Here is a 115343-nt window from a genome sequence, read left to right on the forward strand (position 1 = left end):
AATCTTCAAGACGCTGCTTGTCATTGAAATTGTGGGTGCAGCCATCTACTTCGCCTATTTCATGATCGGCTCAAACGATTTCTACTATTCGATCATGCACGGGATTTTCCTGTCAGTATCGGCTACCACCAACGGCGGCATGGATCTGTTTGGCAACTCACTGCTCGACTTTGAAGAGGCCTACATATTGCAGATACCAGTTATGATCCAAATTATGCTTGGTGCCATTGGTTACCCGGTACTGATTGAAGTGCAACATTTCCTAAGCAAACAGAAACGACATCGAAAATTTCGCTTTTCTTTGTTCGCCAAACTGACGACATTGACATATGCACTCCTTTTCTTCATCGGCGCATTTTTCATTTTTGTCATGGAGTCACGAAACTACTTTTTAAGTGATTCCTGGTTCAAGACAATGATGAATAGCTTGTTTGCCTCAGCAACGACAAGGAGTGGGGGGCTGACTACCGTGGACCCAAGCCAGTTTAGTGATGCGACACAACTTTTAATGAGTGCATCCATGTTTATTGGCGCATCGCCGAGTTCTGCTGGTGGTGGGATTAGAACGACGACATTTGCGCTCTTGATTCTCTTCCTTATCGCATTTAGCCGCGGTCGCACGGATATTCGGATATTCGGCCGCGAAATCGCGAAAGAGGATCTGCATCGTGCATTCGCCGTCATCACTTTGGCCGCACTCCTCGTATTCTCCGGTATCATTTCGGTGGTACTTTTTGAGGACAGCCGATTTGACCTCATCGATGTCATTTTCGAGATAACAAGTGCATTCGGAACATGCGGTATGTCGACAGGCATCACAGACAACCTATCGTCTCCGAGTAAGGTCGTCGTCATGATCTTCATGTTCATCGGACGGATTGGTTTCATTTCATTCCTGTTCTCGATGGCTGGGCGTCAAAAAGAACTGCCTTACCATTATCCAAAAGAACGCATCCTGATCGGCTAAACTTCATTTTAAACTATGAAAGGAGCCAAGACTATGCAAGAGTTCTTCAGCGTTAGCCTTATCTTGACCCAGCATATCAACCGGAGACTAGGGAGGCAGTCAGGTGTCACGCTCTCCAAAGTCTCCAGGTATAAACGAGAGATTGCCTTAGAAGAGAACCATCACATCCTGCTGTGCGATCTCGGTGGGACGCTTGGTATTGATAAAACATATATCGCACCGCGTAATCCATCAATTACGGGCATGAACTATATGGACTATCACTTTGGTATCTTCAACCACCAGGATATGTCGAATATTTCGCATCTCAGACGAACGATGAGCTTCTCGAAGTTCCCTTGGATGAACTGCAACATCACCCACCCGATGACTAAAGAGCCTTTCTTTGGCGAACCGTACGAGATCTACAATATCAACGGCATGAAACTTGCTATCCTCGGCGGGTACGGCGGCACGTTCCGGCCTGAAGCTGATCGTGAGCATCCGACGGTCCATGTCTCATCACTCGCAAGCTCCGTCAAACGTTGGCTACGGTATATATACGATAGCGAGGATCCGGATTACGTCATCGTCTGCATCTCGGATGCTGATGATGATATCGGTGCCATCGTAAAAGACATGGAGGGTGTCGGTCTGCTCATTACGGGCAGCTGTGAGGAAGATGCGCCGGACGAGAATACGTATGAGCATTTCTCTGTCGAAGGTTCACATAACATACCAAGGTATCATCATCATCATAGTGGAAAAGTCATGCATGTCGAACTGAATTTTAAGACGAGAACATCCACTTTTGAATTTCTGAGTCATTCCGTTGCGCGCGTCGACCGTGAAATTGCTCAGCTCGGCGAGGATCAACGTATGCTCGATCTTGTGCATTACTATGTATAATTTGAAGCAGCGGTAAATTTACCGCTGCTTTTTTGTTTATATATCGACTCGTGGCTCAAATCGAGTCAGGCATCAAAAAACCACCCACAAATTTGTGGGTGGTTTCATCCCTATTTTAGCTGTCTAAGCAGAGTGACAGATCGGCTGATCTCCACTGAGAATGAGAGTGGTTTAGCCTTCGACGATTGTATACCGTTTATGGTTGACCACTGTTTTTTCAAACATCTCATGTTCATCGAAATTATCGTTGATTGTGATGTCGACGATGACCGAGTTTTCGTTCACCTTCTCGACTTTGCCTTTCATGCCGTCAAATTCCACGATATTTCCGACTTTCGCAGCTTCTATTTCTACTTCCTCCATGCGTCATACCTCCACATCAATGATGTAAGACATTATACTACTTTTAAATTTTTTTTCAATCCATACCAAGTATGATTCACCAAAATAAAAGTAACCGCTTACACTTTTTGTCGTGAATCCAGCCTGTTACCAGTGAACCGGGGGGTGAGAAGCATGAGATTAAGCTTCGACCCGCTGCCGATCCATTTTGAAGTTACGCGATTTCGGCTGTTCGCTTCGGGCGAGAACCTTGCGTGTCTTCTTCAGTTTCTTCTTATGTTTTTTAGCCTGTTTGTCAAGATCAAAAGGATGATACATATCGTTTGCAATCATGTAGTCCGTAATGCGTGCATGCTGATTTAAAGCCTGTGTCATCTGACGCTTTAACATGTCCCGTATCTCCGGGTTGACTGTTTCCGTCAGCGCGACAGCATAGGCACGCACGGTCGCTTTGGACGAGACAAGCATTTCTGTCGCAATCAGTTCGTCAGTGTTCAAACTGGAATCCTTTAAAATATCATCGAGTGCCACTGTTTTTCCTCCTATGGTAGAAATGCTTGGATTTCTTCTATCGCTTTTTCAGAGTTCTGACGTTCCCGGCGGAGCAGTTTCTTTAATTCCGGATCTTCCACAACTGCCTCCATCATATGTGACTTCAGTAAGTTCGAACGCCTTTGTGTGGTGACTTCATGAAGCTCAAGTGTTTCATGGATGCCAAACTTTGTGCCATTTTTCTCTTTTCCCGTCATGCACTGCCTCCCCAATTTCATATACGCAACTAGAATACCATGACTTTTTGTTTCAAGCACCCTAGAAGCAAATAATCGTAAAATTCAGATCGTCTCAGCATTCATCAAATAGACAATAAAGTTTTTCACGCGCCGATTTCCGCCAGTTCTTAACACTCGATACGCTGTATCCTGACTGCTCGGCAATCTCGCGGACACTGTATCCTCTGAGTGTATATGACAACCACATGAGTTCATATGTCTCTAGTTGATGCTGGGTTGTTTCAAGGGCAAGCATCTCAAGGGGATCGGCACGTCCACCGACACACTCATGCAAGTGGTCGTCGACAGTGACGCTGACCGCATTGGTATATTTTGATACTTTGCGAATCTCATCGATCAGCCGCTGATAGATGCGCGTATAGACAAACTGGGATTCCGTTGCTCCCTTTGCTGCGATATCGTCATAGGTGGATAGGGCACTGAATATCGCCAGTCGACCCACTTGCATATAGTCATCCTTATCAAACTGGATATTCAATTTGTTCATAATGCTGTAGACCATTGGTTCATAACTTACAATTTTTTCATCCATGCAGTTGTCCTGTGACGTATCGATACATCGCTTATTTCCGGATAACTGTATCTTAGAACAAGCTAATCCGAGCAGCGAACGTACTAATAGATAGAGCACTTACTTAAATAAGAGTTAAGTTAACATTTTATTTAATATTGTTAATATTATGTTATATAAATGGGAGTTAGGGTATAATTAACGTTGCAAATACACTAAGGGGTGAATTATGCTTACATCAACATTGCTTAATCCAAGAGTATGCTACATAGAACCACTTGAGCATCCGGAGTTTCTCAGTCAGGCAGTTTATCATGGCCAGACACCTGTACCATCTAAAAATCCAAGTGAAGGCCTAATTGATGAGCTGCTCATCTACTGTCATGCGACCAATTTGCGGGCGAAACGGATGCATCTGAAAACCGCACATGGCATTCACCGTATGGGACCGATTGTCATTGATGAACGTATCCAGTTCGTACTTTTCCCGATAACCGTCAGTCGTACGCGCAATCCGTTTTGGATCAACTTGCATCATTTCCTGCAATTTCAGTCCACTGCCTGCGGGATGACTACCATCCACTTCAATCATGGTATGATGAAGCAGGTGAATGTCGATTACCGCATGTGTGAGAAGCAGTATGAAAAAGCGCTTAAAGTACTGGATCGATCGACAAAAATCAAGGAACAGAGTACGCTCTATATCACGCAGCGGCCACATATTACAGAATTTTGAGCCGAAAGTGACGAATTATTTTACTTTTCCGTATATTTTTCTTTAAACTCTGTAAAAAATTGGGCATAATGAAGGCATGGATGGAGGGGGAGTATGAAGATTCTGGTAGCGGGTGGTATATATATTGATCAGGCATCAGATGGATCACCATTCATTGGCGGTCACATCGTGGCAAAGTACATCGGCAAATACTCTCACCACAACGTCCATCTACATACCAATTTCAGTACTGAATCATCACAAAGCACGAAAGCGCTTAAAAAGTCATTACGAGACGCGGGGGTTGATCCAGCGTTTGCCGGTCGTGTTTCTGCATCTTACGGCACGATAGAGGGGGACCAAGTAACGTCTGGCAGTAATGTATTTGAAACAGTAAGCCATGAGCGGCTCAGAAAAATGACGGATATCGATCTGCTTGTACTGACAACTGACATCTCACAGCGTGATTTCAGGATGCTGCTGAATTACGCTTACCGTCAGTCCATTCCAGTGCTCATCTTTACATGCGGTGAGTATAACTCTTATGATACAGCGCGCGTGGCGCCCTATATTCTAACTGATTCCGGTGTACCCGAATATCATCTACATAGTAACGAACTCAAACAGACGCTGGAGTCACATGGCATCACGGAATCAACTCCTGTTGTGCGTACGCGTCAGGAATTGGTTATGGCACCGTCTAGTGCTGCACTGCGCATTATTGGACAGCTCATCGGCATCAGTGCAGTTCTCGGGCTCGTTGTATTCGGTATCCTTTATGCACTCGGTCTGACAGGGAACCGTGGCATTTACGATACTGATATCGATCCCAATCTAGCAGTGGATCACGAATCGTGTGCCACCATTATGGAGTGTCGCACACTTGGGGACGACTATTTAGAAACGCTTAACACTTATATTGATATCCAGGATGCGCCACATTTGTTTGTTGAGAACCGTACACGCACGCAATACATCACCTACACTGTAGACGACTTCGTCCTTGTAGATGCCAAGGAACATGCGCCACTGCCCATCGGCTCTGTGGATGAATACGAAGCCATCTGGGATAGGATCGTTGCTTTTTTTCCGCATGAATATATCGATACTATCAATCAGTACGAGTTGTTTTCCGATGGTGAGGGCAACACGCTCGCTTTTGTGGATATCAAAGAAGCGGGCGTCACTTTCGCTATGGATATTCGTGACAACCGAGACCGACCGAGCGAATACCGTACACTAATCCATGAATTCGCCCATATCTACTCTCTACCAATAGAAGATTTCAGTCACGACGGCACAGAACTTTCGTATTTAAAAGAAGATACACTCATGGCCGCATTCATCGACCGGTTCTGGAGCCAGTACGGTGAAGACTGGATCGAGAATAAGTTTAAGTCGCAACCGGAACGCCAGGCATTCTACAACAACAATGTCACTGATTTTCATGAACCCTACCAAGCGACTAACCCGAAAGAGGATTTTGCCATTACGTTTGTTGAGTTCGTTACGAGTAGAATGCCAGAATCCAGCAGTCAACTGAAGGATGTCAAGGTGAGATCTTTCTACGAAGATCCAGAACTCGTCAAATTGAGAGTCGACATATTATCCAACATCGTAGAGTATGAGAAAGCGAGGACCATAGATGAAGCTCAAAGTAAAAGTTAAAGATAGCACACTGAAAATTGAGACCATCCACATCGATGCAGAGCAGACAGTACTTCAGCTCATCAATCATCTTGTTGAAAGTGCACTGGCTCCTAGAGACATGACACAAGATTTGACTGTGAAGGGGTATGAAGTTACGGCACATAATAACCTCAGACTATCGACACTGTTCGAGGATACCGATAAAGCGTACATGAGCAATATACATATCAGCATCACACTAACTTTAAAGGACAATACTTCAACACTTGCGAATCAGACGTTACTTGATTATTCAAAAGTCGTTCAAGCAACTGAAAAATACGATGCGGCGTTGAAGTCACTCGCTGTAGTACCTGGCACCGTCTTTTTTGTCCAGCAGGATCAGGAGCAGTATTTGATGCGTCGTGAAAAGACAGGTATCGAAATTTTCCACTTCCGCACCCAGTATCAGGAAGCTTTCGAGGAGGGCGCGCGCAATCCAATAGTATACATAGAATTGAAAACACGAGAGGCGCTGAGTGCCGACGAGCTCAAATGGGTGCGGACAATCATGTTCCCATCACGCAATGCTTGCAATCCATTGATTCACTTAAGCCATCCCCCCATTTCACAAAACCATATCGACCGTATCGCATTGCTGATCCATCGTCTGGTAGTCATCATGGGCAAGTTCGAGGTGTCCGGTGAATACCTTGAAAGTAGTGATATGCACGTACCGACATATGTACAACTTGGTGACCAATGTTCCATCGGCTACATTGAACGAACCCAGCTCGAGGCAATCCGTTGATACAAGATAGACAAAAATTTACCCAAAACTATATTGTGCACAATGTATTTTTGTGTATAATGTTAAAGTAGGATGCATTCCAAATATGATATGTACTAGAGTAGATTGATTTATCAATCTGGTTTCATCCGGACACTATAAAGAGAACTTTATGGACAGGGGAATAGTATGTAGTATTGTTCCATAGCAGGCTGTCTAGAAAAGCAGGTCGAAAACTATGGGTAAACTAAACACACGTAACCTATGCAGATACGTCTATCTGCTGAATGCCAAAGTGGATCATCTGGCAGAGTTCAATACTAGCCAGGGCGTACTAACCCGGGAACAGCTGTATATCATTGAAATGGTTGCTGAGGAGCCGGGACTGACTCAAAAAGTATTGATCAATCGATTGAAGCGGGAGCAGACCTCCATGTCACGTGCTGTACAGAAGCTCGTCGACCAAAATTACCTGATTAAGCGACAGAATCGGGATGATTTAAGGGCGTCCTACCTCGAAGTGACTGAGTTGGGTATGGAAGCCTTGAATGAACTCGAAGAGCCGATATGTGAAATGACAGACGGTCTCCTGGAAGATTTGGATTACGAAGAAAAGAAATCACTGACAGACATCTTGAAGAAGATACATCTATGAAAAAATCCCGGCGGAAATGATCATTTCCACCGGGATTTTTGTTATTTATCTTTAACCAGTTTTTTTACGGTCTTTGCTTTCTTCTTGTCGTGCTTGAGCTGATCTTTAACGTTATGGGCATAGTACATGCCGTTTTCCATCATGTAATCGGCAATCCGTGCGTGCTGATTGCTTGCTTGTGTCAGTTGGCGTTTTAGTACGTTGCGTACTTCCGGGGTCGCTGCCTCAGTCAACGCCACTGCGTATGTGCGAACCGCAGCCTTGGCAGTGACGAGCATCTCAGTTGCGATCAGTTCGTCCTTATTGTCTCCCGCTTTTTGAAGTTTCTCTTCGAGTCCCATCCTGTCATCTCCTCCCTATTCATAGCGCTATGGCAACAAGTCTTGTATCTCTTTGATCACTTTTTTAGAAAGCTTCTTTTCCTTGCGTATAATATCCCGAAGTTTGCTGTCTTCGGCAAGTGACTCCATCAAATCCGACTTCAGCAGTGAAGTTTGTTTGACCGTCATAATTTCATGCAACTCGATAGTCTCATGAACCGCGAGTTCTGGTTTTTCTATTGTTTCAGATTTCTTTTTGCTATCTTTTTTAGCCATGTTGCTCCTCCTTTTATTTACTTAAGCAGGGGTAACTATCTAATAAGGGATTACCCCAAGCAGTTGAATGTAAACACCATGTATTGATTGCTTTCTAAGTTATTATAATTTTTAGTATTGACGTTGACGCCACGTCATCGTTCATTGTATAGATGGGAGGGAAATCATGCTATATACAGTGAAGCATCTTGCCGATTTGGCAGGAGTAAGTCCACGCACGCTCAGGTACTACGATAAGATTGGTCTACTTGTCTCAAGTCGGTCTATTAATGGTTATAGAATTTATGACCAAGCGGCAATTGATCGTCTTCAGCTGATTCTCTTCTATCGTTCACTCGGCATACCACTTTCAGAAATAGGAAGAATCATCGATGACCCGGGGTTCAATGTACTCGAAGCGCTCGAAGCGCACCATCAAACGCTTATAGAGGAACAGAGCCGACTTGCTGAGAGAATCAGGAATGTGGAAAAAACAATTCAGTCGAAAAAGGGAGAGGTAAGTATGAGTAATGAAGAGAAATTTGAGGGTTTCAAAAGAGCTGCACTAGAGAAAAATGAGAGCGAATATGGACAGGAACTACGTAACAAGTACGGAGAAAAAGTGATTAAGCAATCCAATAAAAAATGGATGAGCATGACACAACAGGATAAAGGAGAAATGAAGGCATTAGAACAGGAACTAATAGAAGTGCTAAAGGCCGGCACAACAAGTCATTCACCTGCCGATGACCTTTATCGTCGGGCAGCTAAGCTGCACAAGGCGTGGTTGATGTATTCATGGACAGAGTATTCTGAGGTTGCCCATAAAGGACTTGCTGAAATGTATCTCCAAGATCCACGTTTCAACAAATACTATGAAGATATCGCGCCTGGAGCAGCATCATTCCTGCGTGATGCAATCGTTGAGCATATGTAATAAAGGGAGGTCTGCCTTAGAGCAGACCTCCCTTTATTCAAAGATATCCCCGGTCATATCTATAAGGAGTCCGTGTTGTGAGACTGTCATCAAATCACGATAAATGTGGTTTAATGGATGATCCTTCATAACGACATCCATACCAAGGTGGCGGAATAGGCTCTGGACACCGTGGACTCCATGATGTGCGACATACTTACTGGTTTTAGCGATGTCGTCTGATTGAATCAGCTGACCGTTCTGGTGCTCAGTCCAGGACGTCTCCACTGCCTCGTAAAAATCCTTCCTTGCATCCAAAAAAGCAGTTTCATATTCGTCCAGTAACTGCATTGCATATATAAACCGTTTGGGTGATTTCTCTATCCAGGTGGCTTTTTGTTTTTCCAAGTGCGCACGTGCAGCATCAAAGAAGTGTCGTGTAATACCAATGGCTGTAGCGGCAATGTTAGCCGTAGCAAAAGGTTCGAATGGATAATGATAGACCGCATTATCGTAATGGAAGTGAGGTGCAGCTACATCGAAGCGATAATTTGCTTTGACGTGTGCCGCTTTCACATGGATGGTGTGGCTGCCTGTAGCGCGAAGACCGAAGGCATTCCAATCACGTTCGATTTGGACCTGGTCTGGTGTCAAAGCGAATGCACGTACTAGTCCATTGTCCGTGTCACCGGATTCAATTCTACAAGTAACCGTAAATAGGCTAGCGTGGTCTGCGCCACTCGCGTAAGGCCAAGTGCCATCGATGAGGTAACCGTCGGGTGTCTTTTTTGCAACCCCAAGCGGTCGGTCACTGCCAGCAATATAGAAATCCCGAACATTAAAAAGTGTTTCGACTACGTGGGGATTCATAACGGTCGCAAAAAATCCTGCCCCGGAACCGATCTGAACCAACCATCCGAAGCTGCCGTCAATATAGGCAGTGTCTTCAAAACACTTTATAGCTTCTGGGAAAGCTGTCATTCTACCACCGATTGTATCCGGTACGAACAGTTTAAACAGTTGTTGGTCGTAGATGAGTTCAAGCACTTCGGGATGGAGCATGCCACTTTCCTCCATTTCAACGGCGTGCCTACGGATCGTTTCAGTCATCGATTGCTCAACCATCTCGATTACCTACTTTCAACATCTGATAGATTTCATGCTTTAACTGATTGAACGTCGCATCCAGTGTGATGTCGTGGTGGCGCGGGCGTGCAAATGGTACTTCAATCTCTTTTAGAACACAAGCAGGCTTATCGGACAGGATAAGTATGCGGTCTGACATGTAGAGTGCTTCTTCTATACTATGGGTGATAAATAGCACAGAACGTCGGTCCATCTCCCAGATCTTAAGCAGCCAGTCTTGCATGTCGAGGCGTGTCAGTTCATCCAATGCGCCAAAAGGTTCGTCAAGTAGCATGAGCGCTTGGGGACTGAGCAGGGAGCGAATGAAGGCAACGCGCTGGCGCATACCACCCGACAGGACATCGGGGTAGGAAGACTCATATCCACTGAGTCCTGCACGCTCGAGCCATTCTCTAGCTGCTGTCTTATCGACCTTGCCAGTGATTTCTTGTACTAGTACTACATTGTCCAGAATCGTCCGCCAGGGTAAGAGTGAATCTTGTTGAGGTAGGTAGCTGATGTGTCCCCGCTTTCCATTGACTGATTGCCCTTCGATGGAGATGGATCCTCCATCGGGTTCGAACAATCCCCCAATCAAGTTGAAAATGGTGCTCTTACCACTGCCAGACGGACCAAGCAGTGTCACGAACTCACCTTCGGCAACGTTTAAAGATAAATCATTGAGTACATGGACAGGATTCTGTCCACTGAATGTATGAGTAAGTCTCTGGATTTCCAATTTATTTGCCATCTTTACGTGCCTCCTTCTGATTCGTACTCCATGGCACAAGCCATTTCTCAAGCAACAGAATGAAGCCGAATAATATGAGACTGATTGCCATAATGACGAATATGGCGACAAATACTTGATCCGTACGGAAGGCCGAGGATGCCAGCGTCATGAAGACCCCAAGTCCTTGTTGCGCACCGAGCCACTCTGCAATAACAGCACCCATCACACTGTAGGTCGCTGAAATTTTCAACCCTGAAAAGAGATAGGGGAGGGCACTCGGCCACTCGAGCTTAAAGAATATCTGCCAGCGCGACGCACCAATCATCTGCATATAATTTTTCAATGTCGGACTGGTCTGCCTGAAACCATCAATCAGTGATACCGCGACGGGGAAAAAGCAGACGAGGGTAATGATCAGAATTTTAGGCAGGGCACCGAATCCGAACCATAATACGAGCAGTGGTGCCAACGCAATGATTGGGATGTTCTGTGAGAGCACCATGAGCGGGTAGATACTCTGCCTTGCCCGTGGCATGAGATGAAGCAGCACCGCAAGCAGAATGCCGACAGAAACACCGATGGCAAAACCACCGAGCGCAATTTGTATCGTCGATAAGGTGTGGCCGACCACTCTCGGATAAATAGCGATGGCTTCTTGGATTATTTGGACGGGACCTGGTAACATCCACGCCGGAATATCGAAGATGCTAACACATAACTGCCAGATGATGAGTATTAAAAGTATTGCCATAACGGGTGGACCAAATCGCCACGGTGCGTATCGTCGCATCTACTATGCCTCCAATCTACTCGTGGCCAGGCAGAAATTCATTCGTGAACGCTGCTTCGACATCGAGTTCTGACTCAATCAATTCGTTTTCAAACATCCAGTCACTATAGTTCTGCCAGACCTCTGGTTCTTGATGTCCCCAGTAGGGTGCATCACTTTGATAGACATCAGCAAGCCATTCTTGACTTGCTCTGACAAGATCCGGATCTAGATCGGGTTCAGCTTCAATCAAATGCTCAGCAGCGGCCTCCGGTGATTCAATCGCAAATTGATAGCCTTCTGCAGTCGCTTCAGTGAACGCCTCTACAATTTCGGGATCACTCTCAATCAGACCCTCGTTCGTGATGAGCACTGGCGTATAGAAGTTGAGCGCTTCTGAGTATTCGGTGAAGTCGATCGTATTGAGTGGGAAGTCGCGCAGTTCTGCTTCGACACCGGTCCATCCGTAGTAGATCCAAGTAAAATCGACATCACGCTGTACCGCCGTGAAGAAGTCGGTATCTCCGATGTTTAGGTTATTCACTTCACCAATGTCAGCACCGTCTGCCTGCATGATGGAAGCAATCGTTGCCTCCTCGATTGGTGAACCATAGCCTCCGTATGTCTGACCTTCAAGATCGGCCGGTGTCTCAAGATCTTTTTCTTCGGGTGATGCGAGTACAGAAGTGTTATCCTGAATAATCGCAGCAAGTGAAACAATATCTACCCCTTGCAGGCGGGCCTGGGTGACGTTTTCTTGGGCACTGATGCCAAAGTCTCCATTACCAGTCGCCACTGTCTGTTCTGCACCGGCTTCACCAGGTAGAACGATGTTAACATCAAGTCCATGTGCTTCATAGAATCCTTCTGCCTGAGCAGCATAGATGCCTGTGTGGTTTGTATTCGGTGTCCAATCGAGGACGAAGGTAATTTCTCGGAGTGCTTCGGTATCAGATGCATCATCACCCGCATCACTGCCGCACGCCGATAGAAAAATAGCGAGCATTACAGGAAATAGAACTTTTTTCATATTGAAGCTCCTCTCAAATTAGCGATGCCCAATATCCAGAAATGTAAATCCGGACAAAAAAGACACCTTCCGTATCTGGAGGCGTCAAGAACAGTCAAGAATGTATACGTATACCGTAGATTCTCTACACATTCCCTACGCTGGTATTATCCAGATCAGGTCCAAGGGTCAGGTCTTGCCTTCTCAGCCTGTTCTAGGCTCCCCTATGCATCAAGTATTAAATTGATAGCTCTATTATACCACGATGCAATCTCGCATCCAACAGAGGCAATAATAAAAAGCAGTCTTACAAGGCACTAGGCTATGTAAGACTGCTTTTAAATTATCAGTTTGCGAGAGTTCTTTCCATATAGACATGTGGAATACCAGCATCTTCGAATTCGTCAGAAGACACGGTATAGCCAAGCTTCTTATAGAAATCAATGGCATGTACTTGTGCGCCGAGTTTAGCGCGTGTATATCCGTTTTCTGCCGCATGATTGTGGACGAATGCCATCAGTTCCACACCAAGCCTCCTACCACGGGCCTCAGGTAGTACTGCCATGCGTTCTATTTTGATTAATCCGTCGGCTGCCGGACGATATCTGACCGTCCCGATAGGCTCTTCATCGATCAGCAGTATGTGGGTAGATGCATCTTCATGTTCATCAACTTCCCGGTCCATCGGTACATTCTGCTCCTCGACGAAGACGCGCTTACGGATGGCAAGACACTGATTGTACAGGACATTGTTATCTGCGACTTTAATTTCCATTTAAACGCCTCCCTACATTGCATTTTTGCGTCTGATGGCAGTGAACTGCCAGAATATCTTCAGCTGCTCTAAATTCCAGTGGGCCAAGCCGAGTGACAAAGCAGGCTGTGTGCTGAACTTAATGCCGTTTGCTTCAGCTGCTGCCAGTGCCAGGTACTGGATGTGTGGTTTTAGCTCTTTGAAAGGTGCAGACAACCGTTCATTCTCCCGAATCCAGTCCATTGGCGAGACGAGTTCGAAAATATTGATGTGTCGGTAGATGTCTGGCATGGCGATGATATAGCACGCTGCATCGACCTCCGGGTTCTTCTGCGATTCAGCGAAGTATCCTCTGATGGAGAGAAACATCTCTTTGTGCTCATGACTCTGGTAGTAGTACGTGTTCTCTATAGCTCCCTGACCACTGTTTTTGATCTGGTCTTCTAGATAATCGAACATTTCATTTATGTTTGTTTCCTTGTCGTAGGTTTTTCTCATAACGATCAGCTCCTAGACTTCATTACGTGCTCTATTGCTTTCGGCACCGTTATACTCCTCTGTACTTTCTTCGTAATACTCTTGAGTATTGTCTTCATAGTTGAACTGTTCGACACTTTCCTCTTGGATACCGTCTACACCATTACCATTCTCAGGTGGCCAATAGTTATCCTCTTCGGTAGTTGGACCTTCTTGTGGTATGCCCATACCTGGCTCCTCTGTAGAAGATTCGGATTGTGGTTCTTCATCCGTCGGTTCTTCAGAGGTTCTATCCATACCTTCTTCACCTTCGATACTTTCTTCAGGATCATCTTCCGGGATATCGAACCCATCTCCGAGCCGGCTTTGGAAGCCATCTCTCATGAAGTAAGGTTCCCAATCGGGTCTAAATTCATCCAAGTAGTAGTCATCCACAAACTGGTAGGGAACGATGTAGTCGGATAGGCGGATGTTCATTAGGTCGTAAGGTTCCGGTGGATCGAGTTCAAGTATTTCCCTGAGCGTTTTAGAAATCAGGTATAGATGTTCCTCGTTGGCCCAGTAGAAATATGCACCGTTACGCTCGAACCAGAAATCATCACCGCGCAGCTGTGTTGTATCGAATTCTATACTATTGAAAGAGTAGTAGGCGGCAAGACTGCGGATTTCCTTACTCGACATATTATGTTTGGTGTTATCAGCAACTACCTCAATCAGGTCATCCAGCTTTGTCAGTGCACCAGTACTCTTCGCTTTGCCAAGTATTTTCTGAACCAGCTCGAGTTGACGTTGTCCACGACCAAGATCGGTGTCGATGCGGCGGCTTCTGACTACCGCTAGGGCTTCCTCGCCATCGAGTTCCTGGAGTCCTTCTTCGAGAACAATCTTTTCACCGCGGTCAGTCTGATTCGGTTCTTCCATATCGAATGGTACATCGAATTCCACGCCTCCGAGGGCATCGACCACGTCAACAACAGCGGACATATTAACACGGACATAATAGTCGACAGGAACATTAAGCAATGATTCAACAGCTCTCATTGAACCTTCAGGCCCATTTTCACGGTGCGCATGCGTAATCTTGTCGTAGTAGTTATTTTCTGGGAAGTAAGTTAACGTATCTCTCGGTATGCTGACCATCTTCACTTCATCTTGTGTTTTATCGAAAGTAGCCAGAATCATTGTATCTGTTCTAAAGTCTTCAGAAGTTAGATTATCCTGCTCTTTACGCGTTTCACTTTCATCGATACCCAATATAAGTACTGTAAAACTGTCTAGGGAGGGATCGATGTCGTCAAGTCTCAGTTCCGAACGGTCGCGGTCAGTTGCTTCGAAAGAATCGCTGACTCCCTGTTCGAATGAGGTGAAAAGGTTATAGATATAAACGCCGACAACTACAAGTGCAATAAGTAAAAAACCTAATACTCCATAAAAAATCTTTCTTTTCATAACTTTTTAGACCCACTTTTGTAAATTTATATGTAATGACTCGTCATTATGATTGTAATTATAATACGAGAATAAACAAATGAAAATAGGTGTCCGGTTTGACTGGCATCTAATTTCATACAAAATAAGGCCCATTCAGCCAGACGGCTTAGTCTTGGACGAATGGGCGGCATGAGATAAACATAATGTAAAATCAACAAGTCAAGTGCCGATGCTCATCATGTAATGTGTTTGAGGATCAGCCGGTACTACAGGCTCCAGTAGAAGTAGCCTTTAGATTTTAACAACTGTCGGTCCATGACTCCTTTAATATCTACCAAAACTTTTTTGTCGTTTTTATACATGGCATCAAGTTTATCGAAGTCTGACATGGCGTTATACACGGTATGTGGAACAGCGAACACGACGCAATCAAGATCATTAAGGTCCTCTTGACTACTCAACCGGATATCGAACTCTTCAAGTACAGTTTTCTCATCGGCAATTGGATCGTGTACAAGCACCTCCACGCCGTAATCTTCGAGTTCACGGATGATATCAATGATTTTGGTATTGCGCACGTCCCCTACATTCTCTTTGAATGTCAGACCGAGAATCGCAATCTTTGAACCATCGATGACTTGTTTTGCTTTAATCATCTGCTTGATGACATTGCTTGCGATGTATTTCCCCATGTCATCATTGATTTTTCTGCCAGATAGAATAATCTGAGAGTGGTATCCAAGCTGCTCCGCTTTATAAGTGAAGTAGTACGGATCCACACCAATACAATGGCCACCGACTAAGCCTGGGGTAAAATTAAGGAAGTTCCACTTTGTACCAGCAGCTTCGAGCACAGCTTTAGTATTGATATCCATTTTGTTGAAAACCATGGACAGCTCGTTCATAAAAGCGATGTTGATATCTCTTTGGGAGTTCTCGATAACTTTCGCAGCTTCGGCCACCTTGATGGACTCAGCTTCGTGCACTCCAGCCTCAATTATGGCACTGTAGACGCTCGAAATCTCTTTTAAAGCAGCTTCATCCGATCCGGAAACAACCTTGACGATGCGAGTCAAAGTGTTCTCTTTATCGCCGGGATTGATCCGTTCTGGAGAATAGCCTACTTTAAAATCTTCGTTGTACTTCAGTCCAGATTCTTTTTCGAGAATTGGAATGCAGATATCTTCTGTCGTACCTGGATAGACAGTGGACTCGTAGACTACGATGGATCCTTTAGTTAGGTTTCTACCCACCGTTTCGCTTGCTTTAATAAGGGGTGTGAGATTCGGTGTTTTGTCTTCGTTGATCGGAGTTGGGACTGCGACAACGTGGAATTTGCAGTGTTTCAGTTCTGTTTCTTCGTTGGTGAACGTCATCGACGTCTGCTTTAATGCATCGTTTCCGACTTCGTCTGTTACATCAACGCCAGAAATATATTGATCTAACTTACTTTTGTTTACATCGAAGCCAACGACATCGAATTTCTTGGCAAACTCGACAGCAACAGGAAGCCCAACATATCCGAGGCCGACTACGGCGATTTTTTCTTCTTTACTTTGCAGTTTTTCAAACAAATCCATAATGTCTAGTATCTTCCTTTACGTACGTATTTGTGCGTGCAATATGTATGTACAATCATATAATCTTACAAAGGTTCATTATACAACTTCCGTGTGTATATTGCACTTTTTACTCGTTAGAATATGAAAAGTAATGCCAGTATGCTAGAATTACTAGATGAAACTTAACGGGTAGGACATTTTGAGATACAAGCGTCCTTAACATATTTAAGCTACCTTTTCAGTGTGTTTTGAACATCTCTCATTTACACTACTTTTGAGCATAGCAAATGTATCAGTAACCTTAGTACGATACATAAAAATAACTACTGGATCGGGTTATATAAAAATAGGGGAGCGGTTGAAAGAATGGAAATTTCAGTAATCGGTACAGGGTATGTCGGTCTTGTTACAGGAGTTTGTCTGGCAGACCTTGGCCACCAGGTAATGTGCATTGACATCGATAAAGAAAAGATTGGTACACTCAAGCAAGGTATCAGCCCTATCTATGAAGAAGGATTATCAGATTTACTTAAGAAAAATATTTCAAACAAAAATTTAAGTTTTACATCAGATTATAAAGAGGGATTACGTGGCAAAGAAGTTATTTATATAGCTGTCGGTACACCCCAAGCAATGGATGGATCAGCAGATCTGACCTATGTGGAAAAAGTATGCAAATCAATCGCAAGATATCTTGAAAACGATGCAATTGTTGTAACCAAAAGTACTGTGCCAGTCGGAACAAATGAATGGATCAAGCAAACAATAGAAGGTAATCTCCAAAAAGATATAGAAATTAAAATAGTATCCAACCCTGAGTTTCTTCGCCAAGGGTCAGCAGTCTATGATACATATCATGGCGACCGCATCGTGATTGGCTCAGAGGATGCAGAAGCTTTGAATATTCTTGAGAGCATTAATGCGGACTTCTCCATTCCGATCGTGAAGACAGACCTCAGAAGTGCTGAAATGATAAAATACGCCTCTAACGCATTTCTAGCAGCCAAAATTAGTTTTATAAACGAAATGGCGAATCTTTCCGAACGTATAGGCGCTAATATTGATCATGTTGCTGCCGGCATGGGCATGGATAAAAGAATTGGGAATGCATTTTTGAATGCGGGAATTGGCTACGGTGGATCTTGTTTTCCCAAAGATACTAGGGCAGTGATATCAATTGCTAAAGAGGCAGATTACGAGATGCCGATACTAGAGAATGTCGTAGATTCAAATGAACGCCAAAGAGGTATTATTGTTGACAAGATGATGTCACGTTTTGAAAGATTAAAAAATAAAAAAGTTGCTATTCTTGGTCTGGCTTTTAAACCGGAGACAGATGACATTCGCGAAGCGCCATCCATTTCAGTAACTGAAAAGCTTTTGGAAGCGGGTGCTGAGGTGTGTGCTTATGATCCAGCAGCGAGAAGAAACGCAGAGAAAGTTCTGTCCAACAAAGTGGCTTATGCGGATAGTGTCTCCGAAGCTATAACAGAAGCAGATATCGCAGTGATTCTCACAGAATGGAAAGAGATTAAAAAATTTCCAATTGAAGACTATAAAAAATATATGAAGTCACCCATAATTTTTGATGGTAGAAACTGTTTTACGCTGGAAGAAGCTAAGGATAGCGGTGCCGAATATCACTCAATTGGGCGTCCCGTAGTTCGTGATTCAGTTGTTTATAAATAGGAAATGGAAGCCGATAATATATCGGCTTTTTTTATTTATCCTTCATATTGTGTGGGCTACCAAGTACATTCAATTATGAAGTTAGATATGTTATAATTCGCGGAGTAAATAACGGTAGGGAAGGCTTGAAGTGATGCAGAAGAAAAAAGTATTGTTTTTTATATATCAGATGGGTGCAGGCGGTGCTGCAAGAACTTTTCTAAACATCCTAAACAATATCGATAGGGCGAAGTTTACTCCGATTCTAGTCACTTTGGATTATAATGGTGGTTATGAAACCTATATAAAAGACGATGTGAAAATCATAAAGCTACCAACGAAGCGATTAAGGTCTGCCATACTTCCATTGGCCAAAACAATTAGAAAAGAAAAGGTTGATATAGTCTTCAGCACGATTCCAAACTATAATGTTATAGCGATATTAGGCACAATACTATCATTCAGTCGTGCGAAAAATGTTGTTAGAGAAGCAGCCTTTCTTGGTGGATCCTTAAGAGAAAATATTAAACTTAGAGTCGTTGGCAAATTATATAAGCATGCTGATAGAGTAGTTGCGCTTTCTAAAGGTGTGCAAGATAACATTATCAATCGCTATAAAGTTAACCCGAAAAAAATAAGTGTTATCTATAACCCGGTAGATGTAGACGGTATACAACGTCTGGCAAGACAAGACGATATTCGAGCTGAGGATAAAGAAATTTTAAAACGAGCTAGTAAAATAGTAGTCACGGCCGGCCGACTTGTTGCAGACAAGGACCATCGAACATTGATCAATGCTTTTTCTAAAGTTCAAAGTCGAATCAATGACGCTCACCTTGTCATATTGGGTGAAGGCATACTAGAAGAAGAATTAAAGCAATTGGTGCGAAAATTAGAGCTTGAAGAGTATGTGCACTTTTTTGGGTTCCAGAAAAATCCTTATGCTTATTTCCAGGCGGCCGATCTCTTCGTATTATCTTCTGTCAGGGAGGGATTCGGACATGTTTTGGCTGAGGCGCTTTCTACGGGAACTCCAATTGTTTCAACAGATGCAAGACCTGGTGCTTCAGAAGTATTGGACTACGGTGTATACGGTGAAATGTGTCCACGTTCTGATTCGGTGAAACTGGCAGATAAAATTTGTTCCATGTTATTATTAAGTGATGAGGAGCAGAGAGATATAGTTGAAAAAGGGATTGAGCGAGCGAACCATTTTCATGTCGATAAGATAGTCAGACAATATGAAAATATGTTTTTGCACATATTAGAAGAGAAACATTCGTGAGGAGAAAAATATATGAAAACCGATAAAAGAGTGGTGCATATGACGACAGTCCATCACCCTTACGATCCAAGGATTTATCATAAGCAATGTAAATCATTACAAAATGCAGGATTTGATGTCACATTGGTTGCGAGACGAGATCCAAAGCAGAACGAGGAAGATAAGACAATCCCTCACATTAAGCTTAAAACTTATAAAAGTCGACTCAAGCGTATGATTTTTGGTACATATTCAGCGTACAGAAAAGCTAAAACCTTGAAAGCAGATGTCTATACAATCCATGACCCAGAGCTACTTCCTGTTGCATGGGCATTGAAAAATAAAAATAACGTAGTCATTTACGATGTGCATGAGGACTACGTGACGAGTATCCTGCAAAAAGACTACCTAAATCAGACAGCGAAGCAACTAATTGCTGTAGGATACAAAACAATGGAAAAATTCTTTACAAAACACATGGGAATATCACTTGCTGAAAAGTACTATCAAGATACTTACCCAGAGGGCGTAACGATATTGAATTATCCCACGGTGAATGAGACCTTTATTGAGCATGAGCGGATTGGTGAAGTGGAAAACAGTGTACTTTACACCGGAAATGTTTCTTACGTAAGAGGAGCACTACAGCATGGTAGACTGCCTCAAATAGACCCGACACTTACCGTACATTTTATCGGCAAGTGTCCTAGTGAGCTTGCTGAAGAAATGGGGGTTGAAGCCGGCAACCACAGAGGTCAGCTTAAAATTGAGGGAATTGACAGCTTTGTTGAAAAAGAAGATATAGAGAAGAAATACTTGGAGAGAAATTGGCTTGCCGGAATCGCACTATTCCCGCCAACCGAGCATTATATGAAAAAAGAGCTGACGAAGTTCTTCGAGTATATGAACGCAGGACTCCCAATTGTCTGCTCAAATTTTCCAGTATGGAAAGCATTTGTCGAAAAACATAAGTGTGGCATTGCGGTGGACCCTACGGATAATGAAGCAATTAAAGCTGCATTTGACTATTTAAAAGGACAACCTGAAGAGGCTCGGCGTATGGGAGAAAACGGCAAAAAAGCCGTACAAGAAGAACTTAATTGGCAAACTCAGGAGCAGAAAATGGTGCACTGGTATAGTGCGTTGATGAACGTTGAATCCTACGAGAGGAGCATTAAATAATGGCACAGAATACATCGCCTACGATATCGGTTATTACGCCAGCTTATAATGCTGAACGATTCATCGAAGATACGATACAATCTGTACTCGATCAGACATACGATTCCTGGGAGATGGTCATTGTAGATGATCGTTCACAAGATCGTACTGTTCAACTGATTAGAGAGATGCAGGAAAAAGATAATCGGATAAAATTGATTGAGCTTGAAGAAAATTCTGGTTCTGCTGTGGCAAGAAATACAGCGATTGAAAATGCACAAGGACGATACCTTGCGTTTTTGGATAGTGACGATCGCTGGATGCCCGAGAAGCTGGAACGTCAGCTCGCCTTTATGCAAGAGAAAAATATTGCCTTTTCCTACACTTCTTACATTCGTACATTGGAAGATGGCACAGAGACTGATTATATTTCGAAAACTCCAAGGAAAGTTGACTGGGATGCTTTGATGAAACGCTGCGTCATTGGGTGTTTAACTGTAATGCTCGATACGAAGAAAACGGGAAAAATTAAGATGGTGGATATCCGGACGCGGCAAGACTATGCGCTTTGGCTCAATCTAACGCGTCGCGGATTCATCGCCCATGGTTTTCCAGAAATTCTGGCCAAATACCGGGTGGTCGGCAATTCTATCTCCAACAACAAGTGGAAAGCAGCGAAACGTAATTGGTATGTCTTCAGACATATCGAATCACAGAGCTTGCCGAAAACGTTATGGTATTTCGGCCATTATGCAGTCATTGCAGTAAAAGATCTGATTAAATATAAATTAATGATAAACAAAGGTCCTGGAAGAACCAATTCCGACCGTTAGTAAACTAGGCGGTGTCTTTTTAACTATGAAAAATTATTTGCAGGAAATGCTTAACCGTAAAGACTTATTGTATTACCTAGTAAGATCTGGATTGAAAGCGGAACATCGCAACAGTTACTTAGGTTACTTATGGTGGCTACTCGATCCACTTCTTAGTGTGCTTGTCTTTTATTTCCTTGTAGTCGTCATTCTTAACCGGGGGGATACGGAAAATTATCCCCTGTTCCTTGTCATCGGATTGATTGTATGGCGGTGTATCAGCTCGACGTTGAACTCTTCATCAAAATCAATCATGCAGTATAGCTCAATTGTCAGCCAAGTGTACTTGCCGAAGTCACTGTTTCCAATTTCATTTGCGTTGACGCAACTTTTTAATTTTGCTTTTGGACTTATCGTTATAGCGGTATTCCTTGCAGCGTTCAGGGTCATGCCGGGTTGGGAACTTGTGTTTTTACCTATATTAGTCATAGTACAAACGACATTTCTATTGGCAATCGGAACAATACTGGCGTTTGTTACCGTGTTTGTACGGGACCTCGAAAATATCCTCCAGTACGTGACTCGAGTATTCTTCTACGCCTCTCCAATCATCTGGGAAGGCGGCAGACTGCCACCAGAATACAACTGGGCAGTTGCATATAACCCAGTGGCGATCATCGTCACGTCATACAGAGATATTCTTATGAATGGAAAAATGCCTGATTTGACTGGGCTTGGAATCATCTTTGTAGCATCTGTCGTCGCAATGATAGCGATGTTGTGGTATTACAGTAAAAACGAGTATAAAATAATCAAAGCGCTATAAAGTAAAAGCTAGCGTATATTTAAAAAGAGGGTTTTTGAATTGTCTAAACACGAAGATTCAAAACTGAAAAACGAAACACCACAAAAAAATTCCGTGATTAATTCCGAGGGTGTCGGTGTAACATTTTTCTCAGGCAACCATGCAGCGGACTTCAAGTCTAGAATAATGGACTTTTTTAAAAACTGGAAGTTGCCTGAAAGGCAATTGGTCCAACCCTTAAATGACATTACATTTGAAGGTAACGAAGGAGAGATTCTCGGGATTATCGGTTCCAATGGCGCAGGGAAGTCGACGCTTTCGAGAATTATCTCCGGCATTTTAAAAGAAGATTATGGTGTGATGGACGTCAAAGGTAAGGTCACTGCGTTATTCTCCTTTGGGATGGGCTTTAACGGTGAGTTGCCGGGTAAGGAAAATGTGTATCTCAACGGCATGATGCTCGGTATCGATAAAAAGGAAATCGACCGCTATATTGAGGATATTAAAGAATTTTCTGAGCTAGGGGACTTTTTCGAACAGCCGATGAAGTATTATTCAAGCGGTATGAAGTCAAGGCTCGGTTTCAGTGTGGCAGCCAATCTGCATCCTGAAATACTGATTCTCGATGAAGCGTTGAATACCGGAGACGCGAAATTTTCTAAGAAAGCTGCCGAGAAGATGCAGTCGCTTGTCAAAGAAGCCAAAATGGTTATTCTAGTGACTCATAGCTTGAGATACGCGCAAAATAACTGTAATAGAGTCATGTGGCTTGATAAAGGAAAAGTAAGAGAAATCGGCGATCCGAAAACAGTCATTGCGAATTACCGTGCCACTGTGCCTAAGCGGCCACAACGAAAACAAAAAGGCAAACTGGAACTTCAAAAGACTGAAACCGAAGTGAAGGACAACGTCGTCATTAGAGCGAAAGACGTCAGTGTGTCTTACAAGCTGACAACAGGTACTTTCTGGGCACTGAAAGATGTAAACTTTGAAGTGCGGGAAGGCGAGGTCGTGGGGATCATTGGTCACAACGGAGCTGGAAAAAGCACCTTATGTAAAGCATTGACCAAAATCCTGAGGCCGGATATCGGAGAACTGGAACTGTACGGAGAAACTTCAGCACTCCTCGGATACGGCACTGGATTCAATCAGCACTTGACCGGTGAGGATAATATTTATCTCAATGCGCTGTTGCTTGGGATACCTAAAAAACGAGTGGATGAAAAATTTGATCAGATCATCGAATTTACAGGGCTCGGGGACAAAGTGAAGAAACCTGTCAAAGATTTTTCCAGCGGTCAAAAAGCACGTCTCGGGTTCAGCATCGCAGCCAATCTTCAGCCAGACATATTTATTGTGGATGAAGCATTATCAACAGGAGACTTGGCTTTCCAGCAAAAAGCGAGTGAACGTATACAAGAGATGATGAGTCGAGCCAAAGTTGTCATTATCGTTTCTCATAGTTTGGCATTCATTGAAAAAATCTGTACACGCGCGATCTGGATGGAGCAAGGTAGAGTGATGTTTGACGGTAGCGCTGAGGAAGCGGTCTATAAATATAAAGAAGCGCAAGGATTATTGAAGCCTGCGCAAAGAAGACAGAAAGCCGCTCAGGACGTCAACCAACCAAAAATCAAAAGTAATGCCCAAGACGAAGCCCAAAGAATAAAGAGTACGTAATTGCATTATGTCGTCCAATGAATCGTTCCGGTCAGTTAAGTGGTTATATATAATATATTAAGGCGGTACAATATGCTCAAAAAAATATTATCGAAGCCCGTCGATTGGGCGGTCTATTCACTGCTCGATGAAAAGCAACGTAAGCAAATCGGTGATTTACTGTCACAGAAACAAAAAGATACTGTGGTCCGGTTATTAAATGGAAAAAAGTTTACTCAGAGACGTAAGTTGAAAGTATTGAAGCAACATTTGTATAATTTCGGTTTTACTGATAGGGCATTGTCCGACATGGATCGCTTCTTACATGAGGCTGACAATATGGAAATTAAAAGACTCATCTCCTGGGAGCTGAGTCTTTGGCATGCCAACAAAAATACGACTGAAGGCGCCAAAGTTGCTTTGGAGTACCTCCCCACTGCCACCACAGGTGAAACCAGTGTGGACCAACAGAGGCGAATTTCAATCGTCACAGCAGAATGTTTATCGAGAGTAGGCGAACTGTCTGAAGCGAAGGTTGTTTTGCAGCAACAACTGAAAAAACAAGTGCACCCAGATCTGTATTTGGCTGAAGCGAACTTGGAGAACGATATCCAAAAGCGCTTTGAATTCATCAATAAAGCATTTAGCTTATACAACCTGGCACCGATCGGCTTCTCCAAGAAGAGTGATCGTCAGACTTACGATGATCTAGCGACACTATCAAATCTTGATTCAGTCACTGACGGACCTAAAGTATCCATTATCTTACCAGCATTCAAAGCGGAAGAAGGCATCAAAATCGCTATCGATTCGATTCTAGGCCAGACGTGGCGAAATCTAGAACTGATTGTCGTGGACGATTGTAGTCCGGACGGCACGGCAGATGTTGTTAAATCATATGCCAAAAAAGACGAACGCGTAAAATTCATGTCTACGCCTACCAATAGTGGCCCATACGTTGCAAGGAATATCGGCTTGAATGCAGTAACAGGTGAATTTGTCACTATCAACGATGCGGATGACTGGTCGCATGCTAAAAAAATAGAAACACAGGTCACTCATCTGTTAGACCATCCTAAAGTGGTTGCGAACACCTCAGAACATGCAAGATTGACCGAAGATCTGACTTTTTATCGCAGAGGCACACCAGGTAAATACATATTCCCTAACATGTCCTCCATCATGTTCAGAAGAGAGCCGGTGCTTGATACACTCGGTTACTGGGATAGTGTACGATTCGCTGCAGACGGGGAATTCAAACGACGACTTATCAAAGCCTTTGGACAGAGCAGCTATACGGATCTGAAGTCCGGTCCTTTATCACTTCCGAGACAATCCGTTTCTTCACTCACCAGCAGTTCAGCATTCGGCTACGATGGATTTTTCATGGGGGTAAGGAAAGAGTACGTTGAAAGTCTCGAGTTTCACCATAAAACAAGCACGCTATACTATGAGTATCCACAAAGTGCCCGGCCTTTCCCAGTACCAGAACCGATGTGGCCTATAAGAGAAGAGAAGGTAGACGGTTCCAGGCAGTTTGACTACGTGGTTGTCGCTGATTTTAGAAGAAACAGCGACATGCTTACAAAACAAATTATGAAGCTGAAAACACAGTATACTCGCATTGGTCTCATGCAACTATATAGCTACGATTTACAAGATGGCACTGCTATTGATCCAAGTATTCGTCAGGTAATAGATGGTACACATGTCCAGATGCTTGTATATGGTGAAAAAATAAGTACGATCAAGTTGAATGTAACAGATCCTGAACTACTTATGACTTGGCAAAAGTACCGACCGACCATTTCTGCAGAAGAAGTCATTGTGACGGTCGATAAAAGAATCGAAAGCGAAGCGCTCTCTCTGATCCAGACCCATATGGTGGAGTATTTTAATGCGCAAGGAAGATGGATTACAAAAGACAGCGGTATCGAATCGTATTTAGATCGTCTCGGCATCGTGGCGGAGACAAAGGGTGTAGGTGGGTCAAGTGATGTCTAAGGACAAACTGCTGGCTGAATTGAAAAGTCTAAGCGAAACCTATAAAAAGGCAGAGAATGAAAAAGAACACACGCTATCAACACTGTCTCGTCTACAAGGGGAATTTGAGGTAGCCAGTACACGTATGCGCCGAATTAAAAGTGCACAGGCGGGCATTAAACAAGGGGTTCGTACCACAGGCGCCTATATACTTGGTAGACGCAATCGCAAAAAACTGTTCAGTCGAAGCTACCGGATGAAAGACGCTCAAAACAAACTGAAACAGTATACGTATCATCTGTATGAACTTGGATTTACGAAACATGCGCTAGAAGAACTAGAAGCATGCTACACGACATCAAAAGATTGGAACCTTAGACGAGCAGCCGCTTGGGAATTGGCCTTGTGGTATGCCAATAAGTACGACGTCGATGGTGCGCGCGAAGCGTTTAAATATCTGCCAACAGCAGTCAAAGGCGTCAAGGAAGCAGCATTCCTAAGACGATCAGCAATCATCGGTGCCGAGTGTGCAGACAGAGCAGGTCAAAAAGGTAGCGCTCTAAATCTTCTGGGCACAGTAATGGAACAGCGCCATCCTGATATATTCTTGGCTCGAGCCAACTTGGCTATAGATTTAGCAGAGCGCACGGAATGGATTAATTTAGCACTGGCACATTACAATCTTACACCGGTTGCTTTTCGGGAAGACACGTATGACAGTCTTACCAGTGAAAAAGCTTTGGAGATATCCGATGGTCCTAAAGTCACTGTTATCATGCCAGCCTATAATGCAGCTCGGGGAATCAGTACAGGCATTGAGTCCATCTTGAATCAGACGTGGGCAAATATAGAACTGATCGTCGTCGACGATCAGAGTACTGATGAGACGGTATCGATAGTGAGTCAACATGCAGCGGCTGATACGCGCATCAAATTGATGACCACTCCGAAAAACAGCGGACCGTATGTTGCTCGTAATATTGCGCTAGGAGCAGCTACAGGCATGTTCGTCACAGTCAACGATGCAGACGACTGGTCGCATCCCGAGAAGATCGAAATCCAGGTGAGGCATCTATTAAATAATGAAAAAGTGATTGCTAACACATCGGCTCACGCACGATTGACAGAATCGTTAAAGCTCCATAGAAGGGGGACACCTGGTACGTACATCTTTTCCAATATGTCATCGTTGATGTTCAGAAGACAACCTGTCTTGGATCAGATTGGTTACTGGGATCAGGTAAGGTTTGCCGGAGACAGTGAGTATAAAAGAAGGATGGAAGCAGTCTTTGGCACTGCGGCAATAGTAGATCTTGATAGTGGTCCACTTTCTTTTCCAAGACAGGCACAGGGCTCTCTTACGTCCAGTTCCGCCTATGGTTACAAAGGATTTCTGATGGGTGTGCGAAAAGAGTATGCAGAAACGTATAGAGCCTTTCATCGTCAAGTGGATATCACCGATTTGTACTATCCATTTGAACCTTCTATTCGCCCGTACCCTGTACCGGCACCGATGCGAATAAAGAAAGAACATAATAACCTTGGCTATAGAGCATTTGATATAGTCATTGTCGCTGATTTTAGGATGGCAAGTAACTTCCATAAGTCGACACTTAAAGAAATCGCTCGAAATCAGGAACGAAACCTTCGAACGGGTCTCGTTCAGATGGCACATTATGATTTCGACATATCAAAATCGATCAATGAGGATATTCGAAATATCATCGATGGAAACAGTGTAGAAATGCTGGTCTATGGTGAGTCGGTGGAGACACAAGTACTTTTAATCAAACATCCGCTCGTCTTCGAGTTTGAGCAAGTTTATACTCCTGACATAAGAGCACGTATCGTACGCGGAGTGATAGAACAACCTCCCGAGCAGTTAAGACAGTTGTCACGGTACGCTGCGAAGTATGCGGGTAAAGAAGTAATATGGCATCCGTTAAACGATTCGGTAAGAAAAACAATCAATCCTACCGGTATCCGGTTGTCTGCAGAAAATTGGATGGGTTACGAACGCAAACTGGACGATTGGATTTTATAATTGTATTTCTGAGACCAGGATAGGTAGGTGGACTATGACTAAGGCTGATCAGTCAAATGATGCATTGATAAAGGCAATGATTCAAACAGAAGCAGATATCAAGAAAGCCGAGCAGGATAAAGTATCTGCAGAGAAGCAGATTGAAAATATAAAAAAGAGCAGCACCTATAAGTTGTTCGGGGGGACGAGTAAAGTCTCTCAAAAACAGCGATATGTCGAGGAAAACGCTATACTGCGTGACGCACTGGGGAAGGCCACTGAAGAACTGAAAGAGACTAAAGAAGCGCTGAATCTTGCAAAGCTCGATGATCGTAGAATGAATAGCATAGAGCTTCGAGACGCTATTAGGGAAGTCGAGCAGGATGCTGGACTCATGTCACATATGGAGAGAGTAGTAGAGCAGAAGAAGCAGCATGATCAGAACTACAAGGAAGCTCTTATCTACATAGGCAGACTGTTCATGAACGCTCGTACCGAGTATCGGCAGAGTGTCTACTCGACCTTGCTTGAGGGATTGAAGATAGAAGATATACCTGAGTTTATGATGAGAGAAGCATTTAAAGATAAGCCACTGACTCTTAAACATGCAACATCTTTCAGAGCCAGTATGAACATGAGGATACGGAAAAGTCAGTTGGTCGGAGAACTGCCTGAGTATGCTTTGGATAACAAGCAAAAGGCATACGACTTTGTCGATCTATTGAACGTTGATAGACCATGGATCTCCGATCAGACTTACGCAGTGGATCAATTGTCATTCAAAGCTGGGACAGTAGTAAAACCTGCTGATGGTGCTGGAGGACGTGGGGTATATCTCATTTATGAACTTGACGACATCACAGATATGAAACGGTCCAGGAAACTATCAAGTATCTCTGCACTTGTTGAAAGTATGAAACTGGACGTTGAGAAAGGTTGGGTGAAAGGCGACGACTGGTCTGTGGAATCGTTGATTCTAGCGAATAACCAAGAAAAGATTCCTGCGAATGATATTAAGTTCTATTGTTTCTATGGAAAAGTAGGACTCATACTAGAAATTGAAAGATACCCTGAATTGAAGTATTGCTGGTGGACGGCTGAGGGGCAAAGAGTGTCAACTGGCAAATACGATAACGCACCATTCAAAGGCGACGGGGTGACACATCAAGAGGTAGAGAAAGCTGAAGCCATCAGCAAAAAAATTCCAGCGCCCTTCATTAGAATCGATTTTCTGCGTTCAGAGTCTGGTCTAGTGTTCGGAGAATTTACTCCAAAGCCTGGTAACTATGATGAGTTTAACGAGAGGACAGACCAACGGTTAGGCGACCTGTTTTTAGAAGCGGAAGGCAGACTTGAAAGAGACTTGATGGACAATAGTTTTGAAGCCTTCAGAAATTTCATGATATAAGGATTAGTCCAGTGTATCCCTCTTCTAAATATTTCTGGTGAATTTCTCAAAGGATGCGGGTTGTACGCAACCTATAGTAGGGACGGAAGACGTATATGTAAGCCAACCCCTATAGAAAAGTCTAACTAACAGGTTAGACTTTTTCTATGTTTAAATGGCTACAATTTGCGAGTGGCACTTCTGGTTCGTCTATCTGCTATGAGCATGCTGGGAATTTTGTATATGATATAATTTTATAAAGTCGATAGAGAAAAGTATGAACTCTCAAGTGGTTCACGGATGAAACAGGAGGAATGGTTATGAAAGAACAAGGTCGGGAGTGGCTACCCCACCTATCTGGCGACATCGTCTCAGAAGCACACGGAAATTATTTGGATGCCTATGTGGTAGCACTTGAAGGATGGCGACGCGGTTTAACACTGAAGTGGCACGTCAAAGAGTCGGAGAAGTTTGAGGAGATGCGGAGTTGGTTTGTAGATACCCCGGGTCAATTGTTCACTTTGTCTTCAGAGCATCGGACACATTATTTCTTTCGAACCCGAGGAGACAAAGTATCCAATGAGGCAGTGGATATAGGCAAGGATAAGGAGAGAACAAAGGTCTCGTTGCGATCGAAAGGGGTGGTGATCCCGGAAGGTAGGAAGTTCGGTCGGGATACTTCCGATAGCACTATTAAAAAGTATGCCGAAGATCTTCAATTTCCTTTGGTAGTAAAGCCGCTGGACGGTAGTTTCGGTAGAGGGATCGTTTCCAACATAGAAAACCATCTGGAATTGGAAGCTGCACTCGAATACGTACGGGGAAAGTTGAACTTCCGTGAAGTGATTATTGAGAGGTATATCCCTGGTAAGGAATATCGTATTTATGTGGTCGATGGCCAAGTCGTCGGTGCAATGAACCGAATACCGGCTAATATTGTCACAGACGGCATGCATACAATAAAAGCACTAATAGACAAAAAGAATGAAATAAGAGCTTCAAACCCGCGTCTAGTAAGCTGCCCGATCCTAGTTAATGAGGAAGTGGAAGCGTTTCTGGGCAAGCAGGGCCTGACACTCGATTCGATCCCTCAACCAAACAAGACAATCTTTCTGACAGACAAAACGAACATTTCCATTGGTGGCGATCCGATTGATGTATTGGACGAAATATCGACAGAAATCAAAGAATCCGCCGTTAGTGCGCTAAAAGCTGTACCACAGTTGAGCCACGGGGCAGTTGATCTCATCGTTCATGAAGACACCTTGCAACCTTATATCATTGAATTGAATCCAACTGCCAATCTAGGCGGATTGCTTTATCCAATCAAGGGGCGAGCAAGAGATATTCCTCGGGCAATTATAGATCATTATTTTCCAGAGACGATTGACGATGATCGGGAAACTTCTACTGTCTATTTCAGCTACGATGAAGCATTGATCCCATTAAAAGATAAGACAGCCTTCAGAAGCACATTAGTGCCGTTCAAGTACGAAGTACTACATGCTAGAAAACATGTTTTAACTGGAACGGTCGATGATTTTAATTTTCATCAATGGATCAAAGCTCAAGCGTTTGAGCACGATTTAATCGGTCGTATTGAGACAAAAGGAAATGGTCGTATAGAAGTCATTGTCGGGGGTAATACTGTCTATGGTCTGGACAGATTTGCAGAAAGTCTCTCGCAGCAGGAGAGCGCAGTCGATTTCGCTGTTTCTGATGAAGCGGAGTACAATGGAACGATAAAAATTGGATTCGAAATTGAAGGCGAGCAAAGAGAGTTGCAAGCACAGTACAAGGAGAATCAGGGAAAGCTTGCTGCGGCTGAAAGAGAATTGAAAAAACTGGAGAAACAATACAACAATATGCTGACTAGTCGGGCTTGGAAGTTGACTAGTCCGCTTAGAAAACTGACTGGATCTGTAAAGTTTCTGTATAGAAATGCTAAGAGATAGAAAGGGTAGATTAAGAAAAATATCTTTTGAACTCTTTATATCAATCACTCATTGATCTAAGTAAAAGGACGTCATACTGTACCCTCTTTTTTATGAGGCGAATTATTATATGAAAGGAGCGCGAATTGATGAATGAAAAACGAAACGATGTGTCGGGGTTCCCGGAAAGTGCCCATGGCGTTGCTTTGATAGCTTATACTATTTCACTTGAAGCGTGGCGAAGGGGAATTGAAGTAAAGTTTTTTAAAACATTTGTCAAAAACCAAATTAAAGCGCGGTACACTTTGTCCTATGCTGGTCGAGAACACACATTCCAGTTGTCTCTGGGAGATAAGGTGTCGAAAGAAGCGAGAAGCATTGGTAAAAGCAAAACATTAACCAGACGGTATTTAACGGATGCAAATGTATCAATGCCTGAAGGCGAAGTTTTTTCTGTTTATAACAGTGAATTTTGCGAAGCTATTGGTTACGCGAAAGCATTGGGATATCCTGTTATAATAAAACCCGCCCGAGCGAGTTTGGCAATTGGCGTTCACACGAATATCATGGATGAAGAAGCGCTAGTAAGAGCGCTCGATGAAGTACACGGCGAACTTGGGTATAATGATATCATCATAGAACGACATGTAGCTGGAGAAGATACTAGGGCTTATGTCATAGAGGATCAAGTCATCGGGGCTTTCAAAAGGGTGCCGGCTAGAGTTGAAGGGGATGGTATACAAAGCCTCGAAGCACTGATTGACAGTAAAAATATCTACCGAAAGCAGAACCCCCATCTGAGTGGCAATTTGATTGAAAAGAATGATGCATTAAAAACTAAGATTCGTGCCCAAGGCTATCATATGGATACTATTATTGAAAAAGGTAAGCGTATCACCCTGAGTGACAGTACGTTTGCTAAAGATTGCTCGGAGATTGTAGATATCACAGATGAGGTGAGTCAAGATTACAAGCGTACAGCCATCCAAGCGATCAGAAACATTCCTGGGATGCCACTAGCGGGTGTAGATATTATGATGGACCAAGAGACAGATCGCAACTATGTCCTTGAAGTGAACTGCAGGCCGAATATCGGCGGGCATCTATATCCTTCCGTTGGACGCAGCAGAGATATTCCAAGTGCCATTATCGATTACTACTTCCCAGAAAGTACAGAAGTCGATCCAGGGTACAACGTAAATTTTGTGTATGATTTTGATTCAGTGACGAGTTTTTTGAAGAGTGGTAAAGCACAGAGTGTTACTTTGCCGGCATTACCAAAGAAGAATGTAGAAAATCGTCATTTCAAAGTAACCGGCGATGTGGAAAAAGTGAAGAAATGGATTATAAAGAACGCAACTGGATATAGACTGGGCGGCAGCATAGAAGATATCGGTACTCATCAATTACAACTCATCATTGCGGGACGTAGAAGACACATTGAAGATTTCTTGGAAAAAATGATGCAAACTCAAGCAGGTGTTAATATAGAAACGACTAAAGAAAATGCTTGGGATGAGGTCATCATGTATCCATTTGATAGTTCGCACAGTGCCTTCTCAAGTGTAGCAGAGCATCTATCAGATGATGTTGAAAATCAACTAAAACAACTGCAGAAGGAAAACAAGGCATTGCATAAAGAAATCAACAAGTTAAAAGAGAGTCGATCGTGGAAGATAACCAAGCCATTGAGAGCAATAGGGTCAAGGAAGAAAAGAAAATAGCTAGATGTATAGTTGTGAAAGGAAGTTGTGTGGTATGGATTCGAAGCTAGAAGGTTGGCTCCCTCATTTAATCGATGCTATCCCAGTTGCAGCGCGCAAGAATCACACAAGCCTATATGCAATTGCGCTGGAGGGCTGGCGACGTGGGTTGGGTGTTACATTTTTTAATGACGATAGAAATAGAATCGGTTGTTCTTTAACGTATAATGGGCGCAGTTACCCTTTTATTGGATCGAGTGGTGAACTGATTACAGATGAAATCGTGGATATATGCGATGACAAAGGCAAAACCAACGAATATCTTTCAAACGCTGATGTACCGATACCACTCGGTAGAAAGTTTGACGAAAGTAACACAGTCGATGAAATTCTATCATATGCAGAGGAAATCAAATATCCTTTAGTACTAAAACCGACAGACGGTCGAGCAGGGCGTGGGGTATATGCAGGTATCAGAAATTCCGATGAATTAAATTATGCCCTGAAATCAGTCAGAGACAAACTGGGTTACAAAAATGTACTTCTCCAACAGTATGTGACTGGTGATGAAGTTCGTATTTACGTACTGGACGGTAGAGTGTTGGCTGCCTCGAATAGAAAGCCTGCCAACATATTAGGAGACGGAATATCAACCGCAAAAGTGTTAATTGAAAGAAAGAATGAATTGCGCAAAAAAGTGCCCAGTCTATATTTTAGACCGATTAAGATAGACAAGGAAGTTCATAATGCCCTGAAAGGTAAAGGATACACCCTTGAAAGTGTGCCGAGAAAAGGTGAACGTATTCTGCTTAGAAGTGTCAGCAATCTATCTAAGGGCGGTGAGTCTGTAGATATCACCAGCATGCTGACAGAAGAACAAAGGGATATTGCTGTAAGAGCAACAGAAGCAGTGCCCGGGCTAGTACAATGTGGAGTAGATATGATCATAAACGAAGAGACGGGGTCTGGAGTCGTACTCGAGTTAAATACAAGGCCCGGAATCGGCAATCACCTCTTTCCAGTAGAGGGTCAGGCTACAGATATTCCAAAAGAAATCGTAGACTTTTATATTCCGGAGACTAAAGGTATAAAAACTGATGACTCGAATGTATATTTCGAATTTAAAAATATAATTGGAGTACTTAAAGAAAAGGCAACTGCTGAAATCGACGTTTGTCCATACCCTGAAAGGCTTGTGGCACATAGACTTGTGGTCAATGGAGAAGTAAACACATTACTGTTGTATAATAAAATACAACGGCTTGCATTTGAAAACGCCATCCATGGCTATGTAAAATCGGATGTATCTGAAAATCTAATCATCGTTGTTGGCAGCACATCCAAGCAAGTCTTCGAAGATTTTTTGCATCAGGTTGAAAATATCTTTAAAGAGCATCGTTTGACACTAGCTGAAATTGAAGAATACACACGTCCAGTACTCGCCGGTTTCCGTCTATTGGATGCAGTAAATGATATGAGCTTGAAGAAACTGAGAGAAGAAGTAAAAGATACTGTGCAAAAACGGCAGTCTATCGAGAAAGAGAAGGCAAGAATTGATCGAAGAATAGATTTGATGCAAAGCAGCATGTCGTGGAAGTTATCTAGCCCAATTAGAGTGATAACAAAGACGTTTAAGAAGCGACCGAAGAAATAATTAATCGTTATAAAAGCCGGAGGTTGTAAACAATGAATGAAACAGAATTTAGATGGATGCCTCATCATGAAGGTGCTGTACCACCAGCAGGTCAAGGCAAGAGGATCAGTACTTATACGGTAGCGCTTGAAGGATGGCGCAGAGGTCTGACGTTAAAATATTATAGTCATTTTGATGAGAATAACCTTTTAAAGCTTCGTTATTCCTTAAGCGATGGCAAGAAGACACATGATTTTCAGCTATCCATGGGCGACGGTGTGACTCAAGAAGCATTTGATATTTGCGACAATAAGGAAATCACTAAACAGTACTTGAGAAATGCAGAAGTACCAGTACCCGTGCCTACAGGCAAGATGTTCGATAAAAATGCGAGCAATGAAGCTATCATGAAATTTGCTGAAACAATGGAATTTCCGGTCGTTTTCAAACCAACAGACGGCAATGCTGGAAATGGTGTTTTTGCAAATATTGAAAGTCTTCAGGAGCTCGAAGATATCATCCCTTATGTAAGAGAAGAAATGGGATTCAAGGAAGTAATCCTTGAGGATTATATTCCGGGTAGAGAATTCAGGGTAGTTGTAATCGGAGACCGGGTCCTCGGGGCCATGATACGCAGACCTGCAAGCGTCTTAGGGGACGGAGAGCATACGATCAAAGAATTGATATACCAAACGAATGAAATCCGCAAAACCAATCCACACCTCACTAGCCGGTTGATTAAAGTGGACAGAGAAATACGATCCATGCTCATGAGAAAAGGATATAAGTTGAACACCATACCTGAAGCGGGAGAACGTATATATTTGAGGGAGAAGAGTAACCTCTCTAAAGGTGGCGATGCCATCGATGTGACAGATAAACTGACAGAAAATCTAAAGCAAATTGCGAGGAATGTCGGCAAGGCGATACCAGGCCTGCAGCACTATGGTGTTGACATGATTGTAAACGAGGAGAAAGATACCGGGGTAATTTTGGAGGTCAACGCCAGACCAGGATTTGGTGGACACCTATTCCCGATGGAAGGCCAGCCTAGGGATTTTGCCAAAGAGATTATAGAGTTCTACTTCCCGGAAACAAAAGAAAAAGAGAGGTCATGGCTCTATTTCGACTTCGATAGTGCACTAGAGCCCATTAAAAACAGAACAGCAGCTTCGGTTGAACTGACGACAATTACACCTAAGAAAACGTACGGTAAAAAGCTGGTGCTATCTGGAAATGTTCAAGTACCTGGTTTTCGCGGTTGGATTAAGCAACAAGCAAAATACAGGGATTTGAATGGTTATGTAGAAAACCAGGATGACGGAACGGTTTTAATCATCGTAGCTGGAACGGATCAATTGTTGATTGAAGAATTCGTTAAAAAATGTTTCAAGGGGCCAAAAGACAAAGATGTCGAAGTTACCGCAATCGATGAACAAGAGTATAATAAGCCCGTAAAAATATTCTTCGAAATTAAAAGTCGTAAAACAGAGTTGTCCGCCTTGGAATTAGAAAGAAAAGTTGAAAAGCTTGAAGCAAGAAATGAAATGCTTGAATCGAAGAATCAGGAATTGATAGATAGATATCATAGATTCAAGTCAAGAAAGGCTTGGAAAATCACAGCACCATTACGAAAGACTTATGAACTGGTAAAAGGAAGAAAATAATTTTAGTGTAATACGTTCTGCAAGTGAAAATGACATCATTTCTCGTTGGGGGATTCTATATGGATACAAACAATATAAAATGGCTAGATCATCTGGAGGAAGCAATACCACATGAAGGGTATGGAAACAGATTAAGTATGTATCTGATTGCCCTAGAGGCTTGGCGTAGAGGTATCACTGTTAATTTTTTTACCATCGATAACCCTGAGAATAAGCTTTTGATACGTTATTCCTTAGAATTCAATGGAAGAGTGCATCGATTTGAATCTTCCATGGGAGATATGTTGTCAAAAGAAGCTTACGATGTATGCGATTATAAAGATCTAACAAAAAAATATTTATCCGATGCTGGAGTTAAAGTACCAAAAGGTGAAGTCTTCAGTACTTCAGCAAGCGAAGCGGAGATACTTGAATTTGCAAATTCCTTGTCTTTTCCAATAGTAGTAAAACCTTTGAATGAAAATGCAGGCAAAGGTGTCTTTTCAAATGTTTATTCTGAGCAAAATTTGCTAGACGTTGTGGATTACTTGAAAACAGAACTTGGTTATCGCCATATAATTATTGAGGAATTTATATCAGGCAATGAATACCGTATGTTAACTGTGGATGGCAAATTAGTGGGGGCAGTCAATAGAGTGCCGGCCAACATTGTTGGAAATGGTAAAGATAGCATCGAAACATTGATAAGAGTAAAAAATAGAAGTAAATCAAATAATCCAGCGATATCAAAAAAAAGAATACAATTGGATAAAGAAGTGCTCCACGAAATTGAACGCAAAGGATATACAAAAGATAGTGTACTAGAAAACGGGGAGCAGCTGTTTTTAAGAGCTAAATCCAACATCTCTGCTGGCGGTGACCCGGTAGATATTACAGATGATATTTCAGAAGAGATGAAAAGTATTGCTGAGGAGGCGACAAAGGCAATTCCAGGGCTAAAACTTGCTGGATTGGACTTTATCGTTGATCCTGAGACCAAAGTTTCAACAGTTATTGAGATCAATACTAAGCCCATGCTCGGACTTCATGTCTTTCCAATTAAAGGAAAAGCAAGAGACGTTGTGGCTCCTATTATCGATTTATACTTTCCAGAAACAATTAATACAGAAAAGAGCAGTCTTTTCTTCGATTTCAATGACAAAATAGCTCCTTTAGATCATTTGACCGTCAAGGAAGTGACTGTTTCACCACTTGAAAAAGCAAATGTGGGGTGCAGCAGGGAGTTTATTATTGAACAGGAAAAAAATCAGGGTAATTTGCTGAAGGAGACAAGACTGCAAGCGTTAAAGCTCGGTGTTCATGGATTTATCAAAAAAGTAGAGACTGACAGGTATAACGTGGTTGCAGCATGTGAAAATGATAAAATCATGGAAGAGTTTAAGTCTTTCTTTTATCGAGATACTGAAGAATTTGGGATCCTTGAAGTAGAGGAGCAGGAATGGCATAAACCTATTAAGGCAGGCTTCACAATTAAAAAAGAGACGATATCAGAAATAGAAGATAAGCTTAAAAAGGAAGAGAAGAAAACAAGTAGGCTAACTTCTAAGATTGGAACTCTTGAAGAAAAACTGGAGCTTGAGCAGAGCGAAACGCAAAAGAAACAACAAGAAGTTGCACATCTTAATGAGGCAATCGAATCATTGAAAAGAGAGTTGCAGGAGTTAAAAGAAGCAAACGTGGAAGTAACCTTGAAGCTAGGAGAAACAGAACGGGCTTTTGTCAGTACAAAACATACATTGACTGAGAAGCTCGAGACTTTTAAAAGAGAACATGCAAAGCTAACAAGAAATTATGAAGATGTTCTGAACAGTAAGTCGTGGAAAATTACAAAACCTCTTAGAAGGTTCAACAGATAAGTATTTGAGATAGGTATGGTGCCTTATTACAAGATGTAGAGCAACACAGTAAGCTTATTTCATTTAAATTAAAGCGCGAGATTCTACAAACCAGCTGGTTTGTAGAATCTCGCACTTTTTTTAGAGGCTAATTGCTTTGCTACATTATTTTGTAGCATGCAATACAAGCTGAAATATTGTGCTGTGTAAAGTCATTTCGAATTGTGATGTCTTTGAATTTATTATAAAAAGCGCCGATGCACAATGAGTGGTTTTCGAAATGCATAACTGACTCTTCTCTTAATTGCGTTTGTAGTTGGAATTGGACACCCTTAATGATTGCTTCACGCATCCTTTTTGCTTCTTCTTCATAACCATAGTCCTTCGCAAGCTCGTAAGCATTACTCAGGCCTTCGGTCCGACAAGCAACAGGGACTGACTTGGGTAAGGTACCTACTTGTGGTGGGTAGCCTCCAATGAATTCAATATCATTCTTTTGCTCAGACAGATATTGAGTGTCCATAATCGATTCTGCCATCATCAAAGCGTGTTTGATGTACATTTCTTTTTGACGTACTCTATATAATCCATTCAATCCATAAAGTAACCAATGATCGTGTTGTATCGTGGACGTCGTTGCATCCTTATTTTTAGTGTTAATGAGGTAGTCGGCTGCATTTTCAGCGACATCGATCCAATCTAGGTTACCATCTAGAGCATGCAACTTTGTTAAGGCAAGGATAGATTCGCCGATATAGAAATCAGAAACAAAATCGGAGATTTCACCTGTACTATACACGAGTTTATGCGCCTTGAAATCACCACTATCTATTTGCATGTCTTTGATCCATTCTGCAAGTTCCTGCATTACAGGCAAGTACTTCCTATCCCCGGTAATTTCAGTATATTTAGCCAAGGCCACGATAGCGAGTCCATTGCCCCCGAGTTTTGCAGTATCTCTCTCAACAAGTACCTTTCCTTTTTGGCCTGACCTGGCAATCTCTACTTTATCCACTAAAAAGCTGAGAGCTTTTTTGGCACGATTCATTATTTCTTCGTCCTGTGTTAATTCATACGTTTGCAGCATGGAAAAGATAGTACCTGCGTGGCGGAGAATATTGTACTTTTTCTCAGCGTAGTCTACAGCTGGAAGGTAGGTGTATATAAATTTTCCTCTGGAATTGACGACTTGTTTGAAGTAGTTATTCTTAGTGAGTTGGATAGCATATAACACTGTATCCTTATCGATCTCCCTGAATACCCGATGACCTCGAGTGAGTGGGTAGTAGTCGTTACCGTTTGAGTAAAAGGCATCGGTTGAAAACTTGAATGGAGACTTCAACTGATTATATGAGTCATCATTTAACTTTTGTTTTACAGCCGCGTTTAAATTATTTATATTTACCTTTCTATTCTCAACAATATCGTATCCTATCATTTCGGAAGGTAAGAAGGCTGTCTGCAATGTTTTCCCAAAAGTTACTCCCTCGTTGCCTTTATCAAAGAGCAGGGTATCTTTTCGATAATCGAACATTCTTCTATTTTTAAACGGTTTAACACCATTCACAATATCAAGTTTAAGATGTTTAGGTTTGAAACCGACGGGCTTTTTAGAAACATAAATATCTAGAGCCTGGTTGACAGCATCCGAAAACTTGGCTGCCTGTCCCCGCACTATGTATGCTTTGCTGTTGTCTTCTCTCACCGACAAAAACACCGTATATTGACGATTAACACGGTATTTTCTCTCGTTAAGCTCTACTTGATTAGCATCTATTCTGCTTTCATTAGCAACTGCATTGAACAAGTGTTGCATAATATCTTTCATTCTTGTTCCTCCTTTTTTGAGTCTTTCCTACAGTTTATCATGTTGAACTATAATATTCTGCTTTTAAAATATTCAGTTGACGGCTATAATCATATTAACCTATAAGTAGGTGGCTATAACTATGCTAATTGTTGAGAAACGACAAATGCTTAATGTTAATAAAGGAATTATAGCATAATTGAGATTTTGTATTTTTGATACTGAAATTAAAAGTATCAAAAATATTTGCACGAAACTGGCGGAGGACCTAGAATAGGGTTTCGCAAGTTCTTATTCAATTTGTATGATAGTATGTTGTTAATAATAAATTTCAAGGGGAATGGTAATGGATAATTTTAAAAAAGATGTTTCATATTATAAATCTCTAGGGATTGATACTGAAGCAGCTCGTTTTAAAAGATATAGAGAAGTAGGTCTGTTGGATGAAGTGGATGAGTCTTTTGTAAAAGAAGTTAAAGAGTATTGGCAAAAGCATTATCACACAAAAGTTGACCCAGTTCTGCACATTGCCTTTATGAACCTCACTGGGAAGAAAGATCCGAGAGTGGCGTTTCAAAGGATAGTTAAAAACCAATTTATACCGTTTTTCAATGATCAGAGAATGAAGGAAACTTACCGAGATAAAAATATGTATGATAAATTAATTCCTTCCGATAGAGCCGTTGAAACGGTTTTAAGAAGAGCTTATGGTTCCTATTTTGACATCAATAATTCGGCCCTATACAAAACTGATGTAATATCTAATCTATCATCATACCAGGAAGATCTCATTGTAAAACCAAGTAACACTAATAACGGCAGAGGCATCAAGAAGCTGAACTATAAAGAGAATACGTTGTTTCTAGATGACGATAAAGTTTCGGTTGAAGCACTTGAGAAAATGTACGGAGCTAACTTCGCTGTACAAAAAGTTGTCCAGCAGCATCCCGTTATGGCTGCACCACACCCAGCGTCGGTCAATACGCTTAGGATGGTTACACTAAGATGGAATAATGAAATCAAATATCTGCTGACTTTTGCGCGATTTGGTGCAAATAGCAGCGTACAAGATAACGCAGGCGCTGGTGGCGTTTGTGTTGGAGTTAATGAAAATGGAGAATTTCTGGACACAGCGATTAATGAGCATTGTGAAGTCTACACCGAACATCCGACTACAGGATTTCCGTTTAAGGATATGGGTAAGATTCCCAACTTTGAAAAGTTCAAAGAATATGTAAGAGAGTTGCATAAAGAGATTCTCCATCATGATCTCGTGTCTTGGGATATTGTTGTCGGGGCAGACGGGCTGCCTGTATTTCTTGAAGCAAACTTCAGTGGTGCGACATGGCTCTATCAACTTGCCGCCCAGCAACCATTGTTTGGTGATCTGACCGAGGAAGTGCTCGAGTATGTATATAAAGAGCGTAACGATAGAAAATCACCACGTAGGAAAACAGCAACAACCAGTAGAGTTCGAAGTTCAGTAAACAGAAAACCAAGCCCAGTTCCAAAAACAGATTATAAAAATGAGAATATGCTAGTAGGATTCATGCAACGCTTGGATAAACCGACGACTCTCGCCAAATCGGTAGCTCTAATGAGTAGCCATTATGGCATGGAAGTCATCTACTTGAGACCTTGGGACGTTGATATCGAAAAGGGTACAGTTGAAGGGAAAATGTACCAAGATGGTAAGTGGGTCACTGTAGAACGGGAATTACCGCGTTTGATAGATGCAACAGATCCATGCTTTAAGAAAGATACGAAAGAAATTATTTCTTATCTGAGAAAAAACACTGTATTACCGTACGATAGAAAAAATATCCCTAATAAACAAAGGTTGCAGGAAGAATTATCAAAAGATGAAAATTTTGCTGAATATATGATACCGACTAGAACATTGGATGACTTTGAAGCATTGCAGGACTTTATGAAAGAGTACTCTACCATTGTGATAAAGCCGCTATTTGGGGAACGTGGGAGAGGTGTCTCCATCTTAAGAAAACAAGGCGATGCTTATATACTTGGACACGGAACAGAAGAGCGAGAGTTAGATCGTGATGAACTCCTCCAATACTTTAAAGAAGTCTGGATGAGTGAGAAGCATCTGATGCAGAAATATATAAAGTCGAGAACCAAGCAGGGAGATCCATTTGATTGCAGGATCCACGTACAGAAGAATAGAAAAGGTGAGTGGGTCATCGCTAAAATGTTTATTCGAGTAGGAACCAATCAGAAGGTAATGTCCAATGTCAACCAAGGTGGAGGCATTTCCGATCCCAAACTCTTCCTCAAGGCAAACTTTGGTGAAGGCTGGGAAAATATTTATCAAAATCTCAAAAATCTCGGGGAAGAATTGCCACACAAAGTTGAAGAAATGAAAGGGACACCTACTATGGACTTCGGCTTTGATGTTGCTATTGAGGAAAGCGGAGATCTCTATTTGATTGAAGCGAATAGAGGGGGGACGACTGCGCCGCTTATAGCACAATCAGCCATGCTCAGGGTGGAGTATTATCAGCATCTAAGAGAGACGCACCCTAAGCTTAAAAATGCAAATGTTAAAAAGAAGCCGAACAAAGTGAATAGTAAGGGAAATGACCAAGGATCTTCAATGAACGAAAGAATCAATCAACTCGAAGCTGAAAATAGAAGGCTGACTAAAGAAAAAGAACAGCATAAGAAAGAGTACGAGAAAATTACAAAGAGTAACAGCTGGCGTCTGACAGTACCTGTTCGTAAAGTAAGTGCATTGATAAAATCAAAGAAAAAATAATGCCACGAACCAACACTTATCCAGGACGTTTAGTTCACATTCTCGATACTATGAGTATGGGAATTAGAACAATCATCGTAATGGGAAACTTAAAAAATAGCCATCAATAATTCTTGAAGGTAAGAAATGTTTTAAAGGGTAGGTCAATAGAGACTTACCCTTTCTTGTATAATAAATTCGTCCACAAACACTGTTAAACATTTATAGTAGAGTGGACTATATAAATCTTCGGGGTCTAAAAGTTATTGTAAAAAGTTATGATAGAACATTTATGGAAGGAAATAGGGTTTATGACTTACTCTAAAAAAATTCTTGCATCAAATAAAAATTATAAAATAACTTATTATTGTAATGAGAGTGTGAAAAGCTCAAAATGCATAGTTACATTTGGAGAAATTAGTTCTAATCTAGATGAGGAAGGCTTCGGGAGCAGTGTGATCTTAAAAGAGGGCATGGACCACATTTATGTGGCACAGAAGCGAGGGACGCAGTATCAGTTTTTAACAGCAGACAAGTTCTGTTCGATCGTTGAGCCTTCATTAGTCAATAAAGAAGTATACACTTATGGATCGAGTCTCGGAGCATACTGTGCAATTTATTACGGTGGTGCAATTGATGCCCATATATTAGCAATGAGTCCTAGAATACCTGCCCACCCTATAATCGATAAGTTAATGGACCAACGCTTCAAGAATAGAGGGTTCAAGCATGAAGAGCTGGAAAGCACGGAGAGAACTTCTGGAAGAATATGTGTGTTTTATGACCGTAACAACTATATTGACAACCATTATGTCGATTTCTTTTTAAGACCAGCCTATCCTGCTGCAGAATACCTGCACATACAAAACTCGGGTCACTACACAGCGCGCGCATTATTAGTTTCTGGGGAATTGAAACCAGTCGTATTAGATTTTTTCAATAACAAAAATATCAGCTTTACTTTAAGTAATGATAAAATCCTAGAATGGCATTTGGATACTGCTAAACGTAGGGTTAAGAGAGGTAAGCTGGCACATGCACTGGAGAACATCGAAGTATTGCTCTCCTCTGATAGTACAAACAATGAAGAGGTTCAAAGAATAGTTGCCGAATATAAGAAAAAGTTAAATGCAAAAGAGACGAGCGATCATAAAAAGGCAGATTCCAAATTATACCCTCAAATTTCAAGTAACGAATTGGCTCAACTCGACAGTGCAGTATCACTGTCTTTCGTAGGCGACCTTACAGCATCAGAACGTCAAACGTCGAACGCATATAATAAGAAGACAGGAAAATATGAATTCGATAATATGTTCTCTCACGTAAGCAAGTATATGGAGCGGTCCGATTTCTCGATGGGCATATTTGGAGGGCCTACTGCTGGTGAGACACTTGAATATAGTACAGGGGGGCGTGGCGATGAATCTTCGCCGCGTTATAACTTCCCCGATAGCTTTGCTGACGCAGTTAAACGGTCGGGGATTGACTTTGTAACTACAGCGCATAGGCATTTACTTGATGCTGGCACTAAAGGTGCAATGCGGACTTTAGATATATTGGATAAAGTGGGTTTGAAACATTCAGGAAGCTTTAGAAACGTAAAAGAAAAAGCCGAGTTACCTATATACAGTATTAAAGGACTAAAAATAGCAATCCTGACATTTACAGTGTGTAGTAACGGCTATCGTAGCAGTTTCTTTCTTAAAGAAGAAAACAAGCATTTGACGTCCATTCTAGTATCCCCTAGTAATAAGAACTTTGAAAGTGTCAAAACAGATGTAATTTCTAAGTTTGAAGAAGTGAAAAAAGAGGCGCCTGACTCTATCATCGTGCTCTCGCACATGGCGCAAACCACACCTCAAGCTTCTGATAAAATGCAACGCGCTTGGTTTGATATTTTCGTTGATGCCGGGGCAGACGTTATCTTAAATAGTAATGGGAATGCAATGCAACCGTACGAATGGAGAACGAAACCAAATGACAATTCGAATGTAATGGTATTACATTCTTCTGGGGGCTTTGTTAACTTTGACGCTGAGAAAAATGGAGAAGCCTCTGTTCTGACTCAGTTATATTTAGATCCAAATACCGGCAAGCCGTTTGCACTGGCTTGTATCCCTTTATGGCATCATGCATATATTGATGATATTTATAGCGCGATTCCTATCAATGAAATAGTGAATAGTCCAGAGCTTAGACATCGCACGACTATGTGCGAATATGAAAGGCTCAAAGATGTTCATGAAGCGGTTACGGAGACGATGCTTGGAGAAACGCTCAGTGTAGATCAGACGCAAGATAAATACTATATTTTTGCAAACAGAGCTTCGGACAATTCAAGAGGTTATGTCCGGAACCCTGTGTCTACATTGAAAGAGGTAAAGGATTTTAAAAACAAAGAGATATACCAGCTTTTGTCGAATGCCAAGAGTGTATGCTTTCTCGGTGATTCCATAACTGAAGGGACTAAAAACGGAGGATATGGATGGTTCGAACCGCTTGTAGAGTGTTTCCCTCATTTGAAAGTTGAGAGGTTTGCTAAAGGCGGGGCGAATTCCGGGTATTTTGTCAATCAGCTAGAGAATATAACCAAGATTAATACTGATTTATATATTTTAGCTATAGGTACAAATGATCTAAAACACCAAAAATCAGATGAAACAACAGCTGATAAATACGTGGATAATATCAGACAAGTAGTAGAAAGTATTCGTTTAAAAAACAAGTCGGCTAGTTTTATACTTATATCACCTTGGACGAGTAACTACAATATTTCGGCTACTGAGTTATCTAAAAAAGAGCATTCGATCTTGTTAGAAGATTTTAGCGGAAATTTAAAACGATATGCTGAAAGCGCTGGCGATGTGTTTATTGATCCGAACCGAATTCTAAATGAGAACTTCAAAACAGGTAATCCAAGAATTTGGATGAAAGATTCAACCCACCCTGATGCAAATCGAGGGATAAATCATTACAGCTCGGCTGTTATGCAAGCCTCACCACAAAGCAATGGTCGATTCGTTGTCTTAAAACATTTATTAAGTAGAAAGTAATGTAATGCAGAATCCGAAGGTCCACCAAAAAAGCAGAGCCGGCGGAAGTAAGATATCTATAAAATTACAGGATTGAGATCAGAGTATTATAGCTATGAAGGCTCAGCGAATGTTTGTACTCGCTGAGCCTTTTTCAATATTTTAAACCAAGCAGAACTATATAATAAAGTTCTAGCACTTCCTACTTATTTTGCGGATTTTCTAAATACATGAGTGTCTAAGTGGGTACTAAATAAGTTAACCACAAAGTTTTACGATCAATACTTGTAATAAGCTTAACTGACTTGTTTTGAAATAGCACATCACGGTAATGGGAGAGGTTCATTAATGGCAAAAATCGACATACATCGTTCCTACTTCACTTATGAAGCACTCTTATTCATTGCGATTTTTACACTATTGTTCATGGGAACAAATATTATCATGATGGATTATCGAGGGATACAAAACACCATCGCTTCGCAAGATCCGTTCATGATACTGATACTTGGCGCAATTCTTGCCTTTCTCTATAAAAACTCTACATTTTCTTGGACACCATTAAGAAAAATGTTTCTCATATTGTGGGGACTCTATATCACTTCTATATTTCTGAGCATGCTGATTGCAGACCACTTTGTATTCACAGAAGTATTGATCTTGCTCATGGTAACTGTCATTCTCGCTTATAAAATACCAAAGCAATTGATAATATATCTAGTGCTTGCTGCACTGCTGAGTCTACCGTTCTTACTCATCGTCGACTATACACTCAACGAATCGGGTGCGACATTGGTGATGGTAGTTACTGCTGGCTTTCTAATTGTACCGAGAACAAACAGAGCAATGATTCTGTACTTATTGCCTTCCTTTCTGTTACTCAGTCTGATTACGACCAGTCGTTCTGCGATAGGAACGTTTCTGCTGATTACTGCTTTTCAATTGGCATGGATTAATCTGTACCAGACATCAATAAAACAGAAGAAGTGGTTTTTCGGAACAGCCATTGGTGTCATAGTCATCGGTCTTGTGATTTTTGCTGGACGTATCTACCAGTTTTTCATCGGTGCCAGTCTAGAAAGAGAGGGCTACTTCTGGAATGACCTGACTTCAAAACGCTATGAGCTATGGGCAACAGTATGGAATAACAGGCAATGGTTCGGAGAAGGGCACAGCTACTTTAACTTTACTGATTTACTTCATGCGCACAATATTCTTTTTGATACGCTTGGACGTTACGGGATTATCACGCTGGTTCTCTTTGTTTTGATACTCGCACTCGTATGGCTCTTGTCCATCACAAAATATACGTTGAGTATCTTCTTGTTCATGACAGCATATCTTTTCATTGGCATGTTTGAATATAATTATCTATTTATGTTCGTATATTTCTCCCCAATCATTCTCTTCTTTGTACTAACAGCCTATATGCTGACGTTACGGGAAGGCCATTTAGATACGATAAAAACAAAGAAGGACTGAGAAATTATTCTCAGTCCTTCTTGCGTGATCTCTTTCTATTATAATTAATAACTTTTCCGATCTTGTGGACAACTGGTACATGTAGCAACATGAACTGGCCGGCTTTTACAACACGTACAATGCGACTGGGCTGTTTGATAAGCCGGTATAGCCATTCCAGCTGGAATCGAATCCAGATTGACGGCGCACGTTTGGCTGTACCTGAGAGGACATCGAAACTTCCGCCTACACCCATGAAGACACCCTTATCGAAACGATCGATATAATCTTTGATCCAGTTTTCCTGACGCATCATACCAAGAGCCACCAGAACGACGTCAGGCCTGGCCTCAACCACTGTTTTGATAAAAGCTTCATCGTTAAGATCAGCATACCCGTGCATTCTACCGGCTACCAGCAGTCCCGGATACTTTTCTTTTGCGTTCTCCACTGCCTTTTTATTGGAATTTTCCTCAGCACCTATGAAGAACACGCTATAGCCATTCTGCGCAGCATGCTCAAGCACATAATGCATGACATCAACACCACATATTCTCTCTTCGAGTGGTTTACCTAGCATTTTTGTGGCATTTATAATACCGATTCCATCTGGTAACACGTAATCAGCTGACTGGACTGTTTTCTTGAAGTCAGGATGCTGTCTTGTAGCAATGACAATCTCTGGATTAGCAGTGACAATGAAACATTTTTGCTCTGCGGCTAAACATGGATATAATGAGTCATTGAGAAATGCACTCATCGATGTATTTGTAAAATCAATATCCATTACTGTTACGCTCCTACGGTGTTTTGTCATATGAATCCCTCCTTAAGAAAATAACGGCCGAGAACCGACCGATTATCTTTTATTGACGATGGGAAGCATTGAATTCTTTCTTTTGCTCATCTTCGTTGATGTTATTACTATGGATCCAGACAGCTTCACTTTCACCCTCGATATGCCCCTTGTACCAGACATTGCTCCCAACGATAACCGTTTCAGATACATAGAAGGAGAGACCAGCGTGATTTTCGAGTGATGCATAAGCGTACTGTCTGTGTCCGCCCCATGGAGCAGTCGATGCGTATCCTCTACCCCGCAATGTAAAACGACGCTGGTCATTATCCACGTGAACATAAACGTGAGAGGATGTCTCAATTGCTTTGATCCATCCGATGACACCGTCGACACCACTTGGTTCTGTGCTCAATAGATAATAGTCCTCGAACTGATAGGTTGCTTCCCGTTTAGTATAATATACCCGGTTTTTATAACTTTGTGCATCCAGCAGTTCTTCACCGCTGTCTGGTGCCTTATATATATTAGTCGCATCCGTCTTCAGATGCACGAGACGGCTGATTGGCCGGACAGTATATCCATAAGCCGCAGTAAGGTCGTTTCCATCATCGAGAATTGTCAAGTTGCCGTACTGCTTATAATTGTATTCATTTGGGTTGCGACTCATGACACGTGTGCGATAGTCATCGCGTTCTTCTTTTGACATCGCCTGCCATTTCAAGAGAAATGATTCATAGAGGGGGAGAATGTCCCGCACTTCACCAAATGCTTTGACCCGACCAAATTCAAGCCAGAGTATCTTATCGCAAAAACTCTTCATTTGACTGATCGAGTGGCTGACGAAGATCATCGTTTTACCTTGTTCCTTGAACTCAAGCATCTTGTTCAGGCTCTTTTCAGCAAATGCTTTATCACCGACTGATAATGCTTCATCGATAATCAAAATATCTGGATCGACATTGACACTGATGGCAAAACCGAGTCTCGACTTCATACCACTCGAGTAAGACTTAACCGGTTGGTCGATGAAATGCTCAAGTTCTGAAAATGCGATGATATCGGGTTCCAGCGCTTTGATCTGGTGTTTCGAGAATCCGAGCATCAGGCACTTCAGTTCGATGTTGTCACGCCCTGTCAACTCATCATTAAGTCCGGAAGCGACCGCAATCAAAGCGGTCTGTCCATTGACTTGCACTTCACCGCCCGATTCAGGTACGATGCCCGCAATAATATTGGATAGTGTCGATTTGCCGGAGCCGTTAATGCCGATAAAGCCGATGACATCGCCTTTATCAGCTTCGAAGTCGATACCATTCAGCGCGTGGAAAGTCTGCCCGTGTCTGCGAGGACTGACCAAATCCATGATTCGTGCTTTCTGACTGTCGTAGAGCGTATACTGCTTAGATAGGTTTTTAGTAATGATTGCTTTAGTCATTTACATCCCTCTTATAGGTAGTCGATGAAATTCCGCCTGAATTTAATGTGCAGTACCGATCCAATAGTTAGGAGTACAGCGATCAAGCCCCAGAAGTATAATGTCATCTCCCAATGGGTGATGAGATACCATTCTGTTCCAAAAAACACGGAACGATATCCTTCAATCAGATAGATTAATGGATTCAACTGCATAATTCTCATCAAGGTCGGGAAATCTGAGAGTAAAGATAATGGCCATAGTACCCCGGACAGATAAAGTGCCATGCGCAGTAGTGAATTAAGCAACAGATGCACATCCCGTACAAGCGTCGACAATGTTGAGGTAATCAACGAAAACGAGAATACCAGCATGTAAGTGCCGAGTACAAAGTAGGGCAACTGAACGTAGTAGACATTCATATAATAGCCAGCAAACTGGAAAGTAACACAGGCAATCGCCAGCATCAGGATATGTGTATAGAACTTCGAGAATATGCTGATGTTCGGAATCAAGCTGAGTGGGAAATTCATCTTCGACAGCATTTTCAACCGTCTATAGATTGATTTCGATGCCTCGATGCTCCCTTGAAAGAAAAAGGTCCATACGACAAAACCGATGAACAGCCAGAAGAAAAAGGGCACTTCCATCCCGTTCATCTGAATCGGCTCCCGCTGCCTCAGTGTCGCAAACACAAACCAGTAGATCAGTATGCTGATCAATGGGGTAAGAATCTCCCATACAATACCGAGATAATTGTTCTGGTTCTTACTCTTTATATCGTACATGGACAGTCGTCTTACGAGATAGAAGTTCGACAGCTGTTCACGCAATATGATCCATATGGATTTCATCTCTTTTTCACAACCATTCATTCATCGTTGTTGAATTATACAATTTTATCTTTTAAATGACAAACAATCTCGTCACAGACACGCTTTGTCGCGTTACCGTCTTCGAAAGTGCAGAACTTCTCCCTGAAGTGCTCAGTATTGTAATTTTTATTGAAATCCGACGTTTCCGTATCTTGAATTGACTGGATCAGTGCCTCTGTCGTCTTAACAATTGGTCCAGGTGCTTCCTGCTCAAAGTCGAAGTAGAAGCCGCGCAGCTTATCTCTGTAGTTGTCGAGATCATATGTATAGAAAATCATTGGTCGCTCGAGTATCGCATAATCGAAGAAGACTGACGAGTAGTCGGTAACTAAAATATCAGACACGATATAAAGGTCTCTGATATCTTCATATTTGGAGAAGTCATATATAAAGTCTTCATAACCTGATAAATCCAAGTTTTCCGCAATCAAGTAGTGGAGTCTTAGAATAACAACGTAGTCATCAGATAATGCTTCAGCCATTTGCCTTATATCAAACTGCAGGTCGAATTTATATTTCCCTTGTTCATGATAAGCATCATCACGCCAAGTCGGTGCATAGAGAATTACTTTCTTATCATTAGGGAGATTGAGAAGCTCCCGGATGCTCCGTTTGTTTGTATCGTTATTGTTTTTGGAAAGATGATCGTTTCTCGGGTATCCAGTCTCCAGTACTTTTTTATCAAAACGAAAAGCGTGTTTGAATATGTCGGTCGAATAGGCATTTGGAGAGATGAGATAATCCCACTTCGATGCTTCTGTTGTGAAGTTCTGTTTATAGCGCACTGTATCTGTGCCAGGCATATGCACCGTATCGATATCCATGCCGAGTCGCTTTAATGGTGTACCATGCCACGTTTGCAAATACGTAGTGTTTTTAGGTTTCGGTATCCACAATGGCAGACGACTATTCGTCACCCAAAGGGTCGCCTTGTTCATGTAGATCATCCAGCTTGGAGTAAAACGCGAAACATACGGAATATCATATTCTTTGAACAGGCGCGAATGCTTACGATTTACGCTCCACATCAGTCGGTATTCAGGATAGTGGATCGACATGTATTCGTATATCGCCCGGGGGTTGTCGCTGTACTGCTTGCCGAGGAAACTCTCGAACATGATTAGACGGTAGTCCTTGTGAAACGAACCACCAAGCAGTCTGAACATAATTTTGTACAATTCTAATGTTACTATTTTAATAATCTTCATTTTCACCACACCTGTATTTATATTAACTTGAATAATTATGATATAATCTTTACATTGTCTTTACTATATCGACTATAACTTAAATAATTATATCATCAACAGCATGTATGGGGGGGCTATGCATGAAAAAAGTAATTACTTACGGCACATTTGATTTGATCCATATGGGACATATCAACATACTGCGCCGGGCAAGAGCGCTCGGGGATCATCTGACAGTCGCCGTATCGACAGACGACTTCAACACGTTGAAGCATAAGCAATCATATTATCCGTATCAGCAGAGGAAGGAAATTCTTGAAGCAATCCGCTATGTTGACGAAGTCATAGCGGAGTCCAGTTGGGACCAGAAAATTGAGGATATCAAAAAGTATGATATTGATCTTTTCGTTATGGGAGGAGACTGGGAAGGAGCATTCGACTTCTTAAAGGATTACTGTGAAGTACGCTACTTGCCAAGAACTGAAGGGATTTCAACCACTAAGACGAAAGCGGACTTGTCGCATCGACATGATTAGGGAAGTAGCGCTTAGTATCTATTTGTTACTCGTGCGCATCCTCTTCCGCATTTTGAGGATGCTCCCGGTACAGAACAAGACGGTGATGCTCTCAGCATTTGGTGACAACATCCAGCAAGTGATCAATCAAATGCCGCACCACACATCATCCAAGATCATTGTGCTGAAGGAACCACAGTGTACACGTACGTTTCAAAATGTATCTGCCGACAACGTCATCGATTTCTCACACAAACACATTTTTCACCATATAAAGGGCATCTATCACCTGGCGACGAGTAAAGTCGTTTTCGTAGATTCTTATCACGCGATTTTAGCCGCCTGCGATTTCAAAAAGCAGACGACCTGCATCCAACTATGGCACGCCAATGGTGCAGTTAAGCTGTTTGGACTTAAAGATAAGACAATTGATAACCGACAAGGATCTGCACATAGACGATTCAAAAATGTTTACCGACGATTCCACAAAGTTGTGGTCAGCTCAGATGCTATGGCAGACATCTTCAAAACAGCATTTGGTCTCTCTGATAACCATATGCTTAAAACGGGCGTACCACGCACAGACTTCTTTCATTCCAAAAGACGTCTAGAGACTGCGAAAGCTAGAGCACATGAAAATCTACCACAAATAGAAGGCAAACAGGTAATACTGTATGCGCCTACGTTCAGGGACGGCGATTTTGAGGTATGTACGCTTCCGATTGATGTTGCAGCAATGCAGGCATCTCTTGGCGACACCTGTCATTTGCTGATTCATCTACATCCTGCTGTGAACTTCCAAGGTTTTGTTAACACGGATTTCGCGACTGATGTATCGAAAGGGTACAGTATATTTGAACTGCTCAGTGTTACAGATATTCTGATTACCGACTACTCGTCGATCCCATTTGAATTCAGCACGCTGAAAAAACCGATGATTTTCTATCCATATGATTTGAAAGTGTACGAGGAGAGTAGAGGGATCTGGTTCGACTACGCAACGCTTGTTCCTGGGCCAATTGTCTATAGGACTTCTGATATCATCGATATCATTGATGAGCAGCTATTTGACATGGAAGTGGTGGAAACATTCGATAAGAAATGGAATATGTACGCTGATGGACAAGCAACGTGTCGCTTATTAGAATCGGTATATAACTAAAGCAGCGTGAAGATATTAATCTTCACGCTGCTTTACTTTATCCATTACTGAGTCGTAAATACGTTTACGATTGTTGTGGTCTTGATACGTCAGAATGCCCGAGAGATCATGCGCTTTTGGCTGAAACCCATTTTTAATATACGTTTCTATCGCATCGATCAGCGCTTCTTCGTTTTTTGCGATGTCACCGATGAAAGTTTCCGGTATCGGTCTTAGGCTACCGTGCCTGAAAAACCGCCCGGCATCAAAGTGATAGTATGCAACCGGCTTATTCATCAAGGTGAAGTCGAAACTGACACTGGAGAAGTCGGTGATCAGTAGCGCATGCTTGATCAAAAGATCTTGGACGGTCTGTTGTCCAAGTTTGATAAATCGGATATGACTCCTAAGGTCAAGATGTTCATTGTTGAAGTAACTTTGCGCCCGGTAGTGTGGATAGAAGTTGAGATATACACCATAGTCTTCTAACAGTTGGTTCAACCGTGAGTTATGGATGAGACTATGGTATCGGGCGTAATATTCGCTCTCAAGAAACGCTTCATCCGTATTGATCCAATCCCGCCACGTTGGCATCAACAAAATGTCTCTCGGCGTATTGTCATGAGGCAGCAGATCGAAGCGGGCAAGGCCCGTAACCGCAACCTCATTCTCGTGATACCCCATCGTCTCCATGACCACTTCCTGTTTTTCTGCTTCGCTGCTGACGATGAATAGATCAAAAGGCAGTTCATAATATTGACGATGGTACTCTACAGGTTTTCGTCCAAGGACACCATGCTGCAAAAATATCTTAATCGTATCTTCATAATGGAAGAACCCTTGTGCCGTTTTATATGGCATTAGATTCTCGAGATCATGTGTACCAAGCAACACACCTGCACGAAAAGCGATATCGAAGTGTGCTTTTGAACCGAAAGCTAAAACGTTTTTCTCGGTTTCAATCTTCTTATAGTCTTCTGCCGTATCCTCGATAACATAGTAGGCTTCGATATCCGTATTTTCCTTTAGCCAATTGAACATTGCGTAGCCATTGTCCTGTGCCGTGTCGTACCTTTCACCAAGTAGCCAGATGGCATAGTCTTTATGCTCAGTATCGTCAGTAATCTCAACACTCTTTGGGATCATGAAACTCTCGATTTTCAAATTGTTGAAAGGTGTCGTTGTAATCAGGTGATAGTGCACGTTCCCATCAGAATCAGTCACCTCATGCCGACCATAATGCGTATCTTTCTTATATACTGAATGCTTGAATTTAATCTTCTCTTTTCTAAGCACGGTACCGTCTGAATGGATGATTTCAACGAAGAGGTCGATGACGGTCTTCTCTTTACTTTTAATCTGGGTGAAGTCGAGAGATTTCAAATCGACACGGAAGAGCCGGTCGATCTCAACACGTACGGACTCGAGAGAATACCGATCGACGAAAGAGAGGTAAGGTGTTGCGTCAATGAATGCATCTAGCCCTTTAAGGTAGCCCTGCATCGTAAAGTCATCAATTTCAGTCACTTGTCGTCTCAATGGGCGTTCGGCTACATTAAAGCCGAGTAACCCGTCACGCCGTTGATAAAAGGATATTTTCAGCATTTCGTGCGCATATTCCGCCTGAATGGCCCCACCAAATCCAATCCGTTTAAGGTGACTGGCATTCAGCTGCAGCTGAAGCGGATGGGTACCACGCGTCTTTAGTATAAGTTTCTTTCTTGAAACAGTATCGACAAGCGCGCCCAGCGGGACATCCAATCGGATTTCCGCATCTTTTTCTGAAGTAGGAAACGGAACTGGTGTGACCACGTCTGTCGAAGTATCGACAATCAGCAGCGTTTCAGGCGACACGGGTAAATTAAATGCAAATCGCATATTTATAGATTCGCCTTCAATAGTTGTCTCAAACGCTGTCATTTCAATTTCATGTGTAACGACTTCTGCAGACAGGTAACCGCGATCGGGTATGAAAGCAATCTCATAGCGCACCGTCTCCATAGATAGGGGAGTACCGCTATAGCTTACCGGGAACAACGTATTACCTTTGAGCAAATAGAGCTTGGGATGGCCTTGGGTCAATGTGGCGAAGTCCTCAATTTTAAGCGTTTCTGGATCTTCAGAAACATTCTCTAGTATTCTTAGTTTGTTTTGATACAGCCATGCCAGATGACACTCTGTCTCCACTTTTTCTTTAAGTGTCAATTCAAGAATACAGTAAGTACCACCGAGTCGCTCGATTTTAGCTGGCTGTTCCATTTCAAATTGATACTCTGGCAATAAGTGACTGAGCACAATACTGCCTTGTGCAGAAATGTTGAAATATCTGCTGTTTGAAAAGAATGAAAGACTTTGATATTCTTCGTCCCCATTCATGCGAATAATCATACGCTTCCCATTGAATTTAAGTTCAATGGTTGCCCGTCTATCCATTTCATCGAGTATTGCGTAGGGTACTTTGATCTGAAGACGGTCTTGGTTGATAGTATAATTAAGAATGCGTCGCGTTCTTCCACTAATGAAATGTATATTCAATTTACGTTCTACTTTATAGTTGAAAAAGTTCTGCACGGTCAGATTGATATTGAAATAAGTCTCCTGAGCATCTACATCACGGAGTGTCACTTTCTTGATGAGGCGTTCCCTTACGCGACGAGGAACTCTATTTCTCAACCGAGTCGCAAGCTTTTTTCTAAATGCATTCAAAGTCCCCATCCCCCAATCGTTATAGTGTCTTATATATTCTACTGTATTCCTTACTATAAATACAAAGCCATTTAGTAAAATTTAATAAACGATTTTCAATAAGGGGGTGGAGCACAAAAAAGAAGCACCCAAGTACCAGATGCTTCACATACATACTATTTCTTTTCAAACCGTACACCGCACCGAGGCGGAATCGTATCATCCATCCACTTATCATCCAGCAGCTGGAGATAAAGGTCATAAGCAACATTGCCGTATATCTTATCTTCTCCAAAAACGTAGAAAGGCGGGAGTGGTTCGTCGCTCCATAATCCCGTATGCGCATTATCTGTGATCAGTTGCTTCAACGCTTCGAGGTCTTCGCGAAACTTTGGACTGCGTTTACCCCCACGGCGTTGATGTTCTAAATCACATGCAACAAGGAGTTGGAATGTGTCGGTAATGTATGGATAGCCATTATTATAAATATGGTTGACGATCGGATGATGCCGGTAGCGCGTGTTTGTATCTAAAAGCTCAAGCAGGCTCAAGTTCACCCGCAGTATCTGATATAGCTCAAGTACTTGCTTACTTAGCCTGCGATTGTCCAAGTATCTTGCACTTACTTCATGAGATGGGCTGACTCTGAATACTTGCATTACTCGTAAATGTAGGCGAGGACTTCGAGCGCCTGTTCCACTGTCTCCACTGTAATGTTCGCTTTGTTGGATAACTCTTTAAGCGGATGGATCAGTTCCTCTGGACGCACGATGATGAGTGGCTTGCCGAGAGTGACAGCGGCACTCGCATCCATCGCCGTATTCCACTGCTTGTACTTTTCTCCAAACAGAGCAATAACAACATCGGACTTCTGCATGAGCACTTGTGTGCGGAGATTGTTGACAGCAGAAGCGGCATCGTCTTTAAAAAAAGGTCCAGGCTGTGTGCCAAGAATGTCTTCGCCGATATTATCTGAGCGATCGTGATTCGTCTGAGGACCGACGAAAGTGAGTGGCAGATCCTTGTCTTTTGCCAGACGTTTGACATCCTCGCGCCAGTCGTCATGGATCTGTCCTGCCAAATATACTGTAAGTTCCATAGTAATCCTCCTAGATTTCATTTTACTTAATCATATCGTAAATCAATTTTGTTTAAAATGAAGAAGCCCCACTCAGTGGGGCACAGTATTTTTCATTACATTGTATTGCCTCGAGCCGGAATAGGATTTTCTTTAAGTATGCGCGCTAGGTGCATTGTATTGTAGGCGAGCATTTTAACGTGGGATTTCGTAAAATCATTATCGCGGTCTGTATCCATGTAAGATGGTCCTGGGCCGGCTTCTCCCACCCAGTACGTGTCTACATTCGGTGGGATGGTGAAACCGATGTGGGACAGTCCGTAAAGAATGCTTTGTGAGACGTGCTTTGCGCCATCTTCGTTACCAGTGGCAACAACACCGCCAACCTTGTTGTAGAAGATGGCCTGTCCTTTGTCGTTTGTCAGTGACGAACTGCCATAAAGCCGTTCAATCAGTAGCGTCGCAACGCTGCTCTTCTCGCCGAGCCATATCGGTGTACCGATGATGACAATATCCGCCGCTTTTACCTTCTCAAGAATTTGAGGGAACTCGTCTCCATCCCCCATGTCATCAGCAATGCCATATTTGATGTTGTAGTCATTCACTCGAAGGATTTCCGTCTCAACGCCTTCCTTCTCGTGAATCTCCATAACTTCTCTTGCGAGTGCTTCCGTGTTGGATTCATCTTCTCCGTACTTCAAGGTCGTATTAAGTATCAGTGATTTCAATGCCACAGATATTCCTCCATTCGATGATCATTACACACTACTATGCCCTTATTTTTTGAAACGAAAACACAAAAAGCACTGGAGATTCACTCCAGTGCAAATGTATTAGACAAGTCTCTTCTTGCTGAACTTGTTCATGACCCAGCGTGCTGTAAGTCCAAGAGCGATGAAGATGCCAATGTACCCGAATATCGGATAGAAAATATTAACCAGATCGACAAATCCCACAAAGCTCAGTGCGTAGCCGAACAATAGCCCAACAGTAAGCATGATCTTGTACTTCTTTGAATACGGTTCAGAGAAACGTGTCAGGAAAGGATACATCAGGCCGACAGCTGTATTATAAATGACTAGCAGCATAACGATGGATAGCCCAAGACTCAGTATCGGATGGATATTACTTGCAAGCACCAAGGTAGGCAGTGCAGCTTCGTTCGCAACATCCAAGTTGGCGAGAAGCCCACCGTTGATCAGGAGCATCAGTAATAGTATGATGACACCCCCGACAAGTGCGCCGCGTCTAGCGGCTTTATGTTTAGACGCTTCAGATCCCATAATAGATAGGAAGCTGAACGCTGTAGCGAGTACAAGCCCGCTATAAGTAATGGCATCCCACCACCATAGACCAGAAGGTGTTCGGTCGATATCAGTGTGTATATTGACTTCATTCAAAGGTATCGCAGGATTGAATATGTTGAATGCTGCGATAATCAATACAAATGCAACGAGAAATGGTGTAACAACACCAAGGACCGCAACAATCTTATTGAAATCAAGTAGCAATGTTGCGAATACCGCCACCATCATAATGAGTGCACCAATCCACGGGGCAACCCCAAAGCTTTCTTCGAATGCAGATCCTGCACCAGCCAGCATAATGACTGCAATGCCGTATAAGAAGAACACAAGTATATAGTCGATGCCTTTCCCAATAATGTCACCAAACATCGTATTGATTGGTTCCTCATGGGAACCTGCTTTGAGTCTGTAACCAAGTTTTGCTGCCTGGCGCCCAACAAACATAACAATCAGTGCAGAAAGCAGTATGGCAACGTAGCTCCAAGTGCCATAGTTGGTAAAGAACTGTAGCATTTCCTGCCCAGTTGAAAAACCTGCGCCTACAATAACGCCTGTGTAGGCAAATCCAATAATCATCGATTCGCGTCGATAGCTCAAAAAATCTCCTCCATTATTTTTTGTCACTCTATACTTATAGACTTCTTCGGAAAAGTTAAACAAATTTCAGTAGTATACTGAAAAGAGGGAGTAATATTTTAACAGTAGATTAAGGGAGGACAACTCGAAATGACTCAGAATAAGGTAGCGCTTTCCATAAAAACTTTATAAAAAAAGTGCAAAAAGGTTGCATGTTCTGATATAGTTAGAAAATGTAAACAAAGATATTTCGTACACATATAAATTATGGAGGCCAATATGGAAGAAACACTGAATCTCGAAGATATTCTAGAAGTAATTAAGAAGAACTTGGCAATAATTGCTGCCCTTGTGCTACTCTTCGGTGCCATCGCTGCATTTGCCACTGCATTTCTAATGACCCCACAATATGAAGCCAATACACAAATACTTGTAAGCCAATCACAGGATTCAGAAGTGGCAGTGAATAATCAAGATATACAAGCCAGCCTTCAACTTATTAATACATATAGAGATATCATCAAAAGTCCAACCGTGCTAGATGATGTAGTCGCAAACCTTAGCCTAGATGAATCTACAAACGAGCTTGCGAACCAGATAACAGTGAATAACCAAGATCAGTCACAAGTCGTAACAGTAACTGTTTCTAATGAAAATCCTGAAAGCGCGGAAACAATCGCCAACGAAGTTGCAAGAGTCTTCCAGCAAAGAGTGATGGATGTTTTGAACGTTGATAACGTCAGCATACTTGCGCCTGCAGATATTGGAGAAAATCCTTCTCCGGTGTCCCCACAACCTTTAATCAATATCGCGATTGGTATGATTCTCGGTGGTTTGCTCGGACTAGGCATTGCGTTCTTAAGAGCTTTCCTCGATAAGCGTGTAAAAACAGAGGAGGAAATTCAGAAACATCTGGATTTGCCAGTACTCGGTACTATCGCCAAATTTTAAAAGTAGAGAGGGAATATAGTTATGTTCAGAAGAGATAAGCACGCATATACATCTGGGCCAAGACAGCTCATTGTTGAAAAAGAACCGAAATCTCCTATCAGTGAACAATTTCGATCAATCAGAACGAACATTATGTACTCTAGTGTGGATAAGGAAATTAAAACAGTCCTTTTTACTTCTGCCACACCAAGTGCGGGTAAATCGACAACGGCAGCGAATATCGCTTTAACTTATGCGCAGTCGGGCAAACGAACTGTACTCGTTGATGCAGATTTGCGTCGTCCTACAATGCACTATACATTCGAACTGACAAATCAACGCGGGTTATCCACAGCGATTGTCAATGATATGCCAGTGGAAAATATTATTAGAGAAACAAGTATTGAAAATCTTGATGTGGTAACAAGTGGCCCTATTCCACCAAATCCATCAGAACTATTATCTTCAAGAAAAATGACACATTTGTTAAAAACATTTTCAATGCATTACGATATGGTTATTATTGATACGCCACCACTTCTTGCGGTGACGGATGCACAGGTGCTGAGTAGAATAGCAGACGGCACAGTACTGGTGACGGACGTCAACGGCAATAACAGAAATCGACTCCAGGAAGCTAAAACTTTGTTGGAAAAAGCTGATGCAAACATTCTAGGTGTCATAATGAACAATAAGAAGATGAACAATAAAAATGATAACTATTACTATTATTACGGAAGTGATGAATCTTGATAGATATTCATAACCATGTACTGATTGGTATTGATGATGGTCCAAAGACTGAAGAAGAGGCAGTCGCTTTATTAAAACAAGCAATTGATAATGGCATAACGGATATCATCGCAACCCCCCACCATCATAGTGGGGCTTTCTTGAATCCGAGAAGTAAGATTATAGAAAAAATGGAAGAGCTTTCAAAACTAATAGAGACCCATCAACTAGATATCAAAGTGCACCCAGGCCAGGAAATACGTATTAATGGAGATATGGTGACTGAGTTGCAGTTTGATGTCAGTATTCCACTCAACCAATCGCAGTATGTACTGGTTGAGTTTTCATTTACAGAAGTACCCAATTATGTAGAAAAGCTTTTATATGATTTGCAGATGAAAGGATATATCCCTGTGATTGCCCATCCTGAGCGATGCAAGCCAATTACTAAAAATCCTAATAGGCTCTATGAAATTATAGAGAAAGGTGCGATTGCTCAGGTTACCGCCTCATCTATTTCAGGAGCGTTAGGACAGAATTTGAAAGAAACAAGTCTAGCGATGATCGAAAATAATCTAGCTCATGTAATATCTAGCGATGCACATAGCACTAAAACAAGACCTTTCTTATTGAAAGAAGCATATGAAGTTGTTACTGAAGAACTAGGCGAAAACTTTACAGAAGTTTTACAGTTGAATGCCGGTGCTATACTTCATAATAAGGAAGTGAAAGTTAAGCCACCACAGAAGTTGCTACCACATTCTCAAATAAAAAAGCAAAAAAAGAAAAAATTTTTAGGATTATTTTAAAAAGAAAGAAGCGTGTAATTATGGGAGCGAAAGGTCGTTATATTCTTCTCCTAATCATTGATTCAATTATTGTTTCATTTTCGGTATTCATAGGTTACTACATATTGGCTCCTTTTTTCTTAGATTATACATGGCCAATATTGTTAGTTACGTCTTCAATTCTCCTTGTCAGTCACCACGTCTTTGCCTATTTATTTAATCTCTATCACAGGGCATGGGAATATGCCAGCGTTAGAGAGCTAATGGCAATTGTCCAAGCAGTAACTGCTTCAATTATTGCTACCTATATACTAAATGTTTTACTTTTTCAAACAACATTCACGCGCCTTATGATGATTACATGGATGATGCACCTAATCTTAATAGGGGGGTCTAGGCTTTCATGGCGCATAGCCAAACAAAGTATTATTGGGAAGAATAATAATAGTAAAGAAATGGTACGTACACTGATAGTGGGCGCAGGCAAAGGAGGGTCACTCTTAATAAAGCAAATGTTAGATACCCCAGTTATGGGCATGGTACCTGTAGTAGCAGTAGATGATGATCCTGCAAAGCATAGAATGGAACTTGCTGGTGGTATCAAAGTAGAAGGGTCTAGAGAAGACATTAAGCGTATTATTAAAAAGTATGAAATTAAGAAAGTAGCTATTGCCATTCCGTCTTTAAATAAAACAGAACTCAACAGAATTTATAGCTTGGCTGATTACGAAGGTGTTGATGTAATGATAATGCCTAACATAGATGATGTCATGTCTGGCAGAGTAGAAGTAAACAAATTAAAAAAAGTAGAGGTCGAAGATTTATTAGGACGTGAGCCTGTAGAACTCGACACAGAAAATATTGAAGATCAAGTCAGGGACACGACAGTGTTAGTAACTGGAGCTGGAGGCAGTATTGGTTCGGAAATTGTTAGGCAAATCACCAAGTTTCATCCCCGGCAAATTATATTACTGGGCCACGGTGAAAATAGCATATATAATATTTTAGAAGAAATGAACCTGTTGGAAAATAGTGTAGAATATATTCCGGTAATCGGAGATGTTCAGGATCGCAAAAGGTTGTTTGAAGTATTTGATAAATATAAACCAGATATAGTCTATCATGCAGCTGCTCACAAGCATGTACCTTTAATGGAAGCTAACCCTGGTGAGGCTACAAAAAACAACATAATAGGAACAAAAAATACGGCTGACGCAGCCTGTAAATATTTTGCTAAAAAGTTTGTACTAATATCTACAGACAAGGCAGTCAATCCACCGAATGTTATGGGGGCCACTAAGCGTGTAGCAGAGTTAATTATACAAGCATTAGATCAAAAATATGAATACACCACTCTGGTAGCTGTACGTTTTGGTAATGTGCTTGGTAGTCGTGGTTCTGTTATTCCAAAATTTAAAAAACAAATAGAATCAGGAGGTCCTGTAACTGTCACTGATGAAAGAATGACTAGGTACTTTATGACTATTCCTGAAGCTTCTAGACTAGTAATTCAAGCAAGCATTCTAGCTGATGGCGGAGAAGTTTTTGTTTTAGATATGGGTGAGCCGGTTAAAATAATTGATTTAGCTAGGAATATGATACGTCTGAGCGGATTTAGTGAAGACGAAATTAAAATCAAAATTAATGGTATCAGGCCGGGAGAAAAACTATACGAAGAACTTCTAAATTTAAATGAGGTTGAGTCTAAGAAAGTCTACGAAAAAATTTATGTAGAAAAAAACAAAAGAGTGATATCTTTAGAAAAGTTGGAAAATGGTATTCAAAATGAAGAGTACGAAATGCTATACAGTTTAGGGAAAGTGAAAAACTATGAATAAGAGATACTTGTATGTTCATCTAATCATTATTTTATCGCTAATTATTTGTCTGATCGTACCAAATTCTTTTTACTTACTTATAATGTTGAGTAGTATAATTTTAGTCATCGAGTTTAGACTGTTGCATAGTTTATATTATATTACTCTTTACTTAATTATTTCTGGAAGTGGAATTAAGGTTTTAGAAGACTTGGGTCTTCCTTTCCCCTTGTTGGTTCTAATCCTCTGCTTTCTCAGCATAGCATTATTCCAGAAATCAATTAAATTCAGCAAGTATGATTTAAAAGTTTTTGTTTTTTTGAATGCTACCATTATTCTCTATATATTTTTAGGTAGCGTAAATGGAAATTATTTTGATGTTATAAACCAAATATATTATTTTATTTGTGCTATATTATTTTTTTCTACTTTAGTTTCTACGACTACTAAAGAAAGTTTTAAAAATATCAAGTTTACAGTATACATAAGTATTATTTATATGTGCTTGATTGCTATTAATATATGGTTATTTCAAAATGATATTATAGTGTCGGAAGAATATTTTAAAAGAGCAATAAGTATTTTTGGCAATCCTAATATACTTGCACAGAACTTACTATTATTACTACCTATTATTATGGTAAATATAGGTAAACAAAAATTTTTACTTTTCATGTCGACTACTTTATATTTAGTGACTCTTTTTCTAACCCAATCTAGAGGAAGTATTCTAGTTTCAGCTATTTTAATTTTACTTTTTCTATTAAGGAAAAAAAATTTAAAGTTAAGATATAAATTAACACTTGTTACTTTAGCAATAGTATCTTTAAAATATTTAACTACAGATACTAACCGTATCTACTTGAATAGAATTTTACCTTCTAATATGGATGATTATTCTAACTCCAGATTAGATGCTCTATTAACAGGAATAAATAGTTTTTGGCAATCCTTCTTCGGTGTTGGAATAGGTAATACAAATATTAATGAGTTATCTTTGTCATCACACAACGCTTATATTGACTTTGTTTCTGAAACTGGAGTAATAGGTTTGTTAATACTTTTATTTTATATCAGCATTTTGTTAATAGCTTGGACTTACTCAACTAAAAAACCTCAATCTATAGCTTATTATCTTATCCCAACTTTAATGTTTGTTTCTATTTTTACCCATAATCTTATTACCAATATTTCCTTTTATTTCGTATTAGCTGTCTTGGTTTACGAGTTTAAATACCTTAAAGGCGTAAAAAATGAATAAGGCTAAACTAACCATAATTTATGTAATCGCTCTAGCAGTTGCTGCAAAAGGTTTGGGTTTATTTAGAGATATAATTATCACTAATAAAATTGGGTTTAATTATGTTACAGACGCTATTTTTATAGTTATCCCATTTATTACGTTGGTTTTTTCAGTCTTTAACACAGTTATTAGAACTTCATTCAGACCAATGTTTGCTAGCGAATTTATTGATAATCCTAAAAAAACAATGTATAACTTTAAAGTTCTTAGAAATAGCTTAGCTGGAATATTATTTGTTATTAGTATAGTCATATTTCTTTTTCCTTCCGCAGTAATATATGTGTTTGTACCGGGTGTAGATGAAGAAACTGCGAACTTAGCTACAAAAATGTTAAAGTACAGTATTTTCTCGTTAGTATTCATTGGCTTAGTCAATATATATAATGGGTTTTTACAATCAGTAAAAGTATACGGCAGTGAGCAGTACATCAGTTTGATAAATAACATTATATTTATATTAGGTTTACTGTTTCTTTATGATGCTTGGGGTATACATGCTATTGTTTTTTCTATTTTGGTAGGAGGACTAGCTCAGTACATCTATATAAAAGTTAAGTTTCAGTTTCTTACACCTTCAAAAGATAAAGTCTTAGCTTTTGATTTTAAATATTTAAGTAAATTTGCAAATGAAAACAAATTAATAGTCTATGGTGGCATTCTTAGTCAATTAACAGTAATGGTAGATAAGTTTATAGCTTCTTTCTTGAAAGAGGGTTCTATAACTGCTCTCCATTATGCATCTATACTAAATAATTTACCCATTACTATGGTTTTAATGATAATAACTAATATTTATTTTACTAACCTTTCAATTGATTTTAATAGAGACAAAGATTCCTTTAGAAAAGGAATAATTGTACAAACAGAAAAATTATTGTTATTTATCATTCCTATAGTAGTTACTTTCATTCTTTTGTCGAGTAGTATTGTAAGAATTTTATTTGATAGAGGGAATTTTGAGTCTGCAGGTATAAATATGATTTCTTCAGCGTTAATGGCTTACAGTATAGGTCTTTTATTTTGGAGCTTCAAAGATGTTTACATGAAAGCATTTTATGCTGCAGGCAATAAAGCTGTGCCGTTTTCTATTACTGTAAATTCACTTTTTTTAAATCTGATTTTTAGTGTGATTTTAGGTTATTTCTTTGGTCACGTAGGCATCGCCATGGCTACAACTATATCAATTATGGTAAATACGTTTTTCATAATTTATTTTTTTAATAAAAAAGTTGACAAAACGTTTGGTAGATTTCAATACATTTATATTGTTAAGATGATTACTATAGGATGCATCTTGCTTTTTAGTTCCTCATTTATAGTCTCATTTATACAATTAACAATATATATGGACATTTTAATAAAAGTTATTATTATACTTCTAATCTATGTTGTTTTAGTGAAATTATTTAAAGTTGAAAGGGGCAGTGTTTAAATTGAAAATACTAATGATTATTAATAGCTTTTATCCGTTAATGGGTGGAGCAGAAAAACAAGCTGAAAGACTTTCTAGCGAATTAATTAATAAAAACAAAGATGTGTTCGTAACTGTCATTACTAGGCATTATCGCGGTTTAAAGAGACGAGAGTTTGTAAGTGGAATTGAAGTGATAAGGCTTCCTGCAATAGGTCCTGGCAAATTGAAGCCACTTACTTTTCTAATCTATTGCTTTTTGTATCTACTACTTAAAAATAAAAAGTATGACGTTCTTCATGCTCACTCTCTAAGTTTGGGTGGGTTTGCAGTTGCTCTTTTCGGTAAAATTTTTAATAAGCCAGCAATTTCTAAAATTGCGGGAGGTGGTAGCTCTAAAGGGTGCGAAGCTATAAATATGTATTGTGCTGGAGGACTGAAAAGATGGCGATTAAATTACATAAAAAAAAATATCAGTAAGGTTATTGCTATAAGCGACGCTATAAATTCAGATTTAAAGAAACTTGGCTTTAGTGAGAATACCATCGAAAGGATTAACAACGGAATAAGTATGGAACGAAATAATACTAAATCTTCTGATGTTTTATCCTTGTCAAACAGTTTCGATGTATACGTCTATACTGGAAGATACGAACTTATTAAAGGGACAGATATTTTACTAAAAGCATGGTACGGTACTTCAGAAGATTTTAGGAAAAGTAGCAAGTTGGTTCTAATGGGCAAAGGTTCTATTGATGTTCAGAGTCTTATTAAAGATGGAAGTGTAATAAATATGGGTTACGTCGAAAATACTGAGGAATACTTAGTTCAAGGAAATTATTTTATATTACCGTCTAGATATGAAGGAATATCTAATGCTCTCTTAGAAGCTATTAAAAACAACAATTTTGTAATTGCTTCTAATGTAGGAGGGAATAAAGATATAATTAAAAATGGTTTAAGTGGTTTTATCTTTGAAAAAGAAAGTGTTTCTGATTTAATTAGTAAGCTTGAGTTGACAAAAAAAATAGAGAGAAAAGAGAAGGAAGATCTTATAGCTAGCTCTTACAGTCATCTAGATGCTAACTTCAACTTGAATAAGATAAGTGAGTCATATAAACAATTGTATAAGAGGGTGATAGAAGAGAAATGAAAATAGTCCATATAACTCCTTCCTTAGCAGGCGGGGGCGCTGAGAGAATGTTAAGTAAACTAGTAGAATACGACGAAACCAACGAGCATATAATTATTAGTCTTCTAAATTTAAAGCCTCATTATAAAATTACAAATGCTGAAGTCATTTACTTGGATTTAGAAAATAATAAAATAAACAAACTCAAAGCTTTCTTTATACTAAAGCGTTGTATAAAGAAGATTGATCCAGATTTGATTCAAACCTGGATGAAAGCCAATTTTTACGGACCTTTATTGAAGATGACAAATCAAAAAAAAATTGTTTCCAATTTTAGAAACGGCTATTCAGGAACTCGTAATAAGGTTTTTCTAAAACTATACACTCGATATTTCAATTTTTTTGACGGTCACATTTTTGTATCTAAATCGGCTTTAAAAGAGAGAGAGGATGTAGGAATTAGATTTTCTAAATGCAGAGTTATTACCAATGGATTTGTAATCCCAAAGAGCCAACGGAAAGCACCGAGAAATCAGTTTACCATAGGCCACCTAAGTCGTTACCATTCAATAAAGAACCAACAGATGTTAATTAATGCTTATAGGGAATTCTCTAAAGGTAAGGACACCAATTTAGTACTAGCAGGCAGAGATTTAAATGAAAAAAACTTAGATATTTCAAAAATTGATCATAAAAAAATAACAATTCTCGGAGAGCTGACAGCAACAAGTAACTTCTACAATTCAATAGATTTATTTGTTTTAACTTCAAAAAGTGAAGGATTTCCAAATGTTATTGGAGAAGCAATGAGCTATGGTGTACCAGTGATAACGACAAATGCTGGAGAAAGCTTTCAAATTATTGGTAAGACTGGATATAAAGTAAGTTCAGAACAAGAATTAGTTAAAATATTGAATGAACTTTTTCTAAACGATGCTAACCTTATAGAAAAAGGACTACAGGCAAAGAATAGAATTAAAGAGAAATACTCAATCCACAAAATTATTAATAATTATACTGAATTTTACAATGAGATAGGAGAATAATAATGAAAATATTAATAACTGGCACCGCAGGTTTTATAGGTTCTCACTTAGCTAAAAAACTTTCAGAGCAACATCATCAAGTTGTGGGTATAGATAACATCAATGATTATTACGATGTTAATTTAAAAAAAGATCGTCTTTCAATATTGTTAAATAATCAAATTAATAATTATCAGATTGATCTAAAAGACTCCAATGAAGTTATGAGAGTATTTGAAATAGAGCAACCCGAAGTAGTCGTCAATTTAGCGGCTCAAGCAGGAGTGAGATATAGTTTAGAAAACCCTCATGCATACATAACTAGTAATATTAATGGTTTTATGAATATACTTGAAGGTTGTAGACATTACCAAGTAAATAATTTGATTTATGCATCTTCAAGTTCAGTTTACGGGGCAAACACTACTAAACCTTTTGCTACGACTGATAATATTGACCACCCCTTGAGTTTGTATGCTGCAACTAAAAAGTCTAATGAGTTAATGGCACATACTTATAGTCATCTGTATAATCTTCCGACTACTGGCTTAAGGTTTTTCACTGTTTATGGTCCTTGGGGAAGACCCGACATGGCACTATTTAAATTTACGAAAGCAATCATAAATAACGAAAGTATAGATGTTTATAATCATGGAAATATGATGAGAGATTTTACTTATGTGGATGACATAGTAGAAGCAATTTCACGTCTTGTCAAAAGGCCAGCCAAGCCTAACAAGAAATGGTCTGGTGACAATCCTGATCCCAGCTCTAGTTATGCACCCTACAAAGTTTACAACATAGGTAATAACTCACCTGTAAAGTTAATGGAATTTGTAGAAGCAATTGAAAAGAGGATAGGCAAAAAAGCCTACAAAAATTACATGGGTCTACAACCCGGAGACGTCCCAGAAACTTATGCGAATGTTGAAGATTTATTTAAAGATATTCAATTCAAGCCGTCTACTAATATACAAGATGGAGTTAACAATTTCGTGGATTGGTACATGGATTACTATAAGATTAATAAATAAGAAAGTTGGGCTAATATGAAACGTAAAATTGCAGTGGTAGGACTAGGCTATGTTGGGTTACCAGTTGCTGTAGCATTCGGAAAATTGCATGAAGTGGTCGGGTTCGATATTAACGAAAAGCGTATTGAAGAATTAAGAAGGGGATTCGATCGCACCAACGAAGTAGGGGCGGAAGATCTGAATAGAACGAATATAAAATTCACTTCAAATAAAAGTCATCTCTCAAATACTGATTTTATAATAGTGGCGGTTCCTACACCAATTAATAAAAATAATCAACCAGATCTTACACCGTTACTTGGCGCCAGCGAGACAGTGGGTTCTGTTATTTCTAAGAATACAATTGTCGTATATGAATCGACAGTATACCCAGGAGCAACCGAAGAAGATTGTATACCTATTTTAGAAAAAGCTTCTGGGCTTCAATGTGGAAAAGATTTTTATGTAGGTTATTCTCCTGAACGAATTAATCCTGGTGATAAAAGACATACTTTCGAAACAATAACTAAAGTAGTGAGTGGTCAAACGTCAGAAGTCTTAGAAATTGTAGCGGATGTATATGCCTCAGTTGTTAAAGCTGGTGTTCATAGAGCTACGAACATTAAAGTAGCTGAAGCTGCTAAGGTAATTGAGAATACGCAAAGAGATGTAAATATTGCTCTAATGAATGAGCTTGCTTTAATTTTTGATAAAATGGGAATAAAAACTAAAGATGTATTGGAAGCGGCTGGAACTAAGTGGAACTTCTTGAACTTTTCTCCTGGCTTAGTAGGTGGTCATTGTATTGGAGTAGATCCCTATTATTTAACTCATAAAGCTGAAGAGCTTGGGCACCACCCAGAAGTTATACTAGCTGGTAGAAGAATAAACGATAACATGGCTAATTACATTTCTTCTTCTATCATTAAAGAAATGTTAAAAAAGGGTATAAGTGTAGTAAACAATACTGTTAATATTTTTGGATTGACTTTTAAAGAGAATTGTCCGGACCTAAGAAATACCAAAGTAATTGATATTATTAATGAACTTCAAGAATATGGTTTAAACGTTATTGTACATGATCCAGAAGCAGATTCAGCCGAAGCGAAAAAGTATTATAATATCGATTTAATTGACGTCGATAAGATCTCAAAAACTGAAGTAATGGTATTTGCGGTTCCTCATGAAGAATACAAAGAAAATAATGAAAAGTATTTAGGTTTATTAGAAGAAAATGGGATGATATTTGATATTAAGGGAATAGTAAAAGATGAGTTGTTAAAAGAAAAGCAGACTGTGTGGCACTTATAGTTTAGGAGGATAACATGAACATTAGGACTGAAAATATACCATTTTCTCCACCAGATATTACAGAAGAAGAAATTAATGCTGTGACGGAAACCTTAAGGTCCGGATGGATTACCACAGGACCAAAAACGAAGGAATTAGAAAATAGAATAGCTAGGTATGTTGAACAAGAGAGAGCGGTTTGTCTCAATTCAGCCACTGCTGCTATGGAAACAACGCTAAGAATACTTGGAGTTGGTCCTGGAGATGAGGTGATTACATCGGCGTACACTTATACAGCCACTGCTTCTGTAATCGATCATGTAGGTGCTAAAATTGTTTTAATTGATACTGCTCCTAATTCTTACGAAATGGATTATAAGCAATTGAAAGAGGCTATAAATAAAAATACTAAAGTAGTAATACCTGTAGATATTGCTGGGGTAATGTGTGATTATCGGAAAATTTTTGAGGTTGTAAAATCAAAAAAAGAGCTATTTGAGCCTAGCAACGATATACAAGAATCGTTTAACAGAGTAGTAATATTATCAGATGCTGCTCACGCTTTTGGTGCTAGAAGAGATGGTGAAAAAGCTGGAAAAGTAGCAGACTTTACTTGTTTCTCTTTCCACGCAGTTAAAAACTTAACTACTGGTGAAGGTGGAGCAGTAGTGTGGAATGAGATTGAAGGATACAGTAATGAAAGTATCTATAATCTCTATATGCTTTATAGTTTACACGGACAGACCAAAGATGCCCTTTCTAAATCTCAAAGAGGATCTTGGGAATACGATATTATCCTACCAGCTTATAAATGTAACATGACAGATATTGTGGCCAGTATTGGTCTTGTACAGTTAGAAAGATACGAAAATATGCTTAATAGAAGAAGTGAAATAATAAATAAATATGACGATGCTTTTTTGAACACGGAGGTAACGCCTCTTTCACATTTCTCAAATAAGCATACATCTGCAGGTCATTTATATTTAGTCAATATACCCTCCATAACCGAGAAAAGAAGGAACGAACTTGTCTATGAAATGAGCGAGCTTGGAGTTAGTTGTAATGTTCATTATAAACCACTACCAATGCTTACGGCATACAAAAATCTAGGCTTCAATATAAAGGATTATCCTAACGCATATATCCAATATAGTACAGAGATATCGCTACCGCTTCATACATCGTTAAGTAATGATGATGTAGACTATATTATAGCTGTATTTAAAAAAGTACTTTCTAACTAAGAGGGAGGAATATTGTTATATGTATATTAAAGTTGGAAAGAGACTATTTGATTTTATCTTTGCTCTAATACTTCTCCCATTGTGGCTTCCTCTGTTATTGATACTAAGTCCCATTATTTACCTTTCCGATAAAGGACCGATTTTTTATAATTCAAATCGCTTAGGAAAGAATGGAAAGGTGTTTAAAATGTATAAATTCAGGTCTATGCGGATAAATGCTCCAGATATAAGGAATCCAGATGGTTCCACTTTTAACTCTGAGAGGGATTCTAGGTTGACTCAAACGGGAAATTTTTTGCGTAAATCTAGTTTAGACGAAACCCCACAATTATTAAACGTTTTAAAGGGAGACATGAGTTTCATAGGACCAAGACCGGATTTGCCTGAACAATATGCTTTGTATTCGGAAGAGGAAAAGGAAAAGTTGTTAACGCGTCCAGGAGTAACTGGATACAATCAAGCTTACTTTAGAAACACGATACCTTGGAAAGAGCGTATAAAAAATGATGTCTACTATGTCAAAAACATAACTTTTATTTTCGATGTTATGATAATAATTAAAACAATTTCATCAGTTTTAGGTAAAAAGAACGTTTATACTGTACAAAATAAAGATAAAGCTATCTCTACCGATCTTGAATGATTGGTAGAGTTTATCTATATAGGAGGAAAACAAGTGAACTATGTTTTGTTTATTGGAAGTAAATTAGGATATAAAATGTTGGAATTAATGAGTGAGAAAAATACACATATCATCTATGTTTTTGTAGAAAAAGAACACGAGCATGAGAATGAGACATTCTATAGACAGGCAATTAAATTATGTGAAGAAAATAATATAAATTTTCGGTTGAATGCTAGTAATAAAGAAGTGATAGAATGTTTGAATGCTATCCCAACCAACATAGAATATATTATGTCTTTTGGCTATAGGAAAATGATATCTCCAGAGGTTGTCGATCGGGCATCCATTGCTGCTCTAGGCTCTCATTTCTCTCCGCTTCCACGCTATAGAGGATTTGCTCCATTGAATTGGTTATTAATAAATGGGGAAGATTACACAGCGGTTAATTTGTTCTTTTTAGAACAAGAAGTTGATAATGGAGATATCGTTGCTTCTAAAGAAATAGAAATTGCTTACTGTGACAATATAAATTCATTGTTTGATAAGTGTTTAAGTACTTTTGAAGAATTGATGATTAAGACTCTACCGTCCTTAGAAAATAATAATTTTACTGCTTCCAAACAAAGTAACGAAGAAGCTTCATACACTTGTGCGAGATCCCCTGAAGATGGAAAAATAAATTGGGCATCGAGCTCCTATGATATATACAACCTAGTGAGAGGATTGACTTATCCATACCCGGGAGCCTATACATATTTTGAGAACAAAAAATTAATTGTTGTTTCTTGCGAAGAATACAATCCAGGAAACTACGTAGGGAGAGTCCCGGGAAGAGTAATTAAAGTTATAAAGGGACGAGGAGTCGTCGTTCTTTGTGGCGACAAAGCGATTTGCATCAAAAAGGTTATAGACCAGGACGGGAAAGTACATAGAGCTAATAATCTTATAACAAGTGTAAGAGCTACATTAAGGTAGATAGAAGAGGAGAAAACGTATGGCAAAACAAACAAGTAAAATTCTACTGTGCTCTGTTCTAGCTGAAGCAATATATATATCAAGAGGAGAATTGGTAGATAAATTTTTATCCAAGGGATTCGATATAATACTTGTTGCGCCCGAAGAAGAATCTACTATTCCTTTTGATCTAATCAATAATAATTCAGTAAAGTATTATAGGATTAATCTACAGAGGACAGGAATGAATCCGTTCAGAGATATATCAACAATTAACCAAATTAAATCTATTATTAGAAAAGAAAAGCCTAGTCATGTATATTCATTCGGAGGAGCTAAAGCAGCAATTTACACTTCACTAGCAGGAGCAAAGGGGTCCGTAAGAAATAACTATTGTATGATTAATGGATTGGGTTCTATATTTAGGGGAGAAGGAATAAAGAATAAGTTAACTAGAAAAGTCATGTCTGCTCTCTTTAAAAGAGCATTAAATAAGTCTGATGGCGTAATATTTCAAAACGAAGATGATAGACAAGAGTTTATAAACAAGAGTCTAGTCGTTAAAGACAAAACACACATAGTAAATGGATCAGGAGTTAATTTAGATATATTCACATATACGAGTATAGAAAATTTTAATAGTTTCTTGTTCGTGGGTCGCCTACTTAAAGACAAAGGAATATATGAATACGTGGAGGCAGCTAGGATACTAAAAAAAACTTATCCAAATACTAGTTTCTCTATTGTCGGTGGCTTTGATGATAATCCTACAGGGGTGAGCGAAGCTGAAATAAATGAATGGATAGAAGAAGGTATCATCACTTTCCATGGCAAGCAAAAAAATGTTCTCCCATATTATCAAGAGTGTACTGCTTTTGTACTACCTTCATATCATGAAGGTACTCCAAGAACGAGCTTAGAAGCAATGAGTGTAGGCAGATCAATAATTACTACGGATGCCCCAGGATGTAGAGAAACCGTTGTTGAAGGAGTTAATGGGTATCTAGTTCCTGTTAAGAATGTTACAGTACTAGTGAAAAGAATTGAGGCAATAATAAAATCACCAAAATTGGCTCAAACTATGGGATATGAATCGTTTAAGTTGGCTAAGGAAAAGTATGATGTTCATAAAGTGAATGAAAGTATTTTAAAGATTATTTTATAATAATGAACTGAACTTTAATAATCAAGGAAAAACAGTTTTTACTCGATACGACTTATAAGATACAGACAATTATTTCTATACTTTGTAAATGTATTTAAAAATCGGACTTGTACAAATCCGATTTTTATGTTAAATTTTGTGTAAACGTTTACACAAAAGGTGAAGCTAATGGTGACATTAAAAGATCTAGCGAAAGAAGTCGGGGTTTCCGTCGCTACAGTGTCCAGGGTATTGAACAATTCTGGATATGCAAGTCCCGAAATGCGTAAACGTGTCATGCAAGCAGCAGAGCGCATGAACTATAAGCCAAACGAAGTTGCACGTGCATTGAATACCAGTCGCTCAAATATCATCGGTGTGCTGGTACCGGATATCTCCAACCCTTATTTCCCCAAAGTCATTCGAGGGATAGAGGACGAAGCGATTAAGAATAACTACCGGATTCTTATCGGCAATACGGATCACGATTTTGATAAGGAATCAAAGTACCTGGAAATTTTTAATCAGAACAACTGTGCGGGAATCATTTCAGCGACTTGGACCGTTACGCGTCAAGATAATTTGACTACGCGCCCAGTTGTACTCCTGGATAGAGTCGTCAAGGAGCATATCTCTATCGAAGCCGACAATTTGAAGGGGGGCAAGCTTCAAGCACATCATCTGATTCAGCAAGGTGTACATCACGTTTTGCTGATTAAAGGGCTTGAAGATTACAGTTCTTTCGAAAACAGGACGCTAGGCTCGAGGGAAGTCTTAGGAGAAAACCAAGTCCCCTATGAGATACTCTCTCATACAGCATTGAACGGAACACTTGAATCCGGGGACATAGCGTTTCTTGAAAAATTCGATGGGATCATCTGTCCCAATGACCTTGTCGCTTATCGGGTACTGAATGTACTTATCAATCACGGCGTCTCTGTTCCAGATCAAGTAAAGGTCATTGGGTATGACAACCTCGATTTTTCACAATACGTCTATCCGAGTCTGACAACGATTGAGCAGCCCATTTACCAGTTGGGCAGAAATGCTTTCAAAATGCTGATGAAGATGAACCAAGGTATCGAAGTAGAGAGCGAAGTATTGGATGTAAAACTGATAAAGAGAAATAGTACATAAAGGAGTGAGGATATGGATATTGTAGTCATTGGCAGTTTGTCTACTGATTTTATTGTACAAGCGGACCGGATGCCTGAAAAAGGCGAGACGATACTTGGAGAAAGCTTCGAAACAGCTTTTGGTGGTAAGGGCGCCAATCAGGCTGTCGCAGCATCGCGTCTCGGTGCCAGTACGGCTTTTATCGGTGCAGTGGGTGATGATGTATTCGGCCAACATTTAGTCAGCAACTTAGAAGATAATAATATTTTTTGTGATAATGTGGAAACGTTTACAGGTGTGGCGAGCGGGACCGCTCATATCAATATTTATGATAATGATAATTCTATCACTGTAATTCCTGGTACTAACGGGCTGCTGACACCAGAAATCATTGAACAGCACCTCGATATGATTGGAAGTGCCAAGTACGTACTTCTTCAAAACGAGATACCCGTAGAGACGATTCACTTTGTCATCGATTATTGTTTTAAACAGGGTATCAAAGTCATCTACAATCCGGCACCTTTCATCGAAATGGATACTGAACTTCTAGAGAAATGTTACTTGTTAACACCAAATGAAATAGAATGCACGCGTCTATTTGGTGAAAGTCCGACTAGTATCGTAAAGAAGTATCCCAACAAGCTCGTTGTTACTATGGGGGAAGCAGGGTGTTTGTATCACGATGGCACTAAGGAAGTAATGGTACCTTCTTTTAACACTGTTCCAGTAGATACTACCGGAGCGGGAGATACCTTTAATGGTGCATTGGCTGCTTTCCTTTCAAAAGGAGAAACACTTGGTACGGCGATTCGATACGCCAATCTTGCCGCATCAATCGCCATTCAAAAAATGGGTGCACAAACAGGGATGCCAACATTAAAAGAACTGAAAGAGGTTAGCGAAAATGTATAGATCAGTGGTTCTCAATAGTGAAATCTCTAAAGCACTGAGCGAGATGGGCCACGGTGATTACATTATCATTGGGGACTGTGGTCTTCCGATTCCAGAAGGCACTAAACGTATCGATATTGCTTTAAAACCGGGAACGCCATCTTTCAAAGAAACGTATGAGCTCATTACTGCCAGCATGTACGTCGAAAAGAAAATATATGCCAAGGAAGCAACTGATGCAGGGTTGCTGAGTTTACTTGATGACGAGGTTCCAAGTGAAACAGTCTCACACGAAAATTTCAAGGTTTTGCTTTCAAACGCGAAAGCAGTGATCCGGACCGGAGAGACGACACCTTATGCGAATGTCGCACTCTATTCCAATGTATTTTTCTAAGGAGGTGTCTGAATGATACAAATGCAAGGGATTCATAAAGCTTTTGGTAAAAACAAAGTACTTCTCGGTGTCGACTTTACGCTTCATGACGGTAGTATTCATGCACTTATGGGTGAGAACGGCGCTGGCAAATCGACATTAATGAAAATCCTCTCGGGCGTACATCAATACGATTCAGGAGAAATTCTAAGAGATGGCGAAGCAGTGCAGTACAACACCTTGAAAGAGGCGGAAAAAGCAGGTGTGATATTCATTCATCAGGAGTTGAATATATGGCCTGAACTGACTGTATTAGAAAACCTATTTATCGGCAACGAGAAAACAAAATTTGGGTTGCTCAATAATAAGCTGATGAAAGAACAAGGAGAAGCCGTATTTAAGCGTTTAAAGTTTAAAATCGATTTGTCGAAACGGGCTGGTGATTGTTCTGTCGGTCAGCAGCAGATGATTGAAATCGCCAAAGCACTCATGATGGACACAAAAGTACTCATCATGGATGAGCCGACTGCTGCTTTGACTGATTCTGAGATCGAAGTACTCTTTGATATCATCAATGATCTAAGGGCATCTGGTGTATCCATTGTTTATATATCACACAGGATGGATGAAATATTCACTATATCTGACGAAATCACAGTATTGCGTGATGGCATGAGTGTACTTTACGAAAAGACAGAGCATACAGACTACAATGCATTGGTTCGAGCGATGGTAGGGCGAGATCTCGATGAACAGTTTCCGACCCGCTCTCACACTGTCGAGAGTGACATCGCATTAAAAGTTGAAGGCTTAGAAAATAAAACTCACAATATTAAAGACATCAGCTTTGAACTGAGAAAGGGCGAAATCCTTGGATTTGCAGGATTGATGGGAGCAGGTCGTACAGAAATTATGCGCGCCCTGTTCGGGGCAGATCCAGGAGCGAAAAATGTCGCAATCCACGGCAAGCAAGTTAAAATCGACAAACCGTCTGATGCGATAAATCACGGCATTGGCTTTATAACTGAGAATAGAAAAAGCGAAGGCCTGATTCTTGATTTTAACCTAATCGATAATCTCACCATGCCTTCTCATAAAAGCTTCTCAAGCAAGGGATTTATGAAACGTAAAGATGAAGCCGACTTTGCAGATCTCATGATTAAGCGATTGAATATTAAAACGGAGAAATCTTCACTCATGTCACAACTTTCTGGAGGGAACCAACAGAAAGTCGTCATCGGCAAATGGGTGGGCAGACAACCCGAAATACTGATTCTTGATGAACCGACCCGTGGTATCGATGTGGGGGCCAAGCGCGAAATATACTACCTTATCAATGAGTTGACCGAACGGGGCATGTCGATCGTATTGATTTCTTCAGAATTACCGGAAGTAATCGGCTTGAGCGACCGGGTCGCTGTAATGTCGGAAGGCCGATTGATGGACGTGCTGGATAAGGAACAAGTCAACCAAGAAAACATAATGACACTTGCTACAGGAGGAAAGTTAGATGAAACAGAAACTTACAGTAAATGATATGATTGACCGTTTTCTGCCCCTAGTTGGCTTGACACTTCTGGTCATTGTTATCACCATCATGAATCAGCAGTTCCTATCGCCCGATAACTTGATGAACTTGCTGCGCCAAGTGTCGATCAATGGTCTGATTGCGTTTGGTATGACTTTCGTTATTTTGACTGGAGGCATCGACTTAAGTGTCGGATCCATTCTCGCCTTCTCCAGTGCGATGACGGCATTGCTGATCACGTCAGGAATAGACCCAGTATTTGCGATGATGCTTGGATGTGTGGTCGGTCTGCTCGCTGGTGCCATCAATGGTCTCCTCGTCGCAGTTGGAGGTATGGCACCTTTTATCGCAACACTGGCCACAATGACAATTTACCGTGGTGCGACGCTTGTCGCAACAGATGGGCGTCCGATCACTGGTCTTGGTGATAGTATGATTTTTCAAATGTTTGGAAAAGGATACTTTCTAGGGATCCCGGTGCCAGCAGTCACGATGCTTGTCGTATTCATCATTCTATACATTATTTTGAACAGAACAGTATTTGGCAGACAGACGTACGCTATCGGTGGCAATGAAACAGCAGCTTTACTCTCAGGTATCAGAGTCAATCGTACGAAAATCATGATCTACGCATTATCCGGACTCATGTCGGCCATTGCTGGTATCATCCTGGCTTCGAGGTTGGATTCTGCGCAACCGACAGCAGGCCAAGCATACGAACTTGATGCCATCGCCGCTGTCGTTCTAGGCGGGACATCCTTGATGGGTGGTAAGGGCCGCATCGTCGGTACACTGATTGGTGTACTTATTATCGGTGTACTGAATAATGGTCTGAACCTAATTGGTGTTTCATCCTTCTATCAACAGATCATCAAAGGTCTTGTTATAGTAGTTGCGGTCCTAATTGACCGTAAAAATAAATAAGGAGTGTTTTGAATGAAGAAATTTCTTTTGTTTTTTAGTCTAGTGTTTGTATTTGTCGCAGGATGTTCCATGGACTCTCCGGGATCAGGAAGTGAAGAAGAAAGCGCAAGTGATACTGGTGGAGATGAAGAAACAGTCATTGGTGTCAGCATTTCGACATTGAACAACCCATTCTTTGTGACACTAAGAGATAGTATTGAAGAAATGGCGGAAGAAAAAGGATACTCAGTCAGAATCGTTGATGCACAAGACGACTCTTCCAAACAAGTGAACGACATTGAAGATCTCGTTCAACAGGATGTAGATTATCTGATAATCAATCCGACTGACTCTGCAGCAGTTTCTGGATCTGTAGAATCTGCTAACAGTGCGGACATCCCAGTCATTACAGTCGACCGTTCAGTTGACAGTGGCGAAGTTGCTGCATTCATCGCTTCAGACAATATCGAAGGCGGCGAAATGGGCGCACAGTTTATCGTAGATCAAGTCGGTGAAGGTGCCCAAGTTGCAGAACTTGAAGGTGTACCTGGTGCGAGTGCAACACGTGAAAGAGGCGAAGGATTTAATAACATTGCTAGTGAGTCACTTGATGTAGTATCAAATCAAACAGCAAACTTTAACCGTGCAGAAGGTTTGGACGTGACTCAAAATATCCTTCAAGCCAATCCAGACATAACTGCCATCTTTGCTCATAACGACGAAATGGCACTTGGTGCACTTGAAGCTCTGTCAGATCAAGATGTTATCGTAGTTGGCTTTGATGGAACGGACGATGCCCGAGCTTCAGTCGAAGCAGGTGAGCTCGATGCAACAGTCGCTCAGCAGCCAGATCTCATGGGTGAAACAGCGATCAATACAGTAGAACAATTAGTTAACGGTGAGGAAGTTGACTCTGAAATTAAAGTAGAACTAGAACTCGTAACTCAAGAGTAAAATGTAAGACAGGGCCATAGGGCCCTGTCTTATTGTATAATTGAAGATATCATAAACCATAGGAGGTAAATCTATGAAGTATTTCGCAGCATTTCTATCCATGAAAGATGAAGAAAAGAGCACCCAGTATCGACCAGATCATCTTGAGTTCCTGGAGAACTTGAGAAATGAAGGAACTGTCTTGATGAACGGGAAATTCTCTGATGGCAGTGGGGGACTTGTAATTTATAAAGGTGATAGTTTTGAGTCTGTAAAGGATATCGTAGAAAGCGATCCTTATATCAAAACAGGTGCGAGAAGCTATACATTAAGAGAATGGGAAATGGTGTCGAATCACGATTTCTAAAGAATAGAATATTAGATAATTTAAAGAGCAGACAATTCTGCTCTTATTTATGTTCATCACATAGTAAATTCTAGCTCATTCTGTTACAAAGAAAGAATCAGTCTACATAGAAAACTGGTACGTTCAGGTATCTCATCTGCAATAATATGTTCGTTGTGAGCATGTATGCCTAAACCCACCGCTCCTAGTCCATCAAGCGTCGGCACACCTAAGTTTGCCGTGAAATTTGCATCGCTGCCTCCACCGACAAATGCATCTTTTATTTCGCCGATTCCTATTTCGTCCGCAGCTTCTTGCGCATGTGCGAGTAAGGTAATGGTATTCTCGTCTTTAACCATGGGTGGCCTGTTAACACCACCACTCACTTCTATTTCAATGCCCTCTGTATAGGAGAATAGATGCTTCATATAGTCATCTATTCTTGATTGCTCTTCTTCCGTTTCCACACGTACATTGACTCCAAATCTGGCATGGTCAGGGATGACATTCAATTTTCCGCCACCTTCGATACTGCCGACGTTTATCGTTGTACCTTTGTCATAATCGGTCATGGACTCAAGATCAACGATATGTTGTGCTGCTTCTCTGATGGCATTGATGCCATCTTCATGATTATTGCCCGAATGGGCAGCTCTGCCATGGATGTCGACATAGTACCTCGATGACCCTTTCCTGCCAGACTTCAGTGCTTTGGTCTTCGCTTCTGGTGGTTCAGTTACAAGTACGGCTGTGCTATTGGATGCTTCTTTGGTAATCAATGCTTCTGAAGTTGGACTACCCACTTCCTCATCACTTGTACATAGAAATACGATGCTCTTATTAAGTGGTAAATAAAGATCCTTTATTGCTTTAAGTGCCCATATGGTCTGTACGAGCCCGCCTTTCATATCGAGAATCCCCGGGCCATATATTTTATTGTCGGCTTCTACCAAGTCAAGGTTCCCCTCATCCCATACGGTGTCATAGTGTGAAAGGATAAGGATGGTCTCATCTCCTTCTCCATAAACAAACTTGAGGTGATCACCGTATTCCTCCTGTTCTATTTCTTCTGCTGCGTATCCGAAATAGGTTTTTAATAACTTTTGGATTCTCTCCTTACATGCATCTGCAAGTGTCTTATTATCGCTTGGTGAATCTGAGGCCACAAGATATTTTATATCCTTAATGATGGCTTCCTTGTTGTTTTCCATGAATAACGTTATTTCATCCATCTATATCTCTCCTTTGAATACTATCAATTATGACTGATCTATCCAATTCACTTTACGTCTTCTGGATATGCTTCTGTGCAACATCAATAAATGCTTTCAGCGCAGGGGACATCCATTTATTTTTATGCCAAAACATCTGAATCATGATGTCCAAGTGTGTTCCGTCCCACTCAATTTTCTTGATTCGTCCTTCTCTTAACTCCTTATGTACTGCAATCTCTGGTATCAATGCGATGCCAAGATCGGCCATCACACACTGCTTAATGGCTTCAATATCTCCGAGTTCGAGCCTTCTTTTATTTTCTATGCCGTGATGTAGCAATTTTTCTTCAAAAGCCGATCGATAGTCGCAAGCTTCTGTCAGCAAAAGTTGCTGGTCCGATAAATCAGGGCTTGTAATGGTGGTGCTGCCGAGTGGATTTGTTGCGCTACAGATAAGTGCCATCTTTTCTTCTCTCAGTTCTTTCACAATGAGTGAATCACTGGATAGTGCCTTCATTGACAATAGGGCAACATCAATCTGTCCTTCAGATATTAATGAAAGGATTTCCTTCTCATACACTGCCGGTCTGAACACCAGTTCCACTTTTGGGTATTTCTCCTGAAAATCTTTGAGTATTTCAGGCAAGCGATATGTACAGTGGGTCTCAGATGCACAGATTGTCAGTCGGCCACTTGGTTCTGAGTTACTGCCAACAATCTCGGAAGCTTCCATGGTCATATTAAGAATATCGTCTGCATAATCCAGCAGTTTTTTGCCCGACTCGGTCAGAGTCACGCGTTTGCCAAGTCTTTCAAAAAGAGGCACCCCGAGTTCTGATTCAAGCGCTGTAATATTGGCTGTAATACTGGATTGCGCATAGCCGAGAATCTGAGCCGTCCGCGTAAAATTCAGTTCCTTTGCAGCGGTCTGGAATATAAGCAGCTGTTTGATTTCCATGGTTGTTCTCCTTCCGTAATCGGCACAGCCGATGAATATGATCGAAAAATTTCTATATATCTATTTAAATTATTTGAATATAATGACTATATCACTTTTGCAGCTCCAATTCACCGAAAGATTCAAGACAGCCAAGATACACTTTCAAATGGAGATTCTGCGAAGAAAGGAGAATGCCACGTGCATTTCGAGTATTTCTGCAACACGAGAATCAAAATGGGTCCAGGTGAATCAGAGAAGTTTGCACCGATCATGATGGAGTATATCGCCCCCGGGGCAACAGTGATGATTGTCAGTGATCCTGGCGTCAGAAAAATCGGTTTGGTAGCCCCGGTAGAGAATCATCTTGCAGACGCAGGCTTCAATGTTGTTCACTTTGATGAAGTATCTCCGAATCCAAGGGACCACGAATGTCTGGCTGGTGCAGAGCGGTTCAAAGAAGAGGGGGCTGAAGCACTTGTCGCGATCGGCGGGGGGAGTCCAATGGATGTAGCCAAAGCCATTGCGCTTCTTGGTCCGAATGGTGGAACGTTCAATGATTATATTGAAGGCAGGCTTCCATATACAAACGTCGCCCCGCTCATCTGCATACCAACAACAGCAGGTACAGGGTCGGAAGTGACACGTTCCTCTGTCATTACTTTAGCTGAAACCCATACGAAAATTACTTTGAAGCATGAACTGCTGAGACCGACAGTCGCCATACTGGATCCGGAACTGACGATGTCTGTACCGAAAGCAATTACTGCAGCAACTGGCGTTGATGCACTTGTACACGCAATTGAAGGGTATACGTGCAAGCGTACAAACCCCGTGTCAAAGGCGATGGGGGCGGCGGCAATGAAGGAAATTGTGGCACATTTGCCAAAAGCCTACGAAAACGAAAAGGACGTAAAAGCCAGAGCAAAAATGCAAGAGGGCAGCCTGCTTGCCGGACTCTGCTTCGGTTCAGCAGATGTTGCAGCGGTGCATTGTCTAGCGGAAGCACTGGGAAGTCTCTACGATACACCGCATGGTGTAGCGAATGCGATATTCCTGCCGTATGTCGTCCAGTACAATGCCGAAGAAGATCGACCGCTACATGCTGAAATTTCAAGAATCATGAACTTTGCGGACGAAACAGATTCTGAAGCTTCAGCCATCGACAAGCTGGTCGATGGACTCTACCAATTCACTGAAGCACTCGACATTCCGACACTCGGTGAATTATCCTATGTCAAAGCTTCAGATCTTGAACATATGGCGGAAATCGCCGAACAGAATGGTTCCACTCCAAGCAATGTCCGTCCGATAAAGAAAACCGATTACTTGAGAATATTGGAAAAAGCCTATCTTTGATGTTGCGTATAAAAATTTATTATAGATACTAAATATAAAATTTCAGAAAATATTTACTACTCTATTTTTTTATGGTATGCTACCTAACAAATATTAGGTAGGTGATGATTTTGACTAAGGATAATATACTCGCGTCAACTCTCAAACAGCTTTCTATCTATGGGTACGAGGGGACAACGATGAAGAATATTGCGAAAGACTGTGATATCAAGGCAGCTTCCATCTATTACTTTTTTAAGAATAAGGATGAACTGGTCAAGGCGGTACTGCTCAAAGTCCTATCCAACCATTTCGAGGCTATGACTGGGGAGTATTTCAATCACCAAGATGACAAGCTCGAGATGCGACTTCAGGCCATGATCGCAAAAGTAGCTGCACACCATCGTGATAACCGCGATGAAACTTCCGTTTACCTCAGACTGATGGAGAGTGCAAATGATGATTTCAAGATGGAAGTGGAGCAGTACTTGAACCAATATTACCGTTGGCTCTATGACAAACTTTATGCTGATATAAAACAAACATTTCCACACGTTGATGATTCAGCTGCCGGAGACCTGCTTGAAACATTTTTGCTGATCGGCAACGGAATCTTCTGGGGCAGTGTCATCTATACGGATGAACGTATGGAAAAAGAAATTGGCCATGCAAAGAAACTGATGAATCTGGCCATGCGCGCCATGATGAAGGAGGAATAATATGAAAACAAAAGCAGTAGACAACACAATTATTGATCGCACAAAGCCGAATGAGGGACAGCGCCTCATTGAGGACTACGAGGTCCGTCCGGTACCCCAGTCTGAAAGAAAGGGCTGGATCCAATTGACGATGGTATGGATTGCCGGGATCATCGCGCTATCTGCAACAGCACTTGGCGGGGCGCTCGGCAGCGGTATGAGCTTATCACAGGCAATTGTCGTATCACTTGTCGGTACATTTCTATTGGCGATCCTGAACATACTATGCGGGATTCCAGGCAATAAGACGGGGCTTTCTACGTCAATGATTTCATCTTTCGCCATGGGACGATATGGTGGCTACTTGGTATCCATCGTCATCGCCATTTCACTATTCGGCTGGTTCGGGGTGCAGCTTGATCTGTTCGGCTCAAGTCTATTGAATGTCATCCAGTCCGTTTTCGGGGTTGAAGTGAATCGTACACTTTTGATGATCATCGGCGGCATACTGATGACAGTGACATCCATGATCGGCTATAAGGCGATCGAGAAACTGAGTATCGTGGCTGTGCCGCTGCTCGGTATTCTCCTTGTCGGCTCAACAATCATCGTACTTAACAACTATTCGCTATCGGAGCTGAATGGTGCGGCGCTCGCTGCAGAACCAATCACCCTCGGTGCAGGTATCTCGCTGGTCATCGGTTCATTGGCTGTCGGTGCCATCATCGCACCAGACTTCTCGAGGTACGCGAAAGGCACGAAAGAAACAGTCATCTCTTCACTACTCGGTTACTTTATTGGCTATTCAGTGGTGCTGCTGATCGCGATCCTTCTGGCTAAAGCGACGACAGAAGTGGATGTTGTGGCCATCATGATTGGTATCGGCTGGGGGACAGGTGGTATGCTCGTGCTGATTCTGGCTCAGTGGACAACAAATAATACGAATCTCTATTCTTCAGCACTTGGTTTCTCAGTGGTTTTCAAAACTGTTCCCAAATATATCATTACTATCTTTGCGGGCATTGTCGGTACTGTATTCGCAATTACTGGCATCTATACGAACTTCATCACATTCCTGAGCATATTGAGTATTATGATTCCACCAGTTGGAGGCATTTATGCGGCAGATTTCATCATGCGTCGTGGGGCCTACGATTTTGACAAGATTGATCTTATTAAGAAGATTAATCCTTACAGCATCCTCATCTGGGCGATCGCCATATTCATCGCCTTTGCAACGACGGATGCACCACTCGGATTTGGTTGGTTCACGCTGACCAATGCACCGGCCATCGATGCGTTCGTCGTAGCGTTTGTCCTGCAAATGGCTGCGAGCAAATGGCTGATGGCTGAAAAGTCACTTGAGGTGAAGAAATGAAATACTTGAACAAAGCAGACATGGATAAACTGGCGATTGGTGCGGCACTCCTTGGCACAGGGGGCGGCGGTGACCCTTATGTGGGTAAACTGATGGCCCAGCAGTCGATTGACAAATATGGTCCTGTGCAGATGGTGACGATTGATGAGTTACCTACGGACGCTACTGTGGCGACATTCGCCATGGTAGGCGCACCGACAGTGCTGGTAGAGAAAATCCCAAACTTCGAATCATTCGACATACTCTACGATGAATTCGTCAAATACAACGGCGACCATATCGATGCTGTCATGCCGATCGAAGCAGGCGGTGTCAATTCGATGATCCCCATCATATTTGCAGCCATCAAAGGCGTACCACTTGTCGATGCCGACGGTATGGGACGTGCATTTCCAGAAATGCAGATGGATACTTTCAACGTCAACGGCATCCATAATACCCCTGCCGTATTTGCTGATGAGAAGGGCAATACGGCGATACTCAATACTAGTAGTGGACTGTGGACAGAAAAGATTGCGCGCAGTCTGACTACTGTCATGGGCGGCTCCATTTTGAATGGTGTCTACCTACTAAGTAAACAGCAGCTGAATGACTATGCCATCCACCATACCGTGTCGACATCCATTGCGATCGGAGAGACATTGATGCGTTCGAAGCAGCCTGTCGCAGATCTCAAAGCATTGCTCGGCGGTACGGTTTTGTTCCAAGGCAAGATCCAGGATGTTGTCCGCAGGACCGATGGTGGCTTTGTCAAAGGGACCGCTAGACTAACAGGTCTCGATACGGATAAAGACACGATATGCACACTCGAATTCCAGAACGAGAATTTAGTTTGTTTGGTGAATGATGTACCGCGCTGTATCACGCCGGATCTGATTACAGTGCTTGATTTGGAAACGGGGATGCCGATTACGACAGAAGGCTTGAAATTCGGCATGCGCTGCGTTGTATTTGGACAGCCCGCTGACGACAAATGGAAGACAGAAGCAGGCATTCGGACAGTGGGACCCGGATACTTCGGTTATGATTACGACTACGTCCCACTCGAAAAAAATAGTTAAAGGGTGACATGATGCGTTATATCGGTAAAGAAGAAATAGAAAAGATGGCAATCGGTGCCGCACTGCTCGGTACGGGCGGTGGCGGTGATCCATTCATCGGCAAGCTGATGGCGCTGCAAGCAATAGAAAAGCACGGTCCCATCCAGCTTATCGAAGCGAGCGAACTGGATGATGATGCACTTGTTGTGCCCTCAGCAATGATGGGTGCGCCAACAGTTATGGTAGAGAAGGTACCAAGCGGAGAAGAATCCATCGCAGCTTTCAGTGCTCTAGAAGAGTATCTCGGCAAGAAAATTACTGCGACGATGCCAATCGAAGCAGGGGGTGTCAATTCACTGCTGCCGTTTGCGCTCGCTGCGAAAGTCGGTCTGCCGGTGGTGGATGCCGACGGCATGGGCCGGGCTTTCCCGGAACTGCAGATGGTGACTTATTACTTGGACGGCATTAATGCTTCCCCTATGGTCCTGGCGGACGAAAAGGGCAATTCCATCGTACTCAACGCAATCGACGGGGTATGGACCGAAAAAATCGCACGGGCTGCAACGATGACGATGGGGGGTTCATTACTCAATGCTATCTATCCGATGACAGGCAGACAGGCGAAAGATTCGTCCATCCTCAGTTCACTGACATTTGAAGAAAAGCTTGGCGACATCATCATGACATCAAAGCAGCCGGTGGAAGATCTTGTTGAAGCGACAAATGGCTATATCTTGTTCGAAGGTAAGATTAAAGACGTGGAACGGGCGACAGATGGTGGTTTTGTCAGGGGGAAAGCTGTATTTGAAGGATTGAACGAGAACAAGTCTTCAGAGTGTTCTTTGGAATTTCAGAATGAAAATCTGATATGCCTAGTTGATGGAGAACCGAAGTGCCTGACACCGGATCTCATCACGGTCCTTGATGCGGAGACGGGTATGCCAATCACGACAGAAGGTCTGAAGTTCGGTATGCGGGTCGTCATCCTTGGTATGCCTTGCGATCCGAAGTGGCGTACTGATAAAGGCATCGAAACGGTCGGCCCGGGTTATTTCGGTTACGACTTTAAATACCAGACGATTGAAGCATTAAATCAGTGAAAAGGAGCTATTTAAATGAGATATAAACTGGGTATCGATGTAGGCGGCACAAATACGGATGGGGTAATACTGGATTCCGATATGAATGTGCTGACTGCATTCAAGCATCCAACAACAGACGATATTGAAACAGGCATTGCAGGCGCTGTGGAAGCACTCCTTGAGAATTCAGGGCTTGATAAGTCACTGATCGACTACGGTATGCTCGGGACGACGCAATGTACGAACGCCATCGTCACACGTAAAAGTCTGAATGATGTGGGTGTCATCCGCATCGGGGCACCTGCAGGGACGGCAATCGAACCGATTTACAGCATGCCAGAAGACCTGAAGGAAATTATCGGCCAGCATATCTACCAGGTCAGAGGCGGTCATGAGTTCAATGGTGAATTGATCGCTGAACTCGATGAAGAGCATCTTGAAAAGATTGCACAAGTGTTGAAAGGAAAAGTCAATTCCATTGCCATTTCCTCCATCTTCTCACCGGTCAACAAGGCGCACGAAAAACGTGCCAAAGAAATTATTGAAGATATCGTTGGCGAAGATGTCGCGTTTTCTCTGTCTTCGGAAATCGGCAGTATCAGCCTGCTCGAACGTGAGAATGCTACTATACTGAATGCAGCCATTATCGATGTCGCTAAACGTACGACAGAAGGGTTCGAAAAGGCTTTAGGTCGTCACGGCGTCGATTGTGAAGTATACTTCTGCCAGAACGACGGTACATTGATGTCTAAGGAATATACACTCAAATATCCGATACTCACTGTCGCCTGTGGGCCGACAAACAGTCTGCGGGGGGCGAGCTTCCTCTCAAATCATGAAAATGCGATCATAGCGGACATCGGTGGTACAACGACGGATATTGGTGTGCTGAACAATGGCTTTCCAAGGGAATCGTCACTTTCCGTCGAACTGGGTGGCGTACAGACCAATTTCAGAATGCCGGACATCTACTCACTGGCACTTGGGGGCGGAACCATCATCACGCTCGACGGAGACGAATTCAAGATTGGTCCCGACAGTGTTGGCTACCAGTTACCTGAGAAAGCAAAAGTATTTGGTGGGGATACGCTGACCGTAACAGATATTGCTGTTGCCAAAGGCATTCTGTCACTCGGGGATTCAGACAATGTCAAAGATATGGATAAAGCATTGGTCGATCGCATCTACGATGAGATCATCAGTATGATCGAAGTAGCGATAGAACGCATGAAGACGAGCGATAAGGAAGTGCCGGTCGTACTTGTTGGTGGCGGCAGTACGCTGATAGAAGGGGATATCAAGGGTGCCAGTGAAGTGATCAATCCTGAAAATAGCGGTGTCGCAAATGCCATCGGCTCTGCAATTTCAGATATCAGCGGAGAAGTAGAGAAGATCTATAACATCGACCCATCAAGAAGGACTGAAATTATTGATGAGATCAAGCAGTTTGCGATCGATGAAGCAGTCAATGCCGGCGCGGATAAGGATAAGACCGAAATTATAAGTTTTGAAGATATACCACTGGCCTATCTGCCTGGAAATGCGACAAGGATCAAGGTGAAAGCAGCCGGTCCACTAAAAGAAGATTGATCCGGTCATTTATAAGAGTCTAAATGTGTTCAAGCACATTTAGACTTTTTAATTTGCTTGAACCCTCCATATATGCATAGAAGCATAAACATGTATATAAAAAGTAATCAGCTTATAAATAATAGGGTAATTTTACAATATTATATTATTTTGAATATTCCCATTTTTAATATATCGTGCTATATTTGTAAAAATACTTATTGAGTGCAATAAGTAAAGTTTATGGAGGTGTGGTTATGTCAGAAACGATCAGCCTGGAACATGCACTCCGGATACTCAAAAAACACCGGCTAAAAATAGTAATCTACACATTACTCGGTGGGCTCCTATCAGCAGTGATCACATTTTTTCTTATTCCCCCGAGATATGAAGCACAAACTGAAATACTCGTAAGCCCAGCTGAAGGCGTCACCATGACAAACAACGAAAACATCGAGAATAGCTTGCAGTTGATTCATACGTATCGTGACATTATTGGAAGTGAAACTGTATTGGAGCAAGTCGTTTCAAACCTCGAGCTAGAACAGTCGACAAGCGCGCTTTCGGAACAGATCTCTGTACGCAACGAAGATCAGTCTCAAATTCTAAGAGTGACTGTTATAGACGGAAACCCAGGCCAAGCAGAACGTATCGCCAACGAAATCGCAGTAGTGTTTCAAGACACCGTCATGGCAATTATGAATGTCGACAATGTATCCATTATGTCTCCCGCAACGATTGGTGCTGAGGGCGCACCCATATCCCCAGATCCATTGATCAATATTACTGTCGGTATCATTGCCAGCTTGCTCGTTGTTTTGACGTTTATCTTCATGAGGGAGTTTCTGGATAAATCAGTGGCAGATGAAAATGATGTTCAGACTTTCATCGGTATACCTGTTGTTGGTTCCATTACAAGATTCGAAGAATAAGGGGGTGCCATTATGAACAAAAAGAAACGAGAAGAGCGGCTACACGCACCAAGAAAGACGATTGTAGCGACGAAACCATATGCACCAGCCAGTGAGCAGTTCCGGACAATCCGTACAAATATCATGTACTCGAGTATCGATGTTCCACTAAATGCAGTGCTCTTCACTTCTGATATGCCAGGAGCCGGCAAATCCACAGTCGCAACGAACATGGCCATTGCATATGCACAAGCAGGTAAACGCACTTTGCTTTTAGATGGGGATCTCAGACGACCAACCAGTCATTACACTTTCGAAGTATCCAATCAAACCGGACTATCGACCTTAATGATCAATGATATGGATTGGCGAGCAGTGATTAAACGGACAGCATTCGATCAACTCGATTTAATTACTTCAGGACCAGTCCCACCGAATCCATCGGAACTCCTGTCTTCAAAAAGGATGGAAACGATGATGCAGATGCTTAGGGACAACTACGAGATGGTCATTGTGGATTCACCACCGCTACTTTCTGTTACCGATGCTCAAATACTCAGTAAGCACACAGATGGCGTTATCTTAGTGACGAATGTCCAAGATAACAATCGCGACAGAATATTAGAGGCAAAAGAGTTGTTGAATAAGGCGGGGGCAAACATCGTTGGTATCATACTGAACAATCGTCATCCAGAACACGCCTTAGAAGATACATTTTACTATAATCAGTCTACTGAAGAGTACAGCTAAGTGACCTGAAAACCTACTGCGAATGCATTGAGTGAGTATCATTAAAGGAGGTGGTGTCGAAGTCGATGAGTAGAGTATTCAGATTCTACGTTTATGATAGGACACAAACGCACACCGGGTAGGTAAAAATGAATTGATTAGTGGACGCGCTGCTTCAATCGAGGGGTCGAGCGAAGCAAAACGTAGTATCAAGTCATACGCTTGTGATAGGACACAAGTGGATGGTCGGGTAGGAAAAAATGAGTTTATTAGTGGACGCGTTGCTTCATTCGAGGGGTCGGACGAAGCAGCACGTGGTATCGAATCATGCGTTGTGATAGGACACAAAGAAGCATGAAGTATTAAGAAGTGAAAATACGCTTACTAGAGTCGACACTGCTTTAATTGAGAAATCGAGAGGATCTCAATAACTTTAATCATGATTACAATTGAATAGGCATCATGCCAAAAGAAAGAAGAGGATACTATGGGTGCAAAAAAACGCTATTTTCTCTTTCTGTCAGTAGATTCACTGATTGTTACTTTTTCAGTGTTTCTAAGTTACTACATTCTCATGCCATACTTTACAGCATTTCCTTTGGGCGTGCTTGCAGTGACTTCGGTTATATTACTGGTCAGCCATCACGTATTCGCCCATATGTTTAATCTGTACCATCGTGCTTGGAAGTTTGCGAGTGTCAGAGAATTGGTTGCCGTTACGAAAGCGGTCACTTTGGCTTTATGTGTATCATTTCTGCTGACCCATCTGATATACGATATGTCTTTTGTCCGTCTCATGCTGATCACCTGGATGATGCATTTGATATTCATAGGAGGGTCACGACTGTCATGGAAACTGGCAGCCTATCATCTTAATGACAAACGGTCACGTCAGAGTAAAGAGAATAAGGCCCTCATTTTTGGAGGCGGTAGAGGCGGCGCCTTATTAATCAAACAGATGCTCGAAAACGAATCGATGGGCATGTATCCAGTGGCTGTTGCAGATGATGATCCCACCAAGATGAATATGGAAATCGCGGGTGGAGTCAAGGTAGAAGGCACGCGAGAAGACATTGAGAGATTGGTCAGAAAGTATGGGATTAAAAAAGTCATCATTGCCATTCCTTCACTTAACAAGTTTGAACTCAAGCAAATACACGCACTTGCTAACATGCAGGGTGTCGATGTGCTGACGATGCCAAATATAGAAGACGTGATGTCGGGAAGACTTGAAGTGAATACTTTAAAGAAAGTAGAAGTCGAAGATCTTTTAGGGCGGGAGCCAGTCGAACTGGATTTCGACGGAATAGAAGCGCAAATTTCTGGACGCACAATTTTAATTACTGGTGCTGGCGGTAGTATCGGTTCTGAGATTGTAAGGCAGATTGCAGTATTTAAGCCAAAGAAAATTCTCCTGCTCGGTCATGGAGAGAACAGCATCTATTCTATTCTTGAAGAAGTGCTCGAGCGGAAAGACAACACAATTGGCTATGTGCCAGTCATCGCAGACGTCCAAGATCGAAAGCGAATATTCGAAGTGTTTGATAAGTATCGCCCCGATATTGTATTCCACGCTGCCGCGCATAAGCATGTGCCTATGATGGAGTACAACGCACGCGAGGCGATAAAGAATAACGTTGTGGGTACAAAGAATACTGCAGAGGCAGCGTGTCATTTTAAAACAAAGAAATTTGTCATGATCTCGACTGACAAGGCGGTCAACCCGCCGAATGTCATGGGTGCAACGAAGCGGATGGCCGAAATGATCATCCAGGCTCTGGATAAAAACTGTACGGAAACAACTTTGGTTGCAGTGAGATTCGGTAACGTATTGGGGAGTCGGGGATCTGTCATTCCAAAGTTTAGGAAACAGATTCAAGCGGGTGGTCCGGTTACTGTGACGGATCCTAGAATGACCCGGTACTTTATGACTATCCCTGAAGCATCGAGACTAGTAATACAAGCGGGCGCTATCGCAGAAGGTGGCGAAGTATTCGTATTAGATATGGGAGAGCCAGTCAAAATCGTCGATCTTGCAAAGAATATGATCAGACTATGTGGCTTCAAAGAAGAAGACATCGGCATTGAATTTGTCGGTATCAGACCCGGAGAGAAGTTATACGAAGAATTGCTGAAAGCCGAAGAAATCCACCCGGAACAAGTATATAAGAAAATTTACCGTGGACGTGTGACAGAATCATCGCTTAGTCTCATCGAATCGAAGATTCGTTCGTTTTTAAGTATTGATGAAACAGAGTTGAAGGAGAAGCTTCTAAGCTTTGTTGGACAAGAAAACATGAAGCAGGAAGACCTGGAACAGGAACATGCGAGTTAGACTGCTGAATATATTGGGGACTGTGTTGCTCGCATTAAGCCAGTGGGGACAAGTCATTTTACTCACACGTCTACTCGGTGTGTACGAGGTCGGTTTGTTCTCGTACTTTCTAGCTTTGACAGGACCGCTTGTTCTTTTCAGTCGCTTCATGCTCTCTGTACTGGTGCCAACGCAAAAGAAACTGTCTTACGACTACCAGGTGTTCCATCAGTTCAGGATGCTAACAAACGTCAGTTTCTTACTGTTCTCGTCAGTACTCATGCTTTCTTCGAAACTCAGTTTCTACGAAAGTGCCTGCCTCGGTATATTTGTACTTTTCAAGTTCTTCGAGAATAAAGAAGAATTCATCTATACCGAGAACATTGCGGAATCCAACATCGCGTTTCTTGCGTACTCAAAGATTTATAAAAGCATTTTAACGCTCGCGTTATTTACCGTTATCACCGTAACGTTTAACTCTCTGCTCTTTTCTATTTCTAGCCTACTTGTTGCACAGTGGATCATCTACTACTTTTACGACCGTAGATATTCTTACGTTCTAAAGCAGCAGAAGGTTAAGCTTGAATGGCTACAATTTAAAAATATCGTTGGTCTAGGTATCGGCCTAACAGCTGTAGAAGTACTTAATTCCTTTGTCACCAATATCCCGAGATATATGATTGAGCATTTTCACGGAATTGAAACACTCGGTATATTTGCGACGATCATGTACTTCTCAACCATTACCAATAATGTGGTTGTCGCAATAAATGAGACGTTTGTGGCGAGTCTGGCGAAGACAAGCCACAGTAACATAGCACTATTTTATCGCTCTTTCCTTCGTCTATGTATGATGTTTCTCATTCTTGTCGGAATCGGAGAAATTATACTGTTGCTTTTTGGCAATAGAATACTCGTGTTCGTCTATGGTGAACAGTTCGAAGGCTTCCAACAAGAAATGATGCTCCTTGGCATATTATTGTTTCTCGTAGTTTATATTAAATTGTTTGAAATGGCACTGAGCATTCTGAACATTTACCGCTTACAAGTCATTTTGCAAAGTTCGACATTTGTTCTAACACTAGTGTTGTCCATTGCGGTCATCATTCCGTTTGGTTTAAAGGGTGCTTTTATAGTGGCCATCATCACACATTCCATGCTTGCGACTGGACAGTTAGCGGTCTTGGTACATCATTGGAGAACGAAGGATCTCGTCTGAGGAGGGAGAATATGGTCATAGTCTGGTTGGTGACAGTTGCGTACATTGTTATTGGGTTTCTCGGACAGAACTATATCGCCGACACGCACTACATGACGTTCTCATTCCTCATCGTCACCACAGTACTGATCTTTTCAATCTTATGGATAGGTTACACAAAATACTTCTTCGTCCTATTCTTAAGTTTCTTCATTCGGTTGGCAATGTTGTTCGTCGACCTGTCTGAATCGAGACCGACATTACCGCACAGTGGTGAGGACACGGAAAACTTTTACGAAACAGGCCTACAGATCAGCGTGAATATGCATATGCTCGACGCATCTGTATACGGGGGTCTCTATTCAAAATTTATCGGTATCCTTTTCAATCTGTATGGAGCAGACAGGCTATTCGTACAGTACTTGAACATACTATTTGCACTCACGGCGATCCTCATCGTTATTAAAATCTTTAGAATGCTGAACGTCCCGTCACATGTCCAAGGCGTACTGGTGGTATTGATGGCATTTTTCCCGCATTCTCTGATATTTTCGAGCATTCTTTTGAGAGAATCCATTATTTCTCTGATGGTAGTGCTCTCGCTTTACTGCTTCATCCGATGGTTTTTAAAGAAAGAAAGACTCAGTGGAGTAGCGAGTCTTATTCTCGTTATTGCTGGTGCGTCGTTTCACTCGGCAATTATCGCCATTGCGATTGGCTATATCTTTGGGTTCATTTCCTATCGTCACGATCAAAGGACCTTGAGGTTCTCAATGGGATCAGTAGTCCCATTTGGAATTTTCGCGGTGATCATGGTCTACATTCTAGTCTTCCCGGAAGTTGTTGCAGGGCTGCCGCTCTTTAACAAGTTCGACCAGATTTTAAACAACGATGACAATATATATAAGACGCTCTCTTCGACTCGAGGAGATACTGCTTATCTCACTGGGCTCGAAATTAATAACATCTTTCAACTCATTCTCTTTTCGCCAATCAAAATCATATATTTCATTGCTTCTCCGATGCCCTGGTCCATCAGAAACGTAAATGACCTAATCAGTTTTTTACTTGATGCGTCATTCTATATCTCTGCATTGGTCATTTTCATACGGAATTTTCATCTTGTCAAAACAAAGCCCCTACTTCTCATAGTGCTGATTGCGATTGTTGCAAGCTGGTTCATTTTCGGATTAGGGATATCCAATGCAGGGACGGCCCTTAGACATCGCTTCAAAGTGTTCTATGTTATTATCGTTGCGCTTGCCCTGGCGGGTGCTGCACGGCATAAAGCATTCCAAGATCAAAAACAAAGGTCTGGAGTCGGAGATGAAGCACGATAGTTCAAGTGAATTTCTAAATCAATAAGGTTGGAGATGTCGCTTATGCCAAAAATCATTCAAGGTGTGACAAACGTATTTAGTGTCATGCTGATTAAAGAACAAGTAGAATATGTCGCCGCCCATGGCTTCAATATTAAAGTAGTGTGTAACAACGCCGAAAACAAGAAGTATGAGGGCATTTCAATCGTTCATATTCCTTTTGAACGCGAAATCAGTCCTTACAAGGATGTCGTTAGTCTTTTCAAGCTTTACCGTTATTTAAAATCGGAGCAGCCAGACATCATCAACTTTGGCACCCCGAAAGCTGGATTAATCGGAATGATCGCCGGTTACCTAGCAGGTGTTAACCAGAGAGTCTATATCGTACGGGGATTGAGACTAGAGACGGCAATCGGCTTAAAGCGCAGTCTGCTCATGCGCTTAGAGAAAGTGGCTTGCACACTCAGTACTCATGTTCTAGTCATTTCAGATAGTCTGGAAGAAACACTCGTCAGCCAGGGAATCGTTAATCCAAAGAAAGTAGTAAGGATTGGCAAAGGTAGCAGTAACGGCATCGATCTCAAGAAATTTGATCCCACCCAACTGGATCTAGCTAAACGACTAGATTTGTGTATGGAACTCGATATCAAAGAAGAAGATATAGTGATCGGTTATGTGGGGCGTATGACAAGAGATAAAGGCATTAACGAGTTAATCAAAGCTTTCAATCGACTGGCGCAGACTCATAGAGATGTGAAACTATTACTTGTCGGTGACTACGAAAACGCGGATCCAATTGATGAAGTGCACGTAGAAACGATTAGAAACCACGCACGCATCATTCATTGTCCTTATACTACAGAACCTGAATATTACTATAGTTTAATGGACATATTCGCATTCCCAACTCACCGGGAAGGTTTCGGAAACGTCAGTATTGAAGCGCAAGCGATGGGTGTACCGGTCGTCACATTCAATGTCACTGGTGCAAAAGATACAGTACTTGACGGACAAACTGGATTAATTGCACACAGTATCGATGAATTTGGACTTTTTAATAGTATAGACCGTCTAATCAAACACCCGCTCCTTAGAATGCGTATGGCAACCACTGCTCGCAGTTTCGTGGTCGATCATTTTGATCGCAAAACAATGCAGGAAGCACTTGTAGATTTTTATCGAATGCTCAAAGAGGAGGGGAAAGATGATGGTCAAGTGGCTCAAAACCTCGGCGCATAAACTGTACTACCGATCGCCAATATTCTTCCAGCACGTTATGACAAGCGTCTACGGCTTCAAATTAAGAAAAGAGCGATACAACGACCATTACAAAAAGACATTTCATCGGCTTGTGGATGGCGCTATAGATCACGAAAAGCAATTACTTCTATTTATGCAACACTTGAAACAAAACGTGCCGTACTACAAACATATCCACATTGATGAAACCAGACCCTTTGACAGTTTTCGTCAATTGCCGCATACAAACAAGTCGGACTTGCGGAATGAACTCGATCGGAGGTCGCATAAAGACGGCGTATTGAGAGTCTCGCGTACTAGCGGCACTACGGGAAAGAACTTGATTGTGTACAACTCGGAGTTCGACCGAGCAGAGCGGATGGCCTATCTCGACTATTTAAAGTATAAAAATGGGGTCTTGCCATTCTCAAAGCGTGCATCGTTCACTGGACAGGAACTCACACCGCAGTCTCACGGCAACGTCCTTTGGCGGTATAATGCACCGATGAACCAAATGTTGTATGCCACGTACTACATCAATATGAATAATATAAAAAATGTTTATCGTAGTCTCGCCCACTTTAGACCTGTATCTCTAGATGGCTATCCCTCGGCAATCCACATGGTTGCCAAATACATTTTGTCTAAAGACTTAACGATTGATTGGGAAGTCAAAGCAGTGTTTCCAAATGCAGAAACTTTGTTACCCCAGGCGCGGGAAGATATCGAAAAAGCCTTTAATACGAAGGTAATTGATCAATATGCCAGTGCCGAAGGAGCACCTTTTATCTATAGTGATAAAAATGGGCGGTACTACGTTGGCCATGAAACAGGTTTAATTGAATTTGAGAAAAATAATCATGGGACATACGAGATGGTAGTGACAAGTTTTATCAACTACGCAACACCTATTGTGCGTTACCGAATTGGAGATCAGGTAGAGATCGACTCCGACCAATCTTATCTAAATTCCTATACAGATGATGTTGTCATCAAAAAAATTATTGGCAGACAGTCTGACTATTTGCTTGGCGAACAAGATAACCGTGTGAACAGTGTAAACATGGCGTGGGTGGTGGACGGGCTTGAAGAAAGTATTATTCAAATCCAATTTATTCAAAAATCGCGTACGCGTTTTGAAGTCAATATGGTCGTCGAAAAGGATTTTTGCGAAGCAGATGAGAAGCTACTGAAGAAACGTATGCATCGACGTCTTGGTAAGAATAATCGGTATGACTTCATCTATAGGGATGCAATAAAGAAGGAGAGAAGTGGGAAGGTGCGCTTTATCATCAATGAAATGAGTGACAGAAGCCATATAGAAAAATAGTTACCGTTAGTTTGGAGCGCTTTAGTGACAGCGATCAAATTGCGAAACAAGGTGATGAGAATGATCAGGAAATCTATAGATGCAGCAAGCCGTCGTATCTACTACAAATCGCCAGTGGTGATCCAACATGCACTGACGAGCGCTTACGGCTACAAACTCAAAAGAGAACGATATGGGGACAACTACTATAAAGCACTTGATATGTATACGAACAAAGAGAGTGACGATCACCAAGCACTCATAGATTTCATGCACCACTTGAAAACACATATTCCAGTCTATAAAAACATTGACGTAGATGAAGCAGATATTCTAAATAGCTTTCTAAAGTTACCGAAGACCACAAAATCGCAGTTAAGGTATGAACTCGATGCACGCTCTTACAAGAAAGGGCAAATTCGGTTCTCAGGTACCAGTGGAACAACCGGTGCCAGCCTCGCTGTATATGATTCAGAGTACGACCGTGCGAAAAGGATGGCATATCTGGATTACATTAAACGCCGCAATGGGGTCGAGCCATTCTCAAGGCGTGCGTCGTTCTCAGGCCAAGAACTAACACCACCAAATCATAGAAATCATCTATGGCGGTATAACTTGGCAATGAATCAACTATTATATGCATCTTATCATTTATCACCTAAAAATATTAGCGATGTCTATAAAAGTCTTGCACACTTCCGCCCCCTATCGATCGATGGATTTCCGTCTGCGATTCACATGGTCGCCAAATATATACTTGCCAACAACATCACAATCGACTGGCAGGTTGAAAGTATTTTTCCAAATGCTGAAACACTGCTTCCGCAGATGAAACGAGATATTGAACTAGCCTTCCATACAACGGTCGTTGACCAGTACGCGAGCGGAGAAGGCGCACCTTTTATATACAGTATCGCTGACGGGACCTACGAGCTTGGCAGAGAGACAGGGATTTTCGAATTCGAGAAAGTAGAGCGGAATATCTACGAAATGGTTGTCACCAGTCTGATTAACACGGCAACACCTATTGTGAGATACCGCATTGGAGATCATGTGGAAATACATTCAGATCGTCCGTACTTGAATTCTTTCTCTGACGACATACGCATCACACGCATTATCGGTAGGCAAGCGGATTACTTGCTCGGGAGTAATCATAACAGGGTGTCTAGCGTCGCTATGGCCCGTGTGGTCGAGGGGATAGAGGATAAGGTGAAAAGTTTCCAGTTCGTTCAAAAAGATCTGACGCATTTCATCGTCAATATGGTCATTGACCGTGGGTACGATGAAAAAACGGAGAGGCTGTTTACGAACAGAGTCCGTCGCAGGCTGGGTATCAACAACCATTACCAGTTCAACTACTTGGACAGCATGCCGCATGAGAAGAGTGGTAAAGTGCGATTTATTATTAATGAATTGGGTATCGACCACGCTTAAACCGAGTCTATTACTATAGGAGGTGATTTATCTGATGAAACGCCTATTTGATATCTTTGTCGCCAGTCTCTTACTCGTCTTGCTTTCCCCTTTGATGCTTGTAACTGCGCTTGTCGTCAGACGAAAGCTTGGCCGCCCAGTAATATTTAAACAAATACGGCCGGGTCTCAACGGCCAACCGTTCGCACTCTACAAATATAGAACTATGACGGATGCGCGAGATGAGAAAGGTGAATTATTGCCGGACGGCGCACGTCTGACACGGACAGGCCATCTGCTCCGTCAAGCAAGCCTAGATGAATTGCCGCAGTTGATCAATGTGTTAAAGGGGGAGCTGAGTCTAGTCGGTCCAAGGCCTTTATTGATGCAGTATCTACCGCTGTATAACACGTTTGAGATGAGACGCCACGAAGTAAAGCCTGGTATTACCGGCTGGGCTCAGGTGAATGGTCGAAATAGTCTCGCGTGGCAAGAAAAGTTTAAGATGGATGTCTGGTATGTGGAGCATCAGTCAGTATGGCTGGATATGAAGATTTTATATCGGACTGTACTGAAGGTTGTTAAGCGCGATGGAATCAGCCAAGAAGGTCAGAGCACAATGGAGGTATTTACGGGCAGCACACAAAAAATAGAGAAAAGTGCATAAACACCATAGAGAATGAAGCATATATCACTAGATGAAATTATCGTATCATCAGGCTTTGTCGGGAAGCCGAGATACGATCCAAAGGGTATGTAAATTCAATTAAGGGAGAGGTGACCGGGTATGTCTCAACGTAGAATCCTTTTGTCATCCCCGCATATGGGTGGTACAGAAAAGAAATATGTCGATGAAGCATTTGATACGAACTGGATTGCACCTTTAGGGAATAACGTCGATCAGTTTGAAGCATCAGTTAAAAATTTTACGGGAATTGAGGCGGCGTGCGCACTTTCAAGTGGAACATCTGCCATTCATCTTGCGCTGGATTTACTTGATGTCGGGGTGGGGGACATTGTCCTTTGTTCTTCACTTACGTTTGTTGCGAGCGCCAATCCAATTCTATATCTCGGTGGCACACCTGTTTTTATTGACTCTGAGATTGATAGTTGGAATATGTGCCCGAAATCTCTTGAGAAGGCACTGAAATACTATCGTATGCAAGGCAAGCAGCCAAAAGCGGTCGTGGTCGTCAATCTTTATGGCCAGTCTGCCCGGATGGATCAGATTGTTGAAATATGCAATCGATTCGATGTACCAATCATCGAAGACGCTGCGGAATCTCTCGGTGCTAAGTACCGGGGTCGGATGAGTGGAACCTTCGGCAAGTTTGGGGTCTATTCGTTTAACGGCAATAAAATCATTACAACTTCCGGAGGTGGCATGCTCATTTCAGACGACACAGTCAGTATCAGCAAAGCACTCCATAAGGCGACACAATCGAAAGAAGCCGCAAAGCACTACCAACATGAGAAAGTGGGATATAACTACCGGTTGAGCAACGTATGTGCAGGAATCGGACGAGGTCAGATGGAAGTGCTCGAAGAGAGAATAGAACAAAAAAGACGTATTTTCGATAAATACGTAGCAGGTCTCCAAGATGTGCCAGGTATCTCATTCATGCCTGAGATAGAAGGATCTTTTCACACAAGGTGGCTTTCCACCTTGACGCTTGATCCCGGGAAACTTGGTGTTACAGCAGAGGGATTGGTTGATTATCTTGCTGATCACAATATTGAGGCACGCCCTGTGTGGAAGCCACTTCACATGCAACCGCTCTTTAAGGAGTGTGAATACTTCACAGAAGGCCAAGACCACTCGAGATATCTGTTTGAGCATGGCATTTGTCTACCTTCAGATACCAAGATGACGGATGAAGAAATTAATAGGGTGATCAATTTAGTGAAAGCCCGCATCCTCACGCATAAGCTCCTCGCATAACAATGAAAGTATTTAAATTTCAATACCGGAGGGAGGGGGATGAAATGGGTCAGGACATCTATTTTACAAAAGCATATGCCGAAGTGAATGCGTTGATTGAAGCAGGTGAAGCCATTTTCATTGAACTCGACAATCAGTACGGCCACATCACGCATAGTGCCATTAAAAGAGAGATTGCCAATGAGATAGATGGGGTGAAGTATTACGATCTAATTACCCCTTATGGGTACGGCGGACCAATCATTCATCGATGTATAGATGAGGCGCGCCTAATAGAAAGTTATGAAGTCGCTTTGCACGAGTATTGCGAAGCAAACCGTATTGTATCGGAATTCGTTCGGTTCCATCCGCTTTTCCAGAACCAGGAGGCATTCAAGGATATTTATGATGTAAAATATTTAAGGCAGACGGTGGGCACGGATCTTAGACGGTTCGATAATACGTTCCAAAGCGAATTTAGTACAACAGCCAGGCGACGCATCAGAAATTTGATAAAGGAAGAGAAGTATTCTTGTGTGTTGGCTAAGGGTTTCGATGACATAGAAGATTTCATCAGTATATACAAAGAAACGATGGATCGACGTCACGCAACAGACTTCTATTATTTCAACAGAAACTATTTCTATGAATTGAAACGTAGATTCCGAAGTCAACTGGTCACAACGACGGTGTACTACCAAGGCGAGATTATCGCAATGGGGCTCTACTTCCTTTCAGGTAAAGTCGTCCACGATCATCTAAACGGTACGAAAGCCGAATATCTGCATCTCTCGCCTGCCTACCTTCTAAAATATACAATGATGAACTGGGCTAGCAAAAACGGTTTCGACGTCATTCACTACGGTGGTGGTGTCTCTAACGCACAAGATGACTCGGTACTCAAGTTCAAAAAAAGCTTCGCTAAAAATACGGACTTTGAATTCCATATCGGTAGTAGAATATGGAACCAGTCAGTGTATGAGGTATTGTGTAGAAACCGGGACATCGACAGCACATCGGGCTTTTTTCCAGCTTACCGTGCACCTGTCGAAAAGATCAAAGAGAGGTGAGGCAACTGGGCTGAACTTAGTAAGGCATGGCGCACAATTACATTCGTTTAATGGTCTTAGAGTTTCGAATCAGAATGGACGAGGCCGTCCGGCTAGGAGGTCCTATGAAAAAAAGAGTGGTCGTTGCAGTTAGTATATTCTGCATTCTACTGATGTTGATGGTGGTGTCGGTAATCGACAGTTTGGACCATAGCTACTCAGACGAACCGGTGGAAAGTGATCTCATCGTCATGCTTGGTGGTGATGCTGGCCGTATGGAAAAGGTAGCGGAACTTTATAAGGAAGGATATTCAAAACAAGTCCTTATCACGCCAGTCGTTGAATCAGAAGCATCGTCACAAAGTTCTGCACTCGCTATGGAATACGGTATCCCAAAAGATGCACTCATTCTCGATACAGAAGCTGAAAGCACCTACAGCAACGCTACTGTCACGATGGAAGTCATGGAGGAGCGGAACATGGACTCAGCGCTCGTCGTTACGAGCGATTACCATATAAAGCGTGCCAAATATATATTTGACCGGGTGAATGAGGGCAGGTTCAGTTTCAGATACATTGCTGCACTGGAGAATGGCAATAGATGGTATGAAGCGGATGGGGCTTTCTATGCATGGCGTACGGAGTACTTAAAGCTTTGGTGGTACAGGTTTGGGTTATACCACTTGACTGGTTGAACCACGCCGTTAAACCTCCTATTGAAGAAAAATAAATAAACCACCCCTTGGATTACGGTGCTGATTCTAAGGGGTGGTTTATTTAAAATGCTCGAGTAAATTATTTGAATTCGCTTTCATTTTATTTTGACAAATTTGTGAACAATCAATACACTGAAGTTAAGCACGATTATCAATTTAGGGAATAGGAGGGTAAATATGGGAAAAGATGATTGGGAAAGCAAAGAACACAAAGAGAAAAGATTCTCGCGTCGAGATTTTCTCAAAACTTCAGGAGTGGCAGCCGGGGGCATAGTCGGAGGTTCCTTGCTCGGTGGTCTTGTAGGTATGGAATATGGTTCCAATAACGATGCGGAGCAATCTGACACAGCCACAGAAGGGGAGACGGCAGAAAGCGAAGAAACAGAAGCACAGACATACGACGCACGTACGTTCTTCAGTCGCAGTGAAGACTTTGAAACATTGGCCGCTGCCACAGAAAGAATCTATCCGGAGGATGAAAATGGTCCGGGTGCAATCGCACTCGGTGTGCCTTATTTCATTGATAAGCAACTGTACGGATTTTGGGGTGCAAATGGTACAGACTATAAAATGGGTCCATTCCAGCCGATGACATCCGATACTCACGGACGACAAGAAAAACTAAATCGGGGAGATATGTTTCTACTCGGTATCAGACGCTTGCAGGAAGTCAGCCAGGAAGAACACGACGATGCATTTCAAAATTTGGATGAGGACACACAAGATGAGATACTGAGAATGTTTGAATCAGGTGATGTCGAAGTTCCAGGTATGCGTGCGCAAGCTTTCTTTACACTATTACGCAATACGACGATTGAGGGTGTCTATGCTGACCCGGCATATGGTGGAAATAAGGACATGCAAGGATGGAAGATGATAGAGTATCCAGGTCCTAGAATGGGGTGGACCAATGAGATTCAATCAGAGGAGTTTCAATCTCTGGAGCCCGAAAGTCTGAGATCATATCAAGGAGGAGGCGTTTAAATGGCAGAAGAACTCGAAAAGGTTGACGTTGTCGTTGTGGGCATGGGCTGGGCTGGCGGTATTATCGCAGCAGAACTCGCGAAGGCTGGTAGAAGTGTCGTCGGTTTGGAAAAAGGAAGCGACAAAAAGCGTAGTGATTTTATTGGTGTAAAGGATGAACTGCGGTTTGATAACCGGTACCATATCATGCAGAACTTGTCTGGAGATACAGTGACTTCAAGGAATGAAGTGGATGACACCGCTTTACCAATCAGAACCACGCAGGATATGCAGCTCGGTACGGATATCGGTGGTGCGAGTTTGCACTGGGCCGGGGCAACGTACCGATACTGGCCGTACGAATTTGAAATCAGAAGCCAGACAATCGATCGATATGGTGAGGATAAGATACCAGAAGACATGAATTTACAGGATTGGGGCATCTCTTACGAGGAGATGGAGCCGTACTACGAAAAGTGGGAATACATGGCCGGCATCTCTGGCGAACAAGATCCGCTTGCGCCAGAACGGAATCGGCCTTGGCCGAACCCGCCTCTTATGGAGACACCATCTTTAAAATTGTTCAAAGACGCGACAGCGAACCTCGGATTGCATCCCTTTCAAGTGGCTGCGGGGAACCTCTCTCAGAACTACGAAAACCCGGATGGTGAACAACTGAATGCATGCATGTATTGTTCATTCTGTACACGGGCCGGATGTGACTTTGCGGCAAAATCAGATCCACTCGCTACAGTCATCCCAACCGCTTTAAAGCAAGAGAGCTTTGAATTGAGAACCCGTGCGAACGTCCGCCGAGTACTTTACGATGAGGAGACGCAGGAAGCAATCGGTGTTATGTACGTTGATGAAACTACGGGTGAGGAATATGAACAGCCGGCTGATGTTGTTGTATTGGCAGCATTTGCTTTTACCAATAACCGGTTGCTGATGCTCTCAGGTATTGGCGATCAGTACGACCCAGAAACGCGTGAGGGAACATTGGGACGTAATTTCAATGGACAGTATAATTCTGCGTTTAATGGTACCCAAGGGTTATTCGAGAACGAACGTTTCAACCTTTATATGGGGGCTGGGGCCCTCGGTGCAGCAGTAAATGATTACGCAGCAGATAACTTTGATCATTCCGACCTCGACTTTATCGGCGGCGGTGCCATCGAACTACGTCAGTACGGTTTTGGAGCCATCTCAAGCAGTAACAACCGTCCAAGCGATACGCCAAGTTGGGGTAAACAATATAAAGCAGATTCACTGCATTATGCGTATAGAGCGCTGAGAATTTGGTACACCAACATTGCCATGTCATATTGGCACAATTATCTGGATTTGGATCCTACATACGTAGATGAATACGGGGATCCACTCCTTCGGGCAACCTATAAATTCGGTTCCCAGGAGCGCGCGATTGCACAATTCGGTGTCGAGCGGTGCCATGAGATCATGGAAGAAATGGGTGCTGACATTATACAGGATGATGAAGTGCCTGAAGAATTTAATCATGTATATTCCGGCGGTCACTATACAGGTGGCGTCGTAATGGGAGAAGACCCGGAGACCTCGGTCGTCAACAACTACTTGCAGATGTGGGACGTTGACAATCTCTTTGTCGTTGGTGGATCTGCATTTCCACAGTTCGGCGGTCATCACCCGACGCCAACGATCGGTGCACTGGCCTATAGAGCGGCAGAAGGTATTGAGGAATTTCTGGAAAACGGAGAACAGCTGGCTGTTGCGAAAGGTACACTAAGGGCTTAGATGTCAATAACTCTGGAGAACGTGCTCTCCAGAGTTATCTTTGTTTTAGTATGATATAATTTTAACGTTGTTGATTTTATAATTTGTTTACATAGGATTAGGAAAGAGGGGAGGGTATGAACAGATTTAAGTCTGTTCATACATACTAATATGTTTAAAAAAGAAGAAACCATTTCATTTTTGACAGAACTATTGTCGATTAACAGCCCATCGGGATATACGAAATATGCAATTGACTACGTAAGAGAAAGTCTTGAAGCAGCTGGGTACGAAACAGAAAAGACACCGAAAGGCAATTTGATGGTCAGTGTCAAAGGTAAGGACGCATCAGTTACCCGCGGACTTAGCGCACATGTAGATACACTCGGTCTTATGGTACGTTCCATCAACGATGACGGTACACTATCACTGACTAAACTTGGTGGACCACTCACCCCTACTCTAGATGGGGAGTACTGCGATGTGATTACTCGCGACGATAAAGTGTTCACCGGTACTATTTTATCTGAATCACCCTCGATTCATGTGTATAAAGATGCGGCGACGAAAGAGCGGGATATTGATAGCTTGGTGGTAAAGCTCGATGAACGCGTCAACAATAAAGAGGATGTAAAAAATCTTGGCATACAGAACGGAGATATCATCGCCTATGACCCAAAAGTTGTCGTAACGGAATCGGGCTTTATAAAATCTAGATTCCTCGACGATAAGGCATCTGTCGCCATTCTAGTCAGTGTGCTCAAAGCTCTGAAGGCAGAGAACATTGTTCCTGCTACAAATTTAAAGTTCATCTTCTCTACTTATGAAGAGGTGGGACATGGTGCTGCTTGGATCCCAAAAGAGATTACCGAATTGCTTGCGGTCGATATGGGCTGCATTGGACTGGATCTCGAATGTACGGAGTTTGATGTCTCCATCTGTGCGAAAGACTCCTCGGGACCTTATGATTACGACATGACAACTGATCTTATCAATAATGCGAAGAGTAAGAATTTAAACTACGCTGTTGATATTTATCCAATGTACGGCAGTGATGCATCTGCAGCACTTAGTGGAGGTGCAAACATTAAAGCAGCATTGATTGGTCCAGGTGTGGCAAGTAGTCATGGTATGGAGCGCACGCATACAGATGCGATTGAAAATACGTTTGAATTGATTAGAGCATATATAGAAAATTAAAACTTTAATTTTATGTATTTTAAAAAATCCGTGTACAGAAGTAGTTTATCTACACCTGTGCACGGATTTTTATAAAATTAGTTTTTAAAGATTTTTGTAGCGTCTAATAACGTTTTCAACTGTAAACCCCCGAGATTCTACTAAAGAGTCTCCCGCTCCAGATTCTCCGAATTCATCTATACTCATAATGTCGCCATCTTCAGTTGTATAGTGTTCCCAACCATATCTAGAACCGAGTTCGATTGATAGGCGCTTCTTTAGATTGGGTTGCAACACCGACTGTTTGTAGGACTCAGTTTGTATTTCAAATAGTTCCCATGATGGCATGCTAACCACGTTTACATAGATATTCTCATCAGCCAGCCTTTCCTGTGCCTCAAGTGCTAAGTGTACCTCTGACCCCGTAGCGATAAGTATGCCTTCAGCATTTTCCTTTTTTTCCAACACATATGCTCCTCTTATCGTTCCATCAATTATGAATTGATAGTTTTGTTTCAAGATGGGTACATCCTGTCTACCCAAAGCTAGCAGAGTGGGTGTTACGGTTGAGGAGGCACTGATTATCCAAGCACCAATTGTCTCAAAAGCATCGGCAGGCCTAATGACATTTATATTAGGCATTGCTCTAAATGAAAGTAGATGTTCTACAGGCTGATGTGTGGGACCATCTTGTCCTACAGCTACACTATCGTGGGTAAATATATAAGTTACTGGTAATTTCATCAGTGCAGAAAGTCGTATTGAAGGTCTAAGGTAATCGGAAAACACAAAAAATGTGCTGACATATGGTCTGAGATTACTTAACGCGAGGGCATTACCGATTGTTCCCATCGCAAACTCGCGCACTCCGAACTTGATATTTCTCCCTTTGAAATTATCCTCTTCATTAAAGTTACCAAACTTTTCGAGAGCTGTTTTGTTCGATTTGGAAAGGTCTGCGGACCCTCCGATTACTGCTAGGTTATTATCTGCCAAATGATTAATCAACTTACTCGAAGCTACTCGAGTCGACATTTTTTCTACATCGTCAAATAGCGTATATAGATTCTGTGTCTCAATATCAATGTCCTTGTGTATTATTCGTTCTAAAGAAGCAAAGTCTTCTGGATATTTCTCTTTGTATAGATCTAATTTTTTTGACCACACTTCTTCTTGCTCTTGACCTCTTTGATTGATATTTTTGAAGTTTTCATAAACTTCATTTGGAACATAAAACTCTTCATGATCCCATTCATAGAATTTTTTAGCCTTTCCTATGGCATCCGCACCTACGGGATCACTATGGGCATTGTGCGTACCTTGTATGTCGTCAACGCCAAAGCCAATAATATTTTTAACCTCAATAATGGTAGGACTTTCGTTTTCCTGTTTTGCTTTCGCTAATGCATCGGATACCGCTTCCAGGTCTTGCCCATCTTCGACAAAAAGATATTGCCAATTCATGCTTTCAAATCTTTTCCTCATATCTTCAGAAAAAGTCTCGTTGACATCGCCATCAAGGATTACATTGTTGGAATCGAAGAGAACAATCAGTTTTCCAAGTTTTAAGTGGCCAGCTATGGAGGCCGCTTCATAGGATACTCCTTCCATCAGGTCTCCATCTCCACATATACTGTAAGTGTAGTGATCAATAATATCCAAGTCTGGCTTGTTGAAGGTCTCACTTAAATATTTTTCAGACAGTGCAAGACCAACACTGTGACCAATCCCTTGTCCCAAGGGACCGGTAGTGACTTCAATACCTTCCGTATGACCGTACTCAGGGTGACCAGGTGTTTTACTTCCTATCTGTCTAAATCGCTTCAAATCATCTATTGTTAAATCGAAGCCACTTAAATGTAATAGTATATAATTTAAAATAGATCCATGGCCTGCGGATAGTACAAATCTATCTCTATCAAACCATTCTGGATTTTCGGGGTTTATACTAAGGTGATTCATCCATAGTTCATAGGCCATTGGTGCTGATCCAAGAGGCATTCCAAGATGACCGTGCTGAGCGGATTCGACACTATCCAATGCAAGTGTTCTAATGGTATCAATAGACAGTTTCGACACTTTATCCAATTTCATCCCTCCTGTTTTTACACATTATCGCTATTGATGGCTTTATTGCTAGATCTTTTCTGTAAGAGGATGCTTCCTACGAGTACGATCGCTAGAGTAGCAATTACACCAATTTCACCCAAGAACTTCGCGATATTGCCCAGTACGATACCTACGACTAGAAAATCAGTATCAGAAAACGTAGTACTAGCAGCTCCAAGTTCTCCTAGGTAAGGCAAGAACAACAAAGGTAAGAACGTAATGAGAACACCGTTTACGGCTGCTCCAATTACAGCACCTTTTACACCACCCGTAGCGTTTCCAAAAACACCTGCTGTTGCTCCGAGGAAAAAGTGTGGTACAACGCCTGGTAATATAACTACGCCACCTGTTATAAATAAGATAAACATACCGAGTACACCCGCAAGGAAGCTGACAAAGAAACCAATTAGAACTGCGTTAGGTGCATAAGGAAACACAATCGGCGCATCGAGAGCGGGCTTTGAGTTCGGTACCAACTTTTCAGAGATACCTTTAAATGCAGGGACAATTTCAGCAAGGATTAATCTCACGCCAGCCAAAATGATGAAAACACCCGCAGCGAAAGTCACACCTTGAATCACTGAAAATACAATATAGTTGGAACCACCGCTAAGTTCTGCCTCAACAAAAGTAGGTCCGGCAAACAACGCAGCGATGATGTATATAATTACCATTGTTAGTGAGATACTCACTGAGCTGTCCCTAAGAAAACTCAAGCCTTTTGGAAAGTTAATTTCCTCAGTGGATTTCGATTTTTTCTTGAATATAGACCCAATCGTAGAGGAAGCAACATAACTGATAGTTCCAAAGTGACCCATGGAAACTTGGTCGTTACCTGTAATCTTTCTCATAGTGGGTTGAGCTAGCGCAGGGAAAATCGCCATGATAATACCTAAAGAAATCGAGCCTACAACGATTAGAGGTACGCCACTCCAGTTACCTACTGTTAAAATAATTGCTAAGAAAGCGGCCATATAGAAAGTATGATGACCGGTTAAGAAGATGTATTTCAAATTTGTAAAGCGGGCAATAAGTATATTTGCAATCATACCGAAAATCATTATCAAAGCAGCAGTGGAACCGTATTCTTCCAGTGCTATGGAGATGATTGCTTCGTTATTTGGAACAACCCCTTGGACGCCGAAAGCTTGTTGGAACATGCTACCAAATGGTTCGAGTGAGCCTGAAACCACCCCTGCTCCTGCACTCAAGACAATGAAACCGAGAATTGTTTTTGTAGTGCCTTTAGTAACTTCTGACGAAGGCTTTTTTTGTATCAGTAAACCTATCAACGCAATCAGACCTACTAGTATAGCGGGTTGACTCAATATATCAACAATAGTAGACAGTATACTTCCCATTTATACTCCTCCTCGTTAAGTTTTATGCTAGAGTGATCCTTTTTCTTTCAAGTATTCTTCAATTTTGGATTTTAACTCTTCTTTATCTAAAATGTTATTTAAAATGATCTGTTCACCTAGCGGAGCCACATTGTCAGCTAAGTCTCTACCTGAGATAAATACATCGGCCATGTCAGAAGCAGCAGAACCCAAATCACAATGATCTACTTCGATAGAGCCGTCTTGTACTTCCAATTCCTTTAACACTTGTTGAACATTCATCTCTATCATGAAACTGCTACCAAGTCCTTGTCCACAAACCACTAAAAATTTCATACTCATTCCTCCGTTATATTTAGTTTAAAATATCAATAATCTCTTTCTTGCTCGATGCTTCAATTAATCTGGTAACATTTTTAGAGTCTCCAAGTTTTTCAGCTAAGCTTCTCAATATACCTAGGTGTTGTTCGTTATCTATTGCGGCCAAAACAAAAATTAACGAAGCTTCGTGATCTTCTTCGGAAAAGTTCACTGGCTCATTTAGTTTTAAAAGACTTAGAGACACTTCGTTTACAAATCCATTAGGTCTAGAATGTGCTATGGCTATCTGTGGCGAAATCACAATATATGGTCCTAGCTTTTTCACGTTATCAATCATTTCATCAACATAACCTTGCTTAATCTTATTTGACTCAAGTAAAGGTTGTGACGCTAACGTGATGGCACTTTCCCAACTTGTAATATTGTCTTCGATCACAATGGTTTCTTCGGTTAAATAATTCTTAAGCAACGTGCCACCTCCTAAAGTTTGCTCACTTCTTCAATACGTTTCAAAAGACCTGCTTTGCCTTCACTCCCAATACGAGACATATACAACTCATCCATTAATATAAGTGATAATTGACGAAGTGCATTTAGGTGTATCTTTGGAGAAGTCGTTGCAAGGCATATAATATAGGACACTGGATCATGTGTATCGTGACCAAAAGCGACAGGTTTGCTAAGTTTAACGAAACTATAGGCAGTCTGATTTATTCCTTTTTTATAAGACGCATGAATCAATGCAACGTTTTTTCTGATTACCATATAAGGGCCGTAATGATCTATTTGTTGTATTATTTCTTCCGCGTATTCCAATCTGACTAGTGAGTCGTTGGAAAGCAATTCGACTGCTTTATATATGGCATTTCTCCAATCTTTAGCCTCAACATCCCACTCTATATATCTGGATGGGAGTAATCGGTTAAGAGTAGGGCCAAGAGCCACTATCTTTTCCACTACTTTCTCTCTTTGAGTGTTGATGATGTGATTTAGTCGATCTCTATCCTCTTTGTTCAAGAAAGGGCTCACATTAACAACGGGTACGGATTGTTCGTCCATATAGATGGTGCTGACTATTAAATCTATTTCCTTGTTATTAAGGTAGTCGTTATTGAGATTTGAATATGCTAGCGTATCCGTGACGTTCAACTCCGGGTAGTAACTTGCCATTCTAGTTTTTAACAGTTGAGAGGTACCAATGCCACTTCCACAAATTAATAAGACGTTGAGATAGTTGGTTGATTGGTTTGATTTCTTCTCTATAGCTGCACCAATATGGATGGCTATAAATGCAATTTCATCATCGTTAAACGTTATTTCAAATTTTTCTTGAAGAATAAATATACTTGTTTCTATTGCGTAGATGATATCAGGGTATCGATCGTATATATCGCCCTTTATAGGATTTTCATTTCTGAAATTATACTTAAGTCTATAGATAGCAGGTCTTAAATGTACAATCAGACCTTGTAGAAGTTCTTGATCTTTAGTAATATCTACGCCTATTGTGCGGGTAATACTTTGGAGAAAATATTCGATGATATCCTTCAGGTATGCATCTTTTTCAAAATCAAAAAAGTTGTTCTCTACGGTCTGTCTGGCGCCCAAAAGGTGCAAAGTAATATATCCCGCTTCTGATAGTGGGAACTTTATATCAAAGATTCTTTCCAACTCACATTTGATGCTAAGAGCAACATCAAATTCTTTTTCTTGTTGCAACTTCACTAACTGTTCTTCTGGCATCTCGATTTTAAAGTTGTTCTCAATTCTATGAAGTGTAATGGCAAGATGGAAGACCAACCCATCAATGGAATTCTGAATTAAAGAGTACTCCTTATTTCTTAAGCCTGTTTCGATAGCGTTGTATATTTTCGGAATAGAACTCTTCCCTGCATACTTTAGATGAAAAGGGATATCTAATTCTTGATAATGCTTCACCAAAATTTCAACATAGCTTTCCCGAAATTGTCTCTCATTGCCCTGGACTCTGAATCCTTTATTCTTTTCATATACAAGTTCCAGATTTCTTTCACGCAACCATGATTCGACTACCTTTAAGTCGTCGACAATTGTTCTGCGAGAAACATTTAAATTTTCAGCAAATCTACTTGAGGATATGGGGTCTACAGACTCTAACAAAGATAATAAAATCTGCTCAAATCTCTCCTCAGCAGAATAATATTTGATAGAAGGATCAGAGGTGCCAGAAATCAACCCTTTAATATCACTACTAGTCTCTATCAGAACTCCCTTCATTTTATGACGTAAAATGCTCACTTCAAGCTCCAGTAACTTATGCTCAATATGTTCCATATCATATTGGATAGTACGCTCGCTCACATTGAACATTTTTGCCAGGACTTTAATTTGCGTAAAATCTTTTTGACGAAGCAAATAACTTATAATGTGCTTTTGACGAGGTGTAAACATATGCATACCTCCTTATTTTATTGTAAGCGTTTCCTTATATTAATAGATGTGTAATCTATTTCGTATGATAAACAGAAATAATTCACAGCTTAATAAGATAAGTCTTTAACCAAATTTTAAGGATTTTCATGATCTAATGGTGTATACATTATTATATTAGGAGATTCGAATTGTTCTTTCGCATTTTTAATGATAGAAGTGTAAAATATTATCTAAGAAAACTGTGAAAATTTAAAAGTAGTGTAGTATTATTGAAGGAGAAGATTTGGAAAGCCACGTCATAACACGATTTTCAGTAGGCATCTATACATATTCTATAAAAATGTGGTATTATGAAGTCCGACTGTTTTTTAACATGCCGACATAGTTTAATGGTAGAACACAGCCATGGTAAGGCTGCAATACGAGTTCGATTCTCGTTGTCGGCTTAAATAATAAAAATCCCCGTTACCTTCGTTGGATATCAACAAAGGAAACGGGGATTTTTTATGACAATGTATTAATGCTAATGGCTTAGATGCTACAATAATAGAGACAATAAACATTGGAGGTTATTTAATGTCTAACGTAGCAGGGTTTTGGATCAGGCTCGGTGCGAGATTGCTCGATGCTCTTTTAGTCGGCATGGTTATCGGAACAATCGTATTCTTGTTCCAAATGAATACAGAAAGCCAAACTACACAAGTAATTGAAGGTGTGGGAGGCATATTATATTATGTGCTCCTACCAGCTTTCGTCTACGGTTATACAGTCGCTAAGCGTTTACTCAACATAAGAATCGTAAAAATGGATGGTTCGGATGTTGGTCTTGGTACGATGGTTCTACGTGAAGTCCTGACTGGTCTTATATATGGTTTGACGTTTGGTATTGCTATCATCATTTCAATGTTCATGATTGGCCTAAGAAAAGATAAGCGCGCCATCCATGACTTGATCGCCGGCACCTATGTCACTTACGATAAGCCACAGCATTGGAAATAGAGTCCTATAATATTTATCTAACAATAGCTGCATTGAGGTTCTATACAGACCCTTGATGCAGCTATTTATTTTGATCGTTTCTTGCAATATACTCCAGAATTCAATATTCCCCATGCTTTATTTAATTGTAAAGGTCTCAATTGTGAATTTTACATATTCTTTATATGGGATTTATATGAACTTAATAAAATGTATCTACAATAAACCATGTAATAAAACATAAAACCAACAAAAACAACAGAAAAGGTGTGTATAACGATATGGAAATGAAGAGAAGTCTGGCGTCAGCAATCATGGGTGCATCTCTACTGACATTGGTAGCATGTGGTGCTGAATCTGCAAGTAGTGAAGAGACAATGGAAGATCCGAATGCATTATCTGTTGAAGAAATCGAAGAAAAGGCCCAGGCGGAAGGTGAAGTGAATAGTGTCGGCATGCCAGATACATGGGCCAACTGGGGGGAGACGTGGGAAGAGCTAGGTGAAAAATACGGACTGGAACATGTAGATACTGATATGTCGAGTGCAGAAGAAATCTCAAAAATGGAAACAGAAGGTGAGAATGCCACTGCAGATATCG

101 protein-coding genes, 1 tRNA gene, 1 pseudogene and 1 riboswitch (2 of these 104 cut by a window edge) are annotated in these 115343 nt (G+C 41.4%); of the genes and pseudogenes, 72 read left to right on the top strand and 31 right to left on the bottom strand.

The genetic code is table 11. From position 1 onward, the window contains the following. Window positions 1–967 carry the 3' portion of a TrkH family potassium uptake protein gene (locus ACFOJ8_RS12610; RefSeq protein WP_380655844.1) on the top strand. 395 nt of this gene lie to the left of the window's left edge, so 967 of the gene's 1362 nt are visible here — the last part of the coding sequence; the start codon falls outside the window, past its left edge; the stop codon is at window positions 965–967. Window positions 968–1000: 33 nt separating this feature from the next. Then, on the top strand, window positions 1001–1855 hold the full coding sequence (locus tag ACFOJ8_RS12615) for a hypothetical protein (protein WP_380655841.1): 855 nt from the start codon (window positions 1001–1003) through the stop codon (window positions 1853–1855). A gap of 171 nt (window positions 1856–2026) precedes the next feature. Here ACFOJ8_RS12615 and ACFOJ8_RS12620 read toward each other — a convergent pair whose 3' ends face one another. From ACFOJ8_RS12620 to ACFOJ8_RS12635, 4 genes are all read right to left on the bottom strand, one after another. After that, window positions 2027–2203: a YkvS family protein gene (locus tag ACFOJ8_RS12620; protein WP_380657121.1), complete on the bottom strand. Its 177-nt coding sequence runs from the start codon at window positions 2201–2203 to the stop codon at window positions 2027–2029. A gap of 174 nt (window positions 2204–2377) precedes the next feature. Beyond that, entirely contained in the window at window positions 2378–2728 is a 351-nt protein-coding gene (locus tag ACFOJ8_RS12625; protein ID WP_380655839.1) for a spore coat protein, read from the bottom strand. 11 nt (window positions 2729–2739) lie between these two features. Further along, the gene (locus tag ACFOJ8_RS12630) at window positions 2740–2946 is read right to left on the bottom strand and encodes a spore coat protein (RefSeq protein ID WP_380655837.1); all 207 of its coding nucleotides are present in this window, start codon (window positions 2944–2946) and stop codon (window positions 2740–2742) included. A 94-nt stretch (window positions 2947–3040) separates the two neighbouring features. Next, on the bottom strand, window positions 3041–3520 hold the full coding sequence (locus ACFOJ8_RS12635; RefSeq protein WP_380655834.1) for a sigma-70 family RNA polymerase sigma factor: 480 nt from the start codon (window positions 3518–3520) through the stop codon (window positions 3041–3043). A gap of 208 nt (window positions 3521–3728) precedes the next feature. Here ACFOJ8_RS12635 and ACFOJ8_RS12640 point away from each other — a divergent pair, with 208 nt between their 5' ends. From ACFOJ8_RS12640 to ACFOJ8_RS12655, 4 genes are all read left to right on the top strand, one after another. Then, a complete protein-coding gene (locus tag ACFOJ8_RS12640) occupies window positions 3729–4235 on the top strand; it encodes a competence protein ComK (protein WP_380655832.1) in 507 nt (168 codons plus the stop codon). Between the two features lie 93 nt (window positions 4236–4328). Continuing rightward, window positions 4329–5882 (top strand): hypothetical protein, encoded by a 1554-nt coding sequence (locus ACFOJ8_RS12645; protein ID WP_380655830.1) that lies wholly within the window; start codon window positions 4329–4331, stop codon window positions 5880–5882. After that, window positions 5860–6654, top strand: a complete 795-nt coding sequence (locus ACFOJ8_RS12650) for a hypothetical protein (protein ID WP_380655828.1) — start codon at window positions 5860–5862, stop codon at window positions 6652–6654. Before ACFOJ8_RS12645 ends, ACFOJ8_RS12650 begins: the two co-directional genes overlap by 23 nt. Before the next feature lie 217 nt (window positions 6655–6871). Then, window positions 6872–7288, top strand: a complete 417-nt coding sequence (locus ACFOJ8_RS12655; RefSeq protein ID WP_380655824.1) for a MarR family winged helix-turn-helix transcriptional regulator — start codon at window positions 6872–6874, stop codon at window positions 7286–7288. A 41-nt stretch (window positions 7289–7329) separates the two neighbouring features. Here ACFOJ8_RS12655 and ACFOJ8_RS12660 read toward each other — a convergent pair whose 3' ends face one another. Both ACFOJ8_RS12660 and ACFOJ8_RS12665 read right to left on the bottom strand, forming a co-directional pair. Then, window positions 7330–7629, bottom strand: coding sequence for a spore coat protein (locus tag ACFOJ8_RS12660; RefSeq protein WP_380655820.1), 300 nt, complete (start codon window positions 7627–7629; stop codon window positions 7330–7332). A 27-nt stretch (window positions 7630–7656) separates the two neighbouring features. Continuing rightward, complete coding sequence (locus ACFOJ8_RS12665) at window positions 7657–7884, bottom strand: spore coat protein (RefSeq protein ID WP_380655814.1); 228 nt, start codon at window positions 7882–7884, stop codon at window positions 7657–7659. A gap of 166 nt (window positions 7885–8050) precedes the next feature. Here ACFOJ8_RS12665 and ACFOJ8_RS12670 point away from each other — a divergent pair, with 166 nt between their 5' ends. Further along, the gene (locus ACFOJ8_RS12670) at window positions 8051–8800 is read left to right on the top strand and encodes a MerR family transcriptional regulator (RefSeq protein WP_380655809.1); all 750 of its coding nucleotides are present in this window, start codon (window positions 8051–8053) and stop codon (window positions 8798–8800) included. Between the two features lie 33 nt (window positions 8801–8833). On the opposite strand, the gene ACFOJ8_RS12675 is transcribed toward ACFOJ8_RS12670, so the two are convergent. The 8 genes from ACFOJ8_RS12675 to ACFOJ8_RS12710 all read right to left on the bottom strand — a co-directional run bounded on the left by ACFOJ8_RS12675 (window position 8834) and on the right by ACFOJ8_RS12710 (window position 16657). Further along, the gene (locus ACFOJ8_RS12675) at window positions 8834–9889 is read right to left on the bottom strand and encodes an acyl-CoA dehydrogenase (RefSeq protein WP_380655803.1); all 1056 of its coding nucleotides are present in this window, start codon (window positions 9887–9889) and stop codon (window positions 8834–8836) included. A gap of 7 nt (window positions 9890–9896) precedes the next feature. Then, window positions 9897–10655 carry an ABC transporter ATP-binding protein gene (locus tag ACFOJ8_RS12680; protein ID WP_380655800.1) on the bottom strand — a complete coding sequence of 253 codons (759 nt, stop codon included), beginning with the start codon at window positions 10653–10655 and terminating at the stop codon, window positions 9897–9899. Next, entirely contained in the window at window positions 10645–11427 is a 783-nt protein-coding gene (locus ACFOJ8_RS12685; protein WP_380655797.1) for an ABC transporter permease, read from the bottom strand. The genes ACFOJ8_RS12680 and ACFOJ8_RS12685 overlap by 11 nt, the downstream gene beginning before the upstream one ends. Window positions 11428–11443: 16 nt before the next feature. After that, on the bottom strand, window positions 11444–12436 hold the full coding sequence (locus tag ACFOJ8_RS12690; protein ID WP_380655795.1) for an ABC transporter substrate-binding protein: 993 nt from the start codon (window positions 12434–12436) through the stop codon (window positions 11444–11446). 115 nt (window positions 12437–12551) lie between these two features. Next, a riboswitch (TPP riboswitch) is annotated at window positions 12552–12651 on the bottom strand. Window positions 12652–12761: 110 nt separating this feature from the next. Then, a complete protein-coding gene (locus ACFOJ8_RS12695) occupies window positions 12762–13190 on the bottom strand; it encodes a GNAT family N-acetyltransferase (RefSeq protein ID WP_380655793.1) in 429 nt (142 codons plus the stop codon). Between the two features lie 12 nt (window positions 13191–13202). Beyond that, window positions 13203–13667, bottom strand: coding sequence for a DUF2538 family protein (locus ACFOJ8_RS12700; protein ID WP_380655790.1), 465 nt, complete (start codon window positions 13665–13667; stop codon window positions 13203–13205). Window positions 13668–13679: 12 nt separating this feature from the next. Then, the gene (locus ACFOJ8_RS12705; protein ID WP_380655787.1) at window positions 13680–15095 is read right to left on the bottom strand and encodes an LCP family protein; all 1416 of its coding nucleotides are present in this window, start codon (window positions 15093–15095) and stop codon (window positions 13680–13682) included. A 248-nt stretch (window positions 15096–15343) separates the two neighbouring features. Beyond that, on the bottom strand, window positions 15344–16657 hold the full coding sequence (locus ACFOJ8_RS12710) for a nucleotide sugar dehydrogenase (protein ID WP_380655784.1): 1314 nt from the start codon (window positions 16655–16657) through the stop codon (window positions 15344–15346). Between the two features lie 348 nt (window positions 16658–17005). Between ACFOJ8_RS12710 and ACFOJ8_RS12715 the strand changes: the two genes are divergently transcribed. The 14 genes from ACFOJ8_RS12715 (at window position 17006) to ACFOJ8_RS12780 (ending at window position 38194) form a co-directional block, all read left to right on the top strand. Next, window positions 17006–18328: a UDP-glucose dehydrogenase family protein gene (locus tag ACFOJ8_RS12715; RefSeq protein ID WP_380655781.1), complete on the top strand. Its 1323-nt coding sequence runs from the start codon at window positions 17006–17008 to the stop codon at window positions 18326–18328. Between the two features lie 133 nt (window positions 18329–18461). Continuing rightward, on the top strand, window positions 18462–19592 hold the full coding sequence (locus ACFOJ8_RS12720; RefSeq protein WP_380655778.1) for a glycosyltransferase: 1131 nt from the start codon (window positions 18462–18464) through the stop codon (window positions 19590–19592). A gap of 12 nt (window positions 19593–19604) precedes the next feature. Continuing rightward, on the top strand, window positions 19605–20753 hold the full coding sequence (locus ACFOJ8_RS12725) for a glycosyltransferase (protein WP_380655775.1): 1149 nt from the start codon (window positions 19605–19607) through the stop codon (window positions 20751–20753). Beyond that, window positions 20753–21565: a glycosyltransferase family 2 protein gene (locus tag ACFOJ8_RS12730; protein WP_380655772.1), complete on the top strand. Its 813-nt coding sequence runs from the start codon at window positions 20753–20755 to the stop codon at window positions 21563–21565. The genes ACFOJ8_RS12725 and ACFOJ8_RS12730 overlap by 1 nt, the downstream gene beginning before the upstream one ends. A gap of 25 nt (window positions 21566–21590) precedes the next feature. After that, the gene (locus ACFOJ8_RS12735) at window positions 21591–22370 is read left to right on the top strand and encodes an ABC transporter permease (protein WP_380655769.1); all 780 of its coding nucleotides are present in this window, start codon (window positions 21591–21593) and stop codon (window positions 22368–22370) included. 39 nt (window positions 22371–22409) lie between these two features. After that, the gene (locus ACFOJ8_RS12740; RefSeq protein ID WP_380655766.1) at window positions 22410–24029 is read left to right on the top strand and encodes an ABC transporter ATP-binding protein; all 1620 of its coding nucleotides are present in this window, start codon (window positions 22410–22412) and stop codon (window positions 24027–24029) included. A 72-nt stretch (window positions 24030–24101) separates the two neighbouring features. Then, a complete protein-coding gene (locus ACFOJ8_RS12745) occupies window positions 24102–26012 on the top strand; it encodes a glycosyltransferase family 2 protein (protein WP_380655763.1) in 1911 nt (636 codons plus the stop codon). Next, window positions 26005–28035: a glycosyltransferase family 2 protein gene (locus ACFOJ8_RS12750; protein WP_380655760.1), complete on the top strand. Its 2031-nt coding sequence runs from the start codon at window positions 26005–26007 to the stop codon at window positions 28033–28035. Before ACFOJ8_RS12745 ends, ACFOJ8_RS12750 begins: the two co-directional genes overlap by 8 nt. A gap of 34 nt (window positions 28036–28069) precedes the next feature. Continuing rightward, window positions 28070–29422 carry an ATP-grasp fold amidoligase family protein gene (locus ACFOJ8_RS12755; RefSeq protein ID WP_380655757.1) on the top strand — a complete coding sequence of 451 codons (1353 nt, stop codon included), beginning with the start codon at window positions 28070–28072 and terminating at the stop codon, window positions 29420–29422. 299 nt (window positions 29423–29721) lie between these two features. Next, entirely contained in the window at window positions 29722–31356 is a 1635-nt protein-coding gene (locus ACFOJ8_RS12760) for an ATP-grasp domain-containing protein (protein WP_380655754.1), read from the top strand. A gap of 128 nt (window positions 31357–31484) precedes the next feature. After that, on the top strand, window positions 31485–33059 hold the full coding sequence (locus ACFOJ8_RS12765) for a hypothetical protein (protein ID WP_380655751.1): 1575 nt from the start codon (window positions 31485–31487) through the stop codon (window positions 33057–33059). A 34-nt stretch (window positions 33060–33093) separates the two neighbouring features. Continuing rightward, window positions 33094–34692, top strand: coding sequence for an ATP-grasp domain-containing protein (locus ACFOJ8_RS12770; RefSeq protein WP_380655749.1), 1599 nt, complete (start codon window positions 33094–33096; stop codon window positions 34690–34692). Window positions 34693–34724: 32 nt separating this feature from the next. Further along, window positions 34725–36338 (top strand): acylphosphatase, encoded by a 1614-nt coding sequence (locus ACFOJ8_RS12775; RefSeq protein WP_380655746.1) that lies wholly within the window; start codon window positions 34725–34727, stop codon window positions 36336–36338. A 59-nt stretch (window positions 36339–36397) separates the two neighbouring features. Then, a complete protein-coding gene (locus ACFOJ8_RS12780) occupies window positions 36398–38194 on the top strand; it encodes an ATP-grasp domain-containing protein (RefSeq protein ID WP_380655743.1) in 1797 nt (598 codons plus the stop codon). 139 nt (window positions 38195–38333) lie between these two features. Here the strand turns inward: ACFOJ8_RS12780 and ACFOJ8_RS12785 are convergent, their stop codons facing one another. Continuing rightward, the gene (locus ACFOJ8_RS12785) at window positions 38334–40001 is read right to left on the bottom strand and encodes a hypothetical protein (protein WP_380655741.1); all 1668 of its coding nucleotides are present in this window, start codon (window positions 39999–40001) and stop codon (window positions 38334–38336) included. A 325-nt stretch (window positions 40002–40326) separates the two neighbouring features. Here ACFOJ8_RS12785 and ACFOJ8_RS12790 point away from each other — a divergent pair, with 325 nt between their 5' ends. From ACFOJ8_RS12790 to ACFOJ8_RS12800, 3 genes are all read left to right on the top strand, one after another. Further along, window positions 40327–42756: a YheC/YheD family protein gene (locus ACFOJ8_RS12790; RefSeq protein WP_380655738.1), complete on the top strand. Its 2430-nt coding sequence runs from the start codon at window positions 40327–40329 to the stop codon at window positions 42754–42756. Window positions 42757–43046: 290 nt separating this feature from the next. Further along, on the top strand, window positions 43047–45788 hold the full coding sequence (locus tag ACFOJ8_RS12795; protein WP_380655734.1) for a CapA family protein: 2742 nt from the start codon (window positions 43047–43049) through the stop codon (window positions 45786–45788). Between the two features lie 327 nt (window positions 45789–46115). Then, on the top strand, window positions 46116–47249 hold the full coding sequence (locus tag ACFOJ8_RS12800; RefSeq protein ID WP_380655731.1) for an O-antigen ligase domain-containing protein: 1134 nt from the start codon (window positions 46116–46118) through the stop codon (window positions 47247–47249). Between the two features lie 10 nt (window positions 47250–47259). Here the strand turns inward: ACFOJ8_RS12800 and ACFOJ8_RS12805 are convergent, their stop codons facing one another. The 4 genes and pseudogenes from ACFOJ8_RS12805 to ACFOJ8_RS12820 form a co-directional block, all read right to left on the bottom strand. Then, on the bottom strand, window positions 47260–48045 hold the full coding sequence (locus ACFOJ8_RS12805; protein WP_380655725.1) for a WecB/TagA/CpsF family glycosyltransferase: 786 nt from the start codon (window positions 48043–48045) through the stop codon (window positions 47260–47262). 49 nt (window positions 48046–48094) lie between these two features. Further along, complete coding sequence (gene tagH, locus ACFOJ8_RS12810; protein ID WP_380655721.1) at window positions 48095–49462, bottom strand: teichoic acids export ABC transporter ATP-binding subunit TagH; 1368 nt, start codon at window positions 49460–49462, stop codon at window positions 48095–48097. Between the two features lie 11 nt (window positions 49463–49473). Continuing rightward, window positions 49474–50295 carry an ABC transporter permease gene (locus ACFOJ8_RS12815; protein ID WP_380657118.1) on the bottom strand — a complete coding sequence of 274 codons (822 nt, stop codon included), beginning with the start codon at window positions 50293–50295 and terminating at the stop codon, window positions 49474–49476. Between the two features lie 35 nt (window positions 50296–50330). Continuing rightward, a pseudogene (locus ACFOJ8_RS12820) lies at window positions 50331–51491 on the bottom strand (CDP-glycerol glycerophosphotransferase family protein); the annotation flags it as partial. A 155-nt stretch (window positions 51492–51646) separates the two neighbouring features. Here ACFOJ8_RS12820 and tagD point away from each other — a divergent pair. After that, window positions 51647–52042 (top strand): glycerol-3-phosphate cytidylyltransferase, encoded by a 396-nt coding sequence (tagD, locus tag ACFOJ8_RS12825; RefSeq protein WP_380655713.1) that lies wholly within the window; start codon window positions 51647–51649, stop codon window positions 52040–52042. Continuing rightward, the gene (locus ACFOJ8_RS12830) at window positions 52035–53183 is read left to right on the top strand and encodes a CDP-glycerol glycerophosphotransferase family protein (RefSeq protein WP_380655709.1); all 1149 of its coding nucleotides are present in this window, start codon (window positions 52035–52037) and stop codon (window positions 53181–53183) included. Before tagD ends, ACFOJ8_RS12830 begins: the two co-directional genes overlap by 8 nt. Before the next feature lie 15 nt (window positions 53184–53198). On the opposite strand, the gene ACFOJ8_RS12835 is transcribed toward ACFOJ8_RS12830, so the two are convergent. The 5 genes from ACFOJ8_RS12835 to ACFOJ8_RS12855 form a co-directional block, all read right to left on the bottom strand. Further along, complete coding sequence (locus tag ACFOJ8_RS12835; RefSeq protein ID WP_380655706.1) at window positions 53199–55868, bottom strand: CDP-glycerol glycerophosphotransferase family protein; 2670 nt, start codon at window positions 55866–55868, stop codon at window positions 53199–53201. Window positions 55869–56023: 155 nt separating this feature from the next. Then, window positions 56024–56506, bottom strand: a complete 483-nt coding sequence (locus ACFOJ8_RS12840; RefSeq protein ID WP_380655703.1) for a pyrimidine dimer DNA glycosylase/endonuclease V — start codon at window positions 56504–56506, stop codon at window positions 56024–56026. Then, window positions 56506–56946, bottom strand: coding sequence for a YtoQ family protein (locus ACFOJ8_RS12845; RefSeq protein WP_380655701.1), 441 nt, complete (start codon window positions 56944–56946; stop codon window positions 56506–56508). Before ACFOJ8_RS12845 ends, ACFOJ8_RS12840 begins: the two co-directional genes overlap by 1 nt. 95 nt (window positions 56947–57041) lie before the next feature. Beyond that, window positions 57042–57659 carry a flavodoxin family protein gene (locus ACFOJ8_RS12850; protein ID WP_380655699.1) on the bottom strand — a complete coding sequence of 206 codons (618 nt, stop codon included), beginning with the start codon at window positions 57657–57659 and terminating at the stop codon, window positions 57042–57044. Window positions 57660–57758: 99 nt separating this feature from the next. Further along, window positions 57759–58829 carry a YkvI family membrane protein gene (locus ACFOJ8_RS12855; RefSeq protein ID WP_380655696.1) on the bottom strand — a complete coding sequence of 357 codons (1071 nt, stop codon included), beginning with the start codon at window positions 58827–58829 and terminating at the stop codon, window positions 57759–57761. 258 nt (window positions 58830–59087) lie between these two features. On the opposite strand from ACFOJ8_RS12855, the gene ACFOJ8_RS12860 reads away from it, so the two are divergent. From ACFOJ8_RS12860 to ACFOJ8_RS12960, 21 genes are all read left to right on the top strand, one after another. Then, the gene (locus ACFOJ8_RS12860; protein ID WP_380655693.1) at window positions 59088–59759 is read left to right on the top strand and encodes a YveK family protein; all 672 of its coding nucleotides are present in this window, start codon (window positions 59088–59090) and stop codon (window positions 59757–59759) included. A 21-nt stretch (window positions 59760–59780) separates the two neighbouring features. Then, window positions 59781–60491, top strand: coding sequence for a CpsD/CapB family tyrosine-protein kinase (locus tag ACFOJ8_RS12865; protein ID WP_380655690.1), 711 nt, complete (start codon window positions 59781–59783; stop codon window positions 60489–60491). Next, window positions 60488–61279 (top strand): tyrosine-protein phosphatase, encoded by a 792-nt coding sequence (locus ACFOJ8_RS12870; RefSeq protein WP_380655687.1) that lies wholly within the window; start codon window positions 60488–60490, stop codon window positions 61277–61279. The genes ACFOJ8_RS12865 and ACFOJ8_RS12870 overlap by 4 nt, the downstream gene beginning before the upstream one ends. A gap of 20 nt (window positions 61280–61299) precedes the next feature. Then, window positions 61300–63096 (top strand): polysaccharide biosynthesis protein, encoded by a 1797-nt coding sequence (locus ACFOJ8_RS12875; RefSeq protein WP_380655684.1) that lies wholly within the window; start codon window positions 61300–61302, stop codon window positions 63094–63096. 121 nt (window positions 63097–63217) lie between these two features. Beyond that, window positions 63218–64336: an O-antigen ligase family protein gene (locus ACFOJ8_RS12880; protein ID WP_380659937.1), complete on the top strand. Its 1119-nt coding sequence runs from the start codon at window positions 63218–63220 to the stop codon at window positions 64334–64336. Further along, complete coding sequence (locus ACFOJ8_RS12885) at window positions 64329–65810, top strand: lipid II flippase MurJ (RefSeq protein ID WP_380655678.1); 1482 nt, start codon at window positions 64329–64331, stop codon at window positions 65808–65810. Before ACFOJ8_RS12880 ends, ACFOJ8_RS12885 begins: the two co-directional genes overlap by 8 nt. Before the next feature lies 1 nt (window position 65811). Further along, window positions 65812–66942, top strand: a complete 1131-nt coding sequence (locus ACFOJ8_RS12890; protein ID WP_380659938.1) for a glycosyltransferase — start codon at window positions 65812–65814, stop codon at window positions 66940–66942. After that, entirely contained in the window at window positions 66939–67967 is a 1029-nt protein-coding gene (locus ACFOJ8_RS12895; protein WP_380655672.1) for a glycosyltransferase, read from the top strand. The genes ACFOJ8_RS12890 and ACFOJ8_RS12895 overlap by 4 nt, the downstream gene beginning before the upstream one ends. A gap of 2 nt (window positions 67968–67969) precedes the next feature. Then, entirely contained in the window at window positions 67970–68980 is a 1011-nt protein-coding gene (locus tag ACFOJ8_RS12900; protein WP_380655669.1) for an NAD-dependent epimerase, read from the top strand. A 15-nt stretch (window positions 68981–68995) separates the two neighbouring features. After that, window positions 68996–70270, top strand: a complete 1275-nt coding sequence (locus ACFOJ8_RS12905) for a nucleotide sugar dehydrogenase (RefSeq protein ID WP_380655666.1) — start codon at window positions 68996–68998, stop codon at window positions 70268–70270. Window positions 70271–70284: 14 nt separating this feature from the next. After that, on the top strand, window positions 70285–71496 hold the full coding sequence (locus ACFOJ8_RS12910) for a DegT/DnrJ/EryC1/StrS family aminotransferase (protein WP_380655664.1): 1212 nt from the start codon (window positions 70285–70287) through the stop codon (window positions 71494–71496). A 19-nt stretch (window positions 71497–71515) separates the two neighbouring features. Beyond that, complete coding sequence (locus ACFOJ8_RS12915; RefSeq protein ID WP_380655661.1) at window positions 71516–72139, top strand: sugar transferase; 624 nt, start codon at window positions 71516–71518, stop codon at window positions 72137–72139. Window positions 72140–72172: 33 nt separating this feature from the next. Next, the gene (locus ACFOJ8_RS12920) at window positions 72173–73096 is read left to right on the top strand and encodes a methionyl-tRNA formyltransferase (protein WP_380655658.1); all 924 of its coding nucleotides are present in this window, start codon (window positions 72173–72175) and stop codon (window positions 73094–73096) included. A 19-nt stretch (window positions 73097–73115) separates the two neighbouring features. Beyond that, window positions 73116–74240, top strand: a complete 1125-nt coding sequence (locus ACFOJ8_RS12925) for a glycosyltransferase family 4 protein (protein WP_380655655.1) — start codon at window positions 73116–73118, stop codon at window positions 74238–74240. A 168-nt stretch (window positions 74241–74408) separates the two neighbouring features. Continuing rightward, the gene (locus ACFOJ8_RS12930) at window positions 74409–75356 is read left to right on the top strand and encodes a LacI family DNA-binding transcriptional regulator (RefSeq protein ID WP_380655652.1); all 948 of its coding nucleotides are present in this window, start codon (window positions 74409–74411) and stop codon (window positions 75354–75356) included. 12 nt (window positions 75357–75368) lie between these two features. Continuing rightward, window positions 75369–76250 (top strand): ribokinase, encoded by an 882-nt coding sequence (gene rbsK / locus ACFOJ8_RS12935; RefSeq protein ID WP_380655648.1) that lies wholly within the window; start codon window positions 75369–75371, stop codon window positions 76248–76250. After that, window positions 76243–76623 (top strand): D-ribose pyranase, encoded by a 381-nt coding sequence (gene rbsD, locus ACFOJ8_RS12940; protein WP_380655644.1) that lies wholly within the window; start codon window positions 76243–76245, stop codon window positions 76621–76623. Before rbsK ends, rbsD begins: the two co-directional genes overlap by 8 nt. A 12-nt stretch (window positions 76624–76635) precedes the next feature. Then, window positions 76636–78138, top strand: a complete 1503-nt coding sequence (locus ACFOJ8_RS12945) for a sugar ABC transporter ATP-binding protein (RefSeq protein ID WP_380655638.1) — start codon at window positions 76636–76638, stop codon at window positions 78136–78138. Further along, a complete protein-coding gene (locus ACFOJ8_RS12950; protein WP_380655634.1) occupies window positions 78113–79054 on the top strand; it encodes an ABC transporter permease in 942 nt (313 codons plus the stop codon). The genes ACFOJ8_RS12945 and ACFOJ8_RS12950 overlap by 26 nt, the downstream gene beginning before the upstream one ends. Window positions 79055–79066: 12 nt before the next feature. After that, window positions 79067–79987, top strand: coding sequence for a D-ribose ABC transporter substrate-binding protein (locus ACFOJ8_RS12955; RefSeq protein WP_380655629.1), 921 nt, complete (start codon window positions 79067–79069; stop codon window positions 79985–79987). A 73-nt stretch (window positions 79988–80060) separates the two neighbouring features. Continuing rightward, on the top strand, window positions 80061–80333 hold the full coding sequence (locus tag ACFOJ8_RS12960) for a YciI family protein (protein WP_380655627.1): 273 nt from the start codon (window positions 80061–80063) through the stop codon (window positions 80331–80333). Between the two features lie 83 nt (window positions 80334–80416). Here the strand turns inward: ACFOJ8_RS12960 and ACFOJ8_RS12965 are convergent, their stop codons facing one another. Both ACFOJ8_RS12965 and ACFOJ8_RS12970 read right to left on the bottom strand, forming a co-directional pair. After that, complete coding sequence (locus ACFOJ8_RS12965; RefSeq protein ID WP_380655624.1) at window positions 80417–81544, bottom strand: M20 family metallopeptidase; 1128 nt, start codon at window positions 81542–81544, stop codon at window positions 80417–80419. Between the two features lie 52 nt (window positions 81545–81596). Then, window positions 81597–82484, bottom strand: coding sequence for a LysR family transcriptional regulator (locus tag ACFOJ8_RS12970; protein WP_380655621.1), 888 nt, complete (start codon window positions 82482–82484; stop codon window positions 81597–81599). A gap of 216 nt (window positions 82485–82700) precedes the next feature. On the opposite strand from ACFOJ8_RS12970, the gene ACFOJ8_RS12975 reads away from it, so the two are divergent. The 22 genes from ACFOJ8_RS12975 (at window position 82701) to ACFOJ8_RS13080 (ending at window position 107604) form a co-directional block, all read left to right on the top strand. Next, complete coding sequence (locus ACFOJ8_RS12975; protein WP_380657116.1) at window positions 82701–83822, top strand: iron-containing alcohol dehydrogenase; 1122 nt, start codon at window positions 82701–82703, stop codon at window positions 83820–83822. A gap of 110 nt (window positions 83823–83932) precedes the next feature. Then, on the top strand, window positions 83933–84520 hold the full coding sequence (locus ACFOJ8_RS12980; RefSeq protein ID WP_380655618.1) for a TetR/AcrR family transcriptional regulator: 588 nt from the start codon (window positions 83933–83935) through the stop codon (window positions 84518–84520). 1 nt (window position 84521) lies between these two features. Continuing rightward, window positions 84522–85877, top strand: coding sequence for a purine-cytosine permease family protein (locus ACFOJ8_RS12985; protein WP_380655615.1), 1356 nt, complete (start codon window positions 84522–84524; stop codon window positions 85875–85877). Continuing rightward, window positions 85874–86938, top strand: coding sequence for a DUF917 domain-containing protein (locus tag ACFOJ8_RS12990; protein ID WP_380655612.1), 1065 nt, complete (start codon window positions 85874–85876; stop codon window positions 86936–86938). The genes ACFOJ8_RS12985 and ACFOJ8_RS12990 overlap by 4 nt, the downstream gene beginning before the upstream one ends. 11 nt (window positions 86939–86949) lie before the next feature. Next, window positions 86950–88017 (top strand): DUF917 domain-containing protein, encoded by a 1068-nt coding sequence (locus ACFOJ8_RS12995; protein WP_380657113.1) that lies wholly within the window; start codon window positions 86950–86952, stop codon window positions 88015–88017. A 15-nt stretch (window positions 88018–88032) separates the two neighbouring features. Next, the gene (locus ACFOJ8_RS13000; RefSeq protein WP_380655609.1) at window positions 88033–89589 is read left to right on the top strand and encodes a hydantoinase/oxoprolinase N-terminal domain-containing protein; all 1557 of its coding nucleotides are present in this window, start codon (window positions 88033–88035) and stop codon (window positions 89587–89589) included. A gap of 236 nt (window positions 89590–89825) precedes the next feature. Beyond that, window positions 89826–90500: a YveK family protein gene (locus ACFOJ8_RS13005; protein WP_380655606.1), complete on the top strand. Its 675-nt coding sequence runs from the start codon at window positions 89826–89828 to the stop codon at window positions 90498–90500. Window positions 90501–90512: 12 nt separating this feature from the next. Further along, on the top strand, window positions 90513–91229 hold the full coding sequence (locus ACFOJ8_RS13010; RefSeq protein WP_380655603.1) for a CpsD/CapB family tyrosine-protein kinase: 717 nt from the start codon (window positions 90513–90515) through the stop codon (window positions 91227–91229). A 133-nt stretch (window positions 91230–91362) separates the two neighbouring features. After that, a complete protein-coding gene (locus ACFOJ8_RS13015) occupies window positions 91363–91566 on the top strand; it encodes a hypothetical protein (protein ID WP_380655600.1) in 204 nt (67 codons plus the stop codon). A 129-nt stretch (window positions 91567–91695) separates the two neighbouring features. Beyond that, window positions 91696–93543 (top strand): polysaccharide biosynthesis protein, encoded by a 1848-nt coding sequence (locus tag ACFOJ8_RS13020; protein WP_380655597.1) that lies wholly within the window; start codon window positions 91696–91698, stop codon window positions 93541–93543. After that, on the top strand, window positions 93533–94741 hold the full coding sequence (locus ACFOJ8_RS13025; RefSeq protein WP_380655594.1) for a lipopolysaccharide biosynthesis protein: 1209 nt from the start codon (window positions 93533–93535) through the stop codon (window positions 94739–94741). Before ACFOJ8_RS13020 ends, ACFOJ8_RS13025 begins: the two co-directional genes overlap by 11 nt. An 11-nt stretch (window positions 94742–94752) precedes the next feature. Next, window positions 94753–96060: a hypothetical protein gene (locus ACFOJ8_RS13030; RefSeq protein WP_380655591.1), complete on the top strand. Its 1308-nt coding sequence runs from the start codon at window positions 94753–94755 to the stop codon at window positions 96058–96060. 42 nt (window positions 96061–96102) lie between these two features. Beyond that, window positions 96103–97278, top strand: a complete 1176-nt coding sequence (locus ACFOJ8_RS13035; protein WP_380655588.1) for a glycosyltransferase family 4 protein — start codon at window positions 96103–96105, stop codon at window positions 97276–97278. Next, a complete protein-coding gene (locus ACFOJ8_RS13040; RefSeq protein WP_380655585.1) occupies window positions 97244–98608 on the top strand; it encodes a hypothetical protein in 1365 nt (454 codons plus the stop codon). The genes ACFOJ8_RS13035 and ACFOJ8_RS13040 overlap by 35 nt, the downstream gene beginning before the upstream one ends. Window positions 98609–98632: 24 nt before the next feature. Further along, entirely contained in the window at window positions 98633–100024 is a 1392-nt protein-coding gene (locus tag ACFOJ8_RS13045; protein ID WP_380655582.1) for a hypothetical protein, read from the top strand. A gap of 34 nt (window positions 100025–100058) precedes the next feature. After that, window positions 100059–100670 (top strand): sugar transferase, encoded by a 612-nt coding sequence (locus tag ACFOJ8_RS13050; RefSeq protein ID WP_380655579.1) that lies wholly within the window; start codon window positions 100059–100061, stop codon window positions 100668–100670. Window positions 100671–100790: 120 nt separating this feature from the next. Further along, window positions 100791–101945: a DegT/DnrJ/EryC1/StrS family aminotransferase gene (locus tag ACFOJ8_RS13055; protein WP_380655576.1), complete on the top strand. Its 1155-nt coding sequence runs from the start codon at window positions 100791–100793 to the stop codon at window positions 101943–101945. A gap of 44 nt (window positions 101946–101989) precedes the next feature. Next, the gene (locus ACFOJ8_RS13060; RefSeq protein ID WP_380655574.1) at window positions 101990–102994 is read left to right on the top strand and encodes a GNAT family N-acetyltransferase; all 1005 of its coding nucleotides are present in this window, start codon (window positions 101990–101992) and stop codon (window positions 102992–102994) included. A gap of 104 nt (window positions 102995–103098) precedes the next feature. Further along, window positions 103099–103668 carry a YdcF family protein gene (locus ACFOJ8_RS13065; RefSeq protein ID WP_380655571.1) on the top strand — a complete coding sequence of 190 codons (570 nt, stop codon included), beginning with the start codon at window positions 103099–103101 and terminating at the stop codon, window positions 103666–103668. A 198-nt stretch (window positions 103669–103866) separates the two neighbouring features. Then, entirely contained in the window at window positions 103867–104673 is an 807-nt protein-coding gene (locus tag ACFOJ8_RS13070; protein WP_380655569.1) for a gluconate 2-dehydrogenase subunit 3 family protein, read from the top strand. Next, on the top strand, window positions 104674–106425 hold the full coding sequence (locus ACFOJ8_RS13075) for a GMC family oxidoreductase (RefSeq protein ID WP_380655566.1): 1752 nt from the start codon (window positions 104674–104676) through the stop codon (window positions 106423–106425). It begins immediately after the preceding gene. Window positions 106426–106575: 150 nt separating this feature from the next. Beyond that, window positions 106576–107604 carry a M42 family metallopeptidase gene (locus tag ACFOJ8_RS13080; RefSeq protein WP_380655563.1) on the top strand — a complete coding sequence of 343 codons (1029 nt, stop codon included), beginning with the start codon at window positions 106576–106578 and terminating at the stop codon, window positions 107602–107604. An 84-nt stretch (window positions 107605–107688) separates the two neighbouring features. On the opposite strand, the gene tkt is transcribed toward ACFOJ8_RS13080, so the two are convergent. From tkt to ACFOJ8_RS13105, 5 genes are read right to left on the bottom strand one after another with little or no spacing between them, the layout of a single operon-like run. Beyond that, window positions 107689–109677 carry a transketolase gene (gene tkt / locus ACFOJ8_RS13085; RefSeq protein ID WP_380655561.1) on the bottom strand — a complete coding sequence of 663 codons (1989 nt, stop codon included), beginning with the start codon at window positions 109675–109677 and terminating at the stop codon, window positions 107689–107691. 11 nt (window positions 109678–109688) lie between these two features. Next, window positions 109689–111053: a PTS ascorbate transporter subunit IIC gene (locus ACFOJ8_RS13090; RefSeq protein WP_380655558.1), complete on the bottom strand. Its 1365-nt coding sequence runs from the start codon at window positions 111051–111053 to the stop codon at window positions 109689–109691. Between the two features lie 27 nt (window positions 111054–111080). After that, a complete protein-coding gene (locus tag ACFOJ8_RS13095; protein ID WP_380655553.1) occupies window positions 111081–111368 on the bottom strand; it encodes a PTS sugar transporter subunit IIB in 288 nt (95 codons plus the stop codon). Between the two features lie 19 nt (window positions 111369–111387). Next, window positions 111388–111822, bottom strand: a complete 435-nt coding sequence (locus ACFOJ8_RS13100) for a PTS sugar transporter subunit IIA (RefSeq protein WP_380655549.1) — start codon at window positions 111820–111822, stop codon at window positions 111388–111390. Window positions 111823–111833: 11 nt separating this feature from the next. After that, window positions 111834–113783, bottom strand: coding sequence for a BglG family transcription antiterminator (locus ACFOJ8_RS13105; RefSeq protein WP_380655545.1), 1950 nt, complete (start codon window positions 113781–113783; stop codon window positions 111834–111836). Between the two features lie 357 nt (window positions 113784–114140). Between ACFOJ8_RS13105 and ACFOJ8_RS13110 the strand changes: the two genes are divergently transcribed. The 3 genes from ACFOJ8_RS13110 to ACFOJ8_RS13120 form a co-directional block, all read left to right on the top strand. Continuing rightward, window positions 114141–114211 (top strand) — tRNA-Thr (locus ACFOJ8_RS13110). Between the two features lie 130 nt (window positions 114212–114341). After that, window positions 114342–114764: an RDD family protein gene (locus ACFOJ8_RS13115; RefSeq protein ID WP_380655540.1), complete on the top strand. Its 423-nt coding sequence runs from the start codon at window positions 114342–114344 to the stop codon at window positions 114762–114764. A 260-nt stretch (window positions 114765–115024) separates the two neighbouring features. Next, on the top strand, window positions 115025–115343 hold the start of the coding sequence (locus ACFOJ8_RS13120) for an ABC transporter substrate-binding protein (RefSeq protein WP_380655536.1). The gene runs 782 nt beyond the window's last position; 319 of the gene's 1101 nt are visible here — the first part of the coding sequence; the start codon lies at window positions 115025–115027; the stop codon falls past the right edge of the window.

Source organism: Salinicoccus sesuvii, assembly GCF_042648145.1.
Classification (GTDB): domain Bacteria; phylum Bacillota; class Bacilli; order Staphylococcales; family Salinicoccaceae; genus Salinicoccus; species Salinicoccus sesuvii.

Bases quoted from the DNA above. Each gene is read 5' to 3' on its own strand.
- ACFOJ8_RS12615 (WP_380655841.1), top strand. From the start codon at position 1,001: ATGCAAGAGTTCTTCAGCGTTAGCCTTATCTTGACCCAGCATATCAAC.
- ACFOJ8_RS12630 (WP_380655837.1), bottom strand. From the start codon at position 2,946: ATGACGGGAAAAGAGAAAAATGGCACAAAGTTTGGCATCCATGAAACA.
- ACFOJ8_RS12635 (WP_380655834.1), bottom strand. From the start codon at position 3,520: ATGGATGAAAAAATTGTAAGTTATGAACCAATGGTCTACAGCATTATG.
- ACFOJ8_RS12640 (WP_380655832.1), top strand. From the start codon at position 3,729: ATGCTTACATCAACATTGCTTAATCCAAGAGTATGCTACATAGAACCA.
- ACFOJ8_RS12645 (WP_380655830.1), top strand. From the start codon at position 4,329: ATGAAGATTCTGGTAGCGGGTGGTATATATATTGATCAGGCATCAGAT.
- ACFOJ8_RS12650 (WP_380655828.1), top strand. From the start codon at position 5,860: ATGAAGCTCAAAGTAAAAGTTAAAGATAGCACACTGAAAATTGAGACC.
- ACFOJ8_RS12655 (WP_380655824.1), top strand. From the start codon at position 6,872: ATGGGTAAACTAAACACACGTAACCTATGCAGATACGTCTATCTGCTG.
- ACFOJ8_RS12660 (WP_380655820.1), bottom strand. From the start codon at position 7,629: ATGGGACTCGAAGAGAAACTTCAAAAAGCGGGAGACAATAAGGACGAA.
- ACFOJ8_RS12665 (WP_380655814.1), bottom strand. From the start codon at position 7,884: ATGGCTAAAAAAGATAGCAAAAAGAAATCTGAAACAATAGAAAAACCA.
- ACFOJ8_RS12670 (WP_380655809.1), top strand. From the start codon at position 8,051: ATGCTATATACAGTGAAGCATCTTGCCGATTTGGCAGGAGTAAGTCCA.
- ACFOJ8_RS12675 (WP_380655803.1), bottom strand. From the start codon at position 9,889: ATGACTGAAACGATCCGTAGGCACGCCGTTGAAATGGAGGAAAGTGGC.
- ACFOJ8_RS12680 (WP_380655800.1), bottom strand. From the start codon at position 10,655: ATGGCAAATAAATTGGAAATCCAGAGACTTACTCATACATTCAGTGGA.
- ACFOJ8_RS12685 (WP_380655797.1), bottom strand. From the start codon at position 11,427: ATGCGACGATACGCACCGTGGCGATTTGGTCCACCCGTTATGGCAATA.
- ACFOJ8_RS12690 (WP_380655795.1), bottom strand. From the start codon at position 12,436: ATGAAAAAAGTTCTATTTCCTGTAATGCTCGCTATTTTTCTATCGGCG.
- ACFOJ8_RS12695 (WP_380655793.1), bottom strand. From the start codon at position 13,190: ATGGAAATTAAAGTCGCAGATAACAATGTCCTGTACAATCAGTGTCTT.
- ACFOJ8_RS12700 (WP_380655790.1), bottom strand. From the start codon at position 13,667: ATGAGAAAAACCTACGACAAGGAAACAAACATAAATGAAATGTTCGAT.
- ACFOJ8_RS12705 (WP_380655787.1), bottom strand. From the start codon at position 15,095: ATGAAAAGAAAGATTTTTTATGGAGTATTAGGTTTTTTACTTATTGCA.
- ACFOJ8_RS12710 (WP_380655784.1), bottom strand. From the start codon at position 16,657: ATGGATTTGTTTGAAAAACTGCAAAGTAAAGAAGAAAAAATCGCCGTA.
- ACFOJ8_RS12715 (WP_380655781.1), top strand. From the start codon at position 17,006: ATGGAAATTTCAGTAATCGGTACAGGGTATGTCGGTCTTGTTACAGGA.
- ACFOJ8_RS12720 (WP_380655778.1), top strand. From the start codon at position 18,462: ATGCAGAAGAAAAAAGTATTGTTTTTTATATATCAGATGGGTGCAGGC.
- ACFOJ8_RS12725 (WP_380655775.1), top strand. From the start codon at position 19,605: ATGAAAACCGATAAAAGAGTGGTGCATATGACGACAGTCCATCACCCT.
- ACFOJ8_RS12730 (WP_380655772.1), top strand. From the start codon at position 20,753: ATGGCACAGAATACATCGCCTACGATATCGGTTATTACGCCAGCTTAT.
- ACFOJ8_RS12735 (WP_380655769.1), top strand. From the start codon at position 21,591: ATGAAAAATTATTTGCAGGAAATGCTTAACCGTAAAGACTTATTGTAT.
- ACFOJ8_RS12745 (WP_380655763.1), top strand. From the start codon at position 24,102: ATGCTCAAAAAAATATTATCGAAGCCCGTCGATTGGGCGGTCTATTCA.
- ACFOJ8_RS12750 (WP_380655760.1), top strand. From the start codon at position 26,005: ATGTCTAAGGACAAACTGCTGGCTGAATTGAAAAGTCTAAGCGAAACC.
- ACFOJ8_RS12755 (WP_380655757.1), top strand. From the start codon at position 28,070: ATGACTAAGGCTGATCAGTCAAATGATGCATTGATAAAGGCAATGATT.
- ACFOJ8_RS12760 (WP_380655754.1), top strand. From the start codon at position 29,722: ATGAAAGAACAAGGTCGGGAGTGGCTACCCCACCTATCTGGCGACATC.
- ACFOJ8_RS12765 (WP_380655751.1), top strand. From the start codon at position 31,485: ATGAATGAAAAACGAAACGATGTGTCGGGGTTCCCGGAAAGTGCCCAT.
- ACFOJ8_RS12770 (WP_380655749.1), top strand. From the start codon at position 33,094: ATGGATTCGAAGCTAGAAGGTTGGCTCCCTCATTTAATCGATGCTATC.
- ACFOJ8_RS12775 (WP_380655746.1), top strand. From the start codon at position 34,725: ATGAATGAAACAGAATTTAGATGGATGCCTCATCATGAAGGTGCTGTA.
- ACFOJ8_RS12780 (WP_380655743.1), top strand. From the start codon at position 36,398: ATGGATACAAACAATATAAAATGGCTAGATCATCTGGAGGAAGCAATA.
- ACFOJ8_RS12785 (WP_380655741.1), bottom strand. From the start codon at position 40,001: ATGAAAGATATTATGCAACACTTGTTCAATGCAGTTGCTAATGAAAGC.
- ACFOJ8_RS12790 (WP_380655738.1), top strand. From the start codon at position 40,327: ATGGATAATTTTAAAAAAGATGTTTCATATTATAAATCTCTAGGGATT.
- ACFOJ8_RS12795 (WP_380655734.1), top strand. From the start codon at position 43,047: ATGACTTACTCTAAAAAAATTCTTGCATCAAATAAAAATTATAAAATA.
- ACFOJ8_RS12800 (WP_380655731.1), top strand. From the start codon at position 46,116: ATGGCAAAAATCGACATACATCGTTCCTACTTCACTTATGAAGCACTC.
- ACFOJ8_RS12805 (WP_380655725.1), bottom strand. From the start codon at position 48,045: ATGACAAAACACCGTAGGAGCGTAACAGTAATGGATATTGATTTTACA.
- tagH (WP_380655721.1), bottom strand. From the start codon at position 49,462: ATGACTAAAGCAATCATTACTAAAAACCTATCTAAGCAGTATACGCTC.
- ACFOJ8_RS12815 (WP_380657118.1), bottom strand. From the start codon at position 50,295: ATGAAATCCATATGGATCATATTGCGTGAACAGCTGTCGAACTTCTAT.
- tagD (WP_380655713.1), top strand. From the start codon at position 51,647: ATGAAAAAAGTAATTACTTACGGCACATTTGATTTGATCCATATGGGA.
- ACFOJ8_RS12830 (WP_380655709.1), top strand. From the start codon at position 52,035: ATGATTAGGGAAGTAGCGCTTAGTATCTATTTGTTACTCGTGCGCATC.
- ACFOJ8_RS12840 (WP_380655703.1), bottom strand. From the start codon at position 56,506: ATGCAAGTATTCAGAGTCAGCCCATCTCATGAAGTAAGTGCAAGATAC.
- ACFOJ8_RS12845 (WP_380655701.1), bottom strand. From the start codon at position 56,946: ATGGAACTTACAGTATATTTGGCAGGACAGATCCATGACGACTGGCGC.
- ACFOJ8_RS12860 (WP_380655693.1), top strand. From the start codon at position 59,088: ATGGAAGAAACACTGAATCTCGAAGATATTCTAGAAGTAATTAAGAAG.
- ACFOJ8_RS12865 (WP_380655690.1), top strand. From the start codon at position 59,781: ATGTTCAGAAGAGATAAGCACGCATATACATCTGGGCCAAGACAGCTC.
- ACFOJ8_RS12875 (WP_380655684.1), top strand. From the start codon at position 61,300: ATGGGAGCGAAAGGTCGTTATATTCTTCTCCTAATCATTGATTCAATT.
- ACFOJ8_RS12885 (WP_380655678.1), top strand. From the start codon at position 64,329: ATGAATAAGGCTAAACTAACCATAATTTATGTAATCGCTCTAGCAGTT.
- ACFOJ8_RS12895 (WP_380655672.1), top strand. From the start codon at position 66,939: ATGAAAATAGTCCATATAACTCCTTCCTTAGCAGGCGGGGGCGCTGAG.
- ACFOJ8_RS12900 (WP_380655669.1), top strand. From the start codon at position 67,970: ATGAAAATATTAATAACTGGCACCGCAGGTTTTATAGGTTCTCACTTA.
- ACFOJ8_RS12905 (WP_380655666.1), top strand. From the start codon at position 68,996: ATGAAACGTAAAATTGCAGTGGTAGGACTAGGCTATGTTGGGTTACCA.
- ACFOJ8_RS12910 (WP_380655664.1), top strand. From the start codon at position 70,285: ATGAACATTAGGACTGAAAATATACCATTTTCTCCACCAGATATTACA.
- ACFOJ8_RS12915 (WP_380655661.1), top strand. From the start codon at position 71,516: ATGTATATTAAAGTTGGAAAGAGACTATTTGATTTTATCTTTGCTCTA.
- ACFOJ8_RS12925 (WP_380655655.1), top strand. From the start codon at position 73,116: ATGGCAAAACAAACAAGTAAAATTCTACTGTGCTCTGTTCTAGCTGAA.
- ACFOJ8_RS12930 (WP_380655652.1), top strand. From the start codon at position 74,409: ATGGTGACATTAAAAGATCTAGCGAAAGAAGTCGGGGTTTCCGTCGCT.
- rbsK (WP_380655648.1), top strand. From the start codon at position 75,369: ATGGATATTGTAGTCATTGGCAGTTTGTCTACTGATTTTATTGTACAA.
- rbsD (WP_380655644.1), top strand. From the start codon at position 76,243: ATGTATAGATCAGTGGTTCTCAATAGTGAAATCTCTAAAGCACTGAGC.
- ACFOJ8_RS12945 (WP_380655638.1), top strand. From the start codon at position 76,636: ATGATACAAATGCAAGGGATTCATAAAGCTTTTGGTAAAAACAAAGTA.
- ACFOJ8_RS12950 (WP_380655634.1), top strand. From the start codon at position 78,113: ATGAAACAGAAACTTACAGTAAATGATATGATTGACCGTTTTCTGCCC.
- ACFOJ8_RS12955 (WP_380655629.1), top strand. From the start codon at position 79,067: ATGAAGAAATTTCTTTTGTTTTTTAGTCTAGTGTTTGTATTTGTCGCA.
- ACFOJ8_RS12960 (WP_380655627.1), top strand. From the start codon at position 80,061: ATGAAGTATTTCGCAGCATTTCTATCCATGAAAGATGAAGAAAAGAGC.
- ACFOJ8_RS12965 (WP_380655624.1), bottom strand. From the start codon at position 81,544: ATGGATGAAATAACGTTATTCATGGAAAACAACAAGGAAGCCATCATT.
- ACFOJ8_RS12970 (WP_380655621.1), bottom strand. From the start codon at position 82,484: ATGGAAATCAAACAGCTGCTTATATTCCAGACCGCTGCAAAGGAACTG.
- ACFOJ8_RS12975 (WP_380657116.1), top strand. From the start codon at position 82,701: ATGGGTCCAGGTGAATCAGAGAAGTTTGCACCGATCATGATGGAGTAT.
- ACFOJ8_RS12985 (WP_380655615.1), top strand. From the start codon at position 84,522: ATGAAAACAAAAGCAGTAGACAACACAATTATTGATCGCACAAAGCCG.
- ACFOJ8_RS12990 (WP_380655612.1), top strand. From the start codon at position 85,874: ATGAAATACTTGAACAAAGCAGACATGGATAAACTGGCGATTGGTGCG.
- ACFOJ8_RS12995 (WP_380657113.1), top strand. From the start codon at position 86,950: ATGCGTTATATCGGTAAAGAAGAAATAGAAAAGATGGCAATCGGTGCC.
- ACFOJ8_RS13000 (WP_380655609.1), top strand. From the start codon at position 88,033: ATGAGATATAAACTGGGTATCGATGTAGGCGGCACAAATACGGATGGG.
- ACFOJ8_RS13005 (WP_380655606.1), top strand. From the start codon at position 89,826: ATGTCAGAAACGATCAGCCTGGAACATGCACTCCGGATACTCAAAAAA.
- ACFOJ8_RS13010 (WP_380655603.1), top strand. From the start codon at position 90,513: ATGAACAAAAAGAAACGAGAAGAGCGGCTACACGCACCAAGAAAGACG.
- ACFOJ8_RS13020 (WP_380655597.1), top strand. From the start codon at position 91,696: ATGGGTGCAAAAAAACGCTATTTTCTCTTTCTGTCAGTAGATTCACTG.
- ACFOJ8_RS13025 (WP_380655594.1), top strand. From the start codon at position 93,533: ATGCGAGTTAGACTGCTGAATATATTGGGGACTGTGTTGCTCGCATTA.
- ACFOJ8_RS13030 (WP_380655591.1), top strand. From the start codon at position 94,753: ATGGTCATAGTCTGGTTGGTGACAGTTGCGTACATTGTTATTGGGTTT.
- ACFOJ8_RS13035 (WP_380655588.1), top strand. From the start codon at position 96,103: ATGCCAAAAATCATTCAAGGTGTGACAAACGTATTTAGTGTCATGCTG.
- ACFOJ8_RS13040 (WP_380655585.1), top strand. From the start codon at position 97,244: ATGATGGTCAAGTGGCTCAAAACCTCGGCGCATAAACTGTACTACCGA.
- ACFOJ8_RS13050 (WP_380655579.1), top strand. From the start codon at position 100,059: ATGAAACGCCTATTTGATATCTTTGTCGCCAGTCTCTTACTCGTCTTG.
- ACFOJ8_RS13055 (WP_380655576.1), top strand. From the start codon at position 100,791: ATGTCTCAACGTAGAATCCTTTTGTCATCCCCGCATATGGGTGGTACA.
- ACFOJ8_RS13060 (WP_380655574.1), top strand. From the start codon at position 101,990: ATGGGTCAGGACATCTATTTTACAAAAGCATATGCCGAAGTGAATGCG.
- ACFOJ8_RS13065 (WP_380655571.1), top strand. From the start codon at position 103,099: ATGAAAAAAAGAGTGGTCGTTGCAGTTAGTATATTCTGCATTCTACTG.
- ACFOJ8_RS13070 (WP_380655569.1), top strand. From the start codon at position 103,867: ATGGGAAAAGATGATTGGGAAAGCAAAGAACACAAAGAGAAAAGATTC.
- ACFOJ8_RS13075 (WP_380655566.1), top strand. From the start codon at position 104,674: ATGGCAGAAGAACTCGAAAAGGTTGACGTTGTCGTTGTGGGCATGGGC.
- ACFOJ8_RS13080 (WP_380655563.1), top strand. From the start codon at position 106,576: ATGTTTAAAAAAGAAGAAACCATTTCATTTTTGACAGAACTATTGTCG.
- tkt (WP_380655561.1), bottom strand. From the start codon at position 109,677: ATGAAATTGGATAAAGTGTCGAAACTGTCTATTGATACCATTAGAACA.
- ACFOJ8_RS13090 (WP_380655558.1), bottom strand. From the start codon at position 111,053: ATGGGAAGTATACTGTCTACTATTGTTGATATATTGAGTCAACCCGCT.
- ACFOJ8_RS13095 (WP_380655553.1), bottom strand. From the start codon at position 111,368: ATGAAATTTTTAGTGGTTTGTGGACAAGGACTTGGTAGCAGTTTCATG.
- ACFOJ8_RS13105 (WP_380655545.1), bottom strand. From the start codon at position 113,783: ATGTTTACACCTCGTCAAAAGCACATTATAAGTTATTTGCTTCGTCAA.
- ACFOJ8_RS13115 (WP_380655540.1), top strand. From the start codon at position 114,342: ATGTCTAACGTAGCAGGGTTTTGGATCAGGCTCGGTGCGAGATTGCTC.